Below are 112,701 nucleotides of genomic sequence, written 5' to 3'. Positions count from 1 at the left end.
GATCTCCCAGCAGTCGCGCGGCGGGCGGCCGATCTCCGGCGTACCGGCCTCGCCGGCCGCACCGACCGCGCGGGCGCAGGTGCCGAACGCCGCGCCGCGCCCGCAGCCCCGGCCGCCTGTGGTGCCGGCCCGCCCACCGGTGGCGCCGCGCCCGACCGTGGTCGCGCATCCCGCCCCGCAGGCCCGCCCACCGGTGGGTCCACGCGGCGCGGCACCCGTCCCGCACCCCCGGCCCCCGCACAACCCCCTGGGGTACGCTCGCCCGCCCGTCGCGGCACCCCCGCCGGCGCCCCGCCGCTCGCGGTCCGGGCTCTGGACGACCGCGATCCTGGTGGCGGTGCTGGTCATCCTCTGCTCGGGCGTGATCTCGTTCTGGTACCGGAAGTACAGTTCGGCCGCCCCCGGTCCGGCGAGTGTGAGCGTGACCTCCGGCGCGGTGCGCGCGTACGGGGGCGACTATCCGGTCCGCACGTCGTACCGTCGTGAGGTACGCCTCCAGCCGGCCGGCGGCGGTACGACGACGAGCGAAGGACGAGAGACGCGATGACAGCGCAGGCCCGCCTGCTCGGTGGCAGGTACCAGGTCGGCGAGCTGCTGGGCTACGGCGGCATGGCGGAGGTGCACCGCGGTCGCGATCTCCGGCTCGGGCGGGACGTCGCGATCAAGATGCTTCGTGCCGACCTGGCCCGCGACGCGACGTTCCAGATGCGGTTCCGCCGGGAGGCGCAGAACGCCGCCTCGCTCAACCACCCGGCCATCGTCGCCGTCTACGACACCGGCGAGGAGACCGCCCCGACCGGCGAGACGCTGCCGTTCATCGTGATGGAGTTCGTCAACGGGCGGACCCTGAAGGAGGTCCTCGGCGTCGAGGGGCGGCTCCAGCCGCGCCGGGCGCTGGAGATCTGCGCCGACATGTGCGCCGCGCTGGAGTTCAGCCACCGGCACGGGATCATCCACCGGGACATCAAGCCCGGCAACGTGATGCTCACCCAGACCGGCCAGGTCAAGGTGATGGACTTCGGCATCGCCCGCGCGCTGGCCAGCGGCGCCACCACCATGACGCAGACCAGCGCGGTCATCGGCACGGCACAATATCTTTCCCCGGAGCAGGCGCGCGGCGAGGCGGTCGACGCCCGCTCCGACGTCTACGCGGCCGGCTGCGTGCTGTTCGAGCTGCTCTGCGGGCATCCGCCGTTCGTCGGGGACAGCCCGGTCAGCGTCGCCTACCAGCACGTGCGGGAGCAGCCGCCGACGCCGAGCACGATCAACCCGGACGTCAACCCGGCGGTCGACGCCATCGTGCTCAAGGCGCTCTCCAAGAACCCGCTCAACCGCTACCAGAGCGCCGGTGAGATGCGGGCGGACCTGCTCCGCGCCGCCGCCGGCCGGCCGGTGCTGGCGACCCCGGTGATGCCGGCCGAGGAGACCATGCCGATGACGGCCGCCGCGGGCGGCTACCAGGCGGCGCAGCAGACCCAGATGATGGGCCCGCAGACCCGCCAGCAGCCGCCGGCCCGGGTCGGGGATCCGCGCAAGCGCCGGAGTTCGTCCTGGGTCATCGCCACGTTCGCCGCGCTCGGCGTGCTCGCGGTGATCGCGCTGGGCACCGCGCTCTGGCTCAACCAGGCCGGCAACGAGAAGGTGTCCGTCCCGCAGCTCGGCGACCGGACCCAGGCCGACGCGCAGGCCGCGCTCACCCAGGCGGGGTTGCGGTTCGTTCCCGGCACCCCGGTGCAGAACGCGGAGTGCAAGGAGGGCACGGTGGTGGGGCAGAACCCCGGGCCGGGTCTCCGGGTGGACAAGAACACCCCCGTCACGGTCCAGATCTGCGCCGGACCGGGCGACGTCACCATCCCGCCGGGCCTGAAGGGCGGCACCTACACCAGCGTGAAGGCCCAACTGGAGGCCCTGGGGCTCACCGTCGACCGCAAGGACGTCAACAGCGGTGCCCCGGAGGGGCAGGTCATCGACGTGACGCCCAAGGAGGGCAGCTCGGTGCCCCCGAACACCAAGGTGACGCTGGAGGTCTCCAGGGGCAACCTCAACGAGGTGCCGGACGTCAAGGGCTTCACGGAGGACCAGGCGAGGAAGCAGTTGGAGAACGCCGGCTACCGGGTCAAGGTCCGGGACGGCGACGAGGTCGAGCCGTCCCAGGCGGGCAAGGTGAGCGGTCAGTCCCCGTCCGCCGGCAAGAAGCTGGCCAAGGGTGAGACCGTGACCATCGAGGTCGACGTGCCGCTGCCGGAGGAGTCCGAGAGCCCGTCGCCGAGCGCGACCCCGAGTGGGACGCCGAGCGCGCCGGGGACCGGTGGCGGTTTCCCGTTCCCGTCGATCCCGCCGACGCGCGACCGCTGACCTCTCGCCCCGGGCGCGACGCGACCCCGGCGGCCGGGAACCACGGACGTGGCGGTGTCCCACCGGGGCACCGCGACGTGGCGTGTGCGGGTGCCTCAGGTGGTGGCGAACGCGGCCCGGCGTCGCACGTCGACCTCGGCGGCCAGCTCCGGGGCCCGTTCCAGCGCCTCCGGGTGGCCGCAGACGGCCAGCCAGTTCGCCAGCATGAGGTGACCGCCCTCGGTCAGCACCGACTCGGGGTGGAACTGGACGCCCTCGATCGGCAGCGTGCGGTGCCGCATCGCCATCACCACCCCGGAGCCGGTCCAGCCGGTGACCTCCAGCTCGTCGGGGAGCGTCTCGGGCAGCACGGCGAGTGAGTGGTAGCGGGTGGCGGTGAACGGGTCGGGCAGGCCGGCGAGCACGCCGTCGCCGCGGTGGCGCACCTCGGAGGTCTTGCCGTGCAGCAGTTCCGGCGCGCGGGTCACGGTCGCGCCGAACGCCTCGCCGATGGCCTGGTGGCCGAGGCAGACGCCGAAGAGCGGGAGCCTGCCGGCGTACTCGCGGATGACGTCCAGGCAGATGCCGGCCCGGTCCGGGCGGCCCGGGCCGGGCGACAGCAGGACGCCGGCCGCGCCGGACCGGCCCACCTCGGCCACGTCGATCTCGTCGTTGCGGCGGACCTCGCAGTCCACGCCGAGTTGGCCGAGATACTGCACCAGGTTGAAGACGAACGAGTCGTAGTTGTCGATCACCAGGACGCGCATGGGGTCACCCGCCCGGGGTGGCGGGCGGCGCGTTGTTCGTCTCGGTGCTGTAGGGGAGTTCCTCGTCCTCACCGGGCTGCCCGGTCGGGTCGGTGAGGCCGCCGCCGGGGGTGTCGCCGGGCACGCCGGAGTCCTGCGTGACCTGCACGTCGTCGAAGGGCAGCAGCGGCTCGGCCCACGGGAAGACCACGAACCAGAGCAGGGCCACGGTGGCGGTGGCCAGCAGCACCGACCCGATCAGCTTGCCGGGCAGGCCCAGGGGCAGCTTCCGCCAGATCCACGAGTACACGGTTCAGCCCTCCAACTCGGCCGGTCGCCCCGCCGACTTGGCCTGGGCCCGGTCGAAGCGGGCGTGGATGATCAGCCGCTGGTAGTTGTCGAACTTGGGGTTGCAGGTGGTCAGCGTGAGCAGCTTCTCGGTGGCCCGGCTGCCCGGCTTGCCCGGCACCGGCGCGACCACCTCGACCTGGGACGGCTTGACGATGCGCTGCTGGTAGACCCGGTAGACCAGCCACTCACCCTTGGTCTCGACCACGATCGTGTCGCCGGGGGTCAACTCGTCCAGTCGCCAGAACGTGGACCGGATGCGGTGTCCGGCGACGGAGAAGTTGCCCACCTCGCCGGGCATGGCGCTGTCCGGGTAGTGGCCCGGGGCGTACCGGATGTCGTCCGGGGTGACGCCCTCGACCACCACCCAGTGCTTGTCGAACTTCGGGATGTAGAGGCCGGCGACCGGCTTGCCCTCGGCCGGCGGCTTCGGCTTCGTGCTCGGGCCGGGGGTCGGGCCGACCGTCGGGTCCGCCGCCCACTCCTGGGCGAGCTGGCCGGTCAGGTCGTTCTGGTGGGCGTCGACGATGACCGACTTGCCCCAGATCTCGTAGCCGGCGAAGAGCAGCACCACCAGACCGAACGTGATCAGCAGTTCGCCCGCGCCGCGGACGACGGTGCGCAGCCGGGAGCCGGTGGTGGGACGCGTCAGTTCGGAGTAGACGCTGCGGTACCCCTCGCCGGTCTGTTCCGGCCGGAGCTGCACCACCCGCTCGCCGCGTCGTGGCCGGGGCGGCTCGGCGGGCGGGTCGCCGTCGTCGCCACCGGGCTCCGGCGCCGGCGGCACCGCGCCCATCAGGCCGGTGGCGTCCAGCCCCGGATCGGCCGGCCGGCGGGGGACGGTGGGCAGCAGCGCGGTCGCGCCGGGGTCGGCCGGCGCGGTCGGGTCCGGGCCGCGGCCGGTCGGGCCACCCGAGCGGGGTACGCCGGAGCGCCGCTCGGGTGGGGCGGGGTGCTGGTCGGACGCGGTGGAGTGCCGCTCGGACCGTCCTGCCACCGGCGGGATGAAGTCGGTCGGGGGTTCACCCGGCGCGGCGGGTCGCACACCGGTACCGGGCAGCCCGCCGGGACGCCCGGCCGGGGTGTCGGTGCGGTCCGGGCCGGTGCGGTGGTCGTAGGGGGCGTCGGCGGACGGGCGGGAGTGCGCTCCCCGGCCCGGTGGGTCGTACCGCCGGGGGTCGGTGGGAGCCGCCGGACCGGCGTACCGCCGGGGTTCGGTGCCGGGCGTCCGCGCCGGTCGGGTGGCGGGCGCGGGCGGGGCGGCGGGGGGTGGGGCGGTGAGCCCGTTCCGGACCTCCGGCGACCCTGCCTCGAGGCCGGCGGTCGGCCGGTCGGGTCGACGGGGCGGTGGGTACGCCTCGGCGCGGGAGGCCGCGGCGGGCGGGCCGGCCGCGTGGCCCGGCCAGGCCGGCGGCGGTGGGACGGCCGGCCGGGCGGGCGGTGGGGAGGCCGGGCGGGCGGTGGGGCCGGGCCGGGCCGGAGCGGAGTGGGCCGGGCCGTCGTCCGGCCACGGCAGGTCGAGCGGCGCCCGGACGGATGGCGGCGGCTCGACCTTCCGGAGGAACGCGGTGGGCTCCTCCGACCCGGCGCGTCGGCGGTCGTCGCGCTCCCGGGGGTCGTCGCTGGTCACCGGGGCACCGTCGCCGATTGCAGCGCGGTGGAGTCCTCGAACGCCGGCACGGTGACGGTGGAGATCTGCTCGTGGTAGCCGAGCTGGTAGTGGTCGGCCACTTCCTTGAACACCCGGACTCCCTCAGAGGCGGCGAGCGCCCGCTGGAACTGCGCGGGATCGCCGATAGCCACGATCTTGAAAGGAGGGGAGTAAACCCGGCCGTGCAGCAGCAGGGTGTTACCGACGCAGCGTACCGCGCTGGTGCTGAGCACGCGGACGTTCATGATTGACATGGCTTCCGCGCCACCGGCCCAGAGCGCGTTCACCACCGCCTGCACGTCGCCCTGGTGCACGACCAGGTCGTCGTTGCTGGCGCCCTTGGGCAGCGGCTGGCCGGGGCCCCAGTCGGCGTCGTTCAGCTCGATCGTGATGCCGGTGCCGGTGAGCGCGGTGAACCCGGCGGCCTGCCGGGTGGCGGCGGCGCGGTCCCGCTGCGTCTTGACCGGCCCGTCGGTGCCGGCCAGCGCCTCGGTCTGCTCCTCGACCTCGTCGCGCAGCCGGGCGGCCTTCGCCTCGCTGGCCGCGACCTGCTCGCGCCGGTCCTCGATCAACTGGGTGAGCTGGGGTCGCCGGTCCTCGCGCAGCGGGGTGCCGCCGGCGGTGGTCGCGGTGGTGGTGAACAGCAGCCCGGCCGCGGCGGCGATCAGGGGCACGCCGATCGACCAGCCGGGGCGGCGCTGGCGTGCCCGCCGGGGCAGCAGACCGGCGACCGCGCGGCGAAGGACCTTCCGCCAGGAGGCGGCGCCGGACGTGTACTCCACCGGGCGTTCCCTTTCCCGTCGTCTCGTTCCGGCCCGCGCCGATGCGAACCGACCTGCTCGACCCGAAAAGTCCGCTCTTTTCGGTAACTCCGTGCACCGGCCCGACCCCATTCGTGGCCTGGACGGTCCGTCGGGACTACGCTAGCTGTCGACACATTATTGGCCATGGACCGTCGCCCCCGCGCCCGGTTGTCAGGCCGGACGAGGTCGTACCCCCCTCTGGAGAGCGTCGTGCCCAAGTCTCAGGTCCGCAAGAAGAAGGTGTACACCCCGCCGACGGACGTCCGTCCGACGGCGACGGCGTCGACGCGCAAGCCTAGCCCGATCTGGCTGCCGGTCACCGCCGTCGCGCTGATCGTGGTGGGCATCGGCTGGCTGGTGGTCTACTACCTTTCCGAGCAGGCGTACCCGGTCGCCTCGTGGGGCTACTGGAACCTCGCGGTGGGCTTCGGCGCGATGGTCTCCTCGCTGATCCTGCTCTCCCGCTGGCGCTGACCGGCGCGTTTGCACCCCGGATGACGTCACGCCACGCCGCCCCTGCCCGGCGCCCGGGCGCCGGCCCACCTAAGGTGTCCGCAGGGCGGCGTGGCCGATGCGAGAAGACTCACGTTACTGCTGAGTAACCTTCCGCGTAGGCTGCACGGACAAGCAGCAGACCGGGAGGCCAACTCGATGGGCAGCGTCCAGATCGTCACCACGATCCTCGCGGCCGCAATCACCGCCGTGGCGGTGTGGCTTGCGGTACGCGCGGTCATGAAGATGACGGCCGTCATCCGGCTCGGGCAGCCCGCGCCCGAGCGGTTCGCCGACAAGGGCGCCCGCACCACCAAGATGCTGGTGGAGACCGCCGGTCACACCCGCATGCTCAAGTGGAGCGTGGTCGGGGCGGCCCACTGGTTCGTGATGGTCGGCTTCGTCGTGCTGTCGCTGCTGGTGCTCGAGGCGTACTTCGAGGTGGTCACGCCCGGCGGCGGCCTGCCGATCGTCGGGCACTGGACCGTCTTCGGCCTGGTCACCGAGTGGATCGGCATCCTCGGTCTGATCGGCATCGTGGTGCTGATGGCGATCCGGCTGCGCAACCGGCCGACCCGCCCCGGCGGCCTCTCCCGGTTCACCGGGTCGACCATGTGGCAGGGCTACTTCGTCGAGTGGGTCGTGCTGCTGGTCCTGATCTTCGGCTTCGTCATCCGGGGCTTCAAGGTCGCCACCGACCACTTCGAGTACCCGGTCTGGGCCACCCCGCTCAGCCACGCGGTCGGCGCTGTGCTGCCGGACTGGTCGGCCGGCGTCAGCGTGGCCGCCCTCATCAAGATCGCCATCTCGATGACCTGGCTGATCGTGATCTCGCTGAACGTCACCATGGGCGTGGCCTGGCACCGCTTCCTGGCGTTCCCCAACATCTTCTTCAAGCGCGACCCGGAGAAGGCGGCCGGCTCCGGCCTGGGCCCGCTGCGGCCGATGACGAGCGAGGGCAAGCCGCTCGACTTCGAGGAGGCCGACCCGGAGAAGGACCAGTTCGGCGTCGCCCAGGTGGAGCAGTTCACCTGGAAGGGCCTGCTCGACTTCAGCACCTGCACCGAGTGCGGTCGCTGCCAGTCGCAGTGCCCGGCCTGGAACACCGGCAAGCCGCTGTCGCCGAAGCTGCTGGTGCTGAGCCTGCGCGACCACGCGTACGCCAAGGCGCCCTACCTGCTGGCCGGCGGCGGCAAGGACCTGACCGGCGAGGAGAAGGCCACCGAGGCCCAGCTCGCCCACATGGACGTGCTGGCCCTGGCCGAGGCCGACCGGCCACTGATCGGCACCGCCGAGGAAGGCGGCGTCATCGACCCGGACGTGCTCTGGTCCTGCACCACCTGCGGCGCCTGCGTCGAGCAGTGCCCGGTGGACATCGAGCACGTCGACCACATCGTCGACATGCGCCGCTACCAGGTGCTGATCGAGTCGAGCTTCCCGTCCGAGGCCGGCGTGATGCTGCGCAACCTGGAGAACAAGGGCAACCCGTGGGGCGCGCCGCAGAACACCCGCGAGGACTGGACCAAGGGGCTCGACTTCGAGGTGCCCCGGGTCGGCGAGGTCGAGGACTTCGAGTACCTCTTCTGGGTCGGCTGCGCCGGCGCGTTCGAGGACCGGGCCAAGAAGACCACCCGCGCGGTCGCCACGCTGCTCAACGAGGCCGGCGTGAGCTTCGCCATCCTCGGCGAGGGCGAGACCTGCTCCGGTGACCCGGCCCGCCGCATCGGCAACGAGTTCGTGTTCCAGATGCTCGCCCAGCAGAACGTGGAGACGCTGAACGAGGCGTTCGACGGCCGGGAGAAGAGCAAGCGCAAGATCGTCGCCACCTGCCCGCACTGCTTCAACACGCTGGGCAACGAGTACGGCCAGCTCGGTGGCGAGTTCGAGGTGGTGCACCACACCCAGCTCCTGGCCCACCTGGTCAGCGCCGGCAAGCTCACGCCGGTGCAGCCGGTCGACGGCGGCGTCACCTACCACGACCCCTGCTACCTGGGCCGGCACAACCGGATCTTCGCCGCCCCCCGCGAGGTGCTCGGTGACTCGATGCAGGGCGAGCTGACCGAGATGCCGCGCAACAGCGAGCGCTCCTTCTGCTGCGGCGCCGGTGGCGCCCGGATGTGGATGGAGGAGAAGATCGGCAAGCGGATCAACGTGGACCGGGTCGAGGAGGCCATGTCCACCGGCGCGAAGACCATCGCGGTCGGCTGCCCGTTCTGCTCGACGATGCTCAACGACGGGGTGAACGGCAAGGGCGCCGGCGAGGACGTCGAGGTGGTCGACGTGGCCAGCGTGCTGCTGCGCTCGGTCAAGCCCGAGGCGCCGGCCGGCGAGAAGGAGACCGCGCCGGCGGCCGGCTGAGGCGTACTCCGGCGGGAGTCGGACCACGACGACGGCGGCACCCGCGCGGTGCCGCCGTCGTCGTCTCAGCTCGCTGTGGTGACCGCGATGGCGGCCGTGGTGGTGGTCGCGACCATCAGCGCCGCCCGGTCCGGCAGCCCCTTGGCCAGCTTGCCGATCCAGTCCTTCGGCTTGCGGGGCCGCCCGTCCCCGACGGTGGCCAGCGCCTCGTCGAGCAGGGGCACGCCGGTGGGACTCGGGTCGGTCACCACCAGCCGCTTGTCCGCCACCTCCACCCGACCGGCCAGCGCCAGCTCCAGCAGCACCGCGCCGGCGAGGCCGTAGTCGAGGTGCGGACGGCCGAGCCGGTTCGCGCCGGCGTCGTCGTAGGCGAGCAGAACCAGTTCGTCGGTGAGCAGCAGGCCGTTCATGCCCGCCACGCTACGGGTGACGCGCCACCGGCGCTCGCATGCCACAATCACGCGCATCGACGGCCTGCTGGTTCTGACGCTGTTGCCTCTGGTCGGCTTCGTGCTGCTGACCGCCGGCAACGCCTTCTTCGTCGCGGCCGAGTTCGCCCTGGTCACGGTGGACCGGGCGGAGATCGACAGGCGGGCCGGCGAGGGGGACGGCCGGGCCGCCACGGTCCGCCGCGCGCTGCGCGACCTGTCCTTCCAGCTCTCCGGCGCGCAGCTCGGCATCACCATCACCGCGCTGCTCACCGGCTATCTGGCCGAGCCCGCCCTGGCCCGGCTCGTCGCGCCGCTGCTGCGCCCGTTCGGCGGGGCGGACCACCTCTCCGGGCTGCTCGCCCTGGCGCTGGCCACGCTGCTCTCGATGCTCTTCGGTGAGCTGGTGCCGAAGAACCTCGCGCTGGCCCGGCCGATGCCGGCGGCGCTGGCCACCGCCGCGCCGATGCGCGCCTTCTCCCGCACCTTCGGCTGGCTGATCCGGCTGCTCAACGACTCCGCGAACCGGCTGGTCCGCCGGCTCGGCGTGGAGCCGCAGGAGGAGCTGGCCAGCGCCCGCTCCCCGGAGGAACTGGGGCTGCTGGCCGCGATCTCGGCGCGGGCCGGCGCGCTGCCGCCGGACACCGCGATGCTGCTGCGGCGCACCATCCGCTTCGGCGACAAGCGGGCCGCCGAGGCGATGACCCCCCGGGTGGACGTGATCGCGCTGCGCGCCACCGCCTCCGTCGCCGAGCTGCTCGATCTGTCCCGGCAGACCGGCCGGACCCGGTTCCCGGTGTACGAGGAGACGCTCGACCTGGTCACCGGTGTCGCCGGGGTGCCCGACGCGCTCGGCGTGCCGCTGGCCCGCCGGGCCGCCACCACCGTCGCCTCGGTCGCCCGGGAGCCGGTGTACGTGCCGGAGAGCCTGGACCTGGACGGCGTGCTGACCGCGCTCAAGGACGCCGGCGCGGACCTGGCCATCGTGGTCGACGAGTACGGCGGCACCGACGGCGTGGTGACCGTGGAGGACCTGGTCGAGGAACTGGTCGGGGAGATCGCCGACGAGTTCGACCCGGCCGCGGTGGACGACCTCGGGCCGGCTGAGCTGACCGTGCCCGGCGGGGAGCGGACCGTCCTGGTCGACGGCGTGCTGCGCGCCGACGAGCTGATCGAGCAGACCGGCTTCCGGCTGCCCGAGGGGCCGTACGAGACGTTGGGCGGCTTCCTGATGGCCCGCCTCGGGCACATCCCGGTCGCCTGTGAGACGGTCGACGAGGCCGGCTACGAGTTCACCGTGGTGGAGGTCGACAGGCACCGGATCGAGCAGGTCCGTGTGCTGCGCCCGGAGGAGCCCGACGACGGTGCCTGAGCTGCTGGTGGCCCTGGTGTTGCTGCTCGGCAACGCCTTCTTCGTGGGCAGCGAGTTCGCGTTGATCGCGTCCCGCCGTACCGTGATCGAACCGCTCACGGCGACGTCGAAGCGGGCCCGCTGGGCGCTCGCCGCGATGAACCAGATCCCGCTGATGATCGCCGGCGCGCAGCTCGGCATCACGGTCTGCTCGCTCGGTCTGGGCGCGATCGCCGAGCCGGCGTTGGCGCACCTGCTGGAGGTGCCCTTCACCGCGGTCGGGCTGCCGGCCTCGGCGGTGCACCCGGTGGCGTTCGTGATCGCGCTGGCCGTGGTGGTGTTCCTGCACACCGTGGTCGGCGAGATGGTGCCGAAGAACATCACGCTGGCCGGCCCGGAGCCGTCGGCGCTCTGGCTCGGCCCGGCGATGCTCGCGTTCTGCCTGGCCACGAAGCCGCTGCTGCTGGCGATGAAGTGGTCGGCCCGGCAGGTGCTGCGGTGGTGGGGGGTGGAGGCGACGGACGCGGTGAAGACCGTGTTCACCGCCGAGGAGCTGGCCGGGCTGGTCTCCCAGGCACGCACCGAGGGGTTGCTGGACGCCGAGGAGCACGCCCGGATCACCGGCGCGCTCGCGCTGCACACCCGTACCGCCGCCGACGCGTTGCAGCCGTGGTCGACGGTGACCACGGTGGCGGAGGACGTCTCACCGGCCTCGCTGGAGGTGCTGGCGACCCGCACCGGCCGGTCCCGCTTCCCGGTGGTGCAGCGGGCCACCCGCCGGGTGCTCGGCTTCGTCCACGTCAAGGACGTGCTCGGGTACGCCGGCGCGAGCCGGCGGGCCCCGGTGCCGGCCGAGGTCTACCGGCCGCTGGCCGTGGTGCCGCCGGACCGTACGCTGGCCGATCTGCTGCTGGCGATGCGCCGCGAGCGCCGGCACATGGTGCTGGTCAGCGACGGTCGACGGCCCCTCGGTGTGGTGACGCTCGACGACGTATTGACGGCCATCGTCGGCACGTGAATGAATACCCTTGGTGTGCAAGCGATTGCGGACGCGTGATTGAACAGACGGCCGCCTTGATTCCACCCCGGTGCCTTCCCTAATGTGATGCACCGACCGCCGTGGGTCGTCCGCCTCGATCTTCCCTCTCGCGAGGCGCCCGCCGGTCGGTTGCAAAGGAGTCCGTGCCGGTGGCAACCATGCCCCCTCAACGTCACGCCCCGAGCGCTCCCCCCGGCCGGCCGGTCGGGGTCCACCGGGTGGTACGCCGTCTCCTCACCCTGGTCGCGGCCGTCGCGGTCGGCGCCGGGATGCTGACGGCTCCGGCGTACGCGGCACCCTCGGTGGACGAGATCGACGCGCAGATCGACAAGCAGTGGGAGCAGCTCGAACCCACGATCGAGCAGTACAACAAGGTCAGCGCCCAGCTCAAGGCCGACCAGAAGAAGTCGGCCGAGCTGAAGAAGAAGATGGTCCCGCTGGAGCTGGCCTCGACGCTGGCGATGAACAAGGTCGGCGACATCGCCTCCCGCTACTACATGCGCGGCCCGTCCCAGGAGATGGGCGCGCTGCTGGTGAGCACCAAGCCGGGCACGCTGGCCGAGCAGCTGGTCATGCTGGACCGGATCGCCGACGACCAGCGCCGGCAGATCGCCGGTGTGCTCGCGGCCCGCGACAAGTACAACGCGCAGAAGCAGAAGCTGGACGCGTTGATCGCCACCGAGGTCAAGCGGAAGAACGACCTGGCGGCGAAGAAGAAGCAGATCGACTCCGAGATCAAGCGGCTGACCGGGATGCTGCCGGTGACCTCGATCCGTCCGGAGGGCTGCCCCTCGATCGACGGGGTGGTGAGCAGCGCCGCGCGTACCGCGATCAAGACCGCGTGCGCCCAGGTCGGCGACCCGTACGTGTGGGGCGCGACCGGCCCGAACTCGTTCGACTGCTCCGGCCTCACGCAGTACGCGTACAAGGCGGCGGGCATCTCGCTGACCCACTTCACCGGCGCGCAGTGGAACGAGGGCCGGAAGATCTCGGCGAGCGAGGCCCGCCCCGGTGACCTGGTCTTCTTCTTCAGCGACCTGCACCATGTCGGGCTCTACCTGGGCAACGGTCTGATGGTGCACGCGCCGCGGACCGGTAAACCGGTCCAGGTGGCGAAGGTGGAGTACATGCCGGTCGCGGGCTACCGCCGGCCGTACTGATCGAGTCGTGACGAAGGCCCCCGGTCCGAAGCGGACCGGGGGCCTTCCCTGTCGGACCGTCAGCGCGGCGCGCCGAGCGGCGACGGCAGGATCAGCACGTCGTCGAGATTCACGAACATGATCCGGTGGCCGAACTGGACCTGCACGTAGCGGTTCGTGCCGCGGACCACGGTGCGGTCACCGGGGACGGAGCCGTCGAAGGAGACCGCCCGGTAGTACTCGCCCGGCAGCACGCCGCCCACCGCGTACCGCTGGCCGGCCGCGAACGTGTACTGGAGCGGGGAGATGGCCTGGTACGGGATGGTCTCCGGGTAGGCGGCCTGCTCGGGGTAGGCGCGACCGTACACCGGAACGGTGGCCCTGCCGGGGCGCGGCGTCACCACGAAGCCGGTGGCCCACTTCGCGGTGGGCGCGTCGGCCGGGTTGTGGAACCACGCCTTCTGGCCGAGGTACCAGATCGCGGTCCAGTCGCCCTGCCGGCCGGCCACCGCGTACGTCTGTCCGGCGGAGGCGCGGGCACCGTGGTCGGAGACGTACATCGTGTCCGGCGTGCCGTCCGGGCGCAGCCCGAGGTCGTTGACCAGCGGGGCGTCCGCGCTCGGCGCGGTCCGCAGCACGACCGCCGAGGAGCCGCGCGACGGGCAGGGCGCGGCCGGCGGGGTGGGCGTCGGGACGCCCGGCGGCTGCTGGTTGCAGCCGACGAACGCCGGCCGGTTGGTGGCGAAGTCCGGGTCGATGGTGACCAGCCCGGTACGCGACGTGCCGGTGGCCCGGAACGGCGCCTTCATCAGGTCGAAGTAGTGCGACCAGTCCCAGTAGGGGCCCGGGTCCCAGTGCATGCCCTTCACGGTCGGGGCGGTGGTGCCGGGCACGTTGTCGTGGCCGATGATGTGCTGCCGGTCCATCGGGATGCCGAACTTCTGCGCCAGGTACCGGACCAGCTTGGCCGAGCTGCGGTACATCGCCTCGGTGTACCAGGTGCCCTGCCCGGCGAAGCCCTCGTGTTCCAGGCCGATGGACTTGGCGTTGACGTACCAGTTGCCGGCGTGCCAGCCGACGTCCTTGGCCTTGATGTGCTGGGCGACGTAGCCGTCCACCGACCGCAGCGTGTAGTGCCAGCCCAGGTAGTCGGCGCGCTTCACCAGGTCGACGCTGGGGTTGAAGTAGCCCTCGGTGTCGTGGATGACGATGTATTCGATCTTCTGCTGCTTCGGCCGGTCGCCCAGGTCGTGGTTGCCGTAGTCGCCCGGGTCCGCGCTGAGCTGCTCGTAGGGGGCGGGGATCCACTCGCAGGCCAGCCGCACCGGGCACTCCAGCCCGTCCGGCCGCGCGGCCTGGCGCAGCCCGAGGCGGGCCAGCCCGGCACGGTCCGGCTCGGCGGCGGTGGCGGCCAGCGTGACCCGCTGCCCGTCGTCGGTGGTCCGGGCCGCGCCCTGGCCGAGCTGGTCGTAGACCTCGTCGGCGAAGGCCGCCGCCGCGTCGGACGTGTCCGCGCCGGAGTAGCGGGCCACCGCGCCGTACCAGGCCGCGGCGTCGCTGCCGGCGCCGACCGGCCCGCCCAGTGCCTTCTGGTGCGACGCCAGCAGCGCCGCGCCACCGCGGATGTTCGCGGCCGGGTCGGTGCGCAGCGTCTGCGCGTCCAGTCCGGTGAGAGTGGCGGCGGCGTCGAGCGTCTGGAGCGAGGCGGCCGGCAGCGGCGTCTCCCGTGTCGGCGCGGCGGCGGTGGCCGGGTCGAGCGTGAGCGGACGGGCGTCGTCGCCGCGCGGGTCCTCGTCCTCGTCGACGTGCGCGCTGCCCGGCGTGGCCAGGATGTGCGCGGCGTCGGTCAGGTGCATCGGGCCGTAGCCGCCGCTGGTGCTGGGCTGGCCCGGGTGGGTGTCCCACCTCGACTCCAGGTAGGAGACGCCGAGCAGCACGTTCTGCGGTACGCCGTACTCGGCCGCCGCGGCGGCGTACTGCTGCTGGCGGTCGCCGGTGGGCCGGTCCGCCTGTGGCGCGGCGCTCACCGGGCCGGTGGTGGCCAGCGCGGTGGCCGTCGCCACGGCGGCGGCGAGCAGTATCCGTCTGCTGGACGGCGGGGCTGAGAGGTGCATCGAACCTCCTGGACAGGGATGGGGGTCACTGCGTTTCCCACCCTCACGCCCGCCACCCGTGGGGGTCAATAGCTTTCTGGGCAGTAATCCGACATGAAAGAAATCTTCATTCGCGTTCGGGTGGCACATCCGATACGGAGTGTCACGGCCGTTCGGGTTGCGGATTGATAACGGGAATCCTTACTCTGGTCAATCGTCGGCCGCACGTTTCACCGTCCAACCCGGTCGGTGACGGCCCGACACCGCCGAGTCGCCCACGGGCGAGCCGGGGACCCAGGTACCTGGGGTGAATCCGCAGCCACTGCGGTAGGGCGTCTCCCTTCCCGCCCGAACCCGTCAGCTAACCCGGTAGGCGGCCAGGCAGAAGGAGTACGGACGCCCGGTGGCACACCATGCCCCGCGGCCGACGTCGAGCCGGTCGGTCGACCGGTCCGCTGTCGTGCCGCGTTCCCGCTGGTCCCGCTTCACCACCACACTCGCCGCCCTGGTCGGCGCCGCGGTCGTCCTGACCGGCGGCGCGACGGCGGCGCACGCGGAACCCTCGGTCGCCGAGATCGAGGCCCAGATCGACCGCGACTGGAACAAGCTCGAACCCGTCATCGAACAGGTCAACGCCGTGCGCGGGCAGCTCGCCGTGCGCCGCAAGCAGGCCGACGCGCTCGGCCGGCAGATCGCCCCGCTCCAGGCCCGGGTGGACGCCGCGCTCGGCCAGGTCGGCGGGCTCGCCGCCGACGCGTACAAGGGCGACAACCTCTCCACCGTCAACGCGCTGCTGGGCAGCCGTTCGCCGAGCGAGCTGGTCACCGGCCTGGAAATGCTCGACCGCTTCGCGCACCACCAGCAGGAGCAGGTCCGCGACATCGCCGCGCTGCGCGACGAGCTGGCGGCGAAGAAGAAGCCGCTGGACGCGATGGTCGCCGACCTGAGCCGCACCGAGGCCCAGCTCGCGGCGAAGAAGAAGCAGATCGACGCCGAGATCGCCAAGCTCCAGAAGCTGCGGCTCAAGGTGTACGGCAACGGTGGCGGCGGCCCGCTGCGCCCGGCCCCCTGTCCCGCCGGCTATCCCGGCGGCCCGGCCGGGGTGGCGGTCAAGTTCGCCTGCGCCCAGATCGGCAAGATCTACGTGTGGGGCGCGGCCGGCCCGGACCACTTCGACTGCTCGGGCCTCACCATGGCCGCCTGGGCGAAGGCCGGGGTCTCGCTGCCGCACAACGCCCGCCAGCAGCACGACGTGACGAAGCGGGTCAGCCGCGCCGAGCTGCGCGCCGGTGACCTGGTCTTCTACTACGGCGACCTGCACCACGTGGGGATGTACGTCGGCGACGGCTGGGTGGTGCACGCCTCCCAGTCCGGCAAGCCCATCACCATGAAGCGCGTCGACGACGGCGACATCAACAGCTACGGCCGCCCCGGCTGAGGTGCAAGGAGGGGCCCCCTGTTAACGCATTCCGCATAACAGGGAGCCCCTCCTGACAGCCACGGGTCGGCGTCAGCGGGTCGGCCAGGTGCGCCAGCTCTGCCAGGACCGGCTCGGCGTCGGGCCGCGCTGACCCTGGTAGCGCGAACCGTAGACGGCCGAGCCGTACGGGTGCTCGGCCGGCGACGAGAGCCGGAAGATGCAGAGCTGGCCGATCTTCATGCCCGGCCAGAGCGTGATCGGCAGATTCGCCACGTTGGACAGCTCCAGCGTGACGTGACCGGAGAAGCCCGGGTCGATGAAGCCGGCGGTGGAGTGGGTGAGCAGACCGAGCCGGCCCAGCGACGACTTGCCCTCCAGCCGGCCGGCCAGCTCCTCACCCAGCGAGATCACCTCCAGCGTGGAGGCGAGCACGAACTCGCCCGGGTGCAGCACGAACGGCTGCCCCTCGGGGACCTCCACCATCGACGTCAGGTCGTCCTGCTGCACCGACGGGTCGATGTGGGTGTAGAGGTGGTTGTTGAAGACCCGGAACAGCCGGTCCAGGCGTACGTCGATGCTGGACGGCTGCACCAGCGTGGGCTCGAAGGGCTCCAGCGCGAGCGTGCCCGCCTTGATCTCGGAGACCAGGTCGCGGTCGGAGAGCAGCATCGGAACACTCTAGCGACAGGCGCGTGTGAGCAGCGTGTCGGACTACTTCTTCGTACACGTGTTCGATAGAATGTCGGCATGGCTTCCTGGTCCGAATTCGCCGCCGACGAACCCCGACTCGCCGCCGAGATCCGCCTCCTGATGCAGCAGTACGGGCCGGGCTTCGGCTACCTCGCCACGGTCCGCGCCGACGGGGGCCCGCGGGTCCACCCCGTCTCGCCGCTGATCACCGACGACGGTCTCTGGTGCTTCGTCATCGACTCGCCGAAGCGCCACGACCTCGAACGCGACGGCCGCTACGCGCTGCACTCCTTCCCGCCGGAGGAGAGCGACGACGAGGCTTACGTGGCCGGTCGGGCCCTTCCGGTGACCGACCCGGCGACGGTGTCGCGGCTGTCCCGGCTCGGCCGGGCGACGCCGCAGGGTGACTGGCGGCTGTTCGAGTTCACCGTCGACGTGGCGATGCTGACCCGCCGCGACCCGGTCACCCTGATCGGTGCCGGCCGACCGGAGGTGCGGCTCTGGCTCGACCCGGGGGAGGGCGCACCCGCCGCCACGGCGACGACGCCACCCCCGGTCGCGGCCCGGTGTGACGTGCTCGCCCCGGAGGCCCCGCGTGGCCGGCACGGCTTCGACACCCGCCGGTCGGCCGCCTGACCGGCCCCGGAAACGACGGTGCCGGCCCTGTCCGTGGACAGGGCCGGCACCGGTACGTGGTGCGGTGGTGATCAGGCCGCGCGGTAGGCGTTCCACGCGGTCAGCATCCGGCTCGCCTGGCCGGCGGTGAACTGGTACATGCAGGAGTCGTACGTGTAGTCCATGAAGTTGGTGATCGGGTCCTTGCCGGTCGTGGAGCAGGTGTCCCGACCGGTCGGGCACTCGTACGCCGGGGAGGCCTCGGCCGGGGTGTCGGAGACGCTGTCACCCGAGCCCGAGCAGCCGCCCTGGAAGGTGTGGTAGAGGTTCAGCCAGTGGCCGATCTCGTGGGTGCCGGTGTCGCCCTGGTTGTAGTTGGTCGCCGAGCCACCGGGCAGCGACTCGTTGAGCACCACCACGCCGTCCATCTTGTCCAGCGTCTGCTTCGGGAAGGTCGCCCAGCCCAGCAGGCCGTTGCTGAGCTCACCGAGGTACATGTTCAGCGTGTTCTTGCCGCCCGTGCGCAGCGAGGTCTTCATCGACCGCTCCGCGGAGGAGCCCTGCACGATCGGGTACCACGACGCGTTGGTGACCCGGTTGATCTTCGAGAGCTGGAAGCTGAACGCGGTGGCCGCGCCGCCGGTCGAGCCCGCGTACGCCTGGTTGAGCACGCTGATCTGCTGGGTGATCAGCGAGTCCGGGATGTTGCCGCCGGCGCGGGTGCTGTTCTCCTGGATGACGTGCACGACGACCGGGATGGTCACGGTCGCCAGCGGGGCGACGGGACCGGTCCGGAAGTTTGCCCGCGCGCGCTGGGCGGCGGCGAGGTCGGCCTCACGGTCGCGAACCTGCTTGGCGGTCAGGTGGTTCGGGTCGAGATTGGCGTGGCCGCCCTTGGCGACGCGGGCGTCGGCGTGGGCGTCGGCCGGCTCGGCGCAGACGCCGGCCGGGGCGGCCGAGAAGGCCGAAGCAGCGGGGACGACACCGACGGCCGCGGTGCTGAGCAGCAGCGCGAGGGTCGACGTCGCGACACCGGCGGTACGCCGGGTCAGCAGGTTGGGACGAAGTCCCATGAGCCCACCTCTTTCTGACGGCGTGCCAGGGGGTGTGTCACGCCGGGTCGGAAACGTGTGGCAGACGTTACATCCCATCGAGGGATTTGAGAACGGCCATATGTTGCCGGCGCGCAACATCCCTTGATCAACTCGGCCGGGCCGCGTGGGCGGGGGTACCTGGGTGCACGGGGGTGGTGACCTCAGGTACAGTGGTGCCGCCCGCGGGTGTAGTTCAATGGCAGAACATCAGCTTCCCAAGCTGACAGTGCGGGTTCGATTCCCGTCACCCGCTCCACGATCGAGGCCCTGGTGAGGACGACAGTCCCGCCGGGGCCTTCGACGTCGCGGGAGTTGGCGGGCATCGAATTCGCCGTCAGAGGGCTACCCTTCCGGGACTGACGAAGATCCATCGGGGGATGATCTTGAAGCTGCTTCTCACGTCCGCGGGCATCACGAACGCGAGCATCCGGGACGAACTCGTCGGCCTTCTGGGCAAACCGATTGCCGACTCCACAGCCCTCTGCATTCCCACCGCCGGATATGCGATGGGTGGTCCCGCCGGGGCGTGGCGTTTCATCACCGGCCAATCCTCCACGCCGATGTGCGAGTTGGGGTGGAAGTCGTTGGGGGTGCTGGAACTCACCGCGTTGCCCAGCGTCGGTGAAGATCGCTGGGTGCCGTGGGTCAGGGAAGCGGATGTCCTGCTGGTGGGCGGCGGGGACGCCTTGTATCTGGGCCACTGGATGCGACAGTCCGGGTTGGCGGATCTGCTGCCGTCGCTGGACACGGTCTGGGTGGGGCTGAGCGCCGGGAGCATGGTGATGGCCCCCCGCGTCGGGGCCGAATTCGTCGCCTGGACACCACCCGGCGGGACCGACGAAACGTTGGGCGTGGTCGACTTCGCGATCTTCCCGCACCTGGATCACCCGGACCTGCCGGAGAACACCATGGCCGAGGCCGAGAAATGGGCCGCCGGGATGTCGATACCGGCATACGGGATCGACGATCAGACCGCCATCAAAGTGATCGACGGCAGCGTCGAGGTCGTCACCGAGGGGCATTGGAAGCTGTTCCCGGCACAGGGGTGACGACAGGCGATCGGCATGCCGCCGCGGGCCCGGACCGCGTTTCAGGACGGGTTCCAGCGCGTTAGCCCCGCCGGGCCTCGACAACCGCGTCCGGCCCCACCCGACGGCACCACGCCGCGACGAGGGCGGGATCGGCGGAGAGGGCGTCGATCCCGCAGCACGGACGGACGCTCTCGACCTCACAACGGGCGAGGCAACCGCTCAGGGGCGACGGAATGTCGATCGACGTCGCTCATCGCTGATCCCCCGGGTGCAGGTCGAGGACGTGCCGCTGGCCGGGCTCCCCACCCAGGTCCACCTTTCCGGCCGGCACGAACCCGGTCCGCCGGAGCACCGCCAGGGACGCCGGGTTCGCCAGCGCCGCGTCGGCGACCAGCCGGTGCAGCCCGTACCCGTCGCGGGCCAGTTCGCAGACCCGCCGTACGCCGTACTGCGCGAGGCCGCGGCCGGCGGCGCGTTCGGCCACCCGGTAGCCCAGCCCGGCGCTGCCGTCGGCGACGTCGACCAGGTTGAACCGCCCGAGCACGAAGCCGTCGTCGTCGACCAGCACGTGGAAGTGGCAGATGCCGCGGTCCTGCTCGTCCAGCAGGTCGGCGAGCCGGTCGGCGAACAGGTCGAAGTAGTCGTCGCCGCGGTCGGGCACGTAGCGGGCGAAGTAGGCCCGGTTCTCCCGCTCGAACCGGTACAGCACGTAGGCGTGGTGAGCGGCGAGTCGTTCGAGTTCCGGCACCGGGCCAGGCTAGTCGCCGACGTCCGTCGTACCCGGATGGCAGCATCGCGGGATGCGCGACGAGATCCGGGCCCTGGTCGAGGCGTTGACGCCGGGCGACGGGCAGGAGGCGCGGCACCGGGCGGCGGCGTTGGCCTGGCTGGCCGGCACGGAGGACATCTTCCGCCGGGTCAAACCGCGCACCCCGTCGCCGCACCTGGTCGCCTACTTCCTGCTCCGCGACCCGTCCGACGGCGCGGTGCTGCTGGTCGACCACCGCAACGCCGGCATGTGGCTGCCCAGCGGCGGCCATGTCGAGCCGGGCGAGCACCCCGTGCACACCGTGCGCCGCGAGCTGCGGGAGGAGCTTGGCGTGCCGGCGGTCTTCGCGCCGCCGTTCGGCGAACGGCCAGCGTTCCTCACCGTCACCGAGACGGTCGGCCCGCCCGCCCAGCGGCACACCGACGTCAGCCTCTGGTACGTGCTGGCCGCCCACCGTGAGCAGCGGTTCACCCCGGACCCGGTCGAGTTCCGGGGTGTCCGCTGGTGGACACCGGCCGAGGTGGGCGACGCGCCGGCCGGCACGGTCGAGCCGCACCTGGGCCGGATGCTGGCCAAGTTGGCGGCCGGCACGCCTTGACCCGACCCCTGCGGCAAGCCGCAGCGTGGTCCCTGCCGGCCACCGGGCCGGCACGAGGAGGAGGGTGACGTGCGGCTGCTGACCATCGGGGCGTTCGCCCGCGCGGCCCGCCTGACCGCCAAGGCGCTGCGGGTCTACGACGACTGCGGGCTGCTGCCGCCGGCCGCCGTGGACCCGCACTCCGGCTACCGCTACTACGCGCCGGAGCAGCTCGACCGCGCGCGGCTGATCGCCGCGTTGCGCCGGGCCGGCATGCCGCTGGCTGAGATCCGGACGGTCTGCGCGCTGCCGCCGTCGGCCGCCGCCGAGGCGCTCGACGCCTGGTGGCGGCGGGTCAGCGCGGACACCGACGCCCGCGGCCGGGCCGTCGCGCTCCTCGTCGGCCAGCTCAGCGAGAGGGGCACCACCATGTCCGAGCACACCTTCCGGTACGCGGCGCGCTGCGAGACCGGCACGGTCCGGGACTCCAACGAGGACGTCGCGTACGCCAGCGGCACGCTGCTCGCGGTCGCCGACGGCGTACGCGGTCCGGGTGGGTCCGCCGCCAGCGCGGCGGCGGTGGACGCGCTGCGGCCGTTGGCGACGGCCGACGCGCCGGTGGGCGACCTGCTCGCCGCGCTGGGTGACGCGGTCGGCCGGGCCGACCGGGCGGTACGCGCGCAGGCCACCGACGCCGACCGGCCGGCCAGCACGCTCACCGCGATCGTCCGGCGGGGCACCCGGCTCGCCCTGGTGCACGTCGGGGACACCCGTGCCTACCTGCTGCGCGGCGGCGAGCTGTCCCGGCTCACCCAGGACCACACGTACGTGCAGACGCTCGTCGACCAGGGGCGGCTCACGCCGGCCGAGGCCGGGGCGCACCCGCAGCGGGCGCTGCTGGCCCGGGCGCTGGGTGCCGGCGTCGAGGTGGAGGCGGATCTGGCGCTGCGGACCGCGCTGCCCGGTGACCGCTACCTGCTCTGCTCGGACGGCCTCGCCGCGGTGGTCGACCCCGGGGCGCTGCACGCCGCGCTGGCCGGGGCGGACGACCCGGAAACCGCCGTCGGGCGCCTGGTCGGCCTGGCGTACGCGGCGGGCGCGCCGGACAACATCGCCTGCGTGGTGGCCGATCTGGCGACGACGTGACGGGACGGTCGGGGCCGTACCCTGGCGATCATGCGGATTGGCATCGTGATCCTGCCGGACCAGCGCTGGTCGGAAGCGCGCCGACGGTGGGCGCAGGCGGACGAGTGGGGCTTCGACCATGCCTGGACCTACGACCACCTGGGCTGGCGTGACCTGGTCGACGGGCCGTGGTTCGACTCCTGGACGACACTGACCGCGGCGGCCTCGGTGACCTCCCGGGTCCGGCTCGGCACGCTCGTGGCCTCGCCGAACTTCCGCCACCCGGCGGCGTTCGCCCGGCAGGTGACCGCGCTGGACGACGTCTCCGGCGGTCGGGTGCTGCTCGGGCTGGGCGCGGGCGGCATCGGCTTCGACTCGGCCGTGCTCGGCGACGAGACGCTGCCGCCCCGGCAGCGGGTCGACCGGTTCGCCGAGTTCACCGAGCTGCTCGACCTGATCCTGCGCGAGGACGGCACGACCTGGCGCGGGGAGTGGTTCGCGGCGGTGGACGCCCGCAACAACCCCGGCTGCGTCCAGCAGCCCCGGGTGCCGTTCGTGATGGCCGCGAACGGTCCCCGGTCGATGCGCCTGGTCGCCCGGTTCGGGCAGGGCTGGGTGACCACCGGTCTCGGCGGCGACGACCTGGCGGGCTGGTGGGACACGGTGGCGGAGCTGTCCGACCGGATGACGCGGGCGCTGGAGCAGGCCGGCCGGGACCCGGCCACCCTGGACCGCTACCTGTCGCTCGACTCGGCTCCGGTCTTCTCGCTGACCAGCGCCGACTTTCTCGCGGAGCAAACGGCCCGGGCGGCCCGGCTGGGCTTCACCGACGTGATCACGCACTGGCCCCGGGCCAGTAGCTGGTACGCCGGCGACGAGGCGGTGCTGACCGAGGCGGCGGCGCTGCTGCCGGAGCTGCGTCGCGCCGGCTAGGGCAAGGAGGGACCCCGCTTGACGCATTCTGCACAGGCGGGGCCCTTCCAACACCTTCAGGTGCCGACGCTGCCCTCGGTGGAGACCAGCCGGAACCGCAGGCAGACGATCTCGCTGTCGTCGGTGACCGGGGTGCCCTGCCGGGCCCAGTAGGCGCCGTGACCGGCCCGCCACTCCTCGATCGACCGGTCGCCCTCGCCCTCGGCGCGGGCGAAGTCCCACGGCACGTCGGCGAACCGCACCACCTCGACGCCGGTGATCTCGACCACGCCGACCAGCGCGTCGTGATCGTCGACCAGCGCCAGCCGTTCGCCGACGTGCTCCAGCTCCTCGTGCTCGTCGGCGTACTCGCCGATCAGCCCGGCGGTGGCGGTCTTCACGCCGGAGAGCACCAGGGTGTTGAGGCGGGCGCGCAGCTCGCCGGGGGTGCCGAGGGCGAGCGCGCGCAGTCCACCGATGCGGGGCCACATGCCACGGAGGCTACGGCACCGGTCAGATCAGACGGCCGGCGTGGCCGGCCGCGGCCAGCACCCGGTCGTCACCGGTGGCCGCGTACGCCTCCAGCGTCGCGTCGGCCAGCTTCACCACGTGTTCGTCGCCGTGCCGGGCCGCCCGGGCGAACACCTCGGCCGGGTCGGTGGGCCCGTCGACAGGCGTGGCGGCGGCCGGGGCGGGTGCGGCGTACACCGAAGTCACGGCCGCCGTCGCGGCCCAGGCCGCGGCGACGCTCGGCGCTCGCAGCGCCGGGTCCAGGGCCGGCAGGGTACGCAGCACCGCGGTCGGCGCGGTGACCGCGTGCACCAGCATCACCGGCTCACCGTGCCCGAACCGTAGGTAGTCCAGCGCGGCGCGGTGCACCACCTCGGTGAGCGTGCGGGCGGCCTGGTCCGGGTCGGCCGGCGGACGCAGCGCCGTGACCGCCGTCGACCATCCGGGCTCGTCGGTCAGCCGGCCCAGCCGCTCCCGGATGCCGCCGCTGCGGTCCGCGATCCGGGGCACCCCGGCCAGTGCCGACGCGACGTCGGAGTGGCCGGTGAGCGGGCCGGCGCCGGGGACCGGCTGCCAGCGGGCCGCCCAGTAGCCGAGCGCCTGGCCCAGCTCGGCGCGGCGGTCCGGCGTCTCCCCGTCGGTACGCAGCACCCGCACCGCGTGCCCGACCCGGATCACGCCGTGGGTGGCGCCGGCCGCGATCCCGGGCAGCAGCCGGGGCCACCATTCGCCGAGCACCTCCCGCCACGGCCGGTCGCGCAGCTCGCGGTCGAAGTGGTCGAGCCAGTCGCCGGCCCGTTTCGGGTCGCCGAGCGCGGCCCGCCAGTCGTCGATCGGCCGCAGCCCGCGGGGCAGGTCGTCCAGCCGGCGCAGGTAGCCGTCGAGCCAGCGGTGCACGCGGGCGGCCTGCCCGTGCCGGACCAGCGCCTCGGCGGCCATCGGCCCGTGGTTGGAGAGCCAGCCGTCGAACTCGGGGCCGGTGCGGTGCAGTCGGTGGTACGCCTCGTCGAGGATGCCGTCGTCCATCCGCCGATCGTCGGGGTTGAAGCGTGCTTGAGGTCAACCCTCAGGCAGGTCGTCCCCGGTGAGCAGCGCGCGTACCCGCAGTCGTTCGCCGACGGCGGCCGGGCAGGTGGCGACCAGCGCGGCGGTGCCGACCGGCTCGGCGGCGGCATCCCGGACCAGTCGGTGCAGCGCGTCGAGCTGTGCGCCGGTGTCGACCCAGTCGTCCACCAGGAGCACCCGGTCGCCGGGGCCGAGACGCCGGCCGTCCACGCCGACGCGGAGCCGCTGCCCACGGTGGTCCGGCGGGGTCTGCGCCCATCGTGTCGGCCCGATCCGCCGCCGCTCGCCGCCGTCCTTGTACGCGGGCAGGAACCCGGCGTCGGCGGCCACCGCGACCAGCGGGCCGAGCAGCAGCCCGGTCACCTCGGGCGCGATCACCAGGGTCGGGCGCGCGTCGGGGAAGAGGGCGGCCAGCGCGGGCCCGACCTCGGCGAGCACGTGCGGGTCGCGCCACCAGCCGGAGAGGTCGCTGACGAGGTGGCTGCTGCCCGGCCCGGGATCGGCCCAGCGGAACAGTTCGACCAGGCGACGGTTCAGCACGGGTCCCATCCTGCCCGCGGTCCACCGTTCGGCCCAACGGCGGTGGCTTGATCGGCTACACGTACCGCCGCAAATACGAGCATACCATCATGATCACGTTGACGTCGGAAGTGCTTCTCTCGTTACGGTCCGGGCCGGTTTGTTCAGCTGACGAAAGGACCGGGCCGGTGGCTGCAAGGCACCTTCGTACCCGCAGATTGTTCTCCTCGCCGGCCGGCATCGCCGCCACCGCGGCGGTCGGCGTGGCGCTCGCGGTCGGCGGCACCGTCGGCGCGGTCCAGCTCACCTCCGCCGAGCCGCCCGCCGCGCCGGCCCTGGTCGAGGCGCTGCCCAGCACGCCGGCCCCCACCTCGGCCGCGCCGTCGCCGAGCGCCTCCGCCACCGCGAGCCTGAGCCCGTCGCCGAAGGCCACCCCGAGCCCGAAGCCGAGCCGCACCCAGCCGGCGTCCCGTGGCAAGACCCGGACCGCGGCGCCGAAGCCGACCGCGACGAAGAAGAAGACCGCCGCCCCGACGGTGGTGGACAGCGGCTCCTGCGGCGCGTCCTTCTACGACGAGGGCCAGATGACCGCGAACGGCGAGACGTTCGACCCGGACGCGCTCACCGCGGCACACAAGACGCTGCCGTTCAACACCCGGGTCCGGGTCACCAACCCGGCCAACGGCAAGTCCGTGGTGGTCCGCATCAACGACCGGGGTCCCTACATCGACGGCCGGTGCATCGACCTGTCCCGCGCCGCGTTCGCGGCCATCGCCTCGACCGGTCTCGGCGAGGTGGACGTCCGCTACGAGGTGCTCGGCTGACAGCCGGTCCGGCAGAACTTCCGCGACGGACGGGCCGCGTTCGTTCTCCGGTTCACATCCATCAGGCATGCTGTCCGATGTACGCACGCAACCCTTCCAGCCGGGCCGCGGCCCGCTGAGCCCCGGATCCCGCGCCGGCCTCGGCGCGGCCCTCGCGCTGCTCGCGATCGTCTCGGCGGCGGAGGCGGCCGACGGCCGGCCGGTGCACTACCTCGCGCTGATGGCCGCCGCGCCCGTCCTCGCCGGCGCGCTGGCCTCCTGGCAGGTGGTGCTCGCCGTGGGGGCGCTGGCCACCGCCGCCGGGGTCGCCTTCGCCGCGGCCGAACCGGGCGTCTCGCTGGTGACCGCCGTCAACGTGACCGCCATCGTGCTGGCCACCGCGATCTCCGCCGCCACGGCGGCCGTGCGACAGCGCCAGGCGGAGCGGATCGCCGAGCTGACCCGGCTCGCCGCGGTCGCCCAGCAGGCGGTGCTCCGTCCGCTCGGCCCGCAGGTCGGCACGCTGGCCGTGGCCGCGCGCTACATCTCCTCCACGGCCACCGCCGAGATCGGCGGCGATCTGTACGAGGTGATGGACACCCCGTACGGCGTCCGCATGATCATCGGGGACGTGCGCGGGAAGGGGCTGGACGCGGTCCGGCTGGCCAGCATCGTGCTCGGCTCCTACCGGCACGTGGCCTACGAGCGGGCCGACCTGCGCGCGGTGGTGACCGACCTGGACCGGGCGGTGGCCCGCAACGTCGGCGACGAGGACTTCGTCACCGCCGCTCTGGTCGAGGAGCGCGGCGGCACGCTCACCATCGTCAACTGCGGGCACCCGCCGCCGCTGCTGCTGCGCCGCGGCGCGGTGATCCCCTTGGAGCCGCCGGCCCCCGCGCCGCCGCTGGGCTTCATGCCGGTGGTCCGGCCCCGGGTGGAGCGGCTGGAGCCGGGCGACCGGCTGCTGTTGTTCACCGACGGGCTGGGTGAGGCCCGGCGGGACGGCGAGTTCTTCCCGACCGCCGACCGCGCCTGGCGCCTGCTCGGTCACGGGACCGTCGGCGACGGGCTCGCCTCGCTGGAGACCGCCCTGGTCGAGTGGGTGCAGGACCGGCTCGACGACGACATCGCACTGGTCCTGATGGAGTACGCCGGCCCGCGCAGCGCGGCGGCGGCCCCGGTGCCGAGCTGGGAGGTCGGCGCCGCCGACGGGTGAATCGGAAGTGTGTAATCGCTGTCACTTCCGAGATCGGGTTGTCGTTGCCTACCGGTGAGTAATACAGTCTGGAGTTACTGATCGGTAACACCTGTCCGGAAGCGGGGCCAGCGAGCATGACCCACTACAAGAGCAATCTTCGGGACCTCGAGTTCAACCTGTTCGAGGTGTTCGGGGCGGACCGGACGTTCGGCCAGGAGCCGTACACGGACCTGGACGTCGACACCGCCCGTAGCTTCCTCTCCGAGGTCGACCGCCTGGCCCGCGAGGACCTCGCCGCCAGCTACACGGACAGCGACCGCAACCCGCCGGTCTTCGACCCGGCCACCCACACCGCGCCGCTGCCGGAGTCGTTCAAGAAGTCGTACCAGGCGTTCATGGACTCCGAGTTCTGGCGCCTCGACCTGCCGGAGGCCCTCGGCGGCACGAACGCCCCGCGCGCGCTCTGGTGGTCGCTGGCCGAGCTGGTGCTCGGTGCCAACGCCCCGGTCTGGATGTACGCCTCCGGCCCGTCCTTCGCGCACGTGCTGCACGTCGAGGGCACCGAGGAGCAGCAGAAGTGGGCCCGGCTGTTCATCGAGAAGCAGTGGGGCTCGACCATGGTGCTGACCGAGCCGGACGCCGGCTCGGACGTGGGCGCCGGCCGCACCCGGGCCGTCCAGCAGCCGGACGGCTCGTGGCACATCGAGGGCGTCAAGCGCTTCATCACCTCCGGTGAGCACGACCTGAGCGACAACATCGTCCACTACGTGCTGGCCCGCCCGGTCGGCGTGGAGGGCGTCGGCGGTCCCGGCACCAAGGGCCTGTCCCTCTTCGTGGTGCCGAAGTTCCACTTCGACGCCGAGACCGGCGAGCTGGGCGAGCGTAACGGCGTCTACGCCACGAACGTCGAGCACAAGATGGGCCTGAAGGTCTCCAACACCTGCGAGGTGACCTTCGGCGAGCACGGCGTACCGGCCAAGGGCTGGCTGCTGGGCGAGAAGCACGACGGCATCCGCCAGATGTTCATGATCATCGAGTACGCCCGGATGATGGTCGGCACCAAGGCCATCGCCACGCTCTCCACCGGCTACCTGAACGCGCTGGAGTACGCCAAGAACCGCGTGCAGGGCGCCGACCTGATCCAGCAGGCCGACAAGACCGCTCCGCGGGTGACCATCACCCATCACCCGGACGTGCGCCGCTCGCTGCTGATGCAGAAGTCGTACGCCGAGGGCCTGCGCGCGCTGGTCTGCTATACCGCGAGCTGGCAGGACAAGGTCGCGCTCGCCGAGGCGGCCGGCGACGAGAAGGCCACCAAGCTGGCCAAGCGGGTCAACGACCTGCTGCTGCCGCTGGTCAAGGGCGTCGGCTCGGAGCGGGCGTACGAGCTGCTCGGGCACGAGTCGCTCCAGACGTTCGGCGGCTCCGGCTTCCTCCAGGACTACCCGCTGGAGCAGTACGTCCGGGACGCCAAGATCGACACTTTGTACGAGGGCACCACCGCGATCCAGAGCCTCGACCTGATCTTCCGGAAGATCGTCCGGGACAACGGCAAGGCGCTGATGGCGGTCGCCGGCGAGATCCAGGAGCACATCACCTCCGAGGCCGGCAACGGCCAGCTCAAGGAGGAGCGGCAGGCGCTCGGCAAGGCGCTCGCCGAGATCCAGAACATGATCGGGGTGATGACCGGCTGGCTGGGTGAGGCCCAGGCCGGCGACACCCGCGCGCTCTACAAGGTCGGCCTGAGCAGCCGTCGGTTCCTGCTCGCGATCGGCGACCTGGTGGTCGGCTGGCTGCTCCAGAAGCAGGCGGACGTGGCCCTGAAGGCGCTGGCCGGCGAGGTCTCCGCCACCGACAAGGCGTTCTACACCGGCAAGGTGGCCGCCGCCCGGTTCTTCGCCCGCGAGGTGCTGCCCCGCATCGGCGCCGACCGGCGGATCGTCGAGAGCGCCGACCTGGAGATCATGGACCTCCCGGAGGAGGCGTTCTGAGCCCCTGCGGGCTCTTTCTCCCCTTCACCTCGACGGCCGGTGGGCGACAGCCCGCCGGCCGTCGTCGTTGGGGGCGCCGCGGGTGGATAGGCCGGCCGGTGGGCGGGTAACCGTCGCGGACCACGACCGGAGTACGCCCAAGGGCCACCGCACGGGGGAGTGCAGCGCACATGGGCATTGGCAGCGCCATCTTTCTCATCGCGCTCGGCGCGATCATGACCTTCGCCATCCGGGCCAACGTCTGGTGGATCGACCTGCGCGCGGTCGGCTGGGTCTTCATCCTGGCCGGGCTGGGCGTCCTGCTCACCACGCTGTGGTTCTGGCAGGACCGCCGCAAGCGGGCCCGCACGCTCATCGTGGAGGAGAACCGGCTCTCCCATCCGACCGCGATGATGCCGCCGCCGCCCGACCCGCCGCCGCCGACGGCCCCGCCGTCCTGACGGTTCCCGCGGCTGTTGGGCGGGGCCCTCCACTACCGGATGCGTTAGGCGGGGGCCCCTCCCTTGCACCTCAGCTGCGGGCGGTGTGGCGGGCCGCCAGGGGCGCGCGGGTCAGGTCGGCCCAGCCGGTGGCCGGGTGATGCACCACCAGGTCGGTGGTGCGCAGCCCCTCCTGATCCGCCCGTTCCGGGTCGAGGAGCGCCGAGAGTAGCGAGATGCCCGGGTTGTGCGCGATCAGCAGGACCGTGCCGGCCGCCGGGTCCACCGACCGGACCAGCTCCAGCAGCTCGTCGGGGTGCGCCTCGTACGCGGTCGGCTCGTACCGCACCGCGGGCGTCGACCCCGCCGGGCCGCTCTCCGGCGGGGACCCGGTCATGCCCAGCGCCACACCGTGCCAGGTCTGCCGGGTGCGCCGGGCCGGCGAGCAGAGCACCACGTCGGGGAGCAACCCGTGTCGGGCCAGCCAGGCGCCCGCCGCGGCGGCGTCGGCGTGCCCCCGCGCGGTAAGCGGTCGTTCCGCGTCCGGGGCGTCCCGGGACTGCTCGGCCTTGGCGTGCCGTAACAGCACCAGCGTCCGCTGCCGGTTCCTGCCGTCCGTCATCCGCCCAGCTTGCCTGATTGGCGATCGGAGCGCGTGGGTATGTCGATGTGTGCCGCTACCTCATCCCTGGCCGCGGCGGGCAGAAACGCCAGCAGGACGCCAAGGAGGCGACATCATGGGCATCGGTGCCAGCATCTTCCTCATCGCGCTCGGCGCGATCTTCGCGTTCGCCATCGACGCCGACCTGGGATGGCTGAACCTCAACGTGGTGGGCTGGGTGCTCATGCTCGCCGGGCTCGCCGGCCTGCTCACGACGCTCTACTTCTGGAACAGCCGGCGCCGCGTGGTCGCCGCGCCGGTGCGCCAGCAGGTCGTCGCCGAGCCGGTGGCACCGGTGCAGGGCGACCGGGTCGTGCGCGAGGAGTACCGCGAGGTGCGCCGCCCGGGTTCGGGCTACCCGGCCTGACCCACCCCGAGACCCGAGGGCCCCGCAACGGCGCGGGGCCCTCGTGCACGTCCGGGCCGGGGTGCGGCGTGCCGGCTCAGGCGAACAGCGCGAAGTAGATCGCGATGTGGTGGCAGATCGCCGCGACCAGCGTGCACGCGTGGAAGAACTCGTGGTGGCCGAAGACGGTGGGCCACGGGTTCGGCCGGCGCAGCGCGTAGAACACCGCGCCCACGCTGTAGATCGCGCCACCCACACTCAGCAGCACCAGCGCGGTGACGCCGCCGGAGTGCAGGATCTCCGGCAGCATCGCCACCGCCACCCAGCCGAGCGCCAGGTAGAGCGGGGCGGAGACCCAGCGCGGCGCGTGCGGCCAGATCATCTTGACCGCGACGCCGGCCAGCGCGCCGCCCCAGACCAGGCTGAGCATGATCGTCGCGTGCCGGGTGTCCAGCAGCAGCGCGCAGAACGGGGTGTACGTGCCGGCGATGAACACGAAGATCATCGAGTGGTCCATCCGGCGCATGATCTGGTAGCCGCGCTCGGACCAGACCCGCCGGTGGTACAGCGCGCTGGTGCCGAAGAGCCCGCACACGGTGAGGCTGTAGATCAGGCAGCTCACCAGCGGCGCCCAGCCGGGCCGGGTGGCGGCGACCGAACAGAGGACGATGCCGCAGACGAGCGCGGCGAAGAACGCGTACGCGTGGAGCCAGCCGCGCATGCGCGGCTTTCCGATGTCGACCGGCCGGAGCCGGAGCGGTGCGGAGGTGGTCACCTCATCAGGTTACGACACCGTAGGTTACTTGCAAGTAGTGTGGACCGTCACGCCCGACGACGCGAGGATGACCGGATGCGGATCCGGCCCGTCGGGGCGCACGCCCTGCTGCTCGACTGCGACGACCCCGACCAGGTCGAGGCGTGGCGCGCCGAGCTGTGGCACCGGCGCGCGGCCGGTGAACTGGTCGCGGCCGAGATCGTCCCCGCCGCGCTCACCGTACTGCTCGACGACGTGCCGGACCCGGCGGCCACCGCCGCGCGGATCGCCGGCTGGCACCCCCGACACACCCCGATCGGCGCCGCCACCGCCGAGATCCGGGTGCCCGTCGCGTACGACGGGGCGGACCTGCCCGCCGTCGCCGACCACTGGGGCGTCGACGTGCCGACCGTGGTCGACCGGCTGCGGCGCACCGGGTTCCGCGTCGCGTTCTGCGGCTTCGCACCCGGGTTCGCCTACCTCACCGGGCTGCCGCCGGAGCTGGCCGTGCCGCGGCTCACCACCCCGCGTACCCGGGTACCGGCCGGCTCGGTCGCGCTGGCCGGCCCGTACGCGGGCATCTACCCCGCCGCCTCACCGGGCGGCTGGCTGCTGGTCGGCCGGACCGAGCTGACCCTCTTCGACGTACGTGCCGACCCGCCGGCCCGGCTCACGCCCGGCACCCGGGTCCGGTTCGTCGACGCGCCATGATCGAGGTGCTGCGGGCCGGCGCGCTCACCACCGTCCAGGACCAGGGCCGGCCCGGCTGGGCCCACCTCGGCGTCCCCCGTTCCGGCGCGCTCGACCCGGCCGCCCTGCGCCTGGCCAACCGCCTCGTCGGCAACCCGGAGCACGCCGCCGGCCTGGAGATCACCCTGACCGGCTGCGTGCTGCGCGTCACCCGGGCGGTCACCGTCGCGCTCACCGGCGCCCCCGCCGACGTGCTCGTCGAGCAGCGCCCGCGGGGACCCGGGCAACGACCCGGCGAGATCGAGCGGCGGCCCGGCGACGTGGGACGACCGCTGTCGCTGCCGGCCGGCGCGGTGCTGCGGATCGGTCCGGCCCGCGCCGGCGTCCGCACCTGGCTGGCCGTCAGCGGCGGAATCACCGTCGAGCCGGTGCTCGGCAGCCGGTCCACCGACACGCTCTCCGGCCTCGGGCCGCCGCCGCTGCGCGACCGGGACCGGCTGCCGACGGGCACACCGGTCGGCCCGCCACCCCCGGTCGACCTCGCCGTCACCCGGGCGGTGCCGCCCGAGGTGTCGCTGACCGTGCGACCCGGCCCCCGGCAGGACTGGTTCACACCGGCCGCGCTCGACCTGCTGGGCCGCGCCGCGTACACCGTCGCAACGGACAGCAACCGGGTCGGCGCGCGGCTGGCCGGCGCCGCCCTGCCCCGCGCGTTCGCCGGCGAACTGCCGAGCGAGGGCCTGGTGCTCGGCGCGGTGCAGGTGCCGCCGAACGGCCAGCCGCTGATCTTCCTCGCCGACCACCCCACCACCGGCGGCTACCCGGTCATCGGGGTGGTGGACGACGTGACCGCGCTCGCCCAGGCCCGCCCAGGGACTACGGTCAGGTTCCATGGACCTCAACGCTGACCTCGGCGAGGGATTCGGCAGCTGGCGGCTCGGCGACGACGAGGCGCTGCTCGGGCTGATCAGCTCCGCCAACGTGGCCTGCGGCTTCCACGCCGGGGACGCGGCCACCATGCACCGGGTGTGCGCCGCCGCCGCCGAGCGCGGCGTCGCGGTCGGTGCCCAGGTCGGCTACCGGGACCTCGCCGGTTTCGGCCGGCGGCACATCGCCTACGACTTCGCCGAACTGCGCGACGAGACGATCTACCAGCTCGGGGCGCTGGACGCGTTCTGCCGGCTCTACCGCACCCGGGTGCGCTACCTCAAGCCGCACGGCGCGCTCTACCACGCGGCGGCGTGCGACGAGGCGCAGGCCGCCGCACTGGTGGCGGCGATCAGCGGGTACGACCACGAACTGCCGGTGCTCTGCCAGCCCGGCACCGTGCTCGCCCAGCTCGCGGTCGGCGCCGGCCTGCGCGTGGTGGCCGAGGGCTTCGCCGACCGCAACTACCTGCCCAACGGGGCACTGGTGCCCCGGAGCGCCCCGAACGCGCTGGTGACCGACCCGGACCAGGTCGCCGCGCGGGCGGTCCGGATGGCCGTCGAACGGACCGTGGTCGCGGTCGACGGCAGCGTGATCCCATGCCCCGTCGAGTCGATCTGCCTGCACGGGGACACGCCGGGCGCGGTGCGCTGCGCCGAGCTGGTGCGGGCGGCGCTAGTCGACGCGGGCGTCACGCTCACTCCGTTCGCGTGACAGGAGGGCCCCCGGTCAACGCCTGACGCATAACAGGGGCCCCTCCTGACACACGTCGGCTCAGGACTCGTCGAGGCCGCGCAGCACCAGCGGAAGGCGGGTGGCACCGCCGGTGACCACCCGGACCGGCACGCCCCAGTCCTGCCGGGTCAGGTGGCAGGCGGCGTGCTCGACATCCGCGTCGCAGGTCGCCGCCTGGGCGGTCACCTGCAACACCCCCTGCGTCACGTCCCCGCTGACCACCAGCCGCCGGGACAGGTCGGTGGTCGTGCCGGCACCGTCGACCAGCAGCTCCGGCGGGGACGCCGACACCACCAGCCGCGTCGACGGCCCGTACGTGTCGTCGAGCTTCTGCCCCGGCGCCGGCGTGAAGATCACGTCCAGCGTCAGCTCCCCGGCCGCCACGTCGGAGGGCCTGCGCTCCATCCGGTGCCGCGCGCCCGCCACCGTGCTCGCGCCGGCCGCCGTCAGCGCGCCGGGTGCCAGCCGGGTCAACCGGTGCGCGGCCGACTCGACCACAAGCACCTCGCCCGCCGGGGTGACCACCAGGTCGCTCGGCTCAGCCAACCCGTCGGCCACGGTCGCGACCTGGCCGGCCGCCGGATCGAAGCGGCGCACCGCGCCGTTGTACGTGTCCGCGATCAGCACCGAGCCGTCCGGCAGCGCGCACACGCCCAGCGGGTGCTGGAGCAACGCCTGGTCGGCCGGGCCGTCGACGTGCCCGAAGTCGAACAGGCCCTGACCCACGGCGGTGTGCATCTCGCCGGCCTCGACCCAGCGGACCGCGCTGGTCTCGCTGTCGGCGATCCAGAGCCGGACGCCGTCGGCCGAGACGGACAACCCGGAGGGCTGGGCCATCCAGACGTCCGGCAGCGGGCCGTCGCGCAGCGCCTCGACCGTGGTGCCGGCGTACATGCCGGCGGTCCGCTTGATCGGGTCGAACCACCAGAGCTGGTGGATGCCGGCCATCGCCACGATCACCCGGTCGTCGTACCAGGCGACGTCCCAGGGGGAGGAGAGGTCGACGGCGCGCGCGTCGTGCGCGTGGTCGTCGACCGTCGAGCGCCACTGCCGCCCGGTGCCGGCCACGGTGACCACCTCGCCGGTCTCCAGCCGTACGCCGCGCAGCAGGTGGTTGACCGTGTCGGCGACGACCAGGTCGTAGCCGGCCACCTCGGCCACGTGCGGCGGCAGGAGGCAGAGGCCCTGCGGCTCGGCGAACGTGGCGCCGGCCGCCGGGCCGTCGGTGCGGCCACGGGTGCCGGTGCCGATCCGGCGCACCACGGTCTCCCCGTCCGGCGCCAGCTCGACCAGGGAGTGCCGGGCCGAGTCGGAGACCAGCAGATGCCCGCCGTCGAGCGGTACGGCCTTGCCGGGGAAGCGCAGCGCCGTCTCCGGCTCCGCCGGCGGCACGTACGGGCCCTCGCCCCGGTGCAACGTCCCCTTCGCCTCGTGCGTGGCGATCAGGTCGTCGATGAGCCGGGCCAGCCCTTCGGCGTGCCCCTCCCCGGCCATGGTGGCCACCACGTAACCCTCCGGGTCGACCACCGACAGCGTCGGCCAGGCCTTCGCCGCGTACTGCTGCCACATGTCCATCTCGGGGTCGTCGAGCACCGGGTGGTGCACGCCGTACCGCTCGACGGCCGCGGCCAGCGCGTCCGGGTCCTTCTCGTGCTCGAACTTCGGCGAGTGCACCCCGATCACGACCAGCACGTCGCCGTACTTCTCCTCGAGCGGGCGCAGCTCGTCCAGCACGTGCAGGCAGTTGATGCAGCAGAAGGTCCAAAAATCCAACAAGACGATCTTGCCCCGCAGGTCGGCCAGCGTCACGGCCTTGCCGCCGGTGTTCAGCCAGCCGCGACCGCGCAGCTCAGGTGCCCGTACTCGTGCGCTCATCCCCCCATCGTGCCGCACCCCCGGCCCGCGCTCCCAGCCACCGCCCGGGGGGGGTGGGGACAGCGCGAAGCGCCCGCCCCCGGGAGGGAGCGGGCGCTTCGGGTGGGGTTACTGGCCGGCCGGCTTCAGGCAGAGCACCCGGTTGGTGCCGCCGCCCTGGAGGACGACCGTGGGCTGCGACAGGTCTGCGCACTTGTCCTTGTTGTCCACCTTCGACACCACGGTGAACGCGCCCTGCTCGCCGCAGTCCGCAGCCGCGGCGGTCGCGCCGGACTGCTTGATGCACGAGCCGACCGCCGGATCGAAGGCCGCCGGCTTGTCGTCGCCGCCGATCTTGCCGAGCAGCGTGAGCAGGCCGAGCGGCACGGCGAGGATCAGCACGGCCGCGATGAGCACCAGAGCCAGCACCCGGCCGTTGCGCACCTTCGGCGCGGGCGCCTCGGTCTTCGGCTCGGCGTCCGGCTTGAACGCGTCGAAGCGGCCCTGATCGGAGTCGTCGGCCGGGCCGTCCGGGGACCAGGCCGGTGGGCCCTGCTGGGGCGGCGGCGGGAACGCGGGCGGGAAGCCGCCCGGCTCGCCCGCCGGACCCTGACCCGGTACGGCGACCGAGGCGCGCCCACCGGCCGACGGGCCGTACGCGTCCTGCTGGCCACCCGGGCCGGCGAACGGGTCGGGACGGCCGCCGGGGGCGCCGTACGCGTCCTGGTGGCCGCCCGGACCGCCGTAGGGGTCCTGGTGACCACCCGGGCCGCCGAACGGGTTCTGCTGGCCGCCGGGGCTGCCGAAGGAGTCGCGCGACCCGCCGGGCTGCTCGCTGTCCTGCGGGTGCACGCCGTTGGCCGGACGGTTGTTGCCGGGCGGGTCCACGAAGGACGGCACACCGACCGGGAACGGCGGCGGACCGGCCGGCGAGGACGGCCGGTCGGCGTATCCGCGCGGCTCGTCGTCGTCGGACCGGGACTGCGGCCCGCCGAAGCCGGGCGGACCGTCCTGACCGGGGTAGCCGTGCGGGCCGTCGGGCCGGGACTGTGGGCCGCCGAAGCCGTGTGCGTCGTCGGAGCGGGAGGCAGGGCCGCCGTAGCCGTGTGCGTCGTCGGGCCGGGAGGCAGGGCCGCCGTAGCCGTGTGCGTCGTCGGGCCGGGACTGTGGGCCGCCGAAGCCGTGTGCGTCGTCGGAGCGGGACTGCGGGCCGGCGAAGGCGGCGGGACCGTCCTGGCCGGGGTAGCCGTGTGAGTCGTCCGCCCCGGGGGTGTCCTCGGGTTCCGGCCGGGTCGGCCGGCCGTACACCCGGGGCTGCGGCGTGGACGCGCCGGTCGGGTGCACCGGCTGGTCGGACGGCGGGGTGACCCGGCTGGCCACCGGCACGGACGCGCTGGCCGAGATCGGCCCGGCGGCGCCGGCCTCGGGCGAGGTGCGCGGGCCGGGAACGAGCGGACCGGCCGGCGACTGCGGTTCCTCCTGGCCGGACCGGGCGGCGCCCCAGCCGGCGTCACCGCGCTCCGGCTCGTACGCCTGGGGTTCACGCTCGGCCGGGCCGAACTGCGCGGCGGCCGGGTGGTCGGCGGGCGGTACGGCCGCCAGTGCGGCCCCCGGCACCCGCTGGCTCTGCGCGGGCAGCGGCACCGCGTGGCCGGGGGAGATGCCCGGCGCGGGCGCGGGCTGGTAGACCGGTCCGTCCTCGGCGGGCTGCCAGCCGCGCGACGGCGCCGACGGGGCCTCGTCGGCGTGGCCCCACGCCTCGGCGGGCGACCAGGGCTCGACGGTCGCGCGTCCGGGCGACCGCTCGTCCTGGTTGCCGCCCCACCCGGGCCGGACCGGCTCGTCCGCCGGCCGCTCGGCTTCCCGCTGCTGCTGCCCGGCTGCGGCGCCACCCCAACCGGCGGCCGGTCCGTCGCCGTCACGTTGCGGCGAGGCGGGAGCGTCGTTCCAGCCGCCGGCCTGCTCGTCGGCGTCGCGCTGCGGCAGCGCGGGAGCGTCGTTCCAGGCGCCGGCCTGCTCGTCGGTGCCGCGCTGCGGCATGGCCGGGGCGCCGTTCCAGCCGGCGGACCGGGGGTGCTCCGACTCGCCCCAGGCGCCCGACTGCGGGACCTCGGCAGCGCCGGCGGCGCGACCACCCGCGGCCCAACCGCCGGAGCGGTCCGGGTCGTCGTCCCGAGTGGAACCGTCCCAGCCGCCGGCCCGGTTCTCTCCCTGCGGGGCGGGCCAGCCGCCGGAGCGGGCCGGTTCGTCGTGCTGCGGCCCGCCGGCCGCCTGCCAACCGCCGGAGCGGTGCGGGTCGTCCTCGGTGTGGGGGGACCGGTTGTCCTGGTCGGACTGCTCCGGAGTGGACCACGCCGGTTCGGGCCGGACGGCGCCGGGCACGGAGACCTTGGCGGCGGCTCGGGCGGTCGGCTCGGCCGGCGGCCAGGTGGCCCCGCTCTGCTGACCGGGCGGAACCCAGGCCGGCTGGGCGTCGCGCGGCGTCCAACCGCCGGAGCGGTTCGGGTCGTCGGGCTGCGCGCCGGGCTGCTCGTCCCGCCGGTTCCAACCGCCGGAGCGGTTCGGGTCGTCCGGCTGGGCGCCGGTGCCGACGGCCCAGCCCGCGTCGTCGCCGTGCTGCGCGGCGGGGGTGAATCCGCCGAAGCGGTTCGGGTCGTCCGAGCCGGCGGGGGTGACCCAGGACTCGTTCGGCACGGTGGCCGGAGCCGGGACGTAGCCGGTACTCCGCGCGCCCGCCTCGGGCTGCGCCCAGCCGGGCTGCTCCCCGGCGGCGCCCCGGGCGGGACGGTTCTGCTCGGCGGCCCAGGCGGGCGGAGCCGGTTCGGTGGGACCGGCGGGCGGCGCCGGCGCCCAGGCGGGCGGTCCCGGCTCGCCGGACCGGTCCGGACGGGCCGGCTCGCCCGGCCCCCACGCGGGAGCACCCGGGCCGGAGGCGGCCCAGGCCGGTGCGCCCTGCTCGGGGGCGTCCCAGGCGGGCTGCGGACCCCGACCGCCCGGCTCGGCGGGCGGGGGGACCTGGGCGGTGGCCCGGCCGGTGACGTGCTGGCCGGCGGGCGGGGCCCAGGCGGGGGCCTGGTCGTCGGCCGCGGCCCAGGCCGGAGCCGGCGGGGCGGGCCGACCGGGCGGCGGGGGTGGGGCCCAGCCGAGGTCGGGCGTGCCGTTGTACCCGTTGTCCTGCTGCGCCGGCTGATCGCCGTACGGCACCGGTCCGCCGGTGCCCGGCGACACCTCGCCCGGCTCCTGGCCGGGGTGGTGCGGAGCCTCGGACGTCATGGGTGCTCCTCCTCCATCACAGGTCGACCGCCGATGCCGGCCGGGGACCGTCGGCATGGCTGCCGGCGTCGCCGGCGGGTACCGGCTGTGCGGGCTCCCCGCACCGTATCCGGTGGTCGCCGGAGGTGCTCGGGGGAGCACCGGCCGTCACCGAAAGTCACCGGTCGACGTCGATGAGTTTCGCTTTCCGCGTCGGTCCGGAGCAGTCGGTCGGCGACCGTGCCAACCGTACCGGGCGGTGCGGCGAGGTGGAATCCCGGTGCCGAACGACGCGCAACGCCGAAGACCCGCCCGGCGTGCCGGGCGGGTCTTCGGACTGGAGGAGGTGAGGAATGTCGAGGGCGTCAGCTCATGTGACGCTGGGCGATGGCGAGAAGCTCTGCGCGGACCGCGGGCGAGTTGGCGGAACGCAGGGCGTGCTCGATGGCACGGGCCCGGCGGTTGGCGTCGCGGCGGGTGCGGATTCGCTCGATCATGCTCATCTTGGGTCTCTCCTCCTGGCTATTCGGTTGTCAGCCCTTGATGTCTCTATTTAACCGCACCGCACGCGTGATCGCCATCGATTACAAGGTGAGCTGAACCACCTGCCTAAGGATCGTAGGTGCATCTCCCCTCCGGGCCGATGATTCCTTCCCCCAACGGCAACGGCCGGTGTGCCTTGCGTTCACCCGTGGCACACCGGCCGTCGCCGGAGCGGTGGTACGTCAGGTCCAGGCGAGCAGCGCCGCCTCCGGGTCGGCCAGGAAGTCCCCGATGTCGCGCAGGAACTTCGAGCCCAGCTCACCGTCGATGATCCGGTGGTCGAAGGAGAGCCCCAGCGTGGTGACCAGGCGTGGCTTCACCTTGCCCTTGTGCACCCAGGGCTGCTCGCGTACCGCGCCGAAGGCGAGGATCGCCGACTCGCCCGGGGGCAGGATCGGCGTACCGGTGTCGACGCCGAAGACGCCGACGTTGGTGATGGTGAGCGTGCCGCCGGACATGTCCGAAGGGGACGTCCGCCCCGACTTCGCGGTCTGCACCAGCGCCGTCATCGCGTCCGCCAGCTCACGCAACGTGAGCCGGCCGGCGTCCTTGATGTTCGGCACGATGAGGCCGCGCTCGGTGGCCGCCGCGATGCCCAGGTTGACGTACTCCTTGACCACGATCTCGTCGCCGGCCCAGGTCGAGTTGACCATCGGGTGCCGCTCGACCGCCAGCAGCACCGCCTTGGCGACCAGCAGCAGCGGGGAGACCCGCACGTCGCGCCACTCGCGCCGGTCGCGGAGCCGGTCCAGCGCCTTCATCGCGCGGGTCACGTCGACGGTCAGGAACTCCGTCACGTGCGGGGCGGTGAACGCCGAGCGGGCCATGTTCTCCGCGGTGAGCTTGCGTACCCCCTTGACCGGGATGCGCTGCTCGCGGTCCGCGCCGAAGCTCGCGGCCGACGCCGCCGGCGCGGTGACCGTCAGCGGCTCGGCCGCCGCCGGGGTCCCGCTCGCCGCCCGCTGTACGTCCTCGCGGGTGATCGAGCCCAGCGGACCGGAACCGGTCAGCGTGGCCAGGTCGACCCCGAGGTCCTTGGCGAGCTTGCGGACCGGCGGCTTGGCCAGCACCGGGCCACCGCCTGGCCGGCCGTTGCCGTTCAGTGTCGCCGCCGGGGCCGCCGGGGCCACCGGGGCCACCGGGGCCGGCGCCGGGGCGGCCTGGACCGGCGCGGCCGGGGTCGGGGTCTGGGTCGGGGCGCCGCCCTTGCGCGGGCGGCGCTTGGCCGGCGCGTTGCGCGGGCCGTAGCCGACCAGCACGGCGGTACGCCCACCCGGTGCCACGCCACCGATCAGGCCCGGCTCGACCATGCCCTCCTCGGGGGCGACCTCGACGGCAGCCAGCGAGGCCGCCGACGGGGTGGGCAGGTCGGCGGCCGGCGTGCCGGTCGTCGACTGCTCCACCGGCCCGGCGTTCGGGTCGGTGTCGATCGCGATGATCGGGACGCCGACCTCGACCGTCGAACCCTCCGGGTGGAAGATCGCCTGCACCCGGCCGGCCCACTTCGCCGGGATCTCGACCGCCGCCTTCGCGGTCTCCACCTCGACGATCGGCTGGTTCAGCTCGATGTCGTCGCCCACCTTGACCAGCCAGGCGAGGATCTCGCCCTCGGTCAGGCCCTCGCCCAGGTCGGGCAGGTTGAACTCCTTGATCCGGGACATGCCGCTCACCAGCCGAAGGTGCGGTCGACGGCGTCGAGCACCCGGTCGAGGTCGGGAAGGTACTCCTCCTCCACCCGGGCGGCCGGGTAGGGGATGTCGAAACCGGTCACCCGCAGCACCGGGGACTCCAGGGAGTAGAAGCACTCCTCGGTGATCCGGGCCGCGATCTCCGACCCGAGACCCAGGTTGCCGGGCGCCTCGTGCACGACCACGCAGCGGCCGGTGCGCTTCACCGACTCGTACGCGGCGGTCAGGTCCAGCGGCGACAGCGTCCGCAGGTCGATGACCTCCAGCTCCCGCCCGTCCTCGGCGGCGGCGGTGGCCGCGTCCAGCGCGGTGCGCACCATCGGGCCGTACGCCAGCACGGTGGCGTCCGTGCCGGGCCGGGCGACCCGCGCGGTGTGCAGCGGGTACGCGTCGGCGAGCGGGGCGTCCAGGTCGACCGGACCCTTCTCCCAGTAGCGCCGCTTCGGCTCCAGGAAGACGATCGGATCGTCCGAGGCGATCGCCTGCTGGATCATCACGTACGCGTCCTGCGGGTTCGCGCAGGTGACCACCTTGAGACCGGCGGTGTGCGCGAAGTACGCCTCGGGCGACTCCGAGTGGTGCTCGACCGCGCCGATGCCGCCGCCGTACGGGATCCGGATGACCATCGGGATCCGCACCTTGCCCTGCGAGCGGTAGTGCATCTTCGCCACCTGCGACACGATCTGGTCGTACGCCGGGTAGACGAAGCCGTCGAACTGGATCTCGCAGACCGGCCGGAAGCCCCGGATGGCCAGGCCGACCGCGGTGCCGATGATGCCGGACTCGGCCAGCGGGGTGTCGATCACCCGCTGGTCGCCGAAGTCCTTCTGGAGGCCGTCGGTGATCCGGAAGACGCCGCCGAGCTTGCCGACGTCCTCGCCCATGATGACGACCTTCTGGTCGTTCTCCAGGGCCCGCCGCAGACCGGTGTTGAGTGCCTTGCCGAGCGTGAGCGTCTCCGTGGCCATCAGTGCGCGCTCCCCTCGAACGACTCCATGTACTGCGAGAACCGGGCCCGCTGCTCGTCCAGCTCCGGGGAGCCGTGCGGGTAGACGTGGTCGAACATGCTGACCGGCTGCGGGTCGGGCATGTTGAGCACCCGCTCACGCAGGTGCACCGACTCGGTACGGGCCTGCTCGTCGATCTCGGTGAAGAACGAGTCGTCGACGATCTGCTGCTTGAGCAGGAACGCCTTCATCCGGGCGATCGGGTCCTTGGCCTGCCAGGCCTCGACCTCGCTGGCGATCCGGTAACGCGTCGGGTCGTCCGAGGTGGTGTGCGCGCCCATCCGGTAGGTGTACGCCTCGATCAGGGACGGGCCCTGGCCGCTGCGCGCGGTGTCCAGCGCGTGCCGGGTCACCGCGTACGAGGCGAGCACGTCGTTGCCGTCCACCCGGACGCCGGGGAAGCCGAAACCGCCGGCCCGCCGGTAGAGCGGGACCCGGGTCTGCCGCTCCAGCGGCTCGGAGATGGCGTACTGGTTGTTCTGGCAGAAGAACACCAGCGGGGCGTTGAACACGCTGGCCCAGACGAACGACTCGTTGACGTCGCCCTGGCTGGTGGCGCCGTCACCGAAGTAGGCGATCACCGCCTCGCCGTCCTCGCCGCCGGTCCGGCCGTCCATGGCGACGCCCATGGCGTACCCGGTCGCGTGCAGGGTCTGCGCCCCGATGACGATCGTGTACATGTTGAACTTGAACTCGTTCGGGTCCCAGCCGCCCTGGTCGACGCCGCGGAACAGGCCGAGCGGCATGATCGGGTCGATGCCGCGGCAGTAGAGGACGCCGTGCTCCCGGTAGGTCGGGAACGCCATGTCCTGCGCGCGCAGCGCCCGGCCGGAGCCGACCTGTGCGGCCTCCTGGCCCAGCAGGCTGGCCCACAGGCCCAGCTCGCCCTGGCGTTGCAGGGCGGTCGCCTCGGCGTCGAGCTTGCGGACCAGCACGAGGTCGCGGTAGAGCCCGCGGTACTCCTCGTCGGTGAAGTCGACGCGGTACTCGGTCCCGTCCGGGCCGAGCGCGGTCTCGATCCGCTCCCCTTCCGGCGTGAGGAGCTGTACGAGTTCCGGTTCGCCGGTCGCGGCGGCGCGTCTGGTACGGGGTGCGGCCCGCTTGCTGCGGGTGGCGGCCCCGGGGTCGCCCTTTGCCATCGGTCTCTCCCTGTCTGTCTGCGCCGCCGGGGGTGACCCGAGCCGCGCACCTCGTGCGCCCGCCCGGCTGCTGCCGGGTCGGTCCCTGGCGACCGCGCCTAGCCCCGGTGGGGGTTGCCGCGCGGCGTGAGCCGGGGTCCGTCGGGGGACCCAGGCCCGGGAGCGCCGGCGCCGTTCCGCACCAGCCGCGGGGTGCGCGGAGGTGGCGGCTGCGTTGCCGTCGTGCCTGAATGATTGCAGAGGAGGTGAGCGGGCCCACAGTATGGCCTCCCCCGCCGGCGAGCTTCCGTCGGCTTCGCGACGGATAGGCGCTTTTGTCCGACAGGCCGCGTTGAGTCGGCGGACAAAATGTGTGTCGACACGCGGTCGCGGCTGGTGAACTGAGCGTCACTGGGTCAAGCTGGCGATGAGCGCTCACGCGGCTTTTGTCCGGATATTTGCGTGGGTTCTTCCGTCCCGTCGACGCGTACGAGGAGTGTGCCGGTGTCCGAGCCAGAGGGTCCTTCCGGTATTCCCTTCCTGGGCCGGCACCGGGCCCTGCCCGCCGCCCGCTACCGACGGGTGGTCGGCGCGCACCGCGCCCCCGGCGCCGGCGGCCCGAGCCGGGGCTACCTGCTGACCGTGGCGCTGCTCGCCGGCACCGCGTCGATGCCCATCCTGGCCGCGATCAGCACCGGCTCGGCCACCGTCGGGAACAGCGCCCTCCCCGACGCCGGCACGCCGTTCATCCCGACGCCCTCGGTCGGGCCGGTGGTCATCCCGCTGCCCCGGACCACCCCGGCCCCGGTGCTCCCGGCACCCACGCCCGCGGTCGACGCCACCACCACCGTGCCGCCGCGACCGATGCTCCCGGCCGCCCCGGCCCTGCCTGACGACAGCGACCTCGGCTCCGCGCGCCGGTCCCGGCCGGCCACCGCGCCGGCGGCCCCGCCCGTACCGCCCCGGCCCACACCGGTCCGGCCGCCGCGGCCGTCGCCGGTGCCCTCGCCCACGCCCTCGGCGTCCGACCCGGTGACCCACGAGCCGGTCCCGGAGCCGACCACCACCAGCCCCGCGCCCGAGCCGACCGGCACCTCGTCCGGGCCGCCCCCGGAGCCGACGTCCGGGCCCACGGAGGAGCCGACGTCCGGGCCCACCGAGGAGCCGACGTCCGGGCCCACCGAGGGGCCGTCGCCGAGCGACGACCCGACCCCGACCGCCACCGCGTCCAGTGCCACGCCTGCTCCCGGCGGGACGACGGCTCCCGGGTCGACGGCGACGCCGAGCGCGTCCCGAGCGCTCCCGGCGGGTCCGCTCGACGGCCGGGCGCGCTGACCCCTGGGCGGGGTCAGGCGGGGTCGTCGGTGAGGCGGTGCCGGTTCGCCTCGATCCAGGCGTCCAGCGCCGCCGGGTCGTCCGGGTCCACCCCGTCCGCCATCAGTTGCGCCACCGCCGCGGTGGCCGCGCTACGCCGCTCACCGGTGCTGTAGAGCCGGGCGAACTCGGGCACCATCTCGGTGACCGCCTCGTCCGTCCGGGCCGCGGCGGGCGGCGCCAGGCCACGCTGTCGGCCCGCGTACGCCGCCCAGGCCCGCAACACCCGGGGTAGCATCGCGGCGTCGTCCATGTCCAGCACGGCGCGCCGGTGCACCCAGTCGAGCAGGAACAGCTCGGCGACCATCGGGCTCCACCGCATCGGGTCGGCGTCCGGGAAGCTCGCCGCGTGATCCAGCAGCAGGCCCAGGCAGAAGTGCAGCGAGGCCAGCTCGCCGTCGGCCACCTCGGGCAGGCCGAAGCGGGTGGCCTCGGGCGAGTCGAGGAAGGCGCGTACCAGCCTGGTCCGTTCCTCGTCGGTGGGCGGCGGCACGACCGTCGGCCCGGCCGGCGGCGTCGGGCCGGGCAGCGCGGCCAGCCGGGCGCCCACCAGGGCCCGGTCGGTGGCGAGCGAACCCTGGGCGGGCAGCTCGGCGAGGTCGTCGGTGACCGCCAGGTGCCGGCTCACCTCCGCGTGCATCCGGGCCGGGTCCTCGGTGCGGAACCAGGTCAGCTCGTCCTCGGTGCAGATCTCCCGGGCCTGCTCGACGATCCGGGCCGCCGGACCGCCGACGAACACGTCCTTGGTGATGCCGATGTTGTGGTCGACGAGGGCCACCAGGGCGTGCTCCGGCCCGCCCTGCTCCTCGTCCTCGTAGGCGAACGTGGCCAGGTAGGACGTCTGGTCGCCGTACACGTCGCCGTACGCCCAGGTGCCGGTGAGGCGCACCCGGCCGAGCTGGCCGGCCCACGCCGGGGCGTACGCGCCGGGCCGGACCCGGGCGGCACCCTCGGCGTCCGGCACCAGGGCGGCGAAGACGGCGCGGATGGTGGTCGCGGCGGCGCTGCGCCGGCGTGACGTGGCGGCGAGGAAGCCGGCCACGAACTCGTGGACGGCTCGCTGCCGGTCGTGCTCCGCGACGGCGTAGACGCTGCCCAGCAACGCGGCGCCGAGCATCTCCGCGTCCAGGGCGGAGTCGAGCCTCGTCACGTCGCGCGCGGCGTGCAGCACCGCGTCGTAGGGGGTCTGTGGCGTGGCCATGCACCGACCCTACGCCGCGTCGACGGCCATCACACCGGTCCGTGTGCCCGGTTCAGCGGCGGCCGGCCTCACGCAGCGCGTCCCGTGCCGCGCCGTAGCGCGCCAGCAACGCCCAGACCGGGTCCAGCACGTACTTCTCGCCGACGCTGCCGACCGAGGTGAGCAGGCGCTGCTCGGCCCGGTCGCGGGCCCGCCGGGCCGCCCACCCGACCACCGGCCGGGTCAGCGCCGCCACCAGCAGGCCGGCCAGCAGGCCGCCGAGCAGCAGCACGGTGGGCCAGGGCACCTCGCCGAGCTTCGGGTGCTCCAGCGGTGGCAGGCCGAGGAAGCGCAGCGCGTACCCCAGGAGCAGCCAGACCAGGCCGCCCACCGCCGCGAGCGTGACCAGCCACTGGATCCCGCCGACCACCCGCCACCAGGCCGGTCGGCGGTCCATGCCGAGGTCGGTGGCGGCGACCGCGTGGTCCAGCGCGCCCGGCAGGTCGGCCAGCCGGGACCGGGCCGCGGCGGTCACCGCGGTCGGCCACGGCGCCGGCAGGTCGGCGCCGGAGCGGTCGGCCACCGCCCGGATCGCGAGGTTCAGCGCCGAGCGCTGTGCGGCGGTCGGATCGGGTACGGAGGTGGCCGAGATCAGGCTCTCCGCCGGCGCGTCCGGGTCCCGCCCGGGCAGGTGCAGCCGGCGCAGCGGATCCGGACGCAGCTTCCGCCAGCTCCGCACCAACGGCCAGCCGGTGCTGCTCACCGCCCGGTGGCGGTACGCGCCCTGGACGGCCTGCGCCACGGTCGGCACGCCGGCCGCCCCGGCCAGCGCCCGGGTGAGTTCCTGGGCCGAGGCGTCGCCCGGCCGGGTACGCGGCGGCTCCGGCCCGACCAGCGGTTCGAGGTCGGTCACCACCGCGTCCACGTCGCCGGAGAGCCGGCGCAGCGCGGCCTGCCGTTCGGCGACCGTCTTCTCCAACTCGGCCCGCAGCCCGGCCAGCCCGGCCGGGTCCGTGGCCACCGTGGGCAGCAGCGGCACCCCGCCCAGCCCGTCGGCGTCGAGCAGCCGGCGCAGGTCGTCGAGGACGGTGGGCAGCTCGGTCGGGTGCAACCGGTCGGCCTGGTTGAGCACCACCACCGTCACGTCCCGGTGCCGGTGGAACTCGCGCAGGTAGCTGGTGTGGATCACGCGGTCGGCGTACTTCTGCGGGTCGACCACCCAGACCACCAGGTCGACCAGGCCGAGCAGCCGGTCGACCTCCAGCCGGTGGTGGTGCTGCACCGAGTCGAAGTCGGGCAGGTCCAGCAGGACGAGACCGTGCAGGTTGGACTCGTCGTCGCCGTCCAGCGGGCTCTCCCGGACGAACCGGTGCCGGGGCAGCACCCCGACCCAGTCGAGCAGCCGTACCGCGCCGTCGAGCGGGCCCCACACGCAGGCGTGGGCCACGCCGGTGGTCGGCCGGCGCACGCCGACCGGAGAGAGGTCCATCCGGGCCAGCGCGTTGAACAGGCTCGACTTCCCGCTGCCGGTGGCGCCGGCGAGCGCGACCACGGTGTGGCGGCCGGAGAGGGCGAGCCGGTCGCCGGCCCGCTCCACCACGGTGTGCGCGGCCACCAGTTGGGCGTCCGGCACCTGGCCGTCCACCGCGGCGAGGAACCGCTGGACCGCCTGCAGGCGCGCGATCAGGACGTCCGGGTCGATCCGCTGGTCGGCCCGCAACGCCTCGCGCATCCGTCCCACGAGGTTCGTCACCGGGCCGTCCTCGGTCGCGACTGCGGGGCTCGCAACACCGGCTCACTCCTCGCGCTCACGGGTGGCGTCCGTCCTCATCGGTGGTGGGCGACGGGGTGCCGTCGGCGGCGGAGAGGCCGCTGCGGTGCCGGGCCCGCTCGACCGTCACCGCCGCCTCACGCAGCGCCTCGCCGGCGTCGGTGGCCGGGCGGGCGGCCTCGGTGCGGGCCAGGAAGCGGGCGGCCTCCTCGGTCAGCAGCGCGCCGACCCGGTCGAGCAGGTCCACCCGTGCCTTGCGGGACAGGTTACGCACCGCCTGGTCACCGAAGATGGCCTGGAGCACGGTCTGCCCGGCGACCGCGGTGCCGGTGCCGGCGGCGACCTCCAGGCCGGTGGGGATGAACGCGGTGGAGGCGAAGACACCGATCATGACGGCCAGGCCGGTGGCGTTGACCGCGTACGCGGCCGTACGGGCCACGAACCGCCGGTCGCCGCCCTCCACGCGGACCAGCTCCAGCACCGCGCGCTGCCAGTCGCGGACCAGTTGCTCGCCGCGCGCCGGCAGGTCGGCCGACGCGTACGCCAGCTCCGGTTCGAGCAGCGCCGCGCCGGCCGGGTGCGCCTTCCAACCGGTGTACGCGTTCTCGGCCGCCTCGGCGGCCACCCCGCGCAGCAGCGTGACCAGTTGCGACTCGATCGCGGTCCGCAGCTCCGCCGCCGGGGCGGGCCGCCCGGTGACCGCCGCGACCATCCGGTCGCGCAGTCGACCGATCCGCGCCTCCAGGCTGCGGAAGAACTCGCCGGTGCCGACGAACTCCTGCCAGCGGGCCAGCACCTCGCCCCGGAGCAGCCGGCCGTCCCGGAGCCCCTGGTCGACGGTGCGCTCCGCGCCCCGGTAGGCGGCCCGGACCCGTTCGTCGAGCGCCTCGGCGGCGGCCATCTGCTCGTCGGCGGCGTCGGCCAACCCCTCGACGACCGGACGCAGGGCGGCCAGCGCGCCGTCGAGCGTCTGCCGGACCACCGCCGAGCGGGCCTCCGCGTCGCCGGCGAGCCGGGCGAACCAGCCGCTCAGCGGCGCGGTCATCCGGTCCGGCAGCAGGCCCTGCCCGTCCACCCAGGTCTCCGGCAGCACGAACAGCGGCGCGGCGCCCAGCTCCTGCGAGGCGAGCATCTCGGACAGGTGGGCGGCGATCTCGTCGGCGGCCTCGGGCGGGACCCGGTCGAGCACCATGGCGACGGCGGTGCCCCGGGCCCGGGCACTGCGCAGCAGCTCCCAGGGCACGGCGTCGGCGTAGCGCGCGGCGGTGGTGACGAACAACCACAGGTCGGCGGCGGCGAGCAGTTGCCCGGCGAGCGCCCGGTTGGCGTCGACCACGGAGTCGATGTCGGGGGCGTCGAGGAAGGCCAGCCCGGCCGGCAGCGCCGGGGCGGTGACCAGTTGGAGGGTGCCCGGATGCTCGCTCGGCTCGGTGGTGCGGGTCAGGCCGGGCAGCAGCTCGCCCTGGCGGAACCAGGCGGCGTCGGCCGGATTGCAGACCAGCACCGGGGAACGGGTGGTGGGGCGGAGCACGCCGGCCGCGCTGACCCGCGCCTGGACCAGGCTGTTGACGAGCGTCGACTTGCCGGCGCCGGTCGAGCCGCCGACCACCACGAGCAGCGGGGCGTCGAGTCGCGCGAGCCGCGGCAGCAGGTAGTCGTCGAGCTGGTCGGTGAGGCTGCGGGCGGCGTGCCGGGCCGACTCGGCCGAGGGGAGGGCGAGCGGGAAGCGAGCCGCGTCGATCGCGGCCCGCAGGTCGGTGAGCGCGGCGGACAGGCCCGCCGTGGCATCGGCGGGCTGCTCGTCGCCGTTGGGGGTTCCGGTGCGGGCTGCGACGGCGGGCGCGCCGGCACGGGTGGCGGAATCGCCATGCGTCGTCACCGCTAAAGCGTGCCCGACCGACGCAAGGTAAGACAACCGGACGGTAATAACGGTCAGGTTGCGTCGAGTCGACTCAACCTCGACTTGCGGTTTGCCGATCGCGTGGCACTATTGAGTCAAGTTCACTCAACTTGTGGCGTGGCCGTCTCCCGGGCGACCCCGCCGGGCAGGCCAACCGACCTGCTCACCCGTTATGAAGCGAGGAAGCGAACATGGCACGTGCGGTCGGCATCGACCTCGGCACGACGAACTCCTGCGTCAGCGTTCTCGAGGGCGGTGAGCCCACCGTCATCGCCAACGCTGAGGGCTCGCGTACGACTCCCTCGATCGTCGCGTTCGCCCGCAACGGCGAGGTGCTCGTCGGTGAGGTCGCCAAGCGCCAGGCGGTGACCAACCCCGACCGGACCATCCGCTCGGTCAAGCGGGAGATCGGCACCAACTGGACCGTCGACATCGACGGCAAGAAGTACACCCCGCAGGAGATCTCGGCGCGGACGCTGATGAAGCTCAAGCGGGACGCCGAGGCGTACCTGGGCGAGCAGATCGCCGACGCGGTGATCACCGTCCCGGCCTACTTCAACGACGGGCAGCGCCAGGCCACCAAGGAGGCCGGGGAGATCGCCGGCTTCAACGTGCTGCGGATCGTGAACGAGCCGACCGCGGCGGCCCTGGCGTACGGCCTGGACAAGGGCTCCAAGGAGCAGACCGTCCTGGTCTTCGACCTCGGTGGCGGCACGTTCGACGTGTCGCTGCTGGAGCTGGCCGAGGGCGTCGTCGAGGTGAAGTCGACGAGCGGTGACAACCAGCTCGGCGGCGACGACTGGGACCAGCGGATCATCGACCACCTGGTCAAGACGTTCCGCGGCGAGCACGGCATCGACCTCTCGCAGGACAAGATGGCCATGCAGCGGCTCAAGGAGGCGGCCGAGAAGGCCAAGATCGAGCTGTCCGCGGCCACCACCAGCAACATCAACCTGCCGTACATCACCGCCGGCTCGGCCGGCCCGCTGCACCTCGACGTGACGCTGAGCCGCGCCGAGTTCCAGCGCATGACGCAGGACCTGCTGGACCGCTGCAAGGGCCCGTTCGAGCAGGCCGTCAAGGACGCCGGGATCAAGGTCTCCGACGTCGACCACGTCATCCTGGTCGGCGGCTCGACCCGGATGCCGGCCGTCACCGACCTGGTCAAGCAGCTCACCGGCCGCGACCCGAACAAGGGCGTCAACCCGGACGAGGTCGTCGCCGTCGGCGCCGCGCTCCAGGCCGGCGTGCTCAAGGGCGAGGTCAAGGACGTCCTGCTGCTCGACGTGACGCCGCTGAGCCTCGGCATCGAGACCAAGGGTGGCATCTTCACCAAGCTCATCGAGCGCAACACCACCATCCCGACGAAGCGCTCCGAGGTCTTCACCACGGCGGACGACAACCAGCCGTCGGTGCTGATCCAGGTGTTCCAGGGTGAGCGCGAGATCGCGGCCTACAACAAGAAGCTCGGCACGTTCGAGCTGACCGGCCTCCCGCCGGCGCCGCGCGGCGTGCCGCAGATCGAGGTCACGTTCGACATCGACGCCAACGGCATCGTCAACGTGCACGCCAAGGACCTGGGCACCGGCAAGGAGCAGAAGATGACGATCACCGGCGGCTCCTCGCTGCCGAAGGACGACATCGAGCGCATGCGCCGGGACGCCGAGGAGCACGCCGACGAGGACAAGCGCCGCCGCGAGGAGGCGGAGACCCGCAACGTCGCCGAGGCGCTCCAGTGGCAGACCGAGAAGTTCCTCGCCGAGAGCGGCGACAAGCTGCCGACCGAGAACCGGGACCAGCTCAACGAGGCGCTCGGCGAGCTGCGCAGCGCCCTCGGCGGGCAGGACATCGAAAAGATCAAGGCCGCGCACGAGAAGCTGGCGCAGGTTTCCCAGCAGGCCGGCTCGCTGCTCTACGCGCAGCAGCAGGAGGGTGAGCCGGGCGCTCCGGGCGCCGGTGCGGCCGGGCCGGGTGCCGGCGCGGGTGCGACCGGCGGTCCGCAGGCCGGCGGCGCCGACGACGTGGTCGACGCGGAGATCGTGGACGAGGACAAGAAGTGACCTCCGGTCCCGGGCACGATCCGCACCGCACAGGGATGAGGTAACCGCATGACGGACACGCCACGAGCGGCCGACCCGGGCTCCACCGGGTCGGCGCCGGGTGGCTCCGCGGGCGCCGGCAAGGACGCCGGTGACGAGCCGCGGGTCGTCATCCGCGACAAGCGCAAGCTCGGCAAGGTGACCGAGGAGCCGGCGAACGACCCGTCGGCCGCCGACGCCGCCGCCGACGCGCCCGCGGAAGGGCTGGTCGAGGAGGCCGAGGTCGTGGTCGACGAGATCGGCGGCGACGCCGAGGTCTCCGGGCCCCCCGTGGTCGACGCGCCGGCCGAGCCGAGCGACGAGACCGGCAAGGCGCCGCTCGGTGCCGAGCTGGAGTCGCTCCGCTCCGACCTGGAGGAGCGCACCCGCGACCTCCAACGGGTGTCGGCGGAGTACGCCAACTACCGCAAGCGGGTCGACCGCGATCGCAACCTGGTCCAGGAGCAGGCGACCGGCGGGGTGCTCACCGCGCTCCTGCCGATCCTCGACGACCTCGACCGGGCCCGCGAGCACGGCGACCTGGTGGGCCCGTTCGGCAGCGTGGCCGACCAGCTCACCGCCGCGCTGGGCAAGTTCGGCCTGACCGCGTTCGGCGAGCAGGGCGACCCGTTCGACCCGACCCGGCACGAGGCGGTGGCGCACCAGACCTCCGCCGACGTGACCGAGCCGACCTGCGTGCAGGTCATGCGCCGGGGTTACCAGCTCGGCGAGCGCCTGCTGCGGCCGGCCCTGGTCGCGGTCGCGGACCCGGAGTAGTGCCGACCCGCGACGTCCCGCCCGCCCGCCTCGGGCGGGCGGGACGACCGGGGTTCGACCCGTGGAAGGGGGTGGACCGGTGAGTTCCAAGGACTGGATCGAGAAGGACTACTACGCCGCGTTGGGCGTGGACAAGTCCGCCTCCTCGGACGAGATCAAGAAGTCGTACCGGAAGCTGGCCCGGGAGTCGCATCCGGACCACAACCCCGGTGATGCCGGGGCCGAGGAGCGGTTCAAGACCGTCTCCGAGGCGTACGCGGTGCTCGGCGACGAGAAGAAGCGTCGCGAGTACGACGAGATGCGGTCGCTCTTCGGCTCGGGCGCGTTCCGGCGCGGCGCCCGCGGCGCGGGCCAGCCCGGTGGCGCGCCGTTCGACGTCTCCGACCTGTTCGGCGGCGGTGCCGGCGGTGGCGGCGACGCCCGGTTCGGCGGTGGCGGCGGCTTCACCGACCTGTTCAGCACGATCTTCTCCGGTGGCGGTGCCGGCGGCGGGGCACGCCGGCCCGGCCCGGCCCGGGGCCGGGACGTCGAGGCCGAGGTGGCGCTGGACTTCTCCGACGCGGTCCGCGGCGTCACCCTGCCGCTGACGCTGCGCGCACCCGGAGTCTGCGACACCTGCCACGGCAACGGCGCGAAGCCGGGCACCACGCCGGTGACCTGCCCGGTCTGCCACGGCGCCGGCGTGACCACCCGCAACCAGGGGTCGTTCAGCTTCTCCGAGCCGTGCCGCAACTGCCAGGGCGTCGGCACCATCGTCGAGGAGAAGTGCCCGGAGTGTCACGGCACCGGCGGGGTCACCAAGACCCGCACGCTGACCGTGCGCTTCCCGGCCGGGGTGGCCGACGGCCAGCGGATCCGGCTGGCCGGTCGCGGCGAACCCGGCGAGCGGGGCGGCCCGGCGGGCGACCTGTTCGTGCACGTGAAGGTCCGTCCCGACGAGCTGTTCGGGCGCACCGGGGACGACCTGACCCTGAACGTCCCGATCACGTACGCCGAGGCGGTGCTCGGCACCGACCTGCGGGTGCCGACCCTGGACGGCACGGTGACGTTGCGGGTGCCACCGGGTACACCCGCCGGGCGGGTGCTGCGGGCCCGCGGCAAGGGCGTCGTACGCAATGACGGCCGCGCCGGTGACCTGCTGGTCACGCTCGACGTGGTGGTCCCGGCGAAGGTGTCGGACGAGGCGCGGGCGGCGCTGGAGACCTTCGCGGCACAGACTCCGCCCGCCGCGCGGGAACATCTCGACGCGCGGGTACGTCGATTCAGTTGACGGCGGCAGCGGAGGTGAGCGGGCATGTCGGAGGAGTACGTCGGCTCGGGTGACCCGGCCTACGAAGCCAAGATTCTGATGATCTCGGTGGCGGCGCGGATGGCGGGCATGCACCCCCAGACGCTGCGCCAGTACGACCGGCTGGGCCTGGTGCAGCCCGGCCGGGCGGCCGGCGGCGGTCGCCGGTACAGCGTCCGGGACGTGGTGCTGCTCCGCGAGGTGCAACGGCTCAGCCAGGACGACGGGATCAACCTGGCCGGGGTCAAGCGGATCATCGGGCTGGAGCGGCTGCTGGAGGAGGCGCAGCAGCGGGTGGCCCGGCTGGAGGCGGAGCTGGACGCCGCGTACCGGCGGATCGCCGAGCTGGAGTCGCTGGGTGGCTTCCCGCGCGGCGACCTGGTGCCCACCAACCGCACCTCCACCGCGCTCGTGGTCTGGCGTCCCCGCCGCACCCCCGACCGCTGACGCTCGCTACCCGCGCTCGTCCGAAGGCCGGCCCGCCCGCTGTTCCCGGGGCGGCCGGCCTTCTGCCGCTCCGCTTCCCCGTCCCGCTCCCGCGACGCGGAGGTCGCCGAAACGGGGGTGCGGCGGGATGCGTTCCACTACGCTTGCACTCAGGGGATAAACGCCCTGAAACGGAATCCGGGCTGGCGGGGGGAGCCATGGCGGAACCGGCGAAGAAAGTGGCGGAACGCGCGGAGGAACGCCTGGAGAAGGTGGCCGAGAACGTCAAGGAGCGATTCGACCGGGTCACCGAGGGTCGCTTCAGTGACAAGGTCAAGGAAGGGCGCTTCGCCGACCAGACCGACCACGGAGTGGACCGCGCCAGGGACGACGAGCGGCGCAAGAAGCAGGGCGGATCGGCCTGACGGTCCGCCGACGACCGGGCCGGGACCCACGGGGGGTCCCGGCCCGTCTCGATCGACACCAGCTCGCAGCTCGCCTAGAGGCGGCGGTTCTCGCGGACCAGGCCGCCCTCGCACCAGTCGCGGTAGACGAAGAGATCCGGGCGGGCGAGCAGCACCCGGCTGTTGTGCGCCCAGTTGCGCATCAGGTCGTCGCCGGTCCGTTCGGCCTGCTCGACCAGCTTGCGGAAGCGGCGTTTCGGGTGCGCCCGGAAGTTCGTCCGGATGCCGTCGGCGGCGTAGATGTAGAGGCAGTGCAGCGCGAACCGGCGGGCCGGGCAGGACCGGTCCATGGCCAGGTCGAACAGCGTCTGCACCAGGTGGTCACCGGCGACCAGCAGGTCCCAGTCCGGCGGCATGGAGGCCAGCGGCACCGAGTCCGGCTGGTACGCCCAGGCCCGCAACTCGGCGGGCGAGGGGTCGACCGGGTTGGCGAAGCCGTGGAACGTCTCTTCCTGCACGCTCACCGGCCGACCTTCCGCTGACGCTGGCGGGGGCACCGGCCACCCGCGGACCCTGGCTGCTGGGGCGACACGTTAACGCGGTTCGGCGGAGCAGTGGTAGACCTTCCCGGGATCAATTTGACAACCGTTGGCCGGGCCGACCGGCTGAGCAGCCGATCAGCCCGGCCCAGGTCAGTCGCCCACCGGCACCGTGGCCGTCGACCGGGCGGCGGCGGCACGTCGGCGCAGCCACTGCTTGAACCACGGAGTGTCCGTCAACCGGGCGAGCAGCGGACCGGTCACCACCGTGATCAGCACGTACGCGGTGGCGAGCGCGGCCAGCTTCGGCTCCACCGGGTAGACGGCGGAGACGGCCAGCCCGGCGATGACGATGGAGAACTCGCCGCGCGGGGTGAGCGCCAGGCCGGCCCGCCAGCGTCCCGGCTCGGCGATCCCGGCCCGGCGGGCGGCCAGGTAGCCGGTGGCCACCTTCGTCGCCATGGTCACCACGGCCAGCAGCAGCGCGGGCAGCAGCACCGGCGGCATGTCCAGCGGGTTGGTGACCAGCCCGAAGAACACGAAGAAGACCGCGGCGAAGAGGTCCCGCAGCGGCGACAGCAACTCGGTGGCGTGGTGCGCGACCGGCCCGGACAGCGCGATGCCGACCAGGAACGCGCCGACCGCGGCGGAGACCTGGAGCTTGGCCGCGATGCCGGCGACCAGCAGGGTCAGCCCGAGCACGCCGAGCAGCAGCGCCTCCGGGTCCTTGGCGGAGAGCGCGGTGGAGATCAGATGCCCGTACCGGATCGCCACGGCCAGCACGACGACCACGGTGAACACCGCGACGGCGAGCGCGATGCCGCCCTTCACCAGGCCGACGCCGGCGAGCAGCGCGGTGACCAGCGGCAGGTAGAGCGCCATCGCCAGGTCCTCGATCACGAGGACGGAGAGGATCACCGGCGTCTCCCGGTTACCGACCCGGCCCAGGTCGCCGAGCACCTTGGCGATCACGCCCGAGGACGACACCCAGGTGACGCCGGCCAGCACCACGGCGGCGACCCAGCCCCAGCCGAGCAGCAGCGCGAAGGCGAAGCCGGGCAGCGCGTTGAACACCGCGTCGATCAGGCCGGCCGGCGCCGCCGAGCGGAGGTTGCCGACCAGTTCGTTCGCGCTGTACTCCAGGCCGAGCATGACCAGCAGCAGGATCACGCCGATCTCCGCGCCGATCGCGAAGAACTCCTCGCTGGCGTTGAGCGGCAGCAGGCCGCCGTGCCCGAAGGCGAGGCCGGCGAGCAGGTAGAGCGGGATGGGCGAGACGCCGACGCGACGGCTGAGGCGACCGAGCAGGCCGAGAAGCAGCAGCAGCGCGCCGACTTCGATGAGCAGGATGTGGGTTTCGTGCATACGCGTCAGCCGTCCGGGTCGGTCTCGGCGAGGATCGCGGTGACGCCGTCGAGCCCCTGACGGGTGCCGACCACGACGACCACGTCGCCGGATTCGAACCGGAAGGTGGGGTCGGGCGAGACGTTCACCTCGCCCTGACGCAGCACGGCCACGATGGACGCGCTGGTCCGGGTGCGGGCCTTCGTGTCGCCGAGCCGCCGGCCGACGTACTTCGAGCCGGCCGGGATCACGATCTGCTCGGTCAGCAGCCCGGCGGCCTGCTCGCGCAGCCCGGAGAGCTGACCCAGCATCAGCGACGCGCCGAGGATGTCGGCCAGCGCCTCCGCCTCGTCGTCGGTCAGCGGTATGTCGTGCTGACAGGAGTCGGGATCGTCCGGGTCGTAGAGGACCAGGTCGCGGCGGCCATTGCGATGGGAGACCACGCCGAGCCGGCGGCCGGATTCCGTCATCAGGTCATGACGTACGCCGATTCCCGGTAAGGCGGTCTGTTCGACACGTACTCGCACGTCGGTGAGGCTACCTCTGCCGGACACGTGCTGCTCCCGGGGCCGAGCCACGGCCCGGACGCTTCCTGGAATCAGGAGGCGTTGTCGCGGGAGGTGACATAGGTGCCTTTGCCCTGGTGCCCCTCGACCAGCCCTTCGGCTTGGAGGATCAGCAGCGCCGAGCGGACCGGCTCCGCGGAGACCTGATAGTGGGCGATCAGCTCGCGCAGCGAGGGCAGCTTGTCGCCCGGGGCGTACTCGCCCGAGGCGATCTTGTCTCTGATGTCCTGCGCGATTCTCTGACGGTCCGAAACTCGGGGCATGGCGGCGGCTCCTGGTAGGCCCCAAGATCTTCCCACGAGTGACACCCGCTGGCCAATACTTTGCGTGCTAAGCATGCTCACCCGTTGTCATGCAATGCTTTGCATTGTATGTTGTCGGTGCGGACGCCATCGGCGAAATGCCTGGTAGGCAACCGGCCTCCCGGTTGGCGGCCGTGGTCGGCACGACTGGTCGCGCGGCCAGTCGTGCCGGCTCCTGCTCATCTCCGTGGGCCCGGAAGAAGGGAAACACGATGACCGGGCGGTATGTGATCCACCTGCCGGTGCGGGCCTCCGACCTGGCGCGGGCCAAGATGCTCGGTCGCACGGCCGGCCGGTCGCTCGGGTTTCTCGCCGTGGTCGAGTTGGGCGGGATCACCGTCTCGACCGAAGACGACCAGGGCGTACGCCACTGGGTGTTCTGCGACCGCAAGCTCGACGGCGGCCGGCGGTGCGTGCTGCGCGCCGACCACGTGACGCCCTGCACCGCACGCCTCCCCGGCCGCCGTGGTCGCTGACGCCTGGGTGCGGCGCGGGTGGTGACTCAGGTCACACAGGCGGAGTTGAGCGGAATAGACTCAACTCTGGTTGTGTCGTTTCCAGTGGACACGCCGATCCCGGGGGAGCCCATGAACACGGAACGCCTCACCACCAAGAGCCGCGAGACCATCACCGGTGCCGTCGCGCTGGCGAACCAGCGCGGCCACGCCACCGTGGAGCCCTGGCACCTGCTGCTGGCCCTGCTGGACACCGACGGCTCGACCGCCGCGGGCCTGCTGCGCGCCGTCGGCGCCGACCCCGCCGAGCTGCGCCGGGTCGCCCAGCGCTCGGTCGACGCGCTGCCCGCCGCGCGGGGGTCCAGCCTCGCCGAGCCGACGCTGGCCCGCGAGTTCGTCAACGCCATCGGCGCGGCCGAGCAGATCGCCCGGCCGCTCGGCGACGAGTACACCTCCACCGAGCACCTGCTGGCCGGGCTGGCCCGGGTCGGCGGCGCGGTCTCGGTCGCGCTGAAGAACTCCGGCGCCACCGAGGAGAACCTGGTCGCCGCGTTCGCGACCGTCCGGGGCGGGGACCGCCGGGTCACCACCGCCGACCCGGAGCAGACCTACCAGGCGCTGGCCAAGTACGGCGTCGACCTCACCGCCAGCGCCCGCGATGGCAAGATCGACCCGGTGATCGGCCGGGACTCGGAGATCCGCCGCGTGATCCAGGTGCTGTCCCGGCGTACCAAGAACAACCCGGTGCTGATCGGTGAGCCGGGCGTCGGCAAGACCGCCATCGTCGAGGGCCTGGCCCAGCGGATCGTCGCCGGTGACGTGCCGGAGTCGCTGCGGAACAAGAAGCTGGTCTCGCTCGACCTGGGCGCGATGGTGGCCGGCGCGCAGTACCGCGGCCAGTTCGAGGAGCGGCTCAAGTCCGTGCTGGAGGAGATCAAGAACTCCGACGGCCAGGTCATCACGTTCCTCGACGAGCTGCACACCGTGGTCGGCGCCGGCAAGGGCGAAGGCTCGATGGACGCCGGCAACATGCTCAAGCCGATGCTGGCCCGGGGCGAGCTGCGGATGGTCGGCGCGACCACGCTCGACGAGTACCGCGAGCACATCGAGAAGGACCCGGCGCTGGAGCGCCGCTTCCAGCCGGTGCTGGTCGGCGAGCCGACGATCGAGGACACCATCGGCATCCTGCGCGGGCTCAAGGAGCGCTACGAGGTGCACCACGGCGTACGCATCACCGACGCCGCGCTGGTCGCCGCCGCCGCGCTCTCCGACCGCTACATCACCGACCGGTTCCTGCCGGACAAGGCGATCGACCTGGTCGACGAGTCCGCGTCCCGGCTGCGCATGGAGATCGACTCGCGCCCGGTCGAGGTCGACGAGATCGAGCGGGCGGTGCGCCGGCTGGAGATCGAGGAGATGGCGCTGGCCAAGGAGCCCGACGCCGCCTCCGCCGAGCGCCTGGAGCGGCTGCGCAAGGAGCTGGCCGACAAGCGCGAGCAGCTCACCGCGCTCTCCGAGCGTTGGCAGACCGAGAAGAGCCACATCGCCAAGCTCTCCACCGCCAAGGAGGAGTTGGAGCGGCTCGGCGGCGAGGCCGAGCGCGCCGAGCGCGACGGCGAGCTGGAACGCGCCGCCGAGCTGCGGTACGGCCGCATCCCCGCGCTCAAGGGTGAGCTGAAGCAGGCCGAGGAGGAGCTGGCCCGGCTCCAGGCCGACGGCGCGATGCTCAAGGAGGAGGTCGGCGCGGACGACATCGCCGCCGTGGTCGCCTCCTGGACCGGCATCCCGGCCGGTCGGCTGCTGGAGGGCGAGACCGCCAAGCTGCTCCGGATGGAGGAGTCGCTGCGGGCCCGCGTGGTCGGCCAGGCGGAGGCGGTCGGCGCGGTCTCCGACGCGGTCCGCCGCGCCCGGGCCGGCGTCGCCGACCCGGACCGCCCGACCGGCAGCTTCCTCTTCCTCGGCCCGACCGGTGTCGGCAAGACCGAGCTGGCCAAGGCGCTCGCCGAGTTCCTCTTCGACGACGAGCGGGCCATGGTCCGCATCGACATGAGCGAGTACGGGGAGAAGCACTCCGTGGCCCGCCTGGTCGGCGCCCCGCCCGGCTACGTCGGATACGAGGAGGGCGGCCAGCTCACCGAGGCGGTGCGCCGCCGGCCGTACTCGGTGATCCTGCTGGACGAGGTGGAGAAGGCCCACCCGGACGTCTTCGACATCCTGCTCCAGGTGCTCGACGACGGCCGGCTCACCGACGGTCAGGGCCGTACGGTGGACTTCCGCAACGCCATCCTGATCCTCACCTCGAACCTGGGATCGTCGGTGATCAGCGACCTCACGCTCAGCGACGAGGAGCGCCGGGAGGGGGTGCTCGCGGTGGTCCGGTCACACTTCAAGCCGGAGTTCCTCAACCGCCTCGACGACATCGTGGTGTTCGCCGCGCTCCGGGGCGAGGATCTGCGGGCCATCGTCGACATCCAGCTCGACCGGCTGCGGCGCCGGCTGGCGGACCGCCGGCTGGGCATGGACGTCACCGACGCCGCCCGCACCTGGCTGGCCGACCACGGGTACGACCCGATCTACGGCGCGCGCCCGCTGCGCCGGCTGGTCCAGTCCGCGATCGGTGACCGCCTCGCCAAGGCGCTCCTGTCCGGCGAGATCCGCGACGGCGACACGGTCCAGGTCGACCTGGCCGACACGAAGGACGGCCTGACCGTAACCGCCGCCTGACCCGCTCCACCCCGAAAGGCCCGGCCTCCGGCCGGGCCTTTCCCCTACCCGCCCCCGCCCCGCGCCCCCACTTCGTTGATCAAGGAGTTTGCGTCACCCGGAGGGCCCTTGGCCGACGCAAACTCCTTGATCAACGCCTGAGGGCGCGGGGAGGGGGAGGGGGAGGGGTGGGGAGGGGGTGGGGTGGGCACATAGTGGGGTATGAGTGGGAAGCGGGAGCTGGATCAGGCGGTGCGGGAGCTTGACGACGCGGACACCCTTGCCTTCGGCGGGGTCGGGTTCGCCGGGCAGGTGCTGCCCGCGACCTACGCGTACCGGCGGCTGGAGCAGGAGCTGCGCGAGCACCCGGAGTCGGGCCGGAAGCGGGTCGAGCGGCTGCTGAAGAAGGGCTCGCCGGCCGGGAAGGCGTACGCGGCGACGCTGCTGGAGACCGTCGACCCGGCGGCCGGGCGGGACGCCTGGGAACGGCTGCGCGCCGACGACGGCGAGTTCACCACGTTCCACGGCTGCGTGATGGGCCGCACCACGCTGCGTGAGTACGCCGCCGAGCGGCTCACGGGCGGCAGACCGTAGCTGACCCCACACTCAGCGAACAGCGCTTCATCCGAGGTGCGCGGGGTTGTTACCGTCTCCGCCAATGCAGGTTGGGGGAGGCGGTCATGAACGGTTCGGTGGCGTACGTGGTGGCCACGCTGGGGTGCCTGCTGGGGGTGGCCGGCGTGGTGATCGCCGTGATCGCGCTGCGCAGGTCCCGCTCGGCGCCACGGGAGAAGGCGGCGCCCGGTGACCCGTTCCGGGACCGGGACGCGGACGCGCTGCGCGGCGACCCGCGCGCGCTCAAGCCCGGTGACATCGTCGAGATCCGCCAGGTGCCGTACACCGTGCGCGGTTCGGTGCACCTGGTCGAGGGCGGCTGGAGCTGGGCGGAGCACCTGCTCGACGACGCCGGCGGCGTGAAGCGTTGGCTCTCCGTGGAGGCGGAGCCGGACCTGGAGATGGTGCTCTGGGCCAGTGAGCCGGGCGCCACCGTGACGCCGGGCGCCCCGACGCTGGAGATCGCCGGCCGTCGCTACAACTGGGACGAGTCCGGCCAGGCGCGCTACACCGCGACCGAGGGCACCGGCCTCGACCCGCGCGGCACCATGCGCTACCACGACTACCAGGCGCCCGGCGGGGCCCGGCTGTCGTTCGAGGCGTACGGCGAGGCCGGCTGGGAGGTGAACCTCGGCGAGGAACTGCGCCGCGCCGAGGTGATGATCTATCCGCAGGGCGGCCCGGACCAGGTGAAGTGAGCGTGCTCGTCGCCCTCCGGACCCCGTACGTCGACAGTCGCGCCGCCGACCTGAGCCTGACGCTCGGTGGCCCGGAGCTGCCGGCGCTGGCCGTCCGCGACCTCGACCTGCCCGGCGGGACACGGCTGCGGCTGCGGCTGCTCGGCGCCTCCCACCAGGTGGTCCTCGGCGGGCTGACCGAGACGGTCGCCTGCCTGCCCGGCAGCCGGCCGCACCTGCCGGACGCGCTGCACGACCCGACCGCCGGCTACCGGTTCACCGCCACCGTGCTGCGGCCGGCCGGCGACGGCCTGCGTACCCGGGTCGCGGCGCTTCGCGCCGAGCTGGCCGGCGACCCGTTCGCCCTGGTCGGGGTGTTTCCCGGCGACGAGGACGCGGTAACCGCGCTCGCCGTCCGACCCGACCCGCTAGGCGGCCCGGTCGCCTGGCGCACCTGGCACGCCTACCCCCAGACCAACGAGCTGGTCCTGACCGAGACGGTGGTGGAAGAGCTGTGACGTACCGACGGTGGTTCGTGGTGGGCGTGGCGGTCGCCGTCGTCGGCGCACTGGTTGCCGCCTTCGCGATCTTCTACGGCAACTTCTCGCCGCGCGGCTACGTGCAGGACCACTACTCCCGGGCGTCCGGGCGGGACATCGGCTCGCAGGCCGTCGCGTACACCTCGAACCGGTCGCCGAGCCAGGTCTCGAAGGAGATCACCGACACCTGGCAGCCGGCCGACCAGTACGTCGACGGCAGCGGCGTGTACCTGCGCTACGACGACGACTCCGTGGTGATCCTCCCGCTCGCCGTCGGCTCGGTGATCCTGCTGGAGCGGATGTCCACCGCGTACCCCCGGTACCACAGCGTCGTCGGCAACAGCTGGGGCTGGGGCCGAGGCAGCACCGTCCGGGGCGGCGGCCCCGGCGCCGGCAAGTAGCCCGTCCGACCCCCCTCACCCTGGAGTTCCTGTGCAGCATCTCGTCACCGATCTGCTGGTCACCCTCGCCTACGGCGTGGTCGGCGTGGTCCTGATGGCCGTCGGCTACCTGTTGGTCGACCTGGCCACCCCCGGCAAGCTCCACGAGCTGATCTGGGCCGGGCGCAACCGCAACGCCACGCTGCTGCTCGCCTCCAACCTGGTCGGCGTCGGCACCGTCGTGGTCGCCGCGATCGTGGCCAGCGACGACGACTTCATGCTCGGGCTGGCCGGCGCCGCCGCGTACGGGTTCCTCGGTCTGGTGATCATGGCGGCGGCGTTCGTGCTGCTCGACGTGGCCACCCCCGGCAAGCTCGGCGAGCTGCTGGTCGACCCGGAGCCGCACCCGGCGGTCTGGATCTCCGCCACCGTGCACGTCGCCACCGGCGCGATCATCGCCGCCGCCATCAGCTGATGCCCGACAAGGCCGCCGCGACGAAGGCGAAGGACACGCGCCGACAGGTGCTGGTCTGGACGGTGCTCATCGGGATCACGGTCGGCGCCTGCGTGATCGGTGCGGTCACCGGCGACTCGGACACCACGGTCGGAGCCCCGGCCGCCGACGAACGCTCCGGCACCGTGCCGATCCTTCGGGCCGCCGCGGACAGCCAGGGCATCTGCTACGGCTGGGAACTGCTCGACGGGTACCGCCAGGTGAGCGTCGGCTCCAACCTGGGCGACGGCACCGCGGTCGCGGACGCGCCCGGCTGCGCCCGCTGGATCGAGGTGACCGCGAACGTCTTCTACACGTCGTCCAGCAGCGAGTCGAACGACTCCGCCACCATCCGGGTGAAGGGGTCGGACGACATCGAGTTCAGCGACCTGTCCGCCATCGAATCGGGGCTGGGCCGGTTCGGGCTGGACGAGGACGCGTTCGTCGACGAACCGGGCTGGGCCGTCACCCGGGCCGCCACCATGCTGCCGCTGCTCGCCACCGAGCGAGGGCTGGCCGACCCGGCCGCGACCCCGACCGCGGACCCGAGCGTCCCGGCCGCCCCGCTGCCGGACGCCGGCAGCGACTTCTGGCGGGACCGCTGGAAACTGCTGCTCACCGCCGTCGGGCTGGCCCTGCTCGCCGCGCTGTTCATCACCGTGGGCGTGCGACAGCGGAACCGGTCGACTGCTCCGGGTCGCGGCGTGGCGCCAGACGCGCCGAGCCGGAGCAGTCGTCAGCGCAGGGAAGCCGGACCCGCGCAGCGCGCCGGGGCGGGACCCGCCGGGCTTACCCGGGAGAACGCGTGACCATCGACGTGCCCGCACGGCCGCGGTGGCGCGCGGCCCGCGCGGCGGTCCTGCTCGCGGTCTTCGTCTGCGCGGCCTGCGGCCTGGTGTACGAGCTGGCGCTCGTCGCGCTCGGCAGCTACCTGATCGGCGACGCGGTCGGTCAGGCGTCGATCGTGCTCGGCGTGATGGTCTTCGCGATGGGCGTCGGCGCGCTGGTGGCGAAGCCGTTGCAGTCCCGGGCCGCGCCCGCCTTCGCCGCGATCGAGCTGACGCTCGCGCTGCTCGGCGGCCTCTCCGTGCTCGGCCTCTACGCGGCGTTTGCCTGGCTCGACCTCTACGGCCCGGCGCTGGTCGGCACCGCGTTCGTGCTCGGGCTGCTGATCGGCGCGGAGATCCCGCTGCTGATGGTCATGCTGCAACGCATCCGCGAGCAGTCGGCGGGCAGCGCGGTGGCCGACCTGTTCGCCGCCGACTACGTCGGCGCGCTGCTCGGCGGGCTGGCCTTCCCGTTCCTGCTGATGCCGATCTTCGGCCAGCTCAAGGGCGCGCTGGTGGTCGGCGCGGTGAACGCCGTCGCCGGGGTGGTGCTGGTCTTCACGGTGTTCCGCGACGAGCTGAGCCGCCGGGCGCGCGTCGGGCTCGGCGCCGGCTCCGTCGTGGTCGCGCTCCTGCTCGGGTACGCGTGGGTGACCGCCCACGACTTCGAGGTGACCGCCCGTCAGCAGCTCTACCGCGACCCGGTGGTGCACGCCGAGCGCAGCCGATACCAGGAGATCGTGCTGACCCGCTCGGTGCGGGAGGTCGGCCACACCGACACCGACCTGCGGCTCTTCCTCAACGGCGACCTCCAGTTCAGCTCCGTCGACGAATACCGCTACCACGAGGCGCTGGTGCACCCGGTCATGCGCGGGCCGCACGGCGACGTGCTGGTGCTCGGCGCCGGCGACGGGCTGGCCGCGCGGGAGATCCTGAAGTACCCGGACGTGCGCTCGGTGACGCTCGTCGACCTCGACCCGGCCGTGGTGACGCTGGCCCGCAGCGAGCCGCAACTGCGCGACCTCAACCACGCCTCGCTCACCGACCCCCGGGTGCGGGTGCTCAACCTGGACGCGTTCGGCTGGCTGCGGACCGCCTCGCAACGCTTCGACGTGGTGATCGCCGACCTGCCCGACCCGGACGAGACGGCCACCGCGAAGCTCTACACGGTCGAGTTCTACGCGCTGGTCCGGCCGGTGCTGGCCCCGGGCGGGCGGCTGGTGGTGCAGTCCGGCTCGCCCTACTTCGCGCCCCGGTCGTACTGGTCGATCGAGCGGTCGGTGCGGGAGGCGGGCTTCGCCACCGTGCCGTACCACGTCGACGTGCCGAGCTTCGGCGACTGGGGATTCGTGCTCGCCGCACCCGGCGGCGTCGCGCCGGAGCTGGCCCTGCCGACCGACGCGCCCCCGCTGCGCTTCCTCACCCCGGCGGTGCTCGCCGCCGCCGCCACGTTCCCCGCCGACCGTGGCCGGGTGGACGTGCCCGCCTCCACGCTGTTGCAGCCCAGGGTGTTGGAGTACGCCCGCGAGGAGTGGCGCGGCTACTAGGTTTCGGAGCATGCGGTCACACCATCGGCTGGGCCGCCGGCTGCCGACCCGGGCGATCGACGCCGCCGCCTACCTCCAGGCGTTCGTGCTCTCCGGCGTGGTCACCGTGCTGGCCGTCCGGGCGTACCTCCAGGCCACCAACTATCCGCAGCTCGGCGGCGGTGGGCTGCACATCGCGCACGTGCTCTGGGGCGGCCTGCTGCTCGTCGTCGGCCTGGGCATCGCGCTGGTGTTCCTCGGTGGCGGGCCGCGCACCGCCGGCGCGGTGGTCGGCGGCGTCGGGTTCGGGCTCTTCATCGACGAGGTCGGCAAGTTCGTCACCACCCGCACCGACTACTTCTACGCGCCCGCCGCCGCCATCATCTACGTCGCGTTCGCCCTGCTCGTGCTGCTCACCCAGGCGGTACGCGGGCGCACCGGCCGGGCCCGCCTGACGCCGGCCGAACGCACCGCCAACGCGCTGGACCTGGTGCTCAGCGGCCTGCCCAACGGGCTGACCGACAGGCGTCGGATCGCGGTGCTGCGCCTGGTGCAGGGCACCGGGCCGGCCACCGAGGCGGCCCTCAGCCAGTTGCTGGACGCGGTGCCCCGACGGGAACCGCCGCCGGTGCGGTTCTGGCAGCGCGGGGCGGAGTGGACCCGACGCCTCGCCGCCTGGGCGGTGGGCCGGCGCTGGCTGGTCTGGCCGGTGGTGGTCTGGCTGGTGGTGGAGCCGGTGGTGACCGTGGTGGCGGTGGTCCTCGACGGCGTGACCGGGGCGCTGGATCAGGAACGGGAGTGGGGCGCGGTGCTCGGCGTCACCGCCACCGCGCTGGTCACCGCCGTACTCAGCCTGCGCGCGGCCTGGTTGCTGCGCCGGGACCGGACCGACGCGTTCCGGTTGTTCAAGCTGGCCCTGCTCGTCGACCTGCTGTTCGGGCAGGTCTTCAACTTCACGGTCAACCAGTTCGGCGCGGTCTCCGCGGTCGCACTCGACCTGGCGCTGCTCGGCGTGGTCACCGCCGAGCACCGGCGGCTGCGCCGCGCCGCCGACCGCTGAGCCTTTCTGCCGTGCTCACCTGGCCCGGGATCGCTACGGTGGTGATCTCATCCAGGGAGGGAGAATCATGGTCGATGCTCCGGGCACCCCGCCCCGCGCGCGTCCCAGTGTGGTGACGCTGTCCAGTTGGCTGCTCATTCTCGTCGCCGCCATCCAGGTGCTGAACCTGATCGTGACGCTGTCCGTCATCGGCAAGATCCGTGACGTGCTGACGGACGCGTACGCCGGCACCTCGGCCGAGTCGGCCGGCGACATCGCGTACGCGTTCACCATCGGCACGTCGATCCTGTCGCTGCTGCTGGCGGCCGGTCTGGTCGTGCTGGCGCTGCTGAACAACCGGGGGAAGAACGCCTCCCGCATCACCACCTGGGTGGTGGGCGGCATCCTGTTCTGCTGCACCGGTGGCAGCCTGCTCAACGGCGTCTCCGGCGGCACCATGGGCGGCGGCAACGCCAGCGGCGACCTGCCCAGCGGGCAGGAGATCCAGCGCCGGCTGGAGGACGCGCTGCCGTCCTGGTTCGCCCCGGTCAGCACGCTGCTCGGCATCGTCGCGCTGCTCGCGCTGCTGGGCGCGCTGATCCTGCTGGCGCTGCCGAAGTCGAACGAGTTCTTCCGCAAGCCCAAGGCGGGCTGGGAGCCGCCGGTGCCGGGTGGCGCCTACCCGGCGTACCCGTCGGCCCCGGGCCAGTCGGGCGACCCCGGTTACCCGTCGACGTCGGGCCAGTCGGGCGATCCGGCGTACCCGGCGTATCCGTCGACCCCCGACCAGCCGCCGACCACGCCGCCGCCGGCCGGGCCGACCGGTCAGCCGGGCGAGCGCCGTGACCCGGAGCCGCCACCCGGAAGTTGACGGCAGGATTTCAGCGACGCCGACGGTCCCTCCGAGTAGGTTGCAAGCCGACGCCTACCGGAGGGACCTGTCGTGTCGTACCCCGATCGGGCCGCGCCCCGCCGGCCGGGCGCGGTCGTCGCGGCGGTGACCGTGCTGCTGCTGATGGCGGCCGGCGCCGTGGCGTACGCGGTGACGAACCTGGTGGTCGCCGGCGGCACGGTGGACCGGTTCCGGGCCGCCGCGGCGGGCACCGACGCGAGCGGTGGCGACGTCGACCGGATGGCCGGCCTGCTGCGCGGCTCGACCGTGCTGGCCGCCGTGCTCGGCGTGCTGGCCGCGCTGCTGCTGGTCGGGCTCGCGCTCGGGCTGCGCGCCGGTCGCCCCGGCGCGCGGGTGGCCACCTGGACGGTCGCCGGGCTGGGGCTGCTCTGCGGCTGCTGCGGGTTCGCGACGCTGGTCGGGCAGCGGGCCGCCCCGCTGCGGCTCGGCGCCGACGACCGGGTCACCGCCGACCTGCTGGGCCTCGTCGGTGACGCGTACCCGGACCTGTGGATCTCGGTGAACGCGGCGATGCTGGCGGCGCAGATCGTCGGCTACCTGGTGGTCGCCGCGCTGCTCGCGACGCCCTCGGCCAATGCCTTCCTGCGCCGTCCGGCCCCGGCACGGTCCGGTCCGGCGACCGGCTACGGCGCGACCGTGTCCGGCGTGCCCGCCTCCGGGCCGACGCCCTGGGGGCCGCCACCCAGTCTGACCTCGCCGCCGTCCCCGCCCGCGCCGCGGTCCACGTCCCCGTTCGCGCCGCCTCCGCAGCCCTCGCCGCCCCCGCCGGCCGGGCCGCCGTCGCAGCCCTCGCAGCCCTCGCTGCCTCCGCCGGCCGGGCCGCCGTCGCAGCCCTCGCAGCCTCCGCCGGTTGGGCCGCCGTCGCCTCCGGAGGATCGTCCATGACCGACGCCGCCGAACCCGTCCGCCGTCGCGCCCTGGTCACCGGCGCAAGCCTGGGGATCGGCGAGGCGTTCGCCCGCCGGCTCGCCGCCGACGGCTGGGACCTGGTGCTGGTGGCCCGGGACGCCGCCCGGCTCGACGCGCTGGCGGCCGAGCTGACCGGCCGGCACGGCGGCGCGGCGGAGACGGTCCCGGCCGATCTGTCCACCGACGACGGTTGCGCGGTGGTCGAGCGCCGGTTGACCGCCGGCTCGCCGGTGGACCTGCTGGTGAACAACGCCGGGATCAGTCTGCACACCCCGTTCGTCAGGTCGGCGGTCCCGGACGAGGCGCGGTTGGTCCGGCTCAACGTGCTGGCGGTGCTCCGACTCACCCACGCGGCACTGGGCCCGATGATCGAACGAGGTCATGGGGCAGTGATAAATGTCTCTTCGGTTGCGGGGTTCGGGGTGCCCATGCCGGGATCGACGTACTCCGCCAGCAAGGCGTGGGTGACGAATTTCAGTGAGTCGATCGGGCAGTCGGTGGCTCCGCTCGGCGTACGCGTGATGGCGCTCTGTCCCGGCTACACCCGTACCGGCATTCACGAGCGAACCGGCATCGACATGTCGCGCCTGCCCGCCTGGGCCTGGCTGCGGGCCGACCAGGTCGTCGACGAAGGGCTGCGTGACCTGCGCAAAGGCAGGTTGGTGAGCGTGCCGGACTGGAAGTACAAGCTGGCCGTGGCCGGGCTGCGGCACGCGCCGAAACGCCTGTTGCGCGGCTTCAGGCGGGACACCCGGGGAGCTGTCGACCGGGCTCGCGGGTGACCGCGCCGCGTTCGCTCCGGCCGGCCCGATCCGCTGGTCGGGCCGGGATGGACGGTCGCACAGAGTAGCCGGGCATTGCCAATCATCGGTCGCCCACAGGGCTGACCGAGGTGGGCCCCGCAGACGGCGTACAGACTCGGGAAGTACGCTCTATCGCCATGGGGGACCACGACGACCTGCGTAAATTCATCACTGACCTGGCTGTGGTCCACGGTCGGGTGGTGCTCTCGTCGGGCCGTGAGGCGGACTGGTACGTCGATCTGCGTCGCGTCACGCTCCATCACCAGGCTGCCCCGCTGATCGGCCGGGTGATGCGCGACCTCACCGCGGACTGGGCGTACGACGCGGTCGGCGGCCTGACCCTGGGCGCCGATCCGGTGGCCGTCGCGATGCTGCACGCCTCGGCCGGCACCGACCGCCCGCTGGACGCCTTCGTGGTCCGGAAGGCGGGCAAGGCGCACGGCCTTCAGCGTCGGATCGAGGGCCCGGACGTGTCCGGGCGTCGGGTGCTGGCGGTGGAGGACACCTCGACCACGGGCGGAAGTGTGTTGACCGCCATCGAGGCGTTGCGTGAGGCGGGGGCGGAAGTCGTGGGCGTGGCGGTTATTGTTGATCGAGGCGCCGGCGACGCGGTGCGAGCCGCCGGACTGCCTTATCGGGCGGCCTATACGTTGGCTGACCTCGGCCTTGTGGCCTAAAAGTTTGCCGATTCGGATCTGCTGATATGCAGGCGGATCGATGCTGCTGGTGGAAGGATGGAATACGTGGGAACTGCGTTGGCTGAAATGACCATGCCTCAGATCTCGCCGCTTGCCGGCGAGCCGATCGAACGCGCCGACGCCGAGCGGCTGGCGGGGGTCCTCAAGGCCCTCGCCGACCCCGCCCGGCTGCGGCTGCTCAGCCTGATCCAGTCGGCTCCCGAGGGGGAGGCGTGCGTGTGTGACCTCACCGCGCCGCTCGGCCTCTCGCAGCCGACGGTCAGTCACCACCTGCGTATCCTCACCGAGGCCGGCTTGCTGGAGCGGGAGAAGCGTGGGGTCTGGGCGTACTACCGGCTGGTGCCGACCGCGATCGCGACGATCGCGGATCTGCTCACCCCGCCGCGGAAGCGGGCCACCAAGAAGGCTCGCTGACACCACGGCCCGTCCGCGGACGGGCCGGCCGGCCGAGGCCCCGGCGCGATGGCACGCGCGCCGAACCCGGCAGGCCGTTCCGCCCGGATGCGGGTGACCGGTGGCGTGCCAGGGGTGGCGCCACCATCGCACGGTGACGGCTGTCGTCATCCGTGTCACCCGTGAGCCGACAGGTCAGACGCGAAGGCCGGCCCCCGCCCGGGGGCCGGCCTTCGGCGTGTCCGTACCGGTCAGCGGCGGTGCTGGCCGCCGGGCCCGTGCGGGTGGTCGTCGCCGTCGACGGCGTCCCGGACGGCGTCCACGGTGCCGGCCGCGGTGGCCGCGGCGATCACCGCCACCGCCTCGCCGCGCTTGCGCGCCTTCCGGTCGCGAAGGAACTCGAAGAAGATCGGCAGCACCGAGATCAGGATGATCAGCGCGACGACCGGCAGGATGTACCGGTCGATCTTGTCGCCGATGGCGTCGTAGATCTGGCGGGCCAGCAGGTAGCCGATCAGCAGGATGCCGTCCACCCAGAGGACCGCGCCGACCACGTTCCACACGAAGAACTGCCGGGCCGGCATGCCGAGCACCCCGGCCACCGGGTTCAGGAACGTCCGCACGATCGGGATGAAGCGGGCCAGCACCACGGCCTTGGCCGGGCCGAACTTCTGGAAGTAGTACTCCGCCTTCGCCACGTACTCCCGCTTGAACAGGCGGGAGTTGGGCTTGTCGAACATGCGTCGCCCGTAGCGCGCGCCGAGCCAGTGCCCGAGCTGCGCGCCGGCGATCGCGCAGATCGGCCCGCCGATCATCAGCCCGGCCAGCGAGAGCCGCGTGCCGCTGCCGAAGATGGCGTCGGCCACCGGGGACGCGGCCACCCCGGCCAGGAAGAGCAGCGAGTCCCCCGGGAAGAAGAAACCGACCAGCAGACCGGTCTCGGCGAACAGGATCGCCCAGACGCCGATCATCCCGAAGGTGTGGATGAGGTCCTTCGGGTCGAGCGGATTCAACGCCACGTTCTCGGAGATCATCCGGGTCTTCTCTGCTGTGTCCACGGCCACAAAGGGTACCCGCCCACCCCCTACCCTCGGCCCACCCCTGCTGTTTCCCGGAAAGAGGGCCCATCGATGCTCGAACAGCCACACTTTCCGGGAAACAGCGAGGGTGGGTCACAGGCGCGGGTCGACGGGTTCCGACTCACAGGCCAGGATCGCGAACACCAGCTCGTGGCGGCGCCAGAGCGGAGCGTCCTCGGCCAACGCGTCCAGGGCGGCCAGGCCCAGGCCGTGCTCCCGCAGCGCCAGCCCGCGCTTGCGGCCCAGCGAACGGCGGCGCAACGCGGCGAGCTGCGCCGGCTCGGTGTACCCGGGACCGTAGATGATCCGTAGGTACTCCCGACCGCGGCACTTGATCCCCGGCTGGAGCAGCGAGCCCTTCGGCGACCGGGCGGCCAGGCCGGCGTACGGCTTGACCACCATGCCCTCGCCGCCGGCCGCGGTCAGCGCCAGCCACCAGTCGGTGGCGGCCGACACCGCCGCCTCGTCGGACAGCTCCACCACCAGCCGCCGGGTCGGGGTGAAGAACTCCGGGTCGGCCGTGCGGAGCCGGTCCGCCAGCGCCAGGTGCCAGCCGTGGTCGCGGTCGGCGTAGCTCGCCCCGGCACCGGCCAGCACCGCGAACGGGGCCAGCGTCACGCCGCGCAGCCCGTCCGTCGGCCCGACGTACGCCCGGTACGCGGCCGAGTACGCGGTCACCTCGGCCGCCCGCTCGGCCATCCGGGCCCGCAACCCGTCCACCGGCAGCCCGCGCCCGGCGGCGGCGTCCAGCGTGGCCAGCACCGCCGGCAGCGCCGCCCGGCCGGCCGCGCCCACCCCGGCGTACTGCTCGCGGATCAGGCCGCCCGCCTTCGCCGACCAGGGCAGCAGCTCCGCGTCGAGCAGCAGCCAGTCGGTGTCCAGTTCGGCCCAGAGACCGGCGGTGTCGACCGCCGCGCGCACCCGGGCCAGCAGTTCGTCGTCGAGCGGCGGCCCGAAGAACGGCCGGCCGGTACGGGTGTGCACGGCCCCACCGCCGAACCGGCCCGGCTCCCGTTCCACCAGCACCACGGCCCGCGAGCCCATGTGCTTCTCCTCGCACACCACCCGGTCGACGCCGGCCCCGCGGTAGTCGGCGAACGCCTGCGCCGGATGCTCCAGGAACCCCTCCACGGTCGACGTGGAGCAGGGCGCCATCGTCGGCGGCAGCCACACCAGCCGGCCCGGGTCCAGCGCGTACCGGCTCATCACCTCCAGCGCGGCGGCGGCGTTCTCGGCCGGCACGGTCAGCGACCCGTACGCGTGGGTCAGGTGCCGCCGACCGGTCACGTCCGCCACATCCAGCACGGTGTCCGGCCGGGCCGGGGCGGGCGGGACCAGCGGGCGGGCCGGGGCGTACCACTCCCGTTCCGCCGGGACCGCCACCAGTTCCTTCTCCGGGTAGCGCAGCGCGGTCAGCTTCCCGCCGAACACGCAGCCGGTGTCCAGGCAGATGGTGTTGTTGACCCACTCCGGCTCCGGCGTCGGGGTGTGCCCGTAGACGACCATCGCCGAGCCCCGGTAGTCGCGCGCCCACGGGTAACGCACCGGCAGGCCGTACTCGTCGGTCTCGCCGGTGGTCTCGCCGTAGAGCGCGAACGACCGCACCCGGCCGGACGCCCGGCCGTGGTAAGGCTCCTTGAGGCCGGCGTGCGCCACCACCAGCCGCCCGCCGTCCAGCACGTAGTGGCTGACCAGCCCGTCGATGAACGTCTCCGCCTCGGCGACGAAGGCCGCCGGCTCCGCGGCGAGCTGCGCCATCGTCTCGGCCAGCCCGTGGGTGAGCCGCACGTCCCGGCCGCGCAGCTTGCGCAGCAGCTTCTGCTCGTGGTTGCCCGGCACGCAGATCGCGTGGCCGGCCGCCACCATGCCCATCACCAGGCGGAGCACGCCGGGCGAGTCCGGGCCGCGGTCCACCAGGTCACCCACGAAGACCGCGGTACGCCCGGCGGGGTGCGTCGCGTCCACCGGGCGGCCCGCGTCGTCGCGGCGCAGCGCGTAACCGAGTCGGGACAGCAGCGCCTCCAGCTCGGCGCGGCAGCCGTGCACGTCCCCGACGATGTCGAACGGGCCGGTCAGCTCCCGCCGGTCGTTGAACAGCTTCTCGTAGCGGACCTCGGCCGCGTCGATCTCCTCGACGCCGTGCAGCACGTGCACCTTGCGGAAGCCCTCCCGGGCCAGCCGCCCGTACGACTGCCGCAGGTCACGCCGCATCCGGGTGAGCACCTGCCGGCCGTGCGTCCGGTCGGCGCGCGCCTCGGTACGCGCCCAGGCCACCGCCTCCGGCACGTCCAGCACGATCGCCACCGGCAGCACGTCGTGCTCCCGGGCCACCCGGATCAGCCCGGCGCGGGCGTGCGGCTGGAGGTTCGTCGCGTCCACCACGGTCAGCCGTCCGCGCCGCAGCCGGATGCCGGCCACGTGGTGCAGCGCGTCGAACGCGTCACCGGACGCGGACTGGTCGTTCTCGTCGTCGGCGACGAGGCCACGGAACATGTCCGAGGAGAGCACCTGGCTGGGCGCGAAGTGCCGGCGGGCGAACGTGGACTTGCCGGCGCCGGAGACGCCGACCAGCGCCACCAGCGCCAGCTCGGGAATGTCCAGGACGGTCATCGGCTAGTCTCCTCCTTCCGGTCGTCGCGGGTGAAGATCGCAAGCTGGGTCGGGGTGCCCACCTCGGGGTCGTCGTCGCCGACGCCGCCGATCGCGGCGGTGTAGCCGTGCGCCGCCGCCACCCGGGCCACCCAGGCCGTGAACTCCGCCCGGGTCCACTCGAACCGGTGGTCGGCGTGCCGGAACCGGCCCGGCCCGAGGCCCTCGTAGCGGACGTTGTACTCCACGTTCGGGGTGGTCACCACCACCGTGCCGGGCCGGGCGTGGCCGAACACCGCGTCCTCCAGCGCCGGCAGCCGGGGCGGGTCGAGGTGCTCGACCACCTCCATCAGCACCGCCGCGTCGTAGCCGCGCAGCCGGTCGTCCCGGTAGGTCAGCGCCGACTGCCACAGGTGGATGCGGTCCCGCTGCCGCTCCGGCAGCCGGTCCAGTCGCAGCCGCCGGGCCGCCATGGCGAGCGACCGGTCGGCCACGTCGACGCCCACCACCTCGGTGAACCGCCGGTCGGCGGCCAGCGCGGTGAGCAGCGCACCACCGCCGCAGCCCAGGTCCAGCACCCGGCTCGCGCCGCTGTCGCGCAACGCGGCGAGCACCGCCGCCCGCCGCTGCGTCGCCAGCGAGGCGCGGGGCGTCTCCGGGGGCGTCTCCGGGTCGACGCTGTCGTCGGCGGGCGGCTCGTCGGCGAGGCGCAGCTCCGCCAGGCGGGCCAGCGCGGCACCGGCCAGGGCCCGGCGGTGCGCCAGGTAGCGGCGGGTGATCAGGCCCCGCTCCGGGTGGTCGGCCAGCCAGCCGAAGCCGGCCCGCAGCAGCTTGTCCACCTCGTCCGGCGCGACCCAGTAGTGCTTGGCGTCGTCAAGCACCGGCAGCAGCACGTACAGGTGGTTGAGGGCGTCGGCGAGCCGCAGCGTCCCGGTCAGCGTCAGGTCGACGTAGCGGCTGTCACCCCATTCCGGGTACGTCTCGTCGAGCGGGACCGGAGTGGCCGTCACGGCCCAGCCGAGCGGGGCGAAGACGCGTACCGCCAGCTCGGCGCCGCCCCGGCAGCGCAGCACCGGCACCCGCACGGTCAGCGGGATGCCGGTGGCGGCCAGCTCGGGGCGGTCCCGGGACTCGCCGCGCAGCGCCGAGCGGAACACCTTCGTCAGCGCCGAGGAGAGCAGGCTGGAGGCCGCGTACGGGCGGTCGTTGACGTACTGCCCGAGGGTGAAGCCCTCCGGCGCGGTCGACTGCCGGCGGCCCCGGGCCCCGCCCAGCTTCAGCGGGTCCACCTCGACCAGCAGCGCCGCCGTGCACCGCGTCTCGTCCGCCTCCGGGTAGAACACGTGCGCGGTACCGGCGGGCAGGTCGAAGCTCTGCACGCGGTCCGGGTGCTTGACGAGGAGGTGGCCGAGGTCGGTGGCGGGGCGGTGGGTCGTGGTGAGGGTCAGCAGCACGGGGTTGATGTTCCTTGATCTTTGTTGCGCTGTCGTGGGGTTTCCGGGGGAGCCCGACCCGCTCCGGGCGGTCAGGCTTGATCCCTGCGCGGGTCGGGCTCCCCCGGAAACCCTTCGTGCTCGTTCGCCGCCGACCGTGCTGCTTTTGGGGTCTTCTTTTCGGGGTGCTCTGGATGTGGGGGTGCCCCGCCGATGTGGTGGTCGGCGGGGCACCCGGGGTGGTTCGGTCAGGCGACGAAGCGGGTCTTGCGGCGGCGGGCCACCACGTAGCCGCCGAAGCCGGCGGCGAGCAGCAGCGCGCCGATGCCGGCGATCAGGCCGGTGGAGGAACCGGTGATCGGCAGCGTGCCGCCGTCACCGCCACCCTGGCCGCCGTCACCACCCGCGGCGGCGTTGACGACGACCTTGGCGGTGTCGTTGGCCGGCTTCAGGTCACGGATGAAGCCGCCGTCGCACTGGCACGTGACATTGATCTTCACCGGCCCGGTCGCGTTGGGGATCACCTTGTCGATCCGGAGCGAGAAGTCCAGCATCGCCGACTCGCCGGCCTTCAGCACGCTGCCGAAGTAGCAGAAGTAGTGACGCTGACCCGGCTCGCCCGGCTCGCCCCACTCCTCGCCGTTCCTGGTGATGCAGTTCTCCGGTACGGCGACCGCGGTCGTGCCCTGCGGCACGTCGAAGTTCAGGTAGGTGACCGAGCTGCCCGCCCGGTTGTAGTCGAGAGTCGCCGGACCGTTGTTACGCAGCCCGAAGGTCGCCTTCACCGTGGCGCCGGCCTTGCCGGTCACCGAGGTGCCGAGCGCCTCGAGATCGGTGCCGTTCTTACCGGTCGCCGTCACCGTCATGATCGTGCCGTTGTTCTCCGGCTGCCGATCGGCCTGGAAGCCCCGGGCGGTCGCCTTGCCGGGGACCGGGGTGAGGGCCAGCTCGCCGTCGGTGCCCGGCTTACCGATGGTCTCCTGGTAGAAGCCCACGTCCTTCTGGAAGTCCTCGAACTCGGCCGGGGTCATCCAGATGATCTCGCCGTACTTGGAGCTCGGGGCGTAGGTGTCCGCGCCGAGGACGTACGGCAGCGACGCGCTGAAGGTGCTGCCCGAGGGCAGTTCCTCGTCGAACGTGCAGGTGCGCAGCTCGTCGCCCGCGTAGGTGCAGTTGTTGAAGTGCTTGGCCGCGTTGAGGCCGTAGTCGTGGTAGAAGATGGCGACCGCGCCCTTGGCGGTGAGCTCGCCCGCGTTGCTGACCGTCGCCGGAGCGGTGAAGGTGCCACCCGGCGCGACCGACGTCTTGGTCTCGGGACCGGCGGCCAGGTCGACGCCCTCGCCGACCCGGATCTTCGCGTCGTGCGAGACCGGCTCGTAGCCGGCCGCGGTCATGGTCACCTTCAGCGTGCCGGCATCGCCGTCCTTCGCCTTGGCGGTGGCCTTGAGCTGCACCTCGAAGATGCCGCTCGAACCCCACACGTCCGCGTCGATGTCGAACGGGTCGGCGCAGAGCAGCACGTACTCGGACGGGGTGCTGCAGTAGGGGTCGTCCGCGTTGCTGACGGTCACCTTGCCGGCCAGGTCGGAGAAGTCGTAGCGGACGGCGACGTCGTGCAGCACGGTCGGGGCGGAGCTGAAGATTCGACTGTCCCCGATCTTGCCGTCGGAGTTCGTCGCGATCGTGGTGTCGCTGAAGTAGAGGCCCAGCTTGACCTGGGGGGCCGCGGCGACGGCGGGGGTGGCGGAGGCGGCGACGAACGCGCCTGCGACGCCCAACCCGGCGAGACAGCGCCGGGTGGAGTTGCTGAGCATGGTGGGGGGTCCTCCCGTGGGGATGATCAGGTGGAGCCCGTGGAGCTTAAAGATTCCTTAAGTCGATCCGTTGCCCCGCACAGCGAACATTGACCGAACGGTTGATCACCATCGTCGCAATGTTCGGTGCCCCCGTGCCCGTCTATCGAGCGGGACACCGGGAGGTGCAGTGACGTACGAGGAGTTCGCCGACGCGCGGCTGGGCGCGCTGCTGCGGTACGCGGTCATGTTGACCGGCGACCCGCACCAGGCCCAGGACCTGGTGCAGGAGACCATGGTCCGGGTCCAGCTCCACTGGCGGCGGGTGGCCCACGCCGACGCGCCGGAACGGTACGTGCGCCGGATGCTCACCAACCAGTTCGTGGACTGGCGGCGCGGCTCGTGGGCCCGCCGGGTGCTGCTGCGTGGCGAGCCCGACGAGGCGGTGCCCGCGCCGGCCGACCACGCCCAGTCCGCGGTGGACCGGGACCAGGTCTGGTCCTGGCTGTCCCGGCTGCCCCGGCGGCAGCGCGCCGCGCTGGTGCTGCGCTACTACGAGGACCTGACCGACGCGGAGATCGCCGACGTGCTCGGCTGCGCCGTCGGCACCGTCCGGTCCAGCATCTCGCGTGCCCTGGCCACGCTCCGAGCCGAACACGTGGAGGTCTGCTCATGATCGAGGACGAGCTGCGGGCCGCGTTCGCCCGGCACGAGGCGCTGACGCCGCCCACCGGCCCGGTCCGGGCCGCCATCGACCGGGCGGTGGCCCATCGGCGGCGGCGTCGCCGCCGGGTGCGCCTGGCCGGCACCGCGCTGGCGGTGGCCGCCGTGGCGCTCGTCGGCTTCACCGTGGTGACGCCCCGGCCGCCGCAGTCCACGCGCCCCGCCGCTCCGCCGTCGCCGGCCCCCACCGCCGCGCTGAACGTGCTGCTGCTCGGCCTGGACGAAGCGGACGCGAGCCGGCGGGCCGACTCGATCCTGCTGGTGCACGTGCCGGCCGACCGGAGCCGGCTCTACCTCGTGTCCATCCCGCGCGACCTGCTCGTGCCGATGCCCGACGGCGGGACGGACAAGCTCAGCGCGACGTTCACCCAAGGTGCCGGGTCGGGGGACCTGGCGGCCGGCTACCGGGCCACCCGCCAGGCGGTCACCCGGCTGACCGGGGTGCCGGTGGACGCCGGGGTGGTGCTCACCTACCGGGACGCCCGGACGCTGACCGACGCGGTCGGCGGCGTACCGGTCTGTCTGCCGGCGGCGGTGCGCTCGGTGCACACCGGCCGGCGCTTCCCGGTCGGCTGCCAGCGGCTCGACGGCGCGCAGGCGGTGGACCTGCTCCGACAGCGGTACGGCCTGCGCGACGCCGTGCTGGACCGGGAACGCAACGCGCTCCGGTACGCGGCCGGCCTGCTCCACCAGGTGCGCGAGCAGGGGATCACCACCGACCCGGTACGCCTCGGCCGGCTGATCGGCCAGCTCGGGCCGGCCCTGACCACCGACACCGGTGACCTGTCCCTGCCGGCGCTGCTCTCCCTGGCCGGCCGGGCGAGCACGACGGACCCGGTCGCGCTCGGCCTGCCGGTCCGCTACCAGGAGTGGACGGCGCGCGGGTTCGCACCGGACCCGACGCTGGTCGACGGCTTCCGGGACGCGTTGCGCGGCGACCGGCTGGCCGGCTGGGCCGCCGCCCACCCGGCGCAGGTCACCAGCCTGCGCTGAGGGCCGTCAGCGGTAGTCGTCCTCGTCTGCGCCGACCACGCGGGCCTGCTCCATGGCGTCCCAGTCGGCGACCTCCAGGCCCCGGTGCGGCTCACCGTCGGTGTCGTCGAGGGTGGCCGGGGCGGCCTGCTCGACCGCGTCGGCCGGCTCCGCCTCGGGGTCCCGTTCCTCCGGAGCGAGGTGGTCGCTCGGGGCGAAGTCCTCGTCGGGCTGTCCCATCGTCCCCTCCTGCGTCTCGTTCCGACCGTGCCCCACCACCGTACGGGCTGGTCCGGGCCACCGCTCGGAGCCGGCCGAAGCGCGGAGTCGGCGATTGCGCCCTCCCCGGCGCGCGGCCGGTGCCAGGATGGGGTCGTGGGCTTCCTCATCCGACTGGCGATCACCGCGGTCGCGCTGTGGATGGCGACGCTGATCGTGCCCGGGGTGCAGGTGACCGGCCGCAACGGCGGCAGCACGGTGTTCACGCTGATCGTGGTGGCGCTCGTCTTCGGTGTGGTCAACGCGGTGCTCAAGCCGCTGATCAAGGTGTTCGGCTGTGTGTTCTACCTGCTCACGCTCGGCTTGTTCGCGCTCGTGGTGAACGCGCTGCTGTTCCTGCTGACCGACTGGATCGCCGGCGTGCTGCGCCTGCCGTTCCACGTCGACGGCTTCTGGGCCGCCTTCTGGGGGGCCATCGTGGTGTCGGTGGTGAGCTGGGTGATCAGTGTCGCCGTGCCGGACCGCCTGGAGGGGCGGTGAGCGGTGCCCGGGTCGGTTGTGCCCCGCGTTCGCTCCTACGGGATACTGCCCGCGGTGGACAGCGCGGTCCGGCGCACCCGAGGAAAGACGGCGGCCTGCACGGCCGAGAGCGGTAAGTAAGGAGCGTTCGACATGCCCATCGCTTCCCCCGAGGCTTACGCGGAGATGCTGGACCGGGCCAAGGCCGGCCGGTACGCGTACCCCGCGATCAACGTGACCTCCTCCCAGACGCTGAACGCGGCGCTCAAGGGCTTCGCCGACGCGGAGAGCGACGGCATCATCCAGGTCTCCACCGGCGGCGCGGAATACCTCTCCGGCCCGTCGATCAAGGACATGGTGACCGGCGCGACCGCGTTCGCCGCGTACGCGCACGAGGTGGCCAAGAAGTACCCGGTGACCGTCGCGCTGCACACCGACCACTGCCCGAAGGACAAGCTGGACAAGTTCGTCCGGCCGCTGATGGCCATCTCGCAGGAGCGGGTCAAGAACGGCCAGGAGCCGCTGTTCCAGTCGCACATGTGGGACGGCTCGGCCGTGCCGGTGGCGGAGAACCTGGAGATCGCCGAGCAGCTCCTCGCCGAGGCCGCCAAGGGCAAGATCGTCCTGGAGATCGAGGTCGGCGTCGTCGGTGGCGAGGAGGACGGCGTCGAGAACGCCATCAACGACAAGCTCTACACCACCGTGGACGACGGCCTGGCCATGGTCGAGGCGCTGGGCCTGGGCGAGAAGGGCCGCTACATGGCGGCGCTGACCTTCGGCAACGTGCACGGCGTCTACAAGCCGGGCAACGTGAAGCTCCGTCCCGAGGTGCTCAAGCAGATCCAGGACGCGGTCGGTGCCAAGTACGGCAAGGAGAAGCCGCTCAGCCTGGTCTTCCACGGCGGTTCCGGCTCGCTGCTGTCGGAGATCCGGGAGGCGCTGGACTACGGCGTGGTGAAGATGAACATCGACACCGACACCCAGTACACGTTCTCCCGCCCGGTCGCGGACCACATGTTCCGCAACTACGACGGCGTGCTGAAGGTCGACGGCGAGGTCGGCAACAAGAAGCTGTACGACCCGCGCGTCTGGGGCAAGGCCGCCGAGGCCGGCATGGCCGCCCGCGTGGTCGAGGCCTGCGAGCACCTGCGCTCCACCGGCACCACCATGAAGTAGTCGAGTCGAAAGGAGGGGCCCCCTTTAACAGGCGTCTGTTAGAAGGGGGCCCCTCCTTTCACTTCACCAGCAGCGCGACCGCCTCGCGGACGTCGTCGGTGAGGTGGATCGTGCGGGACAGGTCGCCGAACGGGGAGGCGGCGAAGAGTGGCCGCAGCAGCGACTCCACCGGCAGCTCGGTGGTCCAGAACGCGCGGTCGAGGAAGACGTACGCGCCGCTCGCCCCGTCGGTGCCGTAGAACGTCTTGGTGGCGGCCTGGAACACCTCCTGCACGGTGCCGGCCCGGCCGGGCGCGAACACGATCCCGCCCCGGGCCAGCCGCAGGATGGTGTCCTCGCGGATGGCGTTGGAGAAGTACTTCGCGATCCGCCCGGCGAACAGGTTCGCCGGTTCGTGGCCGTACAGCCAGGTGGGGATGGCCAGGCCGCCGGAGCGGGCCCACCCGGTGTCCGGCGCCGCCGGCCGGGGCGTGGGCAGCGACGGGCCGTCCGCGTACCGCTTGCGCACGGCCAGCGCCGCCGCCGTGTACCGGTCGTGGTCGGTGAAGTCCGGCGCGGTGGCCAGCACGTCGATCGCGGCGGCCAGCTCGTCGGCCGGCCAGGCCGCGAGGAACGCGCCGAGGTTCGCCGCCTCCATCACGCCCGGCCCGCCGCCGGTCACCACCAGCCGGTCGGCCCGCGCCAGCTCCCAACCCAGCACCGCCGCCATCCGGTACGCGGCGCTGCCGCGCGGCACCGCGTGCCCACCCATCACGCCCACCACGGACTGCGGCCCGTGCGCGGCCAGCCACGACCGGGTCGCGTCGGCCAGCGCGTTGTCCACGCCGTGGTCGTGCAGCCGCTGGCCGAGCGCCTCGCGGACGTCCGGCAGCGCGCCGCCGTGCGCCCGGAAGTGCGCGTACACCCGGGTGTCGTACATCTCGGTGAACCCGCCCTCGGCGAAGCCGGCGGCCAGCTCGTCGGCGGTGTAGAGGTGGGACGGCTGGGTCGGGTAGGGCAGCCCGGAGAACGGCGGGACGACGTTGGCGCCCCGGCGGACCAGGTCCGCGCCCACCTCGCGGTCGGCGAACCGGCAACCCACGAAGAGCGTGCCGGCGACGTCGACGTCGCGCAGGTCCGGGACCGGGTCCAGGTCGAGGCGGAGCCCCTGCACGGTCAGGCCGGCGAGGGTCCCCCCGGCCAGCCGGTGATCGAACTCGGTCCGGGTCTGGACCTCGTCGACGTGGGGCGCGTGCGGCTCGATGACGTCCGCGGGTGGTGGGGTCGGCACCCGCTCATCCTGCCCCGGTCGGGCAACCTCGCAAACCCGGGCGGTACGGACAGGAGCCCGGCGGGCGCGCCGCCGGGCTCCTGCGTAACCGGTTCCTGGGGAGGCTCCGGACCTGTAGTTGTAGTGCAAGAACCACGGCCGCGGCATGGGCCGCGGGTACGTGTGGTCCCGCCGAGGCGTGACGAAACCCTCAGCCGTTCAGCCGACCGGCCGACCGGACCCCCTCGCGCGCGCCAGGGCGAAGCGGGTTGAATGGGACGATGCAGAACCTGTTGCCAGAGCCACCGGCCACCCTGCTCCCGGTCTCCGAGGAGGCCGACGCCGCGCTCGCCGCCGCGGCCGAGCAGGGCACCGACGAGGCGTACGCCGAGGTCGCGGCCCGCTTCCCGACCTACAGCGCGGGCTGGGCGGCGCTGGCCGGCCGCGCGCTCACCGCGGACCAGGTCGTCCCGGCCTACGCGTACGCGCGCACCGGCTACCACCGGGGGCTGGACCAGCTCCGCCGCAGCGGCTGGAAGGGCCACGGCCCGGTGCCCTGGTCGCACGCGCCCAACCAGGGCTTCCTCCGCTGCCTCTACGTGCTCTCCCGGGCCGCCGGCGAGATCGGCGAGGCGGACGAGGCGGCCCGCTGCGCCCAGTTCCTCCGCGACTGCGACCCGGCTGCCGGGGACGCGCTGGCCAGCGACTGACCCGTCTCGCGACGGCCGGCCCCCGCCGAGGGCCGGCCGTCGCGCCGTCCTACAGCCCTTCCGCCACCGACGCGGCGATCTTCAGCCAGGCGTCGCGGGTGGCGGCGGAGAGCTGGCCGTAGCGCAGCGGCTCGCCGGTGTCGATGAGCCGCTCGTACGGCGCCAGCAGCACCGCCCGGGTACGGGCGGCGAAGTGGGCCTGGATGGCCGGCAGGTCGATCTCCTTTCGGGACGGCGGCATGGAGACCACCGTGACCGCCTGCCGGACCAGCCGCTGCCGGCCGCTCTGCTCCAGGTGGTCCAGCATCCGGGCGGCGGTCTCGGCCGAGTCGTTCCGCGCCGACATGGTGACCACCAACTGGTCGGTGGCGTCCATGGCGGCCTGCCAGTTCTGCGCCCGGACGTTGTTCCCGGTGTCCACGAAGATCAGCTTGTAGAAGCGGCTGACCACGTCCCGGATCTCGGCGAACGCGGCGGCGGTCAGCATCTCGCCGCCGGTCGCCGACTCGTCCGAGGCGAGTACGTCGAACATCCCCTCGCCCTGCGAGCGGACGTACTGCGACAGGTCGCCGACGCGCCCCTGCGCACCCTGGAACTGGCCCAGGTCGCGCAGCATGTCGCGCACCGTACGGGCGTGGAAGTCCTGCTGGGCCCGCATGCCGAGGGTGCCCTGGGTCTCGTTGTTGTCCCAGGCCAGCACGTACCCGCCGCGCTTCTGGCCGAACGTCATGGCGAGCAGCAGGATGGCCACCGTCTTGCCGGCGCCGCCCTTCGGGTTGACCACTGTCACCTGGCGCAGCCCGCCGAAGTTGCGGCGGACCATCTCGATGTCGCGCTTCATCTCCTGCTCGTGCCGGCCGGGCGCGAGCCGGACCAGCCCGATCCGGTTCACCACCGCGCGGACGCCCATGGTGGCCACCGGGTCGACCGGCCGGACCTGACGCCGCCGGGCGAAGTCCTCCGCCGTCGGCGGCACCACCTGCGGCGCCGGCCAGCCCTGCTCCGGGTACACCCCGGGCGGCACGGCGGGCTGGCGCGGCGGCCCGGGCACCGGCGGGTACACCGGCCCGGTCGCCGGTGGCGCGGCCGGCCCGGCTGCCGGTGGCGCGGACGCCTGCGGGTACGCCGGTCCGGTCGTCGGTGGCGCGGACGCCTGCGGGTACGCCGGTCCGGCTGCCGGTGGCGCGGACGTTTGCGGCTGCGGTGTCTGTGCCGGTACGCCCGGGTGCGGCATTCCGGCGTGCGGCGGCAGCCCGGCCTGGACCGGCCCGCCCGTCCGGGGCGGTGCGCCGACGTGTTGCGGTCCGCCCGCCTGGACCGGTCCGTTCGCCGGTGGCGGTCCGCCCGCCTCCGACGGCCCACCGGGCTGCGGCGACCACCCCGGCGGATACCAGCCCGGCTGGCCGGGCTGCGGCGGGTAGGCGGCCGGCGGGTAGGCCGCGCCGTCGCCGTACGGCGGCAACGGCACGCCCGGCGACGGCGGGAACGGGCCGAGCCTGGGCGGGGACTGCTCGGTCGGCACGCCCGGCGGCTGCGGACCGTCCACGGACGCCGGACCGACCGGCGCGAAGCCGACGGCCGGCCCCGCGCCCACCGGCGCACCGGCGGCGAGGGGCGCGTCGCCGCCGGTGGCTCCGGCGTCCGTCCGTCCGGCTGCCGTCGGACCGGCGGCGGTGGGGCCGTCCGTCGAGCCGGCGGCCTCGCTGGCGACGCGCTGCGGTGGCTGCGCCCACGGCGACTCGGCGCGTCCGCTCGCCGGGACGTCACCGCCGCCGTCCGCCCGCGTCGGGGCCGGATTGCTGTCGTCCGGACGCGCCGCGGTGGTGTCGGGCCCGGCCGCCGGGGCGGCTGCCGGGGTGACCCACGCCGGTGCCGGTGGTCCGGCCTGGCCCGGGACGGGAGCCGGGGCGGCCTGCGGCGACGGAACCGGGGCGTCGGTCGACGGGAGCGGCCAGGGTGGCACGACCGGCTGGGCCGGTGCCGCCCACGGCGGCGCGGTGACCATCCCGTCGATCTCCTCGGGCGGCCAGAGCGGCTCGATGTCCCGCTCCGGCACCTGCGGTCGGCCCGCCACGTGGGCGCGGTCGTCGTTCTCGTGCACCACGGTTCCTCCAGATCCCTCCCGCCGAGGATAGGCGGTCCGGCCAGCCGGGTGGCCCGGGCACGGATCGACCAGGGTCAGCCCGTCCAGACCGCCCAGGCGCCCGGCTCGGTCCACCAGGACCGTTTCCGGCTCAGTTCACCCTCGACGCCGTCGTCGAGGAAGGGCACCCGATCGTCCCGGGGCACGACCGCCACGGCCCGGCCCCGGGCCCGGCGTACCTCGAGCCGGACCTTTTTCCGGCCCAACGCGGATCGGGTGACCACGGGCACGGCCACGCCCACCGCGATCCGGCCGTCGGTCGGATCCGGGTCGGCCAGCAGCGTCACCTCGCCGAGGCGCGCGTACCCGCCGGCGTTGCCGATCGCACACGCCGTGATCGGCTCGGTGCCGTCGCTGAGCACCGCGCCGTCGACCTCGACGCGGGCCCGCCAGTGCAGCGGTCGCCCGGCGTCGTCGGCCGCGCCGAGCAGCGCGCCGTCGAGCGTCACCGAGCCACCGTCGTTCCGCAGCAGGTCCAGCCGGCGCGCCGTGCCCTCCAGCACCGCCGTGGCCACCGCCGCCGGGTCACGCGGCAGCCCGAGCTGCGCGGCCAGATCGCGCGCCGTCCCGGACCGCGCCGGATCGAGCGGGAGCACCCCGACCGGGGGCAGGTCGGGCAGGGTGCGGTTCTCCGGCAGGTCGGCGGGGCGGCGGCTGGGCGGCGGAGCGTACCGGCGGACCAGCCGGCGCAGCACGGCGCGCAACTGGCCGTCACTGGCCGTGGCGACGATCAGCCGGGTCTTGCCGTCGGGGTCCGGCCAGGTGAGGCCGTCGGGGCGGGGCGGGCCGTCGAGACGGGCCAGCACCTCGTCGATCTCGGCATCCGACCGGGCGGTCACCGTGGTCACCCGGGCGCCGGCGGCGGTTAGCGCGTCCGCGCAGGCCAGCACCGGTACGCGCGGCGTCTCGCAGCGTTCCTCGCCGGCCGCCGCCACGGTGTCGACCTCGCCGCCGCAGCAGGCTCCGCCACTGCCGCAGCCCGCGCCGGGAGCGTCCCGCTCCGAGCCGAGGGTGAGCAGCACCACGTCGTACACGAACGAGCCTCCTGCTTCTCGACGAACCCCTGCCGGTCCCGCCGTCACTACTTGTTAGCCTGACACCCCGGGCTCGCCGACCGGTCGCCACCTGGCACCCGAGCCTTCTGGAGGCGGAGAAGATGCCAGCGATCGTGCTCCTCGGCGCCCAATGGGGCGACGAGGGCAAGGGCAAGGTTACCGACCTGCTGGGTGAGCGGGTCGACTACGTCGTGCGCTACTCCGGCGGCAACAACGCCGGCCACACGGTGATCACGCCGGATGGTCAGAAGTACGCGCTGCACCTGATGCCGTCCGGCGCCCTCTCGCCGAGCGCGATGATCGTCATCGGCAACGGTGTGGTGGTCGACCCCAAGGTGCTGCTACAGGAGATCGACGGGCTCGCCGAGCGCGGCGTGGACGTCTCCCGGCTGCGCATCTCCGGCGACGCGCACCTGATCATGCCGCACCACCGGGCGCTGGACCGGGTGGTCGAGCGCTACCTGGGCAGCGCCCGCATCGGCACCACCGGTCGGGGCATCGGCCCGGCGTACGGCGACAAGGTCGCCCGGATGGGCATCCGGCTCCAGGACCTGCTCGACCCGGGCATCCTGCGCAAGAAGCTGGAGCTGGCGCTCCGCGAGAAGAACCAGCTTCTGTTCAAGATCTACAACCGCAAGGCGATCGACGTCGACGAGACCGTCGAGGAGTACCTCCAGTACGCCGAGCGGCTGCGGCCGTACATCGCCGAGACCCGGGTCATGCTCTGGGACGCGCTGGACCGTGGCGAGACCGTGCTGCTGGAGGGCGCCCAGGCGACCATGCTCGACATGGACCACGGCACGTATCCGTTCGTCACCTCGTCGAACCCGACCGCCGGTGGCGCGTGCGTGGGCGCGGGCATCCCGCCGACCGCGATCACCAAGGTCATCGCGGTGAGCAAGGCGTACACCACCCGGGTCGGCTCCGGGCCGTTCCCGACCGAGCTGTTCGACGACAACGGGCAGCACCTGCGCAAGGTCGGCCACGAGTACGGCACCACCACCGGTCGCGAACGCCGGTGCGGCTGGTTCGACGCCGTGGTGGCCCGCTACGCCTGCCGCCTGAACGGCGTCACCGACCTGGTGGTGACCAAGCTGGACGTGCTCACCGGCCTGGCCAAGGTGCCGATCTGCATCGGCTACGAGATCAACGGCGAGCGGTTCGACGACATGCCGATGACGCAGACCGACTTCCACCACGCCACGCCGATCTACGAAGAGCTCGACGGCTGGTGGGAGGACATCACCAAGGCCCGGACCGAGGACGAACTCCCGGAGAACGCGCGGCGCTACATCGCCCGCATCGAGGAACTGACCGGCACCCGCGTCAGCGTCGTCGGAGTAGGCCCAGGCCGAGACGAAAACGTCCTCCGCCACCCCCTCCTCCCCTAACCCCTCCCTCCCCCTCCCCTCCCTCCCCCTCCCTCCGGCCCCCACTTCGGTGATCAAGGAGTTTGTGTCGGGTCCGGCGCGGGATCAGACGCGAACTCCTTGATCATCGGGGAGATGGCGGGCCGGGTGGGTGGGGTGGTGGTGGGTTGTTGTCCACAGGGTTTTCCACAGGGGTTTCGGGAGCCGGGTGGCGCGCGCGAGTGTGCGTTGGTGGGCGATCTCGACGAAGCGAGGCGGGTCGCCGTCCGGCAGGGCGGCTTCGTGACGGCGGCGCAGGCGTTGCTTCTGGGCTTCAGCCGGGACCAGATCCGGCACCTGGTTCGCTCCGGCCGGTGGATACGGGTCTCGCGCGGTTGCTACCTGCCGTTTTCTGAGCCTCCCGCGGCAGCCTTGCGACGCGCCCGGGTCCGTGCCGCCGTCGCGAGCCTGGGGCCGGGAGCGGTAGCCGTGCTGGGCACCGCCGCCGAGCTGCACGGCATCGACGGTCTCTGGTCGACGGGGGCGATCCACGTCTCCGTGCCGCCTGATCGTCCACACGTGCAACGTCGGGCGGAGCCGGGGCTGGTGATGCACCAACTGACACTGGACGCGGCGGATATCGGCCGGTTCGACGGCGTGCCGGCCACCACCCCCGTGCGCACGGTGGCCGACCTCGTTCGACGCGAGGATCGCTTCTCGGCGGTGTCTGTCCTGGACTCCGCGCTCAACCGCCAGCTCCTGACCGAGGCCGATCTGCTCCTGATACTCGCGCGCGTTGCGGGACGTAGCGGAGCGGTCGCCGCCCGCAGGCACGTCGCCGAGGCCGACGGGCGGGCCCAGTCCCCGCTGGAGACCCGCACCCGGCTCCGATGCGTCGACGGTGGTGTGCCGCCGGATGCCCTGCAACTGCACGTCCGGGACGACGACGGTCACCTGCTCGGCATCGGCGACATGGCCTGGCGCAGTGCACGCGTGATCGCGGAGGCGGACGGCCGGAGTCCGCACGGGATCCCGCAGGCGGTCTACGCGGATCGGTTCCGCCAGAACCGCCTCACCAACGCCGGCTGGCGCGTCCTCCGCTTCACCTGGGCCGACACCCTCCGGCCCGACTACATTCCGGCCACGGTCCGGCAAGCCCTCGGCCGCACCCGTTGACCAAGGAGTTGACGCCCCGACGGCGCGAATCTGGGACGCGAACTCCTTGATCAACGGGGTGGGGGGTGGGGGTCAGTAGGATGCGGATCGTGCGGGTTCTTTTGGTGGGTGGTGGGGGGCGGGAGCATGCGCTCGCGCTCGGGTTGGTTCGCGATCCGGCCGTCGAGGCGCTGGTGGCGGCTCCGGGTAATCCGGGGATCGCCGAGGTCGCCTCGCTGCGGGAGGTGACCCCCACCGATCCGGCGGCCGTGTCGGCGCTCGCCGTCGAGGTGGCCGCGGACCTGGTGGTCGTGGGTCCGGAGGCGCCGCTGGTGGCCGGCGTCGCGGACGCGGTACGCGCCAAGGGCATCGCGGTGTTCGGCCCCGGTGCCGAGGCGGCCCGGCTGGAGGGCTCGAAGACGTTCGCGAAGGACGTGATGACCGCCGCCGGCGTGCCGACCGCCCGCGCGTACACCTGCGTCGACGCGGCGGGCGTGGCGCGGGCGCTGGACGAGTTCGGTGCGCCCTACGTGGTGAAGGACGACGGGCTCGCCGCCGGCAAGGGCGTGGTCGTCACCGGCGACCGGGCGGTCGCCGAGCGGCACGCCGCCGAGTGCGGCCGGGTGGTGATCGAGGAGTTCCTCGACGGTCCCGAGGTCTCGCTCTTCGTGGTCACCGACGGCGAGGCGGCGCTGCCGCTGCTGCCGGCACAGGACTTCAAGCGCGTCGGCGACGGCGACACCGGGCCGAACACCGGCGGCATGGGCGCGTACGCGCCGCTGCCGTGGGCGCCGCCGGGCCTGGTCGACGACGTGATGCGCGACGTGGTGCACCCGACGCTGGCCGAGTTGCGCCGCCGGGGCACCCCGTTCGCCGGCCTGCTCTACGTGGGCCTGGCGATCACCGCCGCCGGTCCGCGCGTGATCGAGTTCAACGCGCGTTTCGGCGACCCGGAGACCCAGGTGGTGCTCGCCCTGCTGGAGACGCCGTTGGCCGGGCTGCTGCACGCCGCCGCCACCGGCACGCTGGGCGAGCACCCGCCGCTGCGGTGGCGCGACGGCGCGGCGGTCACCGTCGTGGTCGCGGCCGACGGCTACCCGGCGGGCCCGCGTACCGGTGACGTGATCACCGGCGCGGACCGCGCCGGGATCATCCACGCCGGGACCCGCCGGGACCCCGACGGCACGTTGCGTTCCGCGGGCGGCCGGGTCCTCTGCGGTACGGCCACCGGCCCGGACCTGGCCGCCGCGCGCGACGCCGCCTACCGGTTGGTACGCGGCGTCGAGCTGGCCGGCGCCCACCACCGCACCGACATCGCGGCGGCGGCGGTGGACGGACGGATCACGATCCCGGGCTGACCGGGGGCGCGGGCGGCACCATGGCGAGCGCCGCACCGATCACCGCCTGGGCGGTCGGGCTCAGCTCCTCGCCCATGGCGTCCGTCCCGGCGCGCCCGTTGCGCAGGCCGAGGCGGACGATCTGTTCCGGCGTCCAGGTGTCGTAGCGGTGGGTGAGGTCCGGCTACGCCGACCGGTCCCGGGCGACCATCCGGTCGAGCACGTTGGCGGTGGCCCGCTCGATCCGTGGATCGCGGTGGCCGCGCCGGTCCAGCGCCATCGTCCAGCCGAGCGTGCCGGTGGCGAAGACGACCGCGCCCTGCGGTGTTTCGTGGACGTGGCTGCCCTGGAGGCGCCGGCCGCCCTGCTGCGCCGGGTACGGCGACGAGCTGAGCATGGTCCCGCCGGGCCGGGGGACGCCCGCGTTCAGCCCGTCCGCCTCGCCGGCCACCACGCCGGGGATGCGGTCCCCGTCGGCCACTCCGGTGCCGGCCCACACCCAGTGGTCGGCCGAGCGCACCACGAGCGGCTGCGGGGTGAGCACGATGCCGTTGTACTGCACGCCGAGCAGCGCCTGCTCCGGCTGGCCGAGGTCGCGCCAGGTGACAGTGGGGCCGGCGGCGTCCTCGCCCGGGTCGGGTCGGGTCTTGGCGCACTCGACCAGGCGTTCCGGCCGGCCGTCCGTGGCGGTGCCCACGCGCACGTGCCAGTAGACGCTGTTCGCGCCGAGGAAGGCGAGGCTGGTGCCGCCGGCCAGCCCGGTCTCCACGGCCCGGCGCATCTCCGCCGACCAGTACTCGTCGTGCCCGCAGAACACCAGGCCCCGGTGCCGGGCCGGGTCGAGGCGACCGGAGTGCAGGTCGAAGCTGGTCGCGTAGCTGACGTCGTAGCGGTTGCGTTCCAGCCACCGGATCGCGTCCTGGTCGCGGTCGGCCTGGGTGGGCAGGCCCGCGCCGGCGTACGGACGGTCGAAGGAGACCGCCCGGGCCCGTAGCTCGGGGGCGCGTCGCCCGTTCGGGCGGTAGCCGTTGTAGAGGCTCCGGCCGGCCCGCCGGTCGCGGGGCCACTGGTTGTAGGCCTGCCAGGTGGTCACCGGCAGCACCACGCAGAGCGCGGCGGCCCGCCGGTCGTCGCGCACCACGAAGGGGGTGCCCGCCCGCCAGCCGTCGGCCGAGGTGAAGACCGCCTGGTAGAGGCCGGAGGCCCAGCCCTCGGGCACGCGCAGGCGCCAGGAGCGCGGCCATCGACAGTCGAGCGCGCCGGTGGCCGGGTCGGCGGATGGCACCGGCTGCGGCCCGCCGGCCAGCTCGGGACTGGTCAGCAACGTGCGGGCACCGGCACCGGCGTACCAGCCGATCCGGTGCACGGTGATCCGGAACGGGCCGGCCGGGTCGACCGCGACGTGGAAGTCGATCGTCTCGCCGGGGGCGACGCTCGTCGTCGACGCGTACCCCTGGATCTGACGCCGCCGGTCGTCGGCGGCCCGGCCGCCCTCCGCCGGCCACCAGGGCTCGCCCGCCGCGTGGTTCTCGACCTCGACCGGCGGGAGCTGTCGCCGGACCGGTGGGCCCTCGCGGTGCTCGCCGTGCACCGGTTCGAGGGGGCCGAGCGCGGAGGCGGACGCGCCGCCGAGGAGGAGGCCGAGCGCGGTACGTCGGCGGAGTCGGACCATGGTGTTTTTCCCCGTTCACCCACTGAAACGCGGGCAAAGGTAACACCGGCGATCGTCCTGTGTGGTCAGCCGATCAGTCGAAGTAGCGGCGTAGTTCCCGACCCAGCACCTTGCCGGTGGCGTTGCGGGGCAGGTACTTGACGAAGATCACGTCGCGGGGCACCGAGAAGCGGGCCAGGTAGCGCCGGACGTACTCGCGGACCGCCTCCGGGTCGAGCGTCTCGCCGCCGCGCAACGCCAGGAACGCGGCGAGCCGCTGGCCGTACTCCGGGTCCGGCACGCCGATCACGGCCACCTCGCGGACCTGCGGCAGCCGGGCGATCAGATCCTCCACCTCGGAGGGGAAGACGTTCTCGCCGCCCGAGACGATCATGTCGTCGGCCCGCCCGTCCACGAAGAGCAGGCCCTCCGGGTTCAGCCGGCCCAGGTCGCCGGTGTCGAGCAGCCCGTCGCGGCTCTCCCGGCCGGCGCCCGACGTGTAGCCCTCGAAGAGCATCTCGTTGCCGACGAAGATCCGGCCGACCCGGCCGTCGCGGACCGGCTGGCCCGCGTCGTCCACGATCTCCAGCCGGGTGCCGTGCGGCGGCCGGCCGGCCGTGGTGGGCGCGGCGCGCAGCTCGGCCGGGCCGGCGATGGACGCCCAGGAGACCTCGGTCGAGCCGTAGAGGTTGTAGAGCACGTCGCCGTAGCGGTCCATGAACGCCGTGGCCAGGTTGCCCGGCAGGGCGGAGCCGCTGACCGCGACCACCTTGAGCGGCGGCCGGTGCGGCGGCGGCGCGACCTCCATCAGCCGTTGCAGCATCACCGGTACGGCGAAGAGCGCGTCGCACGGCTGATCGGCCAGCGCGGCCAGCGTGGCGGCCGGGTCGAAGCGGCGGTGCAGCACGACCGTGGCGCGCAGCGCGAACGAGACCTGGAGGGCGGCGTACCCCCAGGTGTGGAAGATCGGGGCGGTGATCATGACGACGTCCCGCGCGTGCAGCGGGATCCGGTCGATGATGGACACCAGCGGGCCGAAGCCGTGCGGGGTGGGCCGGCGGGCGCCCTTGGGCGTGCCGGTGGTGCCGGAGGTCAGCACGATGGTCCGGCCGTCGCGTTCCGGCGGCTGGAGCTTGTCGCCCGGCACCGCGCCGGCGATCAGCTCCTCCTGCCGCCGCTCGTCGACCCGGTGCAGCCCGGCCGGCAGACCGAGCACCCGGTCGGCGAACTCGGCGTCGTGCACCAGCACGCGCAGGCCCTGCTCGTCGGCGACGGTGACCAGTTGGGCCGCGGAGAGACCGGTGTTGACCAGGACGGCGTCCGCGCCGAGCAGCATCGACGCGACGATCGCCTCGATCAGCCCGTGGTGGTTGCGGCAGAGCAGCCCCACCCGGTCGCCGGTGCGCACGCCGAGGCCGGAGCGCAGCGACCGGGCCAGCCGCTCCGACCGGTCCAGCAGCTCCTGGTACGTCAGCGCGGCGCCGTGCTCGTCCACCACGGCGACGCGGCCGGGGTCACGGGCGGCGGCCTGGCGCAGCTCCCCGGCGAGGCTCCAGCCCCACCGGCGCAACGCGTTCAGTTGCGAGGCCACCCGGATCGGGCGGCCCGGGGTGAGCAGTCCGCGTCGGGTCAGCGTGGCGACGATGAACGGCAGGTCCACGGCGCAACCTCCTTCGCGTTCGAGGTCTCCCGATCATGCATCCGACCTGGTCGGTCGCGCGAGGGCCCGGCCCGCGACGGCGGTACGCCCGGCACGGCGTGCCGTCGCGGGCCGGGCTCCGGCGGCGATCAGCGGATCTGCACCCCGGAGATGGCTCGGGAGATGACCAGCCGCTGGATCTCGGAGGTGCCCTCGAAGATGGTGTAGATCTTGGCGTCCCGGTACCACCGCTCGACCGGGTGGTCGCGCAGGAAGCCCGCGCCGCCGAGGAGCTGGACCGCCCTGTCGGTCACCGAGACGGCCACCTCACCGGCCTTGAGCTTGGACATCGAGCCCTCGCCGGCGGTGAACGGCCGGTTGTTGCGGCCCATCCAGGACGCCCGCCAGACCAGCAGCCGGGCGGCGTCGATCTCCATCCTCATGTCGGCGAGCGCGAACGCGACCGCCTGGTTCTCGATGATCGGCCGCCCGAACTGCACCCGCTCTTTGGCGTAGTCCAGCGCGTACTCGTACGCGGCGCGGGCCACGCCGAGCGCCTGCGCGCCGACGGTCGGACGGGACAGCTCGAACGTGCGCATCGCCGCCTGGCCGGAGGCGCGCTGGCCGGACCGGGCCCGGGTCAGCCGCTCGTCGAGCGCCTCCTTGCCGCCGAGCAGGCAGCGGCCCGGCACCCGGACGTCGTCGAGGAAGACGTCGGCGGTGTGTGAGGCGCGCAGCCCGAGCTTGCGCAGCTTGCGGGTGGCGCTGAGACCGGGCGTGCCCGGCGGTACGACGAACGCGGCCTGCCCGCGCGAGCCCAGCTCGGGCGCGACGGAGGCGGTGACCACGTGCACCCCGGCGATGCCGCCGTTGGTGGCGTACGCCTTCTGGCCGTTGAGCACCCACTCGTCGGTGGCCTCGTGGTAGACGGCGCGGGTCCGCATCGACCCGACGTCGGAGCCGGCCTCCGGTTCGGTGGTGCAGAACGCGGCGACGGCCGGCTGGTCGGCGTCGCCGAAGCACTGCGGCACCCACTCGACGAGCTGGTCCGGGGTGCCGGCGCCGTAGATGCCGGCGACCGCGAGGGCGGTGCCGAAGATGCTCAGGCCGATGCCGGCGTCGCCCCAGAAGAGTTCCTCGCTGGCGATCGGCAGGGAGAGGCCGGTGGGGTCGGCCCAGCAGGTGGCGAGGAACTCGAACCCGTACAGGCCGACCTTCGCCGCCTCCTGGATGACCGGCCAGGGAGTCTCCTCCCGGGCGTCCCACTCGGCCGCGGCCGGGCGCACGACCTCGGCGGCGAAGCCGTGCACCCAGTCGCGAAGGTCCCGCTGTTCCTCGTTCAGGTCGAGCGAGAACTCGGCCATGGTCAGGCCTTGGGGATGTCGAACAGGTTGGCGATGTTGGCCGCCAGGCCGAGGTCGCCCTTGGCCTTCAGCTTGCCGGTCATGAACATCATCACCGGGTTGGCGCCGCCGGAGACGATCTTCAGGAACTCGACCGGGCCCATGGTGAGGCTGAGCTTCGGGTCCCGCGTCGGGGTGTCCGAGACGGTGCAGGTGCCGTTCTCGATGACGATCTCGTAGGTGTCGGTGCCGCCGTCCGGACGGCCGGTGATGTTCCAGTGGATGACCGCGTTGGTGGAGCCGGCGCGGTCGGCGCGGAACAGCGTGGGCATCCGGTTGAAGACCTCGCTGAGGATCTTGCCGCGCGCGTCACCGGACATGATCTCGGCGATCTTGTCGTCCGGGGTGGACTTGACCAGCTGCGCGAACTCCTTCGGGCCGACGTTCGCGAAGGTGGCCGGGTCGAAGTCAGTCATGGGGAAATGCACCTCTCGGGCGGGGCCGACTTTGGTTACTCTGGCGTAACCCTACGCACGAGTAGGTATGCTCGCAAGGGTGTCCAGCACACCGACCTTCAAGCGCCTCCCCCGGGCCGTCCGCGAGCAGCAGATGCTCGACGCGGCGGTCAAGGTCTTCTCCCGACGCGGCTTCCACGCCGCCAGCATGGACGAGATCGCCGACGACGCCGGCATCTCCAAGCCGATGGTCTACGCCTACCTCGGCACCAAGGAGGAGCTCTTCATCGCCTGCCTGCACCGCGAGGGCACCCGGCTGATGGAGGCCATCGCCGGCGCCGCCGCCCCCGAGCTGCCCGCCGACGAGCGGCTCTGGCGCGGGCTGCGCGCGTTCTTCGGCTTCGTCGGCGCGCACCGGGACGGCTGGGCGGTGCTCTACCGGCAGGCCCGGGGCTCCCAGCCGTTCGCCGCCGAGCTGGCCACCATGCGCGGCCGGCTGGTCGAGGTGGTCGCCGGCATGCTCGACCACGCGCTGCGCGCCTCCGGCCGCGAGGTCGGCGCCACCGACCTGGAGGTGGTCGCGTACGCGCTGGTGGGCGCGTCCGAGTCGCTCGCCGACTGGCTGGCCGACCACCCCGAGGCCGACGCCGAGAAGACCGCCACCCGGATGATGAACGTCGCCTGGCTCGGCGCCGACCAGCTCCTGCGCGGCGTCACCTGGCGCCCGGGTGCGGGGTAAGGCGAGGCCCCCGCTCAACGCCTCCGGTAGAGGCGGGGCCCCTCGCTCAACAACCGCGCCGCGCGGCGGCCCGGGTGTGCGCCCGGCGGCGGGCTGGTGAGCGTGACCGCGGTAAGGCCGCCGGGCACGTAGCGCGCGGTGGTCACGATCACCCCGACCAGGTTCGTGTCAAGCGGGGGCCCTTCCTCGACAGAACGCGTTAACAAGGGGCCCCTCCTTCTCCTCAGCGGTGGGGCCGTGCGACGTCAGCAGCACGGGGGTGGCGAGCGCCTCCTCGACGGTCGCCGGCCAGTCGGGCGGCGCCTCGTCCAGCACCGGTCGCGCCCGCATCAGCCGGGCGGTCAGCGCCGCCTGCCGTTCCAGGTCGCCGGCCGGACCGGGTACGAGCCGGTCGGGCCCGTCGGCGTACCGGCGGCAGATCCGCAGCCCGGGGCCGGCCAGGTCGAGGTGGGTCAGCGCCAGGCCGTCCACACCGCCGGCCACGTCGAGGGCGTACCGGTGGGCGACCGCGTCGAAGTGCCCGAACCGGAACCGGCCCTGCCAGGCGTTGGTCGGATTGCGCGGGTCGGTGAACGGCAGCGCCGGGTCCTCGGTGACAAGCGGTCCGGGGCCGTGCCGGGTGGTGGTCACCCGCAGCACCCCGAGCCGCTGCGCGGTGCCGGCCAGCCCCGCCTCGGCGAGCAGCGTCTCGGCGTTGGCGAACGTGGTGGTGCTCCACGTCGTGTACGGGTGGAAGCCGTGCCACTCGTCCAGCAGCACGCCCTGCGCGCCCTCGAAGACGCAGGTGCCGGCGCGCAGCGCCCCGGCGAGCCAGCTCCGGTCGACGATCGCCACCCGGTCGGCGAACGCCGCGTACGCGGGCAGGCAGTCGTCGACCGGCGGCGCGTCCAGCGGCCCCAGCTCGGCGGTGAGCCGGTCGCGCAACACGGTGAGCCGGCGGCGCAGCACCGCCGGCCGGCGACAGTCCGCCACCCGGGGCGCCTCGTCGGGGTGGGCGAGGCCGTACGCGACCGCCTCGCCCACCCCGAGCCCGCAGGAGCCGTGCCGGTCGGCTCCCCGGGCGATCTCCCGGGCCCGGTTGGCGGCCCGGTGGTACGGCGTGGCCAGCAGCGCCTCCCCGTCCACGGTCAACCGGTCGAACGCGTCGGGCACGCCGACCGTCGCGAGGTGGTCGGCCTCGGCGGCCAACGCCAGCGGGTCCACCACCACGTGCCGCGCCAGGTGCGTCCGGACGCCGGGGCGGAACGTCCCGGCGCCGAACTGCGCAAACGTGTGCTGCCGCCCGTCGCGCAGCACGACGTTGTGTGCCGCCTGCGCGCCGCCGTTGAAGCGGACCACGGTGTGCACCGGCCGGGTCGCGCAGAGCGCGTCGACGACGGTGCCCTTGCCGGCGTCGCCGTAGCCGAGGTCGACCACCATCACGTGGTTCACAGCCGGGTGACCCCGCTGCCGCCGTCGGTCGGGGTGAACGGCAGCGCCGCGACCGCGCGCCGGCCGCCGCCGAGCCCGGCGAGCGCCCGGGAGACGGTCCGGGTGGCGGTCGAGCCGGTCCGGTCCAGGTCGTCGAGCCCGGCGTCCAGATCGATGGCTTGCTCGCCGAGGCCGACGGTGAGCGCGATGGTCTCGCAGACCGCGTCCAGGTCGTCCAGCTCGACCGCGTTCTGCCCGAGCAGGCCGCGCCAGAAGTCGAGCACCTTGCGGTTGCCGGCGTAGTGGCTGCCGGCCGGGAGCAGGTAGTAGGTGTCCCAGCGGGCGGTGACCTCGTCCACCACCTGCCGGATCGGCAGGTCCTCGGCCAGGCCGCCGCCGATGAGCCGGGCCACCTCCCGCGCCTTCACCCGGGGGTACGCCAGCTCGTCGCCGATGATGAACAGGTAGCCGCGCCGGCCCCGCTTCTCCCAGCTGTCGGTGACCGTGTGCCGGGCCATGAAGTGCAGCGCCAGCTCGTACGACTCCATCATCTGGCCGCCTCCGCCGCCTTCCAGCACGATCCGGCCGAGGTCGTCGTCCATCCGGTTGTCGGACTCGAACTGCCCGACCTGGAGCGGCACCCGGTCGCAGGTGGCGTCGCCGATCGCGCCGAACAGGACCTGCGGGTCGCGGGCGTACCCCTGGCGGAGCAGCAGGCCGAGCAGTTGCGGCAGCTTGCGCTGGAGCACCCGGGGCACGTGCCCCATCGAGCCGGTGACGTCGAAGAGCACCGCGATCGGCGTCGACTGCGGGTGCTCGGCCGAGTCGCGGCTCTCCCGCATCGCGTCGCGCGGGTCGAGTGCGGGGTGCACCTGCCGGGCCCCGCCGTCGCTGTAGGAGAACGCGCTCTTGCCGGTCCGACGCCGGTAGCGGTCGGCGGCGTCGTACACGTCGGTGGACCAGATTCCGCTGCCCATGACAGCCTCCCTAGGGGTTGAGGGTGAAGGGTCGGAAGGTGCGCGGCCCGTAGAGCCGCTCCAGCACCTCGTCGAGTTCGCGCAGCAGCCGCCAGGCGTCGTCCGGCCGGGCGGTCAGCACGGGTTGCCGGCAGCCGGCCGCGAACGCGCGCAGCTCGCGCGGCGCGCGGTCGGCCATCAGCCAGGTCATGCAGCGGGCCGCCAGCGCGAGGTCGGTGCCGGGGCCGCAGGGGCGCTTCCCGGTGACCTCGGGCGGGTACCAGTCGGCCGCGTCGGTGACCAGCGCCGGCACCAGCCCGCCCGGCTCGGTGGAGAAGCACCAGTCGACGAGCACCAGGCCGTGCGCGTCCGGCTCGATCAGCACGTTCCGGGGGAGCACCGCGCCGTGCACCACGCCGGCCCGGTGGGCCAGGCCGAGTGCGACGAGCAGCCGCCGCCACATCCAGGCCGCGTCGCGCGGGTCGACCCCGTCCGGGTACGCCCGGCGCACGTCCTCCAGGCTGTGCAGCCCGGGGACCGTCTCCAGCTCGTTGACCAGCAGCTCCGCGCCGGTCGACGGGTCACGCACCGGGTAGGAGTCGACCAGTCGGGGCACGTACGCCAGGTGGCGGGCGTCGCCCCGCTCGGCGATCCGCCGCAGCGCGCGTGCCTCGCGGGCCATCAGGTCGTTGTCGCTCGGATGCTGCGGCGCCTTGAGCTGCCGGGCGGGTGGGTGCGGCGGGGCCGTCACCGGACCGTCTCCTCGCGGGCGGGGCGCAGCAGGGCCGGGTGGAGGAGGCGGGCGTCGCCGGGGCGGTAGAGCTTGGCGCGGGGTCCGCCGCGTGCGCCGCCGCGCTCGGTGCTGGCCCCGGTGCTCTCCACGAAGCCCGGCACGGAGAGCACCTTGCGGTGGAAGTTGCCGGCGTGCAGCGGATGGCCCCAGACCGTCTCGTAGACCGCGCGCAGCTCGGTGATGGTGAACTCGGGCGCCAGGAACCGGGTGGCCAGCGGCGTGTACTCCAGCTTGGAGCGGGCCCGCTCCAGCCCGTCGGTGATGATCCGGTCGTGGTCGAAGGCGAGCTGCCGGCTGGTCAGCGCCGTGACCGGCAGCCAGATCGCCTCGTCGGCGTCGCTGTCGGCGACCGGTTCGGGCAGGTCGGGCGCGAACGCCAGGTGGGCGACCGAGACCACCCGCATGCGCGGGTCCCGGTCGGGCGCGCCGTAGCTGCCGAGCTGCTCCAGGTGCACCCGGCGCAGCCGCTCGCCGCCGAGCCCGGTCTCCTCGGCCAGCTCGCGCCGGGCGCCGGCGGTCAGGTCCTCGTCGGGGTGGACGAAGCCGCCGGGCAGCGCCCAGTGCCCCTCGTACGGCGGGGCGCCGCGTCGGATCAGCAGCAGGTGGAGCGCGTCCTCGCGGATGGTCAGCGCCACCACGTCGACGGTGACCGCGACCGCCGGGTAGTCGCGGGGGTCGTATCCGGCGAGGAAGTCCTGCTCGTTCACGGCGCTCACTCTCTCAGGTTGAGAACAACTCAATCTGAGAACAACTTAGCGCACAAAAGAGGGGACGCCAAGTCCCCTCTCTCCTCAGCGGACGGTGCCGACCAGGTGCGGTCGTCCGTCCCGTGCGCCGTGCAGCCCGAAGTCCCAACCCGCGCCGTCCACGGCGGCCCGGAACGCCACCGTGGACGGCAGCGGCACCGGCAGCTTGAACGCCACGTCCACGGTGTACGCGTCCGGCAGTCGGGCGTCCAACGCGGCCAGGCAGCGCGCCTTGTTCCACATGCCGTGCGCGATCGGGCGCGGGAAGCCGAACAGCCGCGCGCCCAGCTTCGAGGTGTGGATCGGGTTGTGGTCGCCGGAGACCCGCGCGTAGTCCGTACCGACCCGCGGCGTCACCCGCCACTGCGCGGAGGTGGCCGGCGGCGCCGGGCGGTCACCGTGGTCGCGCCGTGCGCCGCCGCCGGCCGTGCGCTCCTTCCCGAGGTACGTCGACACGCCGCGCCACACCTCCGCGCCGTCGATCGAGCCGACCAGCACCACGTCGAGCTGCCGGCCCCGCTCGTGCGGACGCAGGTTCTCCGCGTACGTGTGGAAGTCGACTGTCTCGCCGACCCGGACCGGCCGGTGGACGGTGATCCGGTTGGCCACGTGCACCACGCCGGTGAGCGGGATCGGGAAGTCGGCGGCGGTCATCAGCCGCAGCGACAGCGGGAACCCGAGCACGTGCAGGTACGTCGCGGGCAGCCGGTCGGCCAGCGGGAACCCGCAGACCCGGTCGTAGTCGGCCAGGTGCGCCGGGTCCACCGGCACCCCGGAGACCGCCAGCTCCACGGCCGGCAGCTCCCGCCCCCGTCGCCCGCCCAGACCGGGCACCGCCCCCAGCAGCGCCCGCCGGTACAGCCCACCCGCCGCCGGCAGTCGCCCCAGCTCGACGCGTCGCCGCCCGCCCGGCTCCCCACCCGGCTTCCCGCCCCGTTGATCATGAGGTTGGCGGCCTTGTGGATCACCAAACGTGCCGTCAACCTCACGATCGTCGGAGTGGGGCGAGGCGGAGGACGGTGGGGGTGGGGTGGCCCGGGCGGCCAGCGCGGCGGCGCGGGCCGAGGTGAGGTCCTGGGTGGGGCCCTCGATCAGGTCCGGCAGGGTCAGGTCGTCGCGGTCGTGGTCGCGGGGTGCCATCACGCCCCCAGCAGGCTCTGGCCGCAGACCCGGACCACGTTGCCGCTGACCGCGCCGGTCGCCGGCCAGGAGAGCCAGCCGATCGTCTCGGCCACGTCCACCGGCAGACCGCCCTGGGCCATGCTGTTCATCCGCCGGCCCGCCTCGCGGATGGTCAGCGGGATGCGCGCGGTCAGCCGGGTCTCGATGAAGCCGGGCGCGACCGCGTTCAGGCTGATCCCGCGCTCGCGCAGCACCGGGGAGAGCGAGTCGACCAGGCCGATCACACCGGCCTTGCTGGTCGCGTAGTTGGTCTGCCCCCGGTTGCCGGCGATCCCGGCGATCGACGAGACCGAGACGATCCGACCGCCGGCCGGGATCAGGTCGCGCTCCAGCAGCACGTCGTTGATCCGCTCCTGGCTGGACAGGTTGACGTCGATCACCGAGTCCCAGCGGTCGGCGTCCATCCGGCCGAGCGTCCGGTCCCGGGTGATGCCGGCGTTGTGCACCACCACGTCGACCCGTCCGTGCCGGGACGCCAGGTGCTCGGCCAGCCGGGTCGGCGCGTCCGGCGCGGTCAGGTCGAGCTGCACCGCGCTGCCGCCGATCCCGTTGGCCACCGCGGCCAGCTCGTCGCCGGCCGCCGGGACGTCCAGCGCCACCACCCGGGCGCCGTCGCGGGCCAGCACCTTCGCCAGCGCCGCGCCGATGCCCCGGGCCGCGCCGGTGACCAGCACGACCTGCCCGTCCAGCGGCCGGTCCCAGTCGGCCGGCGCGACGGCGGTGCCGACGCCGACCCGGACGACCTGACCCGAGACGTACGCGGAGCGGCCGGAGAGCAGGAAGCGCAGCGTGGACTCCAGACTCACCGGGGTGCTGGGATCGCGGTGCCGGGTGACGTACACGAGCTGGGCGGTGACGCCCCGGCCGAACTCCTTGCCGATGCTGCGGGTCAGCCCCTCCAGCGCGCGCTGGGCGGTCGCCTCCCGGGGCGAGTCGCACTCGGCCGGCGGCGTGCCCAGCACGATCACCCGACCGCTGGGCAGCAGCGACCGGGCCTGCGGGTGGAAGAAGTCGTAGAGCTGGCGAAGCCCGGTGGAGTCGGCGACGCCGCTGGCGTCGTACACCAGGGCGGCGAAGCGGCTGCCGGCGGCGGTGGCGGCCGGGTCGGCCAGCTCGACCCCGGCGGCGGTCAGGCGCTGGCGGACCGGCTCGACGAGCTGGCCGCCGGTCGAGGAGCCGAGCAGGACCGGCCCGGGGACGAGCGGGTCGCCCGGCGTGTGCCGGCGCAGTCGGGGCGGGTCGGGCAGCCCGAGGCGCTTGACCAGCGCGCGACCGGCCCCCGTCTGGACGAAGCTCGCGTACCTGTCGGTCATAGGCGTAGCCTACTGGTGAGTAGGGTTCGGCGACAGCTTCGAGGAGGCCGATCGTGCAGAGTGTCCGGCGGGTCGCGGTGGTCGGCGGCAACCGCATCCCCTTCGCCCGGTCCAACTCGCGCTACGCGCACGCGTCCAACGCCGACATGCTCGGCGCGGCGCTCGACGGGCTGGTCGCCCGGTTCGGGCTGGCCGGCGAGCGGCTCGGCGAGGTGGCGGCCGGCGCCGTGTTGAAGCACTCCCGGGACTTCAACCTCACCCGCGAGGTCGTGCTCGGCTCCCGGCTCGACCCGCACACCCCGGCGTACGACGTCCAGCAGGCCTGCGGCACCGGGCTGGAAGCCGCCATCGGTGTCGCCAACAAGATCGCCCTCGGGCAGATCGACGTCGGCGTCGCCGGTGGCGTGGACACCACCTCGGACGCGCCGCTGGCGGTCAACGAGGACCTGCGCCGCACGCTGATCCAGCTCAACTCCGCCCGGACCCTCGGCGAGCGGCTCAGGCTGGCCGCGAAGCTGCGCCCGCTCCAACCGTTCAAGCCGGAGATCCCGCGCAACGCCGAGCCGCGTACCGGGCTGTCCATGGGGGAGCACGCCGCCCGGACCGCGCTGCGCTGGAACATCGACCGGGCCGCCCAGGACGAGCTGGCGCTCCGCTCGCACCAGCGGCTCGCGACCGCGTACGAGGAGGGGTTCTTCGACGACCTGATGACCCCCTACCTGGGGCTGACCCGCGACCAGAACCTCCGCCCGGACACCTCGTTGGAGAAGCTCGGCTCGCTCAAGCCGATCTTCGGTGTCACCGGCCCGGACGTCGACCGGGCGACCATGACCGCCGGCAACTCCTCGCCGCTCACCGACGGCGCGTCGACGGTGCTGCTGGCCTCCGAGGAGTGGGCGCGGGCGCACAACCTGCCGGTGCTCGCCTGGTTCTCCTGGTCCGAGACGGCCGCCGTCGACTTCGTGCACGGCGACGAGGGGCTGCTGATGGCGCCCGCGTACGCGGTGCCCCGGATGCTGTCGCGGGCCGGGCTCACGCTCCAGGACTTCGACTTCTACGAGATCCACGAGGCGTTCGCCTCGCAGGTGCTGGCCACACTGGCCGTCTGGGAGTCGCCGGAGTTCTGCAAGGAACGGCTGGGCCTGGACGCGCCGCTCGGCCCGATCGACCGGGACCGGATGAACGTCGCCGGCTCGTCGCTGGCCGCCGGTCACCCGTTCGCGGCCACCGGCGGCCGGATCATCGCCACGCTGGCCAAGCTGCTCGACCGCAAGGGGAGCGGGCGCGGCCTGATCTCCGTCTGCGCGGCCGGCGGGCAGGGCGTGACCGCGATCCTGGAGCGCTGAACGGGCGACGCCCGCCCGGTTCTCGCCGGGTGGGCGTCGGGGGTGACCGGCCGAGAAGCGCGGCAGGCGGGCGATAGCCCGATCAGGTAGCGAACCGGACGAAAGCTCATCTTACTGCCGAGAACCTCCCAGGATGGATTGCACTGATCCATCCAAAAATGGAGGTTTTCGGTGAAAAAACGCCGTTGGTTGCTCGCCCTCGTCTCCGGCGCGGCATTCGTCCTCGTACCCGGTGCCGCCCAGCCGGTCGGCGCGACCGCCGCCACCACGCCGGCCGCCCGGACGGTCGCCCTTCCCCCGGCCGGCGACGCGGCCGACTCCGGCCGGCCGCAACCTCCGCCCACGCCCACGCCGAACCTCTGCCGCCCCGGCACCCCGCCCATCGCGCCGCCGACCACCGAGTTCTACGACAACAACCCGATGCTCGGCCCGGCCGAGCTGCCCACCGCCTCGCCGGTCGGGCCGCTGCTCGCCGGCTACCAGCGGTTCGGGGCGCTGACCGAGAGTCAGTTCCTGGCGCAGTACACCACCGGGAACCCGGCGACGTACGTCTACCCGCCGGCCAGCGGATTCGTCATCGCCCCCGACGGCCGGCCGATCAAGCAGGCGCAGACGCTGCTGGCCGGCTACCGGCTCGACCGCTTCGGCTTCTCCGGCGGCGCGTTCCTCGCCCCGCTCGGCACGCCGTTCAGCTCGCGCGCGCTGACCCCGCAGAGCCTGAACACCCCGGCGAACGCGCCGCTCGCCAACTACCACGTCTACTGCGTGGTCAAGCCGTTCACCGTCGACTCCGGCCCGATCGCGTCGTGGTTCGCCCAGCCCGGCATGGGCACCCAGTTCCAGCTCAACCCCGCGTACCTGCCGCAGGCCGGGGCCACGCTGACCGTGCAGTGGCTGCTCGACAACGGGTTCCTGGCGGAAGAGGATCTGACCGCCGGGGAGTGAGCGCAGGCCCCGGCCAGCTCTTGGACGAGACGGGAGGTCGGGCGTGAACCGGCACCAGGTACGCGCCGCGTTGCTGGCGGCCGGGCTGTCCCCGGACGCGTTCGCACTGGAGGGCGTGCACGAACACGTGCCGGTCCCGCCCGACTTCTGGTTCCTCCGCCGGGCCCGCGCCGGCGGCTGGGAGATCGGCGCCTACGAGCGCGGGACGTACGACGTCCGGCAGCGCTTCGACACCGAGGAGGAGGCGGGCGACGGGCTCTGGCGCGCGCTCACCGGCCGCCCCGCTCCGTGAGCCGACCGGGGCGCATCGACGCGGTATCCGTGAGGCGGGCAACCTGATCGGTCCCGGCTTCCGTCCCCTGGGCATGAGGCGAGCGACGGGTGCTGTTCCGTGACCGGGCGCGACGACGAGTTCCGCGACTACGTGTCCGCTCGGCTGGAGCCGTTACGCCGTACCGCGTACCTGCTCTGCCGGGACTGGCACACGGCGGACGACCTGGTGTCGATCACATTGAGCAAGCTCTACCGGAGCTGGCGGCGGGCCCGCGACGCGGACAACCTCGACGCGTACGTCCGGGGGATGCTCACCAACGCCTGGCTGGACGAGCGGCGACGGCCGTGGCGGCGCGAACGCAGCACCGACGACGTGCCGGACCGGGCGGACCTGGCCGCCGGGGAGCCGGACGTCGGTGAGCGGGAGGTGCTGCTCGACCTGCTCGGGCGGCTCGCCCCCCGGCGACGCGCGGTGGTGGTGCTCCGGTTCTACTGCGACCTCTCGGTCGAGGAGACCGCCCAGGTGCTCGGCATCAGCAGCGGGACCGTGAAGAGTCAGGCCGCCCGGGCGTTGGAGACGCTCCGCCTGCTCGCCTCACCGGACTCGGCAGTGGAGAGCGGGAGGCAGAGATGACGTACCGGCAGATCTTCGACGAGGCGATCGGCGCGGCACCACCGACGGCCGTGGACGTCGATGCCCTGGTGACCCGGGAGGGCCGACGGCGCCGACGGCGCACCACCGCGTACACGGCCTCGGCGGCGACCGCGGTGCTGGCGCTGGCGCTCGGCGCCGGCACACTGGTCGGACCGGGCTCGGCCGCCGGGCCCGCCCCCGCCTACTCGGCGGCGTCCGCCACGGCGGTGGACCCCGCGGAGCACCTCCGCTCCGCGATGCTGGCCGCGCTCGACCGGGAGGCGCCGGACCTGCGGTGGGTACGCGGTGCCGGTCCGGTCACCGACCAGGCCACCTGGGGCGGCCCGCTCACCGACACGCCCCAGTGGTCGGTGCAGCCGTTCCAGTGGGAGTCCATGACCGGCTGGTTCGGGGTCGGCGTGGCGGCGCGCGGCGACGTCCGCTCCTACCTGGGCGTCTTCGTGGGTCGACCCCGACCCGGCCAGACCGCCGGTCCCCAGCGCTGCACCCCTGGCTCGCTGAAGTGCCGATCCTTCACCGGCCCGGACGGCGAGCGGGTGGTCGTGGCGGACTTCGAGGGCCGGCGCACCGTGCCGGGCCCCGCCGTCCGGATCGTCGAACGGTTCGTGACCGTCGTGCGCACGGACGGGACCTGGGTGCAGGTCCAGACGCACCCGGCCACCGACCGGCACCTGCTGACGGCCGAGGAGATGATCGGCGTCGCGCTGGACCCGACGATCCGGCTGTAGTCGACCAGCCTGCCCCGGCCCGGTTATCCGGGCCGGGGTGGCTCTCGTGAGGCCACCGCGAAGGACCGTAGCGTTCCAGAAGGAGGCACGCCGGAGCCCCTCAGGCACGGGGCGGCGGCGCCTCCGGTGGGACGAGTCGGATGACCGCGCCCTCGGGCAGACCGACCGAAGGTGCGATGCGGCACTCGTCGAAGCCCTGGAAACCGAGTTCTTCGAGTCGCCGCGACACCCGCGCCGGACCGAGCCCGGTGACGTGGGCGGCCACCACGAGGCGTCCGAGGGAGAGCGCGTCGGCCGGGTCCACCCACGGGCCCCGGCCGTCGAGCGAGCGGCTGACGAGCGTGACGTCCTCGGCCGTGACGTAGTCGGGCAGGGAGTGTCCGGGCGTCGGGTGGCCGAACTCCCGGAGCCGGTCCGCCACCCGGGCCGGGGTGAGACCGGTCCGGTGCGCCGCGGCGACCAGGTGGCCGACCGGCGTGGGCCGCTCCACGTCGAGCCAGGGGTGCTCGCCGTCCAGTTGCAGGCTGAGAATGATCAGGTCTGCGGAGGTCACGTCGTCGGGCGGTAGGTCGGGCATCGTGGTGAGGCCGAAGCGCCGGAGCCGTTCGTGCACCTGGGCGTGGGTGAGGCCGGTGCGTTTCGCGCCGAGCAGGACGTGCCCCGGGGGGATGATCCTGACTCCGTCCAGCCACGGCGTGTCGCCGTCCAGGTCCCGACTGAGCAGCCCGACATCCGTGAAGGTGACGATGTCCGGGAGCGACAGCGCCGGGATGGCGTAGCCGTATTTCTCGAGCCGGGACGCGACCTGGGTGGGGGTCAGCTCCAGTTCGCGCGCCGCGGCGACCAGATGGGAGGGCGAGACGGTGGTGCCCGGGTCCAGCCACGGTTGCCGACCGTCCAGGTCCCGGCTGAGGAGCACGAGATCGTTCTCGGCGACGGTGTCCGGAAAATCCTGCCCGAGGAGCTGGTAACCCAGCTGCCGAAGCCGTGCGGCGGCCTGGTCCGGGCCCAGCCCGCTGCGTCTGGCCGCCGCGACGAGCGTGTGCGGGGAGACCGGCTCCGACGCGTCCAGCACGCCGTCGTTGCCGGAGGTGTTGTAGCGGCGGTTGCGAAGGTCGACAGCGAGAGCCGAGCGCGTCGCCGTCGACTCGCTCAGGATCTCCGGCAGCTCGTCGAGCCCCCAGAGCAGCTTGATGTCCACCTCGGCGGGTAGGTCACCACGAGGCGGGACCGCCGCGACGTAGCCGAGCCGGCGTAGCCGGTCGACGACCTCCTCGGCCGAGATGCCGGCCACGAACGCGGCGACGACGACATGCCCACCCGAGACGGCCTGGCTGGGCCGGAACCACGGACGCCGGCCGTCCAACTGCACGCTCGCCACGAGAAGATCGACATGTGCCAGGCCGCCCGGCGGCGCGTCGCGTACGGTGAAGCCGAGCCGGCGGAACCGGTCCGCGGCGAGTTCCGTGGCGATGCCCGCCCTCGCCGCCGCTGTCACGAGCTGAGGGACCGGCACCTCGTCGGCCTGGTGCAACCACGGTCCCCTGCCGTCGAGGTCGCGACTCAGCAGCAGCCGGTCGGTGGGGCTCGTCGGGTCGGGCAGTTCATGCCGAGGCGCCGGATAGCCGAGCTCGACGAGCCGGTCGACAACCATCTGAATGGAGGGGCCGCGGTTCGTGGCCGTGTGGATGAGGTGACCGATCGGCACCGGCTGGGCCGGATCGATCCAGGAACGACCGGCACCGTCGACCCGGGTGAGCATCGAGTCGCTGGGCCGTGCCCGGATGATGCGCCCCTCGGTCACCGCCAGCTCGGGGCCGTGGAGACCGGCGGCGATCCACGCCACCAGACGCCAGGTCCCGACCGGATGGTTGAGGTCCACCACCTCCCGGAACGGCCGGTCCGACGAGTCACGTCCCGGATCGACCGTGTCGACGGCCAGCGCCATCAGGGTCGCGTCGGGCGGATAGCAGCCGACGGTGAGCAGTTCGTCCGCCAGGCTGCCGGTGGGCCAGGAGGTCCGGCCCGCCCGGAGCGCCAGCTCGAACACCGAGTCCGCCACCACGGGCTGACGCGTGGCGAGATCCGAGATCCACTCATGGGCGAACAGCGGGCTGCCCGGGGCGCCCGCGGCCTCGGCGGCCTCCTGGAGGAGAGCGGTCACCTCCTTCGACTCGTCGTCGAGCATCTGGGTCCGATTGACCGAGAGCCGTGGGGCCCGCCGGCCGTACAGGTTGACCACCGCGTTGAAGTCCGCTTCCTGGAGCCAGATGCCGTCCACCAGGACGGCGCCGGAACGGTCGCACCACCACACCGGATGAGGCTCCGAGCTGACCACGACCGGAGCCTTGCGCGACCGGCCGGACTCCTCGCCCGCCCCCAACGGGTCGGTCCCCAACGGAGCGATGGTCGACAGGCGGCGAGGTTCCCACACGGCGGTCTCGCCGTCGTACGTCACGGTGGTCCGGAACTCCGCCACCCAGAGGAGCCGACGCAGGAAGTCCGAGCTGGAGAGCTTCTCGGTGTCCTTCCGGAGATAGAGCCGGACTCTCGTGCCGGCGTCCTGTCCCGGCCCGGTCTCCCGGATCCGGAACAGGTTGCCCGGCCCGGCGATCGACACCCAGAGACGGCTACCGGGCCGCCCCTCCTGGCCGAATCGGCAGGTCTCCACGGTGATCTCGTCGGCGAGCATGAAGTAGCTCAACACGCCGACCCCGAAGCGACTGTTGGGGAACAGGTCGATCGGCGGCTCCAGCCGTGCCCACCGCGACTGCTCCTCCACGAACTCGGACGTCTCGACGAAGCGGGTCCCGGCCTGTGAGAAGACGTCGGTCAGCTCCCGGACCCCCATGCCCACGCCGTTGTCGACGCATTCCAGATACGGGCGTCCCCGCTCGTCCCTGCCCTGGACGAAGTCGATCCTGCCCTCCCACGCGGGTGTGGTCCGGCCGGTGCGGTTCAGGTACTCGTTCCGGGCGGAGCGGTACCGGCACGCGTCGAGCGCGTTCTGGTACAGCTCCCGGATGGCCAGCAGCGGATCGCCGTAGAGCTGCTCACCCATGAGCAGTTCCTGGATCCGGTCCTCGGCGAGGTGGAACCGCACCCCGGCGGACTGGTAGGCCCGCCCGTCCGGCCCCTCGCTCGGGCGCACCTGGTCCGCCGAGGCGTGCGCCGGCAGGGCCGAGAGCGGATGGAGATGAGCGTCCTCGGCGGCGGCGTCCTGGATCTCGACCAGGAGCGCGTCGAAGAACTCGACGTGCGCCCGCAGGGCGATCTCGATGGCCGGGTGGGCGCAGGTGGTGCGCAGCACCCGCACCGGTCCGCGCGACTCCCAGTCCACCGAGTCGATGGAGGCGTGCAGCTCGTCCGGCGACACCGGATCGCTGATCCCCATGTGCTCGACGACGACCTCCGGGAGCGCGGCGGCCTCGATGGCCATGGCGCGTCCCGCGGCCAGGAGATAGGCGACCAGACGCTCCCGTACCGGTTGTTCCTCGGCCGTTCCCGCGCCGACCGTGCAGCGGCTCTGCAACCGCCCGGGTCGGTCGGTACGGGTGAGGAAGCCCGGACCACCGCGCAGGCTCCTGATCAGTTCGGTCACCCGGGGCTGCTCGAAGACCCGCGCGGACAGGTACAGCGACGCGACCCCGAGCGGTATCAGCTCCGCGACGTCCCCGTCGGACCGGGTCAGCGACTGCCGGGCGATCCAGCGATGCAGCAGCCACCACCCGATCTGACCGGCGACGTCCGAGTTCTGTGCCTGGCCGTTCAGCCGGCGCCACAGCCGCGGGAAGCTCTGCGCGAAACGCCGGTAGGAGTCACTCTCGGGGTCGGGCTGCTCCGGTGGGTGCCAGTTGGCCGGATCGACACGGGTGGCGCGGGCGGCGCGCAGCGTCCACAACGTGTCGTACAGATAGGGGCCGGCGACCAGCAGCGCGGCCTCGGCCGCGGACAGGCGCAGCTCGCCCGCCGAGGTCGCGGCGGGAAACGCGACGAGGTTCGTCAGGAACTCGACCCGCCGACTGATGCGCGTCGCGAGATCCGGCTCGTGCCACGGGTCGCCCGTCAACTCCCGTGCGGCGTCCCGGCGCAGGCGCACCACGTGCTCGACCAGGCTGATGGTGGAGGACCGGAGCTCCTCGCTGGCCAGCGACGGCGCGACCAGGTCCCAGGCCCGGTGGGCCTGTGCCTGGGCCACCCAGTCGAACGAGCGTTGCGTCGACCGGCGCGACGAGATCGGGAAGGGGGATATCCCGGAAGCGTCCGGATGGGCGTGCGCGGTCTGGACCCGCCGGTCGAAGGCCGCCGCCAGCTCCCTCATCTGCTCGTTGACCGCGGTCACGAGGTCTTCCAGGCTGCGGCCCGCCTCACCGCCGGCCAGAACCTGCTGCAACGCCCGGGAGAAGACGCTGAAGGAGTCACCGGCGCCGGGGACGAACTGCGCCTTCTCCCCGGGGCCGCAGGCGAACAGGTAGGCGATCCGCTGCTGCCCCACGTGGCTGATCCGCCCGGTGCTCCACTTCCTCAGCTCCAGCGCCATGGCCTCCTGGTCGAACCCCTCCCGGCAGGCGTCCACCACGAAGAGCACCTGCCCGGCGCGGCTGCGCTCCAGCGCGCCGGCCCAGTAGGTGAGCGGGACCATCGACTCCCGCAGCGGGATCCGCAGGTCGGCCTCGGACGGCACCAGGTAGTCGACGCCCTCGGTGTGGGCGCCGTGCCCGCTGAGGTAGACGAGCAGGTTGTCGTTCGGGCGGGCGTCGCCGAGGAACTGTCCCACCTCGGCGCAGATCTTCGGCCGGCTGAGTCGGCCGTTGTCGAGGGTCCGGACCCGGTATCCGGTCTCCTCCAGGGCCACGCTCAGTGCGCCGATGTCGTTCGTGACGAACGGCAGCGGCAGGATCTGCGGGTCGTCGTACTCCGCGACGCCGAGCAGGAGAGCACGGAAGGTGGCCACGACGGCTACTCCCGGAACGTCAGCGTGACCGTGCCCTTGGAGCCGATCTCGGTCGTACCGACCAGGTTCAGGCCGCCCTTGGCCGACACCTCGAAGCTGAACTGCGCCTCGGCGAGCCGGAGCCGCCCGGTTTCCTCGGCCACCTCGTCGAAGACCGTGCGCAGCGCGGCCACCGTGTGCCGGACGCTCTCCCGGAGTACGGCGATCGGGATGTGCCGGACCGCCACCTCCCGTTCGCCCTTGCGGAACAACCCCATGGTGTCCGGGTCGTCCGCCACTTCCACGGACACCAGGAAGGGCAGCGTGTCGACATCGGGTACGGGTTGGGACATCGGGGACGCCTTCCCGGATCGAGGATCATTGACGGAGGGCGGACAGCATATCCGTGGAATTCGCGCCGTAGCGTGACTGTCGCATCGTCGACATCCCGCCGGAACGACCGCCCGGGACGGCCTGATCGCCGGCTGCGCGGCCGGCGGGCAGCGGTCGCCAACCGCGACCGCTGCCCCGGGCTTCCCGGTCAGGCGGTGGTACCGCCGTCGATGGCGATCGACGCGCCGGTGATGTGCCGCCCGCCGTCGCCCACCAGGTGGCTGACCGTCGCCGCCACATCCTCCGGCGTCCCGTACCGGCCGAGGGCGATGTGCGCCCGCTGCGCTTCGGCGCCGACACTGTCCGCCGGATTCATGTCGGTGTCGGTGGAACCGGGCAGCAGGAGGTTGACGGTGATCCCGCGCGGGCCGAGTTCCCGGGCGAGTGCCCTGGTCAGGCCGTTGACCGCGCTCTTGGTCATGGTGTAGACGCTTACGCCGGCAGCCGGGACGCGGCTGGCGAAGCTGCTGCCGATGTTGATGATCCGCCCGCCGGTGCCCATGTGGCGTACCGCCGCCTGGGTGGCCAGGAAGACCCCTCGGACGTGCACGGCGATGGCCCGGTCGAGGTAGTCGAGCCCGACCTCCTCGATCGGGGCAGCCGCGAACACCCCGGCGTTGTTGACCAGGATGTCCAGCCGACCCAGCTCGGCGACGGTCCGCTCGACCGCCCCGATCACCGCCGCGGCGTCGCTGCTGTCGGCCTGAATCGCCAGGCCGGTGCGGCCGTACGCCTCGACGTCGGCGACCACTGCCTTCGCGCTGTCCGCCGCCGTGCGGTAGGTGAACGCGACGTGTGCGCCGTCTTCGGCCAGGCGGCGTACGACGGCGGCGCCGATGCCGCGACTTCCGCCGGTGACCAGGGCGACCTTGCCGGTAGGTCTGGACACTCTTCCCCATTCCCGTCAGTCGATTGAGCAGGATGATCACCTTAGCCAGTCCCCCGGTCGGCGGTCGGCCGGCACCGGTGGGGGGCGGTGCGGCCGGGAGCGCCGCGGGCGGGTACGGGAGAATGAGGTACGTGACGACGATCCCGAACGTGCTCGCCAACCGTTACGCCTCGCCCGAGCTGGTCGCCCTCTGGTCGCCGGAGGAGAAGGTGCGGATGGAGCGCCGGCTCTGGCTGGCGGTGCTCCGGGCCCAGCGGGACCTCGGCGTGCCGGTGCCGGACGGGGTGGTCGAGGCGTACGAGCGGGTGCTGGAGGACGTCGACCTGGCCTCGATCGCGGCGCGCGAGCGGGTCACCCGGCACGACGTGAAGGCCCGGATCGAGGAGTTCAGCGCGCTCGCCGGGCACGAGCACGTGCATAAGGGGATGACTTCCCGGGACCTCACCGAGAACGTCGAGCAGCTCCAGATCCGCGCGTCGTTGGAGCTGGTCCGGGACCGGGTGGTCGCCACGCTGGCGCGGCTGGCCTGGCACGCGGGCGAATACTCCGGCCTGGTGATGACCGGCCGCTCGCACAACGTCGCGGCGCAGGCCACCACGCTGGGCAAGCGCTTCGCGTCGGCCGCGGAGGAGCTGCTGATCGCGTACGAGCGGCTGGAGGACCTGATCGGCCGCTACCCGCTGCGCGGGATCAAGGGGCCGGTGGGCACCGCCGCCGACCAGCTCGACCTGTTCGACGGTGACGCCGACCGGGTGGCCGAGTTGGAGCGCCGGGTGGCCGGGCACCTGGGGTTCGCC

Annotated in this window: 107 protein-coding genes, 1 tRNA gene and 1 riboswitch (2 of these 109 cut by a window edge); of the genes, 57 read left to right on the top strand and 51 right to left on the bottom strand. The window is 73.3% G+C overall.

Translation table 11 applies throughout. The features are described from left to right. Together VKK44_RS28420 and pknB are read left to right on the top strand one after the other, a co-directional pair. Positions 1 to 547, top strand: the final stretch of a protein-coding gene (locus VKK44_RS28420; RefSeq protein ID WP_343444232.1) for a protein kinase domain-containing protein. It extends 812 nt beyond the left edge of the window; only the last 547 of its 1,359 coding nucleotides appear in the window; its start codon lies off the left edge, out of view; the stop codon is at positions 545 to 547. Beyond that, positions 544 to 2,355, top strand: coding sequence for a Stk1 family PASTA domain-containing Ser/Thr kinase (pknB, locus tag VKK44_RS28415; protein ID WP_343444231.1), 1,812 nt, complete (start codon positions 544 to 546; stop codon positions 2,353 to 2,355). The genes VKK44_RS28420 and pknB overlap by 4 nt, the downstream gene beginning before the upstream one ends. Positions 2,356 to 2,450: 95 nt before the next feature. On the opposite strand, the gene VKK44_RS28410 is transcribed toward pknB, so the two are convergent. From VKK44_RS28410 to VKK44_RS28395, 4 genes are read right to left on the bottom strand one after another with little or no spacing between them, the layout of a single operon-like run. Then, a complete protein-coding gene (locus VKK44_RS28410) occupies positions 2,451 to 3,101 on the bottom strand; it encodes an aminodeoxychorismate/anthranilate synthase component II (RefSeq protein ID WP_343444230.1) in 651 nt (216 codons plus the stop codon). Positions 3,102 to 3,105: 4 nt separating this feature from the next. Continuing rightward, entirely contained in the window at positions 3,106 to 3,390 is a 285-nt protein-coding gene (locus VKK44_RS28405) for a hypothetical protein (protein WP_343444229.1), read from the bottom strand. 3 nt (positions 3,391 to 3,393) lie between these two features. Next, entirely contained in the window at positions 3,394 to 5,058 is a 1,665-nt protein-coding gene (locus tag VKK44_RS28400; RefSeq protein ID WP_343444228.1) for a class E sortase, read from the bottom strand. Beyond that, complete coding sequence (locus tag VKK44_RS28395; RefSeq protein ID WP_343444227.1) at positions 5,055 to 5,861, bottom strand: DUF881 domain-containing protein; 807 nt, start codon at positions 5,859 to 5,861, stop codon at positions 5,055 to 5,057. The genes VKK44_RS28400 and VKK44_RS28395 overlap by 4 nt, the downstream gene beginning before the upstream one ends. Before the next feature lie 231 nt (positions 5,862 to 6,092). On the opposite strand from VKK44_RS28395, the gene VKK44_RS28390 reads away from it, so the two are divergent. Continuing rightward, complete coding sequence (locus VKK44_RS28390; RefSeq protein WP_281585724.1) at positions 6,093 to 6,356, top strand: cell division protein CrgA; 264 nt, start codon at positions 6,093 to 6,095, stop codon at positions 6,354 to 6,356. 177 nt (positions 6,357 to 6,533) lie between these two features. Beyond that, a complete protein-coding gene (locus VKK44_RS28385) occupies positions 6,534 to 8,732 on the top strand; it encodes a (Fe-S)-binding protein (RefSeq protein ID WP_343444226.1) in 2,199 nt (732 codons plus the stop codon). Positions 8,733 to 8,797: 65 nt separating this feature from the next. Here the strand turns inward: VKK44_RS28385 and VKK44_RS28380 are convergent, their stop codons facing one another. Continuing rightward, complete coding sequence (locus tag VKK44_RS28380; RefSeq protein WP_343444225.1) at positions 8,798 to 9,142, bottom strand: GOLPH3/VPS74 family protein; 345 nt, start codon at positions 9,140 to 9,142, stop codon at positions 8,798 to 8,800. 82 nt (positions 9,143 to 9,224) lie between these two features. Between VKK44_RS28380 and VKK44_RS28375 the strand changes: the two genes are divergently transcribed. The 3 genes from VKK44_RS28375 (at position 9,225) to VKK44_RS28365 (ending at position 12,710) form a co-directional block, all read left to right on the top strand. Beyond that, positions 9,225 to 10,532: a hemolysin family protein gene (locus VKK44_RS28375; protein WP_343447933.1), complete on the top strand. Its 1,308-nt coding sequence runs from the start codon at positions 9,225 to 9,227 to the stop codon at positions 10,530 to 10,532. Beyond that, positions 10,525 to 11,529 (top strand): hemolysin family protein, encoded by a 1,005-nt coding sequence (locus VKK44_RS28370; protein WP_343444224.1) that lies wholly within the window; start codon positions 10,525 to 10,527, stop codon positions 11,527 to 11,529. Before VKK44_RS28375 ends, VKK44_RS28370 begins: the two co-directional genes overlap by 8 nt. Before the next feature lie 164 nt (positions 11,530 to 11,693). Then, the gene (locus tag VKK44_RS28365) at positions 11,694 to 12,710 is read left to right on the top strand and encodes a C40 family peptidase (RefSeq protein ID WP_458351575.1); all 1,017 of its coding nucleotides are present in this window, start codon (positions 11,694 to 11,696) and stop codon (positions 12,708 to 12,710) included. Positions 12,711 to 12,769: 59 nt separating this feature from the next. Here VKK44_RS28365 and VKK44_RS28360 read toward each other — a convergent pair whose 3' ends face one another. After that, positions 12,770 to 14,803, bottom strand: coding sequence for an N-acetylmuramoyl-L-alanine amidase (locus tag VKK44_RS28360; protein WP_343444222.1), 2,034 nt, complete (start codon positions 14,801 to 14,803; stop codon positions 12,770 to 12,772). 233 nt (positions 14,804 to 15,036) lie between these two features. Then, a riboswitch (cyclic di-AMP (ydaO/yuaA leader) is annotated at positions 15,037 to 15,174 on the top strand. A gap of 68 nt (positions 15,175 to 15,242) precedes the next feature. Between VKK44_RS28360 and VKK44_RS28355 the strand changes: the two genes are divergently transcribed. After that, on the top strand, positions 15,243 to 16,220 hold the full coding sequence (locus VKK44_RS28355; protein WP_343444221.1) for a C40 family peptidase: 978 nt from the start codon (positions 15,243 to 15,245) through the stop codon (positions 16,218 to 16,220). A 72-nt stretch (positions 16,221 to 16,292) separates the two neighbouring features. Here the strand turns inward: VKK44_RS28355 and dcd are convergent, their stop codons facing one another. Further along, positions 16,293 to 16,871 (bottom strand): dCTP deaminase, encoded by a 579-nt coding sequence (gene dcd, locus VKK44_RS28350; RefSeq protein ID WP_278108718.1) that lies wholly within the window; start codon positions 16,869 to 16,871, stop codon positions 16,293 to 16,295. A 78-nt stretch (positions 16,872 to 16,949) separates the two neighbouring features. Here dcd and VKK44_RS28345 point away from each other — a divergent pair, with 78 nt between their 5' ends. Next, positions 16,950 to 17,528 carry a pyridoxamine 5'-phosphate oxidase family protein gene (locus VKK44_RS28345; protein ID WP_343444220.1) on the top strand — a complete coding sequence of 193 codons (579 nt, stop codon included), beginning with the start codon at positions 16,950 to 16,952 and terminating at the stop codon, positions 17,526 to 17,528. A gap of 71 nt (positions 17,529 to 17,599) precedes the next feature. Here VKK44_RS28345 and VKK44_RS28340 read toward each other — a convergent pair whose 3' ends face one another. Next, positions 17,600 to 18,580, bottom strand: a complete 981-nt coding sequence (locus VKK44_RS28340) for a zinc metalloprotease (protein ID WP_343444219.1) — start codon at positions 18,578 to 18,580, stop codon at positions 17,600 to 17,602. 203 nt (positions 18,581 to 18,783) lie between these two features. Between VKK44_RS28340 and VKK44_RS28335 the strand changes: the two genes are divergently transcribed. Together VKK44_RS28335 and VKK44_RS28330 are read left to right on the top strand one after the other, a co-directional pair. Next, positions 18,784 to 18,857, top strand: a tRNA-Gly gene (locus VKK44_RS28335). Positions 18,858 to 18,984: 127 nt separating this feature from the next. Then, positions 18,985 to 19,650: a Type 1 glutamine amidotransferase-like domain-containing protein gene (locus VKK44_RS28330; protein ID WP_343447931.1), complete on the top strand. Its 666-nt coding sequence runs from the start codon at positions 18,985 to 18,987 to the stop codon at positions 19,648 to 19,650. A 61-nt stretch (positions 19,651 to 19,711) separates the two neighbouring features. Here the strand turns inward: VKK44_RS28330 and VKK44_RS28325 are convergent, their stop codons facing one another. Then, a complete protein-coding gene (locus tag VKK44_RS28325) occupies positions 19,712 to 19,855 on the bottom strand; it encodes a DUF6331 family protein (RefSeq protein ID WP_343447930.1) in 144 nt (47 codons plus the stop codon). A 27-nt stretch (positions 19,856 to 19,882) separates the two neighbouring features. Next, positions 19,883 to 20,380 (bottom strand): GNAT family N-acetyltransferase, encoded by a 498-nt coding sequence (locus VKK44_RS28320; protein ID WP_343444218.1) that lies wholly within the window; start codon positions 20,378 to 20,380, stop codon positions 19,883 to 19,885. 52 nt (positions 20,381 to 20,432) lie between these two features. On the opposite strand from VKK44_RS28320, the gene VKK44_RS28315 reads away from it, so the two are divergent. From VKK44_RS28315 to VKK44_RS28305, 3 genes are all read left to right on the top strand, one after another. Beyond that, positions 20,433 to 20,999, top strand: a complete 567-nt coding sequence (locus tag VKK44_RS28315; protein ID WP_343444217.1) for an NUDIX hydrolase — start codon at positions 20,433 to 20,435, stop codon at positions 20,997 to 20,999. Positions 21,000 to 21,068: 69 nt separating this feature from the next. Further along, positions 21,069 to 22,124: a MerR family transcriptional regulator gene (locus VKK44_RS28310; protein WP_343444216.1), complete on the top strand. Its 1,056-nt coding sequence runs from the start codon at positions 21,069 to 21,071 to the stop codon at positions 22,122 to 22,124. A gap of 30 nt (positions 22,125 to 22,154) precedes the next feature. Beyond that, positions 22,155 to 23,036 (top strand): LLM class flavin-dependent oxidoreductase, encoded by an 882-nt coding sequence (locus tag VKK44_RS28305; RefSeq protein WP_343444215.1) that lies wholly within the window; start codon positions 22,155 to 22,157, stop codon positions 23,034 to 23,036. Positions 23,037 to 23,092: 56 nt separating this feature from the next. Here VKK44_RS28305 and VKK44_RS28300 read toward each other — a convergent pair whose 3' ends face one another. From VKK44_RS28300 to VKK44_RS28290, 3 genes are read right to left on the bottom strand one after another with little or no spacing between them, the layout of a single operon-like run. Further along, the gene (locus tag VKK44_RS28300; protein WP_343444214.1) at positions 23,093 to 23,506 is read right to left on the bottom strand and encodes an ASCH domain-containing protein; all 414 of its coding nucleotides are present in this window, start codon (positions 23,504 to 23,506) and stop codon (positions 23,093 to 23,095) included. A 22-nt stretch (positions 23,507 to 23,528) separates the two neighbouring features. Next, a complete protein-coding gene (locus tag VKK44_RS28295) occupies positions 23,529 to 24,551 on the bottom strand; it encodes a questin oxidase family protein (RefSeq protein ID WP_343444213.1) in 1,023 nt (340 codons plus the stop codon). Positions 24,552 to 24,584: 33 nt separating this feature from the next. Beyond that, a complete protein-coding gene (locus VKK44_RS28290) occupies positions 24,585 to 25,139 on the bottom strand; it encodes a phosphoribosyltransferase (protein WP_343444212.1) in 555 nt (184 codons plus the stop codon). Between the two features lie 158 nt (positions 25,140 to 25,297). Between VKK44_RS28290 and VKK44_RS28285 the strand changes: the two genes are divergently transcribed. The 4 genes from VKK44_RS28285 to VKK44_RS28270 all read left to right on the top strand — a co-directional run bounded on the left by VKK44_RS28285 (position 25,298) and on the right by VKK44_RS28270 (position 29,541). After that, positions 25,298 to 25,933 (top strand): septal ring lytic transglycosylase RlpA family protein, encoded by a 636-nt coding sequence (locus VKK44_RS28285; protein WP_343444211.1) that lies wholly within the window; start codon positions 25,298 to 25,300, stop codon positions 25,931 to 25,933. Positions 25,934 to 26,000: 67 nt separating this feature from the next. Continuing rightward, on the top strand, positions 26,001 to 27,128 hold the full coding sequence (locus tag VKK44_RS28280; RefSeq protein WP_343444210.1) for a PP2C family protein-serine/threonine phosphatase: 1,128 nt from the start codon (positions 26,001 to 26,003) through the stop codon (positions 27,126 to 27,128). Positions 27,129 to 27,244: 116 nt separating this feature from the next. Further along, positions 27,245 to 29,101, top strand: coding sequence for an acyl-CoA dehydrogenase (locus tag VKK44_RS28275; protein ID WP_343444209.1), 1,857 nt, complete (start codon positions 27,245 to 27,247; stop codon positions 29,099 to 29,101). 170 nt (positions 29,102 to 29,271) lie between these two features. Then, positions 29,272 to 29,541 (top strand): DUF6458 family protein, encoded by a 270-nt coding sequence (locus VKK44_RS28270; RefSeq protein ID WP_013283345.1) that lies wholly within the window; start codon positions 29,272 to 29,274, stop codon positions 29,539 to 29,541. 70 nt (positions 29,542 to 29,611) lie between these two features. On the opposite strand, the gene VKK44_RS28265 is transcribed toward VKK44_RS28270, so the two are convergent. Next, positions 29,612 to 30,142, bottom strand: a complete 531-nt coding sequence (locus tag VKK44_RS28265) for a SixA phosphatase family protein (protein ID WP_343444208.1) — start codon at positions 30,140 to 30,142, stop codon at positions 29,612 to 29,614. A 115-nt stretch (positions 30,143 to 30,257) separates the two neighbouring features. Here VKK44_RS28265 and VKK44_RS28260 point away from each other — a divergent pair, with 115 nt between their 5' ends. Further along, positions 30,258 to 30,548, top strand: a complete 291-nt coding sequence (locus VKK44_RS28260; protein WP_343444207.1) for a DUF6458 family protein — start codon at positions 30,258 to 30,260, stop codon at positions 30,546 to 30,548. Between the two features lie 76 nt (positions 30,549 to 30,624). On the opposite strand, the gene trhA is transcribed toward VKK44_RS28260, so the two are convergent. Continuing rightward, positions 30,625 to 31,302, bottom strand: a complete 678-nt coding sequence (gene trhA, locus VKK44_RS28255) for a PAQR family membrane homeostasis protein TrhA (RefSeq protein ID WP_343444206.1) — start codon at positions 31,300 to 31,302, stop codon at positions 30,625 to 30,627. Between the two features lie 75 nt (positions 31,303 to 31,377). Here trhA and VKK44_RS28250 point away from each other — a divergent pair, with 75 nt between their 5' ends. From VKK44_RS28250 to VKK44_RS28240, 3 genes are read left to right on the top strand one after another with little or no spacing between them, the layout of a single operon-like run. Further along, positions 31,378 to 31,992, top strand: coding sequence for a 5-oxoprolinase subunit B family protein (locus VKK44_RS28250; RefSeq protein WP_343444205.1), 615 nt, complete (start codon positions 31,378 to 31,380; stop codon positions 31,990 to 31,992). Further along, complete coding sequence (locus VKK44_RS28245) at positions 31,989 to 32,879, top strand: 5-oxoprolinase subunit C family protein (RefSeq protein WP_343444204.1); 891 nt, start codon at positions 31,989 to 31,991, stop codon at positions 32,877 to 32,879. The genes VKK44_RS28250 and VKK44_RS28245 overlap by 4 nt, the downstream gene beginning before the upstream one ends. Further along, complete coding sequence (locus tag VKK44_RS28240) at positions 32,863 to 33,612, top strand: LamB/YcsF family protein (RefSeq protein WP_343444203.1); 750 nt, start codon at positions 32,863 to 32,865, stop codon at positions 33,610 to 33,612. The genes VKK44_RS28245 and VKK44_RS28240 overlap by 17 nt, the downstream gene beginning before the upstream one ends. Before the next feature lie 60 nt (positions 33,613 to 33,672). Here the strand turns inward: VKK44_RS28240 and VKK44_RS28235 are convergent, their stop codons facing one another. The 10 genes from VKK44_RS28235 to VKK44_RS28190 all read right to left on the bottom strand — a co-directional run bounded on the left by VKK44_RS28235 (position 33,673) and on the right by VKK44_RS28190 (position 49,299). After that, positions 33,673 to 35,508 (bottom strand): NHL domain-containing thioredoxin family protein, encoded by a 1,836-nt coding sequence (locus VKK44_RS28235; protein ID WP_343444202.1) that lies wholly within the window; start codon positions 35,506 to 35,508, stop codon positions 33,673 to 33,675. Between the two features lie 108 nt (positions 35,509 to 35,616). Next, complete coding sequence (locus tag VKK44_RS28230; protein ID WP_343444201.1) at positions 35,617 to 38,760, bottom strand: LppU/SCO3897 family protein; 3,144 nt, start codon at positions 38,758 to 38,760, stop codon at positions 35,617 to 35,619. Positions 38,761 to 39,104: 344 nt separating this feature from the next. Then, positions 39,105 to 39,242 (bottom strand): hypothetical protein, encoded by a 138-nt coding sequence (locus VKK44_RS28225; RefSeq protein ID WP_199199845.1) that lies wholly within the window; start codon positions 39,240 to 39,242, stop codon positions 39,105 to 39,107. Positions 39,243 to 39,464: 222 nt separating this feature from the next. Further along, complete coding sequence (locus VKK44_RS28220; protein ID WP_343447929.1) at positions 39,465 to 40,943, bottom strand: dihydrolipoamide acetyltransferase family protein; 1,479 nt, start codon at positions 40,941 to 40,943, stop codon at positions 39,465 to 39,467. 5 nt (positions 40,944 to 40,948) lie between these two features. Beyond that, on the bottom strand, positions 40,949 to 41,938 hold the full coding sequence (locus tag VKK44_RS28215) for an alpha-ketoacid dehydrogenase subunit beta (protein ID WP_343444200.1): 990 nt from the start codon (positions 41,936 to 41,938) through the stop codon (positions 40,949 to 40,951). After that, positions 41,938 to 43,116: a pyruvate dehydrogenase (acetyl-transferring) E1 component subunit alpha gene (gene pdhA, locus VKK44_RS28210; protein WP_343444199.1), complete on the bottom strand. Its 1,179-nt coding sequence runs from the start codon at positions 43,114 to 43,116 to the stop codon at positions 41,938 to 41,940. The genes VKK44_RS28215 and pdhA overlap by 1 nt, the downstream gene beginning before the upstream one ends. 608 nt (positions 43,117 to 43,724) lie before the next feature. Further along, positions 43,725 to 44,333 carry a hypothetical protein gene (locus tag VKK44_RS28205; protein ID WP_343444198.1) on the bottom strand — a complete coding sequence of 203 codons (609 nt, stop codon included), beginning with the start codon at positions 44,331 to 44,333 and terminating at the stop codon, positions 43,725 to 43,727. Positions 44,334 to 44,443: 110 nt separating this feature from the next. Further along, complete coding sequence (locus VKK44_RS28200) at positions 44,444 to 45,670, bottom strand: hypothetical protein (RefSeq protein ID WP_343444197.1); 1,227 nt, start codon at positions 45,668 to 45,670, stop codon at positions 44,444 to 44,446. Positions 45,671 to 45,722: 52 nt separating this feature from the next. Then, positions 45,723 to 47,381, bottom strand: coding sequence for a GTPase (locus tag VKK44_RS28195; protein WP_343447928.1), 1,659 nt, complete (start codon positions 47,379 to 47,381; stop codon positions 45,723 to 45,725). A gap of 76 nt (positions 47,382 to 47,457) precedes the next feature. After that, on the bottom strand, positions 47,458 to 49,299 hold the full coding sequence (locus VKK44_RS28190) for a GTPase domain-containing protein (RefSeq protein WP_343444196.1): 1,842 nt from the start codon (positions 49,297 to 49,299) through the stop codon (positions 47,458 to 47,460). A gap of 212 nt (positions 49,300 to 49,511) precedes the next feature. On the opposite strand from VKK44_RS28190, the gene dnaK reads away from it, so the two are divergent. The 5 genes from dnaK (at position 49,512) to VKK44_RS28165 (ending at position 54,314) form a co-directional block, all read left to right on the top strand. After that, positions 49,512 to 51,380, top strand: coding sequence for a molecular chaperone DnaK (gene dnaK, locus VKK44_RS28185; protein ID WP_343444195.1), 1,869 nt, complete (start codon positions 49,512 to 49,514; stop codon positions 51,378 to 51,380). 48 nt (positions 51,381 to 51,428) lie between these two features. Beyond that, positions 51,429 to 52,175 carry a nucleotide exchange factor GrpE gene (gene grpE, locus VKK44_RS28180; protein ID WP_343444194.1) on the top strand — a complete coding sequence of 249 codons (747 nt, stop codon included), beginning with the start codon at positions 51,429 to 51,431 and terminating at the stop codon, positions 52,173 to 52,175. 79 nt (positions 52,176 to 52,254) lie between these two features. Beyond that, the gene (gene dnaJ, locus VKK44_RS28175; protein ID WP_343444193.1) at positions 52,255 to 53,445 is read left to right on the top strand and encodes a molecular chaperone DnaJ; all 1,191 of its coding nucleotides are present in this window, start codon (positions 52,255 to 52,257) and stop codon (positions 53,443 to 53,445) included. 24 nt (positions 53,446 to 53,469) lie between these two features. Beyond that, a complete protein-coding gene (locus tag VKK44_RS28170) occupies positions 53,470 to 53,910 on the top strand; it encodes a heat shock protein transcriptional repressor HspR (RefSeq protein ID WP_107158228.1) in 441 nt (146 codons plus the stop codon). Positions 53,911 to 54,107: 197 nt separating this feature from the next. After that, complete coding sequence (locus VKK44_RS28165; RefSeq protein ID WP_343444192.1) at positions 54,108 to 54,314, top strand: hypothetical protein; 207 nt, start codon at positions 54,108 to 54,110, stop codon at positions 54,312 to 54,314. Between the two features lie 74 nt (positions 54,315 to 54,388). Here the strand turns inward: VKK44_RS28165 and VKK44_RS28160 are convergent, their stop codons facing one another. From VKK44_RS28160 to VKK44_RS28145, 4 genes are all read right to left on the bottom strand, one after another. Beyond that, positions 54,389 to 54,817, bottom strand: coding sequence for a hypothetical protein (locus VKK44_RS28160; RefSeq protein WP_343444191.1), 429 nt, complete (start codon positions 54,815 to 54,817; stop codon positions 54,389 to 54,391). A 168-nt stretch (positions 54,818 to 54,985) separates the two neighbouring features. Then, positions 54,986 to 56,197 (bottom strand): cation:proton antiporter, encoded by a 1,212-nt coding sequence (locus tag VKK44_RS28155; RefSeq protein ID WP_343444190.1) that lies wholly within the window; start codon positions 56,195 to 56,197, stop codon positions 54,986 to 54,988. 5 nt (positions 56,198 to 56,202) lie between these two features. Continuing rightward, entirely contained in the window at positions 56,203 to 56,703 is a 501-nt protein-coding gene (locus tag VKK44_RS28150) for a cation:proton antiporter regulatory subunit (RefSeq protein WP_091062123.1), read from the bottom strand. A gap of 71 nt (positions 56,704 to 56,774) precedes the next feature. After that, complete coding sequence (locus VKK44_RS28145) at positions 56,775 to 57,005, bottom strand: winged helix-turn-helix domain-containing protein (protein WP_343444189.1); 231 nt, start codon at positions 57,003 to 57,005, stop codon at positions 56,775 to 56,777. 251 nt (positions 57,006 to 57,256) lie between these two features. Here VKK44_RS28145 and VKK44_RS28140 point away from each other — a divergent pair, with 251 nt between their 5' ends. From VKK44_RS28140 to VKK44_RS28070, 15 genes are all read left to right on the top strand, one after another. After that, entirely contained in the window at positions 57,257 to 57,520 is a 264-nt protein-coding gene (locus tag VKK44_RS28140) for a hypothetical protein (protein ID WP_343444188.1), read from the top strand. Positions 57,521 to 57,631: 111 nt separating this feature from the next. Beyond that, positions 57,632 to 60,223 carry an ATP-dependent chaperone ClpB gene (gene clpB, locus VKK44_RS28135; RefSeq protein WP_343444187.1) on the top strand — a complete coding sequence of 864 codons (2,592 nt, stop codon included), beginning with the start codon at positions 57,632 to 57,634 and terminating at the stop codon, positions 60,221 to 60,223. A 201-nt stretch (positions 60,224 to 60,424) separates the two neighbouring features. Further along, positions 60,425 to 60,796: a hypothetical protein gene (locus VKK44_RS28130; protein ID WP_343444186.1), complete on the top strand. Its 372-nt coding sequence runs from the start codon at positions 60,425 to 60,427 to the stop codon at positions 60,794 to 60,796. Between the two features lie 86 nt (positions 60,797 to 60,882). Further along, positions 60,883 to 61,515 (top strand): DUF4178 domain-containing protein, encoded by a 633-nt coding sequence (locus VKK44_RS28125; protein WP_343444185.1) that lies wholly within the window; start codon positions 60,883 to 60,885, stop codon positions 61,513 to 61,515. Positions 61,516 to 61,517: 2 nt separating this feature from the next. Then, positions 61,518 to 62,012 carry a DUF2617 family protein gene (locus tag VKK44_RS28120; protein WP_343444184.1) on the top strand — a complete coding sequence of 165 codons (495 nt, stop codon included), beginning with the start codon at positions 61,518 to 61,520 and terminating at the stop codon, positions 62,010 to 62,012. Further along, positions 62,009 to 62,434, top strand: a complete 426-nt coding sequence (locus VKK44_RS28115; protein WP_281933638.1) for a DUF4247 domain-containing protein — start codon at positions 62,009 to 62,011, stop codon at positions 62,432 to 62,434. The genes VKK44_RS28120 and VKK44_RS28115 overlap by 4 nt, the downstream gene beginning before the upstream one ends. 31 nt (positions 62,435 to 62,465) lie before the next feature. Beyond that, positions 62,466 to 62,888, top strand: coding sequence for a DUF350 domain-containing protein (locus VKK44_RS28110; protein ID WP_343444183.1), 423 nt, complete (start codon positions 62,466 to 62,468; stop codon positions 62,886 to 62,888). Further along, positions 62,888 to 63,715, top strand: a complete 828-nt coding sequence (locus VKK44_RS28105; protein WP_343444182.1) for a hypothetical protein — start codon at positions 62,888 to 62,890, stop codon at positions 63,713 to 63,715. The genes VKK44_RS28110 and VKK44_RS28105 overlap by 1 nt, the downstream gene beginning before the upstream one ends. Then, positions 63,712 to 65,280 carry a polyamine aminopropyltransferase gene (locus VKK44_RS28100; protein WP_343444181.1) on the top strand — a complete coding sequence of 523 codons (1,569 nt, stop codon included), beginning with the start codon at positions 63,712 to 63,714 and terminating at the stop codon, positions 65,278 to 65,280. Before VKK44_RS28105 ends, VKK44_RS28100 begins: the two co-directional genes overlap by 4 nt. A gap of 40 nt (positions 65,281 to 65,320) precedes the next feature. Beyond that, positions 65,321 to 66,319, top strand: coding sequence for a hypothetical protein (locus VKK44_RS28095; protein ID WP_343447927.1), 999 nt, complete (start codon positions 65,321 to 65,323; stop codon positions 66,317 to 66,319). Between the two features lie 67 nt (positions 66,320 to 66,386). Further along, a complete protein-coding gene (locus VKK44_RS28090) occupies positions 66,387 to 67,169 on the top strand; it encodes a hypothetical protein (protein ID WP_343444180.1) in 783 nt (260 codons plus the stop codon). 72 nt (positions 67,170 to 67,241) lie between these two features. Then, a complete protein-coding gene (locus tag VKK44_RS28085) occupies positions 67,242 to 68,096 on the top strand; it encodes a hypothetical protein (RefSeq protein ID WP_343444179.1) in 855 nt (284 codons plus the stop codon). Further along, positions 68,093 to 68,902 (top strand): SDR family NAD(P)-dependent oxidoreductase, encoded by an 810-nt coding sequence (locus VKK44_RS28080; protein ID WP_343444178.1) that lies wholly within the window; start codon positions 68,093 to 68,095, stop codon positions 68,900 to 68,902. Before VKK44_RS28085 ends, VKK44_RS28080 begins: the two co-directional genes overlap by 4 nt. Before the next feature lie 158 nt (positions 68,903 to 69,060). Further along, positions 69,061 to 69,600, top strand: coding sequence for an orotate phosphoribosyltransferase (pyrE, locus tag VKK44_RS28075; RefSeq protein WP_107162644.1), 540 nt, complete (start codon positions 69,061 to 69,063; stop codon positions 69,598 to 69,600). Between the two features lie 57 nt (positions 69,601 to 69,657). Beyond that, the gene (locus tag VKK44_RS28070) at positions 69,658 to 70,035 is read left to right on the top strand and encodes an ArsR/SmtB family transcription factor (protein ID WP_007073957.1); all 378 of its coding nucleotides are present in this window, start codon (positions 69,658 to 69,660) and stop codon (positions 70,033 to 70,035) included. Positions 70,036 to 70,265: 230 nt separating this feature from the next. Here VKK44_RS28070 and VKK44_RS28065 read toward each other — a convergent pair whose 3' ends face one another. From VKK44_RS28065 to VKK44_RS28050, 4 genes are all read right to left on the bottom strand, one after another. Further along, positions 70,266 to 71,048, bottom strand: coding sequence for a DedA family protein (locus VKK44_RS28065; protein ID WP_343447926.1), 783 nt, complete (start codon positions 71,046 to 71,048; stop codon positions 70,266 to 70,268). A gap of 138 nt (positions 71,049 to 71,186) precedes the next feature. Then, positions 71,187 to 73,703: a polynucleotide kinase-phosphatase gene (locus VKK44_RS28060; protein WP_343444177.1), complete on the bottom strand. Its 2,517-nt coding sequence runs from the start codon at positions 73,701 to 73,703 to the stop codon at positions 71,187 to 71,189. Beyond that, positions 73,700 to 75,136, bottom strand: coding sequence for a 3' terminal RNA ribose 2'-O-methyltransferase Hen1 (locus tag VKK44_RS28055; RefSeq protein ID WP_343444176.1), 1,437 nt, complete (start codon positions 75,134 to 75,136; stop codon positions 73,700 to 73,702). The genes VKK44_RS28060 and VKK44_RS28055 overlap by 4 nt, the downstream gene beginning before the upstream one ends. Positions 75,137 to 75,363: 227 nt before the next feature. After that, on the bottom strand, positions 75,364 to 76,929 hold the full coding sequence (locus tag VKK44_RS28050; protein WP_343444175.1) for an LPXTG cell wall anchor domain-containing protein: 1,566 nt from the start codon (positions 76,927 to 76,929) through the stop codon (positions 75,364 to 75,366). Between the two features lie 169 nt (positions 76,930 to 77,098). Here VKK44_RS28050 and VKK44_RS28045 point away from each other — a divergent pair, with 169 nt between their 5' ends. Both VKK44_RS28045 and VKK44_RS28040 read left to right on the top strand, forming a co-directional pair. Next, on the top strand, positions 77,099 to 77,584 hold the full coding sequence (locus VKK44_RS28045; RefSeq protein WP_343444174.1) for a SigE family RNA polymerase sigma factor: 486 nt from the start codon (positions 77,099 to 77,101) through the stop codon (positions 77,582 to 77,584). Beyond that, positions 77,581 to 78,624, top strand: a complete 1,044-nt coding sequence (locus VKK44_RS28040) for an LCP family protein (RefSeq protein WP_343444173.1) — start codon at positions 77,581 to 77,583, stop codon at positions 78,622 to 78,624. The genes VKK44_RS28045 and VKK44_RS28040 overlap by 4 nt, the downstream gene beginning before the upstream one ends. 6 nt (positions 78,625 to 78,630) lie before the next feature. Here VKK44_RS28040 and VKK44_RS28035 read toward each other — a convergent pair whose 3' ends face one another. Further along, the gene (locus VKK44_RS28035) at positions 78,631 to 78,843 is read right to left on the bottom strand and encodes a hypothetical protein (RefSeq protein WP_281933614.1); all 213 of its coding nucleotides are present in this window, start codon (positions 78,841 to 78,843) and stop codon (positions 78,631 to 78,633) included. 135 nt (positions 78,844 to 78,978) lie between these two features. On the opposite strand from VKK44_RS28035, the gene VKK44_RS28030 reads away from it, so the two are divergent. Both VKK44_RS28030 and fbaA read left to right on the top strand, forming a co-directional pair. Next, on the top strand, positions 78,979 to 79,362 hold the full coding sequence (locus VKK44_RS28030) for a phage holin family protein (RefSeq protein ID WP_343444172.1): 384 nt from the start codon (positions 78,979 to 78,981) through the stop codon (positions 79,360 to 79,362). A 132-nt stretch (positions 79,363 to 79,494) separates the two neighbouring features. After that, positions 79,495 to 80,517, top strand: coding sequence for a class II fructose-bisphosphate aldolase (fbaA, locus tag VKK44_RS28025; protein WP_343444171.1), 1,023 nt, complete (start codon positions 79,495 to 79,497; stop codon positions 80,515 to 80,517). Between the two features lie 58 nt (positions 80,518 to 80,575). Here the strand turns inward: fbaA and VKK44_RS28020 are convergent, their stop codons facing one another. After that, the gene (locus VKK44_RS28020; RefSeq protein WP_343444170.1) at positions 80,576 to 81,787 is read right to left on the bottom strand and encodes an LOG family protein; all 1,212 of its coding nucleotides are present in this window, start codon (positions 81,785 to 81,787) and stop codon (positions 80,576 to 80,578) included. Positions 81,788 to 82,047: 260 nt separating this feature from the next. Here VKK44_RS28020 and VKK44_RS28015 point away from each other — a divergent pair, with 260 nt between their 5' ends. Next, positions 82,048 to 82,476, top strand: coding sequence for a DUF3151 domain-containing protein (locus VKK44_RS28015; RefSeq protein ID WP_343444169.1), 429 nt, complete (start codon positions 82,048 to 82,050; stop codon positions 82,474 to 82,476). A 49-nt stretch (positions 82,477 to 82,525) separates the two neighbouring features. Here the strand turns inward: VKK44_RS28015 and VKK44_RS28010 are convergent, their stop codons facing one another. Further along, positions 82,526 to 84,580, bottom strand: coding sequence for a MinD/ParA family ATP-binding protein (locus VKK44_RS28010; protein WP_343444168.1), 2,055 nt, complete (start codon positions 84,578 to 84,580; stop codon positions 82,526 to 82,528). A gap of 74 nt (positions 84,581 to 84,654) precedes the next feature. Continuing rightward, the gene (locus VKK44_RS28005; RefSeq protein WP_343444167.1) at positions 84,655 to 85,653 is read right to left on the bottom strand and encodes a diacylglycerol kinase family protein; all 999 of its coding nucleotides are present in this window, start codon (positions 85,651 to 85,653) and stop codon (positions 84,655 to 84,657) included. Between the two features lie 122 nt (positions 85,654 to 85,775). Here VKK44_RS28005 and VKK44_RS28000 point away from each other — a divergent pair, with 122 nt between their 5' ends. The 3 genes from VKK44_RS28000 to purD all read left to right on the top strand — a co-directional run bounded on the left by VKK44_RS28000 (position 85,776) and on the right by purD (position 89,536). Further along, positions 85,776 to 87,065 carry an adenylosuccinate synthase gene (locus tag VKK44_RS28000; protein WP_343444166.1) on the top strand — a complete coding sequence of 430 codons (1,290 nt, stop codon included), beginning with the start codon at positions 85,776 to 85,778 and terminating at the stop codon, positions 87,063 to 87,065. A gap of 210 nt (positions 87,066 to 87,275) precedes the next feature. Further along, the gene (locus VKK44_RS27995; RefSeq protein ID WP_343444165.1) at positions 87,276 to 88,199 is read left to right on the top strand and encodes a type IV toxin-antitoxin system AbiEi family antitoxin domain-containing protein; all 924 of its coding nucleotides are present in this window, start codon (positions 87,276 to 87,278) and stop codon (positions 88,197 to 88,199) included. 89 nt (positions 88,200 to 88,288) lie between these two features. Next, positions 88,289 to 89,536 (top strand): phosphoribosylamine--glycine ligase, encoded by a 1,248-nt coding sequence (gene purD / locus VKK44_RS27990; RefSeq protein ID WP_343444164.1) that lies wholly within the window; start codon positions 88,289 to 88,291, stop codon positions 89,534 to 89,536. A 163-nt stretch (positions 89,537 to 89,699) separates the two neighbouring features. Here purD and VKK44_RS27985 read toward each other — a convergent pair whose 3' ends face one another. The 4 genes from VKK44_RS27985 to VKK44_RS27970 all read right to left on the bottom strand — a co-directional run bounded on the left by VKK44_RS27985 (position 89,700) and on the right by VKK44_RS27970 (position 94,624). After that, on the bottom strand, positions 89,700 to 91,187 hold the full coding sequence (locus VKK44_RS27985; protein ID WP_343444163.1) for a N,N-dimethylformamidase beta subunit family domain-containing protein: 1,488 nt from the start codon (positions 91,185 to 91,187) through the stop codon (positions 89,700 to 89,702). Between the two features lie 73 nt (positions 91,188 to 91,260). Then, positions 91,261 to 92,826: an AMP-binding protein gene (locus tag VKK44_RS27980; protein ID WP_343444162.1), complete on the bottom strand. Its 1,566-nt coding sequence runs from the start codon at positions 92,824 to 92,826 to the stop codon at positions 91,261 to 91,263. Positions 92,827 to 92,954: 128 nt separating this feature from the next. Next, entirely contained in the window at positions 92,955 to 94,169 is a 1,215-nt protein-coding gene (locus VKK44_RS27975) for an acyl-CoA dehydrogenase family protein (RefSeq protein ID WP_343444161.1), read from the bottom strand. A 2-nt stretch (positions 94,170 to 94,171) separates the two neighbouring features. Continuing rightward, on the bottom strand, positions 94,172 to 94,624 hold the full coding sequence (locus tag VKK44_RS27970) for an SCP2 sterol-binding domain-containing protein (protein ID WP_343444160.1): 453 nt from the start codon (positions 94,622 to 94,624) through the stop codon (positions 94,172 to 94,174). Between the two features lie 79 nt (positions 94,625 to 94,703). Here VKK44_RS27970 and VKK44_RS27965 point away from each other — a divergent pair, with 79 nt between their 5' ends. Further along, complete coding sequence (locus VKK44_RS27965; protein ID WP_343444159.1) at positions 94,704 to 95,342, top strand: TetR/AcrR family transcriptional regulator; 639 nt, start codon at positions 94,704 to 94,706, stop codon at positions 95,340 to 95,342. Between the two features lie 14 nt (positions 95,343 to 95,356). Here the strand turns inward: VKK44_RS27965 and VKK44_RS27960 are convergent, their stop codons facing one another. The 7 genes from VKK44_RS27960 to VKK44_RS27930 form a co-directional block, all read right to left on the bottom strand. Beyond that, a complete protein-coding gene (locus tag VKK44_RS27960) occupies positions 95,357 to 95,494 on the bottom strand; it encodes a hypothetical protein (RefSeq protein ID WP_343444158.1) in 138 nt (45 codons plus the stop codon). Positions 95,495 to 95,510: 16 nt separating this feature from the next. After that, complete coding sequence (locus VKK44_RS27955) at positions 95,511 to 96,773, bottom strand: adenylosuccinate synthetase (RefSeq protein ID WP_343444157.1); 1,263 nt, start codon at positions 96,771 to 96,773, stop codon at positions 95,511 to 95,513. After that, the gene (locus VKK44_RS27950; protein ID WP_343444156.1) at positions 96,770 to 97,729 is read right to left on the bottom strand and encodes a hypothetical protein; all 960 of its coding nucleotides are present in this window, start codon (positions 97,727 to 97,729) and stop codon (positions 96,770 to 96,772) included. Before VKK44_RS27950 ends, VKK44_RS27955 begins: the two co-directional genes overlap by 4 nt. 10 nt (positions 97,730 to 97,739) lie before the next feature. Then, complete coding sequence (locus VKK44_RS27945) at positions 97,740 to 98,459, bottom strand: BUD32 family EKC/KEOPS complex subunit (RefSeq protein WP_343444155.1); 720 nt, start codon at positions 98,457 to 98,459, stop codon at positions 97,740 to 97,742. Beyond that, on the bottom strand, positions 98,456 to 99,208 hold the full coding sequence (locus tag VKK44_RS27940) for an NUDIX hydrolase (RefSeq protein WP_343447925.1): 753 nt from the start codon (positions 99,206 to 99,208) through the stop codon (positions 98,456 to 98,458). The genes VKK44_RS27945 and VKK44_RS27940 overlap by 4 nt, the downstream gene beginning before the upstream one ends. An 84-nt stretch (positions 99,209 to 99,292) precedes the next feature. Beyond that, a complete protein-coding gene (locus VKK44_RS27935) occupies positions 99,293 to 100,387 on the bottom strand; it encodes a MaoC/PaaZ C-terminal domain-containing protein (RefSeq protein ID WP_343447924.1) in 1,095 nt (364 codons plus the stop codon). Next, on the bottom strand, positions 100,387 to 101,742 hold the full coding sequence (locus VKK44_RS27930; RefSeq protein ID WP_343444154.1) for a 3-oxoacyl-ACP reductase: 1,356 nt from the start codon (positions 101,740 to 101,742) through the stop codon (positions 100,387 to 100,389). Before VKK44_RS27930 ends, VKK44_RS27935 begins: the two co-directional genes overlap by 1 nt. Positions 101,743 to 101,795: 53 nt before the next feature. Here VKK44_RS27930 and VKK44_RS27925 point away from each other — a divergent pair, with 53 nt between their 5' ends. The 5 genes from VKK44_RS27925 (at position 101,796) to VKK44_RS27905 (ending at position 105,689) form a co-directional block, all read left to right on the top strand. Beyond that, positions 101,796 to 103,088, top strand: coding sequence for an acetyl-CoA C-acetyltransferase (locus tag VKK44_RS27925; protein WP_343444153.1), 1,293 nt, complete (start codon positions 101,796 to 101,798; stop codon positions 103,086 to 103,088). A gap of 171 nt (positions 103,089 to 103,259) precedes the next feature. Then, entirely contained in the window at positions 103,260 to 104,033 is a 774-nt protein-coding gene (locus VKK44_RS27920) for a TNT domain-containing protein (RefSeq protein WP_343444152.1), read from the top strand. 43 nt (positions 104,034 to 104,076) lie between these two features. Next, positions 104,077 to 104,325: a hypothetical protein gene (locus VKK44_RS27915; protein WP_343444151.1), complete on the top strand. Its 249-nt coding sequence runs from the start codon at positions 104,077 to 104,079 to the stop codon at positions 104,323 to 104,325. A gap of 99 nt (positions 104,326 to 104,424) precedes the next feature. Further along, complete coding sequence (locus VKK44_RS27910) at positions 104,425 to 104,940, top strand: SigE family RNA polymerase sigma factor (protein ID WP_343444150.1); 516 nt, start codon at positions 104,425 to 104,427, stop codon at positions 104,938 to 104,940. After that, positions 104,937 to 105,689 (top strand): hypothetical protein, encoded by a 753-nt coding sequence (locus VKK44_RS27905; RefSeq protein ID WP_343444149.1) that lies wholly within the window; start codon positions 104,937 to 104,939, stop codon positions 105,687 to 105,689. Before VKK44_RS27910 ends, VKK44_RS27905 begins: the two co-directional genes overlap by 4 nt. 100 nt (positions 105,690 to 105,789) lie before the next feature. Here the strand turns inward: VKK44_RS27905 and VKK44_RS27900 are convergent, their stop codons facing one another. From VKK44_RS27900 to VKK44_RS27890, 3 genes are all read right to left on the bottom strand, one after another. Beyond that, on the bottom strand, positions 105,790 to 110,643 hold the full coding sequence (locus VKK44_RS27900; RefSeq protein WP_343444148.1) for a wHTH domain-containing protein: 4,854 nt from the start codon (positions 110,641 to 110,643) through the stop codon (positions 105,790 to 105,792). 5 nt (positions 110,644 to 110,648) lie between these two features. Next, positions 110,649 to 110,975, bottom strand: coding sequence for a Pepco domain-containing protein (locus VKK44_RS27895; RefSeq protein ID WP_343444147.1), 327 nt, complete (start codon positions 110,973 to 110,975; stop codon positions 110,649 to 110,651). 188 nt (positions 110,976 to 111,163) lie between these two features. Beyond that, on the bottom strand, positions 111,164 to 111,904 hold the full coding sequence (locus VKK44_RS27890) for an SDR family NAD(P)-dependent oxidoreductase (RefSeq protein ID WP_343444146.1): 741 nt from the start codon (positions 111,902 to 111,904) through the stop codon (positions 111,164 to 111,166). Positions 111,905 to 112,035: 131 nt separating this feature from the next. Here VKK44_RS27890 and purB point away from each other — a divergent pair, with 131 nt between their 5' ends. Then, on the top strand, positions 112,036 to 112,701 hold the 5' end (the start) of the coding sequence (gene purB / locus VKK44_RS27885) for an adenylosuccinate lyase (protein ID WP_343444145.1). Its footprint extends 759 nt past the window's final position; 666 of the gene's 1,425 nt are visible here — the first part of the coding sequence; the start codon lies at positions 112,036 to 112,038; the stop codon falls past the right edge of the window.

This window comes from Micromonospora sp. DSM 45708, assembly GCF_039566955.1.
Taxonomy (GTDB): Bacteria; Actinomycetota; Actinomycetes; order Mycobacteriales; family Micromonosporaceae; genus Micromonospora.
This window is presented reverse-complemented; position numbering and strand designations above follow the sequence as displayed.

Excerpts from the sequence above, each read along its gene's own strand:
- pknB (WP_343444231.1), top strand. The coding sequence starts at position 544 with ATGACAGCGCAGGCCCGCCTGCTCGGTGGCAGGTACCAGGTCGGCGAG.
- VKK44_RS28410 (WP_343444230.1), bottom strand. The coding sequence starts at position 3,101 with ATGCGCGTCCTGGTGATCGACAACTACGACTCGTTCGTCTTCAACCTG.
- VKK44_RS28385 (WP_343444226.1), top strand. The coding sequence starts at position 6,534 with ATGGGCAGCGTCCAGATCGTCACCACGATCCTCGCGGCCGCAATCACC.
- VKK44_RS28380 (WP_343444225.1), bottom strand. The coding sequence starts at position 9,142 with ATGAACGGCCTGCTGCTCACCGACGAACTGGTTCTGCTCGCCTACGAC.
- VKK44_RS28360 (WP_343444222.1), bottom strand. The coding sequence starts at position 14,803 with ATGCACCTCTCAGCCCCGCCGTCCAGCAGACGGATACTGCTCGCCGCC.
- dcd (WP_278108718.1), bottom strand. The coding sequence starts at position 16,871 with ATGCTGCTCTCCGACCGCGACCTGGTCTCCGAGATCAAGGCGGGCACG.
- VKK44_RS28345 (WP_343444220.1), top strand. The coding sequence starts at position 16,950 with ATGGCTTCCTGGTCCGAATTCGCCGCCGACGAACCCCGACTCGCCGCC.
- VKK44_RS28340 (WP_343444219.1), bottom strand. The coding sequence starts at position 18,580 with ATGGGACTTCGTCCCAACCTGCTGACCCGGCGTACCGCCGGTGTCGCG.
- VKK44_RS28315 (WP_343444217.1), top strand. The coding sequence starts at position 20,433 with ATGCGCGACGAGATCCGGGCCCTGGTCGAGGCGTTGACGCCGGGCGAC.
- VKK44_RS28305 (WP_343444215.1), top strand. The coding sequence starts at position 22,155 with ATGCGGATTGGCATCGTGATCCTGCCGGACCAGCGCTGGTCGGAAGCG.
- VKK44_RS28300 (WP_343444214.1), bottom strand. The coding sequence starts at position 23,506 with ATGTGGCCCCGCATCGGTGGACTGCGCGCGCTCGCCCTCGGCACCCCC.
- VKK44_RS28295 (WP_343444213.1), bottom strand. The coding sequence starts at position 24,551 with ATGGACGACGGCATCCTCGACGAGGCGTACCACCGACTGCACCGCACC.
- VKK44_RS28290 (WP_343444212.1), bottom strand. The coding sequence starts at position 25,139 with ATGGGACCCGTGCTGAACCGTCGCCTGGTCGAACTGTTCCGCTGGGCC.
- VKK44_RS28280 (WP_343444210.1), top strand. The coding sequence starts at position 26,001 with ATGCTGTCCGATGTACGCACGCAACCCTTCCAGCCGGGCCGCGGCCCG.
- VKK44_RS28275 (WP_343444209.1), top strand. The coding sequence starts at position 27,245 with ATGACCCACTACAAGAGCAATCTTCGGGACCTCGAGTTCAACCTGTTC.
- VKK44_RS28270 (WP_013283345.1), top strand. The coding sequence starts at position 29,272 with ATGGGCATTGGCAGCGCCATCTTTCTCATCGCGCTCGGCGCGATCATG.
- VKK44_RS28265 (WP_343444208.1), bottom strand. The coding sequence starts at position 30,142 with ATGACGGACGGCAGGAACCGGCAGCGGACGCTGGTGCTGTTACGGCAC.
- VKK44_RS28260 (WP_343444207.1), top strand. The coding sequence starts at position 30,258 with ATGGGCATCGGTGCCAGCATCTTCCTCATCGCGCTCGGCGCGATCTTC.
- VKK44_RS28250 (WP_343444205.1), top strand. The coding sequence starts at position 31,378 with ATGCGGATCCGGCCCGTCGGGGCGCACGCCCTGCTGCTCGACTGCGAC.
- VKK44_RS28245 (WP_343444204.1), top strand. The coding sequence starts at position 31,989 with ATGATCGAGGTGCTGCGGGCCGGCGCGCTCACCACCGTCCAGGACCAG.
- VKK44_RS28240 (WP_343444203.1), top strand. The coding sequence starts at position 32,863 with ATGGACCTCAACGCTGACCTCGGCGAGGGATTCGGCAGCTGGCGGCTC.
- VKK44_RS28235 (WP_343444202.1), bottom strand. The coding sequence starts at position 35,508 with ATGAGCGCACGAGTACGGGCACCTGAGCTGCGCGGTCGCGGCTGGCTG.
- VKK44_RS28230 (WP_343444201.1), bottom strand. The coding sequence starts at position 38,760 with ATGACGTCCGAGGCTCCGCACCACCCCGGCCAGGAGCCGGGCGAGGTG.
- VKK44_RS28225 (WP_199199845.1), bottom strand. The coding sequence starts at position 39,242 with ATGAGCATGATCGAGCGAATCCGCACCCGCCGCGACGCCAACCGCCGG.
- VKK44_RS28220 (WP_343447929.1), bottom strand. The coding sequence starts at position 40,943 with ATGTCCCGGATCAAGGAGTTCAACCTGCCCGACCTGGGCGAGGGCCTG.
- VKK44_RS28215 (WP_343444200.1), bottom strand. The coding sequence starts at position 41,938 with ATGGCCACGGAGACGCTCACGCTCGGCAAGGCACTCAACACCGGTCTG.
- pdhA (WP_343444199.1), bottom strand. The coding sequence starts at position 43,116 with ATGGCAAAGGGCGACCCCGGGGCCGCCACCCGCAGCAAGCGGGCCGCA.
- VKK44_RS28200 (WP_343444197.1), bottom strand. The coding sequence starts at position 45,670 with ATGGCCACGCCACAGACCCCCTACGACGCGGTGCTGCACGCCGCGCGC.
- VKK44_RS28195 (WP_343447928.1), bottom strand. The coding sequence starts at position 47,381 with ATGCGCGAGGCGTTGCGGGCCGACCAGCGGATCGACCCGGACGTCCTG.
- dnaK (WP_343444195.1), top strand. The coding sequence starts at position 49,512 with ATGGCACGTGCGGTCGGCATCGACCTCGGCACGACGAACTCCTGCGTC.
- grpE (WP_343444194.1), top strand. The coding sequence starts at position 51,429 with ATGACGGACACGCCACGAGCGGCCGACCCGGGCTCCACCGGGTCGGCG.
- VKK44_RS28170 (WP_107158228.1), top strand. The coding sequence starts at position 53,470 with ATGTCGGAGGAGTACGTCGGCTCGGGTGACCCGGCCTACGAAGCCAAG.
- VKK44_RS28165 (WP_343444192.1), top strand. The coding sequence starts at position 54,108 with ATGGCGGAACCGGCGAAGAAAGTGGCGGAACGCGCGGAGGAACGCCTG.
- VKK44_RS28155 (WP_343444190.1), bottom strand. The coding sequence starts at position 56,197 with ATGCACGAAACCCACATCCTGCTCATCGAAGTCGGCGCGCTGCTGCTG.
- VKK44_RS28145 (WP_343444189.1), bottom strand. The coding sequence starts at position 57,005 with ATGCCCCGAGTTTCGGACCGTCAGAGAATCGCGCAGGACATCAGAGAC.
- VKK44_RS28140 (WP_343444188.1), top strand. The coding sequence starts at position 57,257 with ATGACCGGGCGGTATGTGATCCACCTGCCGGTGCGGGCCTCCGACCTG.
- clpB (WP_343444187.1), top strand. The coding sequence starts at position 57,632 with ATGAACACGGAACGCCTCACCACCAAGAGCCGCGAGACCATCACCGGT.
- VKK44_RS28130 (WP_343444186.1), top strand. The coding sequence starts at position 60,425 with ATGAGTGGGAAGCGGGAGCTGGATCAGGCGGTGCGGGAGCTTGACGAC.
- VKK44_RS28125 (WP_343444185.1), top strand. The coding sequence starts at position 60,883 with ATGAACGGTTCGGTGGCGTACGTGGTGGCCACGCTGGGGTGCCTGCTG.
- VKK44_RS28105 (WP_343444182.1), top strand. The coding sequence starts at position 62,888 with ATGCCCGACAAGGCCGCCGCGACGAAGGCGAAGGACACGCGCCGACAG.
- VKK44_RS28090 (WP_343444180.1), top strand. The coding sequence starts at position 66,387 with ATGGTCGATGCTCCGGGCACCCCGCCCCGCGCGCGTCCCAGTGTGGTG.
- VKK44_RS28080 (WP_343444178.1), top strand. The coding sequence starts at position 68,093 with ATGACCGACGCCGCCGAACCCGTCCGCCGTCGCGCCCTGGTCACCGGC.
- pyrE (WP_107162644.1), top strand. The coding sequence starts at position 69,061 with ATGGGGGACCACGACGACCTGCGTAAATTCATCACTGACCTGGCTGTG.
- VKK44_RS28070 (WP_007073957.1), top strand. The coding sequence starts at position 69,658 with ATGGAATACGTGGGAACTGCGTTGGCTGAAATGACCATGCCTCAGATC.
- VKK44_RS28065 (WP_343447926.1), bottom strand. The coding sequence starts at position 71,048 with ATGATCTCCGAGAACGTGGCGTTGAATCCGCTCGACCCGAAGGACCTC.
- VKK44_RS28060 (WP_343444177.1), bottom strand. The coding sequence starts at position 73,703 with ATGACCGTCCTGGACATTCCCGAGCTGGCGCTGGTGGCGCTGGTCGGC.
- VKK44_RS28050 (WP_343444175.1), bottom strand. The coding sequence starts at position 76,929 with ATGCTCAGCAACTCCACCCGGCGCTGTCTCGCCGGGTTGGGCGTCGCA.
- VKK44_RS28040 (WP_343444173.1), top strand. The coding sequence starts at position 77,581 with ATGATCGAGGACGAGCTGCGGGCCGCGTTCGCCCGGCACGAGGCGCTG.
- VKK44_RS28035 (WP_281933614.1), bottom strand. The coding sequence starts at position 78,843 with ATGGGACAGCCCGACGAGGACTTCGCCCCGAGCGACCACCTCGCTCCG.
- fbaA (WP_343444171.1), top strand. The coding sequence starts at position 79,495 with ATGCCCATCGCTTCCCCCGAGGCTTACGCGGAGATGCTGGACCGGGCC.
- VKK44_RS28015 (WP_343444169.1), top strand. The coding sequence starts at position 82,048 with ATGCAGAACCTGTTGCCAGAGCCACCGGCCACCCTGCTCCCGGTCTCC.
- VKK44_RS28000 (WP_343444166.1), top strand. The coding sequence starts at position 85,776 with ATGCCAGCGATCGTGCTCCTCGGCGCCCAATGGGGCGACGAGGGCAAG.
- VKK44_RS27985 (WP_343444163.1), bottom strand. The coding sequence starts at position 91,187 with ATGGTCCGACTCCGCCGACGTACCGCGCTCGGCCTCCTCCTCGGCGGC.
- VKK44_RS27975 (WP_343444161.1), bottom strand. The coding sequence starts at position 94,169 with ATGGCCGAGTTCTCGCTCGACCTGAACGAGGAACAGCGGGACCTTCGC.
- VKK44_RS27970 (WP_343444160.1), bottom strand. The coding sequence starts at position 94,624 with ATGACTGACTTCGACCCGGCCACCTTCGCGAACGTCGGCCCGAAGGAG.
- VKK44_RS27950 (WP_343444156.1), bottom strand. The coding sequence starts at position 97,729 with ATGGGCAGCGGAATCTGGTCCACCGACGTGTACGACGCCGCCGACCGC.
- VKK44_RS27935 (WP_343447924.1), bottom strand. The coding sequence starts at position 100,387 with ATGGCACCCCGCGACCACGACCGCGACGACCTGACCCTGCCGGACCTG.
- VKK44_RS27930 (WP_343444154.1), bottom strand. The coding sequence starts at position 101,742 with ATGACCGACAGGTACGCGAGCTTCGTCCAGACGGGGGCCGGTCGCGCG.
- VKK44_RS27905 (WP_343444149.1), top strand. The coding sequence starts at position 104,937 with ATGACGTACCGGCAGATCTTCGACGAGGCGATCGGCGCGGCACCACCG.
- VKK44_RS27895 (WP_343444147.1), bottom strand. The coding sequence starts at position 110,975 with ATGTCCCAACCCGTACCCGATGTCGACACGCTGCCCTTCCTGGTGTCC.